The organism is Castellaniella ginsengisoli (assembly GCF_040955415.1).
Taxonomy (GTDB): Bacteria; Pseudomonadota; Gammaproteobacteria; order Burkholderiales; family Burkholderiaceae_B; genus Castellaniella; species Castellaniella ginsengisoli.
In genome coordinates this window covers 1,793,988-1,905,068 of the sequence record NZ_CP158257.1, presented here as the reverse complement: position 1 = coordinate 1,905,068, position 111,081 = coordinate 1,793,988, and the positions used below count along the sequence as shown (strand labels likewise).

General features: G+C 68.3%; 102 protein-coding genes, 1 tRNA gene, 1 pseudogene and 2 riboswitches (2 of these 106 running past the window's edge). Of the genes and pseudogenes, 47 read left to right on the top strand and 57 right to left on the bottom strand.

The features are described from left to right. The 3 genes in view from ABRZ00_RS09060 to ABRZ00_RS09050 are tightly spaced (at most 16 nt apart) and all read left to right on the top strand, a layout consistent with a single transcriptional unit that may run on beyond the window. A protein-coding gene (locus ABRZ00_RS09060; protein ID WP_343838514.1) for a zinc-finger domain-containing protein crosses the window boundary here: on the top strand, nucleotides 1-43 show its 3' end. 167 nt of this gene lie to the left of the window's left edge; only the last 43 of its 210 coding nucleotides appear in the window; its start codon lies off the left edge, out of view; its stop codon occupies nucleotides 41-43. 16 nt (nucleotides 44-59) lie between these two features. Next, a complete protein-coding gene (locus ABRZ00_RS09055; RefSeq protein ID WP_343838513.1) occupies nucleotides 60-482 on the top strand; it encodes a nuclear transport factor 2 family protein in 423 nt (140 codons plus the stop codon). Nucleotides 483-489: 7 nt separating this feature from the next. Then, complete coding sequence (locus ABRZ00_RS09050; RefSeq protein WP_368642245.1) at nucleotides 490-1,635, top strand: YheT family hydrolase; 1,146 nt, start codon at nucleotides 490-492, stop codon at nucleotides 1,633-1,635. Nucleotides 1,636-1,642: 7 nt separating this feature from the next. Here ABRZ00_RS09050 and ABRZ00_RS09045 read toward each other — a convergent pair whose 3' ends face one another. Both ABRZ00_RS09045 and ABRZ00_RS09040 read right to left on the bottom strand, forming a co-directional pair. Next, nucleotides 1,643-3,127, bottom strand: a complete 1,485-nt coding sequence (locus ABRZ00_RS09045) for a M48 family metalloprotease (protein ID WP_368642246.1) — start codon at nucleotides 3,125-3,127, stop codon at nucleotides 1,643-1,645. A 30-nt stretch (nucleotides 3,128-3,157) separates the two neighbouring features. Continuing rightward, the gene (locus ABRZ00_RS09040) at nucleotides 3,158-4,012 is read right to left on the bottom strand and encodes a cytochrome c oxidase assembly protein (protein WP_368642247.1); all 855 of its coding nucleotides are present in this window, start codon (nucleotides 4,010-4,012) and stop codon (nucleotides 3,158-3,160) included. A 71-nt stretch (nucleotides 4,013-4,083) separates the two neighbouring features. Here ABRZ00_RS09040 and ABRZ00_RS09035 point away from each other — a divergent pair, with 71 nt between their 5' ends. The 7 genes from ABRZ00_RS09035 (at nucleotide 4,084) to recQ (ending at nucleotide 11,325) form a co-directional block, all read left to right on the top strand. Next, on the top strand, nucleotides 4,084-5,235 hold the full coding sequence (locus tag ABRZ00_RS09035) for an FAD-dependent monooxygenase (RefSeq protein WP_368642248.1): 1,152 nt from the start codon (nucleotides 4,084-4,086) through the stop codon (nucleotides 5,233-5,235). 37 nt (nucleotides 5,236-5,272) lie between these two features. Beyond that, the gene (dusB, locus tag ABRZ00_RS09030; RefSeq protein WP_368642249.1) at nucleotides 5,273-6,283 is read left to right on the top strand and encodes a tRNA dihydrouridine synthase DusB; all 1,011 of its coding nucleotides are present in this window, start codon (nucleotides 5,273-5,275) and stop codon (nucleotides 6,281-6,283) included. Between the two features lie 18 nt (nucleotides 6,284-6,301). Then, on the top strand, nucleotides 6,302-6,541 hold the full coding sequence (locus tag ABRZ00_RS09025; protein ID WP_343838507.1) for a helix-turn-helix domain-containing protein: 240 nt from the start codon (nucleotides 6,302-6,304) through the stop codon (nucleotides 6,539-6,541). A gap of 51 nt (nucleotides 6,542-6,592) precedes the next feature. Beyond that, a complete protein-coding gene (gene purH, locus ABRZ00_RS09020; protein WP_368639477.1) occupies nucleotides 6,593-8,185 on the top strand; it encodes a bifunctional phosphoribosylaminoimidazolecarboxamide formyltransferase/IMP cyclohydrolase in 1,593 nt (530 codons plus the stop codon). Further along, nucleotides 8,185-8,733, top strand: a complete 549-nt coding sequence (gene ruvC / locus ABRZ00_RS09015; protein WP_368642250.1) for a crossover junction endodeoxyribonuclease RuvC — start codon at nucleotides 8,185-8,187, stop codon at nucleotides 8,731-8,733. Before purH ends, ruvC begins: the two co-directional genes overlap by 1 nt. A gap of 61 nt (nucleotides 8,734-8,794) precedes the next feature. After that, on the top strand, nucleotides 8,795-9,382 hold the full coding sequence (gene ruvA, locus ABRZ00_RS09010; RefSeq protein WP_368642251.1) for a Holliday junction branch migration protein RuvA: 588 nt from the start codon (nucleotides 8,795-8,797) through the stop codon (nucleotides 9,380-9,382). A gap of 5 nt (nucleotides 9,383-9,387) precedes the next feature. After that, on the top strand, nucleotides 9,388-11,325 hold the full coding sequence (recQ, locus tag ABRZ00_RS09005) for a DNA helicase RecQ (RefSeq protein ID WP_368642252.1): 1,938 nt from the start codon (nucleotides 9,388-9,390) through the stop codon (nucleotides 11,323-11,325). 31 nt (nucleotides 11,326-11,356) lie between these two features. Here the strand turns inward: recQ and ruvB are convergent, their stop codons facing one another. The 4 genes from ruvB to ABRZ00_RS08985 all read right to left on the bottom strand — a co-directional run bounded on the left by ruvB (nucleotide 11,357) and on the right by ABRZ00_RS08985 (nucleotide 16,621). Continuing rightward, nucleotides 11,357-12,418, bottom strand: coding sequence for a Holliday junction branch migration DNA helicase RuvB (ruvB, locus tag ABRZ00_RS09000; protein WP_343838499.1), 1,062 nt, complete (start codon nucleotides 12,416-12,418; stop codon nucleotides 11,357-11,359). Nucleotides 12,419-12,481: 63 nt separating this feature from the next. Continuing rightward, nucleotides 12,482-14,236 carry a ClcB-like voltage-gated chloride channel protein gene (locus ABRZ00_RS08995; RefSeq protein ID WP_368642253.1) on the bottom strand — a complete coding sequence of 585 codons (1,755 nt, stop codon included), beginning with the start codon at nucleotides 14,234-14,236 and terminating at the stop codon, nucleotides 12,482-12,484. A gap of 4 nt (nucleotides 14,237-14,240) precedes the next feature. Then, a complete protein-coding gene (locus tag ABRZ00_RS08990) occupies nucleotides 14,241-15,290 on the bottom strand; it encodes a cytochrome d ubiquinol oxidase subunit II (RefSeq protein ID WP_368647671.1) in 1,050 nt (349 codons plus the stop codon). Further along, nucleotides 15,287-16,621 (bottom strand): cytochrome ubiquinol oxidase subunit I, encoded by a 1,335-nt coding sequence (locus tag ABRZ00_RS08985; protein WP_368642255.1) that lies wholly within the window; start codon nucleotides 16,619-16,621, stop codon nucleotides 15,287-15,289. The genes ABRZ00_RS08990 and ABRZ00_RS08985 overlap by 4 nt, the downstream gene beginning before the upstream one ends. A 126-nt stretch (nucleotides 16,622-16,747) precedes the next feature. Between ABRZ00_RS08985 and ABRZ00_RS08980 the strand changes: the two genes are divergently transcribed. The 4 genes from ABRZ00_RS08980 to minE all read left to right on the top strand — a co-directional run bounded on the left by ABRZ00_RS08980 (nucleotide 16,748) and on the right by minE (nucleotide 20,529). Next, a complete protein-coding gene (locus tag ABRZ00_RS08980; protein ID WP_368642256.1) occupies nucleotides 16,748-18,499 on the top strand; it encodes a glutamine--tRNA ligase/YqeY domain fusion protein in 1,752 nt (583 codons plus the stop codon). Between the two features lie 3 nt (nucleotides 18,500-18,502). Next, the gene (gene minC, locus ABRZ00_RS08975; RefSeq protein ID WP_368642257.1) at nucleotides 18,503-19,303 is read left to right on the top strand and encodes a septum site-determining protein MinC; all 801 of its coding nucleotides are present in this window, start codon (nucleotides 18,503-18,505) and stop codon (nucleotides 19,301-19,303) included. 141 nt (nucleotides 19,304-19,444) lie between these two features. Then, a complete protein-coding gene (gene minD / locus ABRZ00_RS08970) occupies nucleotides 19,445-20,260 on the top strand; it encodes a septum site-determining protein MinD (protein WP_368639485.1) in 816 nt (271 codons plus the stop codon). Between the two features lie 2 nt (nucleotides 20,261-20,262). Then, nucleotides 20,263-20,529 (top strand): cell division topological specificity factor MinE, encoded by a 267-nt coding sequence (minE, locus tag ABRZ00_RS08965; protein WP_343838485.1) that lies wholly within the window; start codon nucleotides 20,263-20,265, stop codon nucleotides 20,527-20,529. A 147-nt stretch (nucleotides 20,530-20,676) separates the two neighbouring features. Here the strand turns inward: minE and ABRZ00_RS08960 are convergent, their stop codons facing one another. The 5 genes from ABRZ00_RS08960 to ettA all read right to left on the bottom strand — a co-directional run bounded on the left by ABRZ00_RS08960 (nucleotide 20,677) and on the right by ettA (nucleotide 26,458). Further along, nucleotides 20,677-21,561, bottom strand: a complete 885-nt coding sequence (locus ABRZ00_RS08960; protein ID WP_343838483.1) for an AEC family transporter — start codon at nucleotides 21,559-21,561, stop codon at nucleotides 20,677-20,679. 148 nt (nucleotides 21,562-21,709) lie between these two features. Beyond that, nucleotides 21,710-23,515, bottom strand: coding sequence for an acyl-CoA dehydrogenase C-terminal domain-containing protein (locus ABRZ00_RS08955; protein WP_368642258.1), 1,806 nt, complete (start codon nucleotides 23,513-23,515; stop codon nucleotides 21,710-21,712). Between the two features lie 232 nt (nucleotides 23,516-23,747). Beyond that, on the bottom strand, nucleotides 23,748-23,975 hold the full coding sequence (locus ABRZ00_RS08950) for a glycine zipper 2TM domain-containing protein (protein WP_368642259.1): 228 nt from the start codon (nucleotides 23,973-23,975) through the stop codon (nucleotides 23,748-23,750). A 146-nt stretch (nucleotides 23,976-24,121) separates the two neighbouring features. Then, nucleotides 24,122-24,679 (bottom strand): isochorismatase family protein, encoded by a 558-nt coding sequence (locus ABRZ00_RS08945; protein ID WP_368642260.1) that lies wholly within the window; start codon nucleotides 24,677-24,679, stop codon nucleotides 24,122-24,124. A gap of 105 nt (nucleotides 24,680-24,784) precedes the next feature. Next, nucleotides 24,785-26,458, bottom strand: a complete 1,674-nt coding sequence (gene ettA, locus ABRZ00_RS08940) for an energy-dependent translational throttle protein EttA (protein WP_368642261.1) — start codon at nucleotides 26,456-26,458, stop codon at nucleotides 24,785-24,787. A gap of 183 nt (nucleotides 26,459-26,641) precedes the next feature. Here ettA and ABRZ00_RS08935 point away from each other — a divergent pair, with 183 nt between their 5' ends. Then, nucleotides 26,642-27,112 (top strand): hypothetical protein, encoded by a 471-nt coding sequence (locus ABRZ00_RS08935; RefSeq protein ID WP_368644241.1) that lies wholly within the window; start codon nucleotides 26,642-26,644, stop codon nucleotides 27,110-27,112. A 44-nt stretch (nucleotides 27,113-27,156) separates the two neighbouring features. On the opposite strand, the gene ABRZ00_RS08930 is transcribed toward ABRZ00_RS08935, so the two are convergent. The 3 genes from ABRZ00_RS08930 to ABRZ00_RS08920 form a co-directional block, all read right to left on the bottom strand. Then, a complete protein-coding gene (locus ABRZ00_RS08930) occupies nucleotides 27,157-28,122 on the bottom strand; it encodes a glycosyltransferase family 2 protein (protein WP_368642263.1) in 966 nt (321 codons plus the stop codon). Between the two features lie 127 nt (nucleotides 28,123-28,249). Then, nucleotides 28,250-28,378, bottom strand: coding sequence for a hypothetical protein (locus ABRZ00_RS08925; protein WP_013743098.1), 129 nt, complete (start codon nucleotides 28,376-28,378; stop codon nucleotides 28,250-28,252). 97 nt (nucleotides 28,379-28,475) lie between these two features. Continuing rightward, nucleotides 28,476-29,036, bottom strand: a complete 561-nt coding sequence (locus tag ABRZ00_RS08920) for a YceI family protein (RefSeq protein WP_368642264.1) — start codon at nucleotides 29,034-29,036, stop codon at nucleotides 28,476-28,478. Nucleotides 29,037-29,244: 208 nt separating this feature from the next. On the opposite strand from ABRZ00_RS08920, the gene uvrA reads away from it, so the two are divergent. The 3 genes from uvrA to ABRZ00_RS08905 are packed head-to-tail and all read left to right on the top strand — an operon-like array spanning nucleotide 29,245 to nucleotide 36,781. Continuing rightward, the gene (uvrA, locus tag ABRZ00_RS08915; RefSeq protein WP_368647670.1) at nucleotides 29,245-34,878 is read left to right on the top strand and encodes an excinuclease ABC subunit UvrA; all 5,634 of its coding nucleotides are present in this window, start codon (nucleotides 29,245-29,247) and stop codon (nucleotides 34,876-34,878) included. Next, complete coding sequence (gene pabB / locus ABRZ00_RS08910) at nucleotides 34,875-36,026, top strand: aminodeoxychorismate synthase component I (protein ID WP_368642266.1); 1,152 nt, start codon at nucleotides 34,875-34,877, stop codon at nucleotides 36,024-36,026. Before uvrA ends, pabB begins: the two co-directional genes overlap by 4 nt. After that, nucleotides 35,996-36,781 (top strand): aminotransferase class IV, encoded by a 786-nt coding sequence (locus tag ABRZ00_RS08905; RefSeq protein WP_368642267.1) that lies wholly within the window; start codon nucleotides 35,996-35,998, stop codon nucleotides 36,779-36,781. The genes pabB and ABRZ00_RS08905 overlap by 31 nt, the downstream gene beginning before the upstream one ends. Nucleotides 36,782-36,791: 10 nt before the next feature. On the opposite strand, the gene ABRZ00_RS08900 is transcribed toward ABRZ00_RS08905, so the two are convergent. Next, on the bottom strand, nucleotides 36,792-37,652 hold the full coding sequence (locus tag ABRZ00_RS08900; protein WP_368642268.1) for a ThiF family adenylyltransferase: 861 nt from the start codon (nucleotides 37,650-37,652) through the stop codon (nucleotides 36,792-36,794). Nucleotides 37,653-37,713: 61 nt separating this feature from the next. Here ABRZ00_RS08900 and ABRZ00_RS08895 point away from each other — a divergent pair, with 61 nt between their 5' ends. From ABRZ00_RS08895 to purU, 4 genes are read left to right on the top strand one after another with little or no spacing between them, the layout of a single operon-like run. After that, the gene (locus tag ABRZ00_RS08895) at nucleotides 37,714-38,400 is read left to right on the top strand and encodes a gamma-glutamylcyclotransferase (RefSeq protein WP_368642269.1); all 687 of its coding nucleotides are present in this window, start codon (nucleotides 37,714-37,716) and stop codon (nucleotides 38,398-38,400) included. Between the two features lie 20 nt (nucleotides 38,401-38,420). Then, nucleotides 38,421-39,053: a pyridoxamine 5'-phosphate oxidase gene (gene pdxH / locus ABRZ00_RS08890; protein WP_368642270.1), complete on the top strand. Its 633-nt coding sequence runs from the start codon at nucleotides 38,421-38,423 to the stop codon at nucleotides 39,051-39,053. Between the two features lie 5 nt (nucleotides 39,054-39,058). Continuing rightward, nucleotides 39,059-39,589 (top strand): flavin reductase family protein, encoded by a 531-nt coding sequence (locus ABRZ00_RS08885; RefSeq protein WP_368642271.1) that lies wholly within the window; start codon nucleotides 39,059-39,061, stop codon nucleotides 39,587-39,589. Between the two features lie 58 nt (nucleotides 39,590-39,647). After that, nucleotides 39,648-40,496, top strand: coding sequence for a formyltetrahydrofolate deformylase (gene purU / locus ABRZ00_RS08880; protein ID WP_368642272.1), 849 nt, complete (start codon nucleotides 39,648-39,650; stop codon nucleotides 40,494-40,496). Nucleotides 40,497-40,512: 16 nt separating this feature from the next. Here purU and ABRZ00_RS08875 read toward each other — a convergent pair whose 3' ends face one another. The 7 genes from ABRZ00_RS08875 to mog form a co-directional block, all read right to left on the bottom strand. Next, nucleotides 40,513-40,953, bottom strand: coding sequence for a MaoC family dehydratase (locus ABRZ00_RS08875; protein ID WP_368642273.1), 441 nt, complete (start codon nucleotides 40,951-40,953; stop codon nucleotides 40,513-40,515). A 157-nt stretch (nucleotides 40,954-41,110) separates the two neighbouring features. Continuing rightward, nucleotides 41,111-42,154 carry an L-threonylcarbamoyladenylate synthase gene (locus ABRZ00_RS08870; RefSeq protein WP_368639495.1) on the bottom strand — a complete coding sequence of 348 codons (1,044 nt, stop codon included), beginning with the start codon at nucleotides 42,152-42,154 and terminating at the stop codon, nucleotides 41,111-41,113. Next, complete coding sequence (locus ABRZ00_RS08865) at nucleotides 42,147-43,319, bottom strand: 5-(carboxyamino)imidazole ribonucleotide synthase (protein ID WP_368642274.1); 1,173 nt, start codon at nucleotides 43,317-43,319, stop codon at nucleotides 42,147-42,149. The genes ABRZ00_RS08870 and ABRZ00_RS08865 overlap by 8 nt, the downstream gene beginning before the upstream one ends. Next, nucleotides 43,316-43,834 carry a 5-(carboxyamino)imidazole ribonucleotide mutase gene (gene purE / locus ABRZ00_RS08860; protein WP_343838444.1) on the bottom strand — a complete coding sequence of 173 codons (519 nt, stop codon included), beginning with the start codon at nucleotides 43,832-43,834 and terminating at the stop codon, nucleotides 43,316-43,318. The genes ABRZ00_RS08865 and purE overlap by 4 nt, the downstream gene beginning before the upstream one ends. Next, nucleotides 43,831-44,718 (bottom strand): phosphoribosylaminoimidazolesuccinocarboxamide synthase, encoded by an 888-nt coding sequence (locus tag ABRZ00_RS08855; RefSeq protein ID WP_368642275.1) that lies wholly within the window; start codon nucleotides 44,716-44,718, stop codon nucleotides 43,831-43,833. Before ABRZ00_RS08855 ends, purE begins: the two co-directional genes overlap by 4 nt. 5 nt (nucleotides 44,719-44,723) lie before the next feature. Next, a complete protein-coding gene (gene fba / locus ABRZ00_RS08850) occupies nucleotides 44,724-45,788 on the bottom strand; it encodes a class II fructose-bisphosphate aldolase (protein ID WP_343838439.1) in 1,065 nt (354 codons plus the stop codon). Between the two features lie 107 nt (nucleotides 45,789-45,895). Then, a complete protein-coding gene (gene mog / locus ABRZ00_RS08845; RefSeq protein ID WP_368642276.1) occupies nucleotides 45,896-46,525 on the bottom strand; it encodes a molybdopterin adenylyltransferase in 630 nt (209 codons plus the stop codon). A 53-nt stretch (nucleotides 46,526-46,578) separates the two neighbouring features. Between mog and ABRZ00_RS08840 the strand changes: the two genes are divergently transcribed. Together ABRZ00_RS08840 and ABRZ00_RS08835 are read left to right on the top strand one after the other, a co-directional pair. Next, on the top strand, nucleotides 46,579-47,445 hold the full coding sequence (locus ABRZ00_RS08840; RefSeq protein WP_368642277.1) for an NAD-dependent epimerase/dehydratase family protein: 867 nt from the start codon (nucleotides 46,579-46,581) through the stop codon (nucleotides 47,443-47,445). A 32-nt stretch (nucleotides 47,446-47,477) separates the two neighbouring features. After that, nucleotides 47,478-48,311: a TOBE domain-containing protein gene (locus ABRZ00_RS08835; RefSeq protein ID WP_368642278.1), complete on the top strand. Its 834-nt coding sequence runs from the start codon at nucleotides 47,478-47,480 to the stop codon at nucleotides 48,309-48,311. A gap of 28 nt (nucleotides 48,312-48,339) precedes the next feature. Here ABRZ00_RS08835 and ABRZ00_RS08830 read toward each other — a convergent pair whose 3' ends face one another. From ABRZ00_RS08830 to modA, 3 genes are read right to left on the bottom strand one after another with little or no spacing between them, the layout of a single operon-like run. Further along, nucleotides 48,340-49,038 carry an ABC transporter ATP-binding protein gene (locus ABRZ00_RS08830; RefSeq protein WP_368642279.1) on the bottom strand — a complete coding sequence of 233 codons (699 nt, stop codon included), beginning with the start codon at nucleotides 49,036-49,038 and terminating at the stop codon, nucleotides 48,340-48,342. Then, nucleotides 49,035-49,724, bottom strand: a complete 690-nt coding sequence (gene modB, locus ABRZ00_RS08825; RefSeq protein WP_343838429.1) for a molybdate ABC transporter permease subunit — start codon at nucleotides 49,722-49,724, stop codon at nucleotides 49,035-49,037. Before modB ends, ABRZ00_RS08830 begins: the two co-directional genes overlap by 4 nt. A gap of 4 nt (nucleotides 49,725-49,728) precedes the next feature. Continuing rightward, on the bottom strand, nucleotides 49,729-50,478 hold the full coding sequence (gene modA, locus ABRZ00_RS08820; protein ID WP_368642280.1) for a molybdate ABC transporter substrate-binding protein: 750 nt from the start codon (nucleotides 50,476-50,478) through the stop codon (nucleotides 49,729-49,731). Between the two features lie 235 nt (nucleotides 50,479-50,713). On the opposite strand from modA, the gene xerD reads away from it, so the two are divergent. Then, nucleotides 50,714-51,616: a site-specific tyrosine recombinase XerD gene (gene xerD, locus ABRZ00_RS08815; RefSeq protein WP_343838425.1), complete on the top strand. Its 903-nt coding sequence runs from the start codon at nucleotides 50,714-50,716 to the stop codon at nucleotides 51,614-51,616. Nucleotides 51,617-51,635: 19 nt separating this feature from the next. After that, nucleotides 51,636-52,133, top strand: coding sequence for an aminoacyl-tRNA deacylase (locus tag ABRZ00_RS08810; protein ID WP_368647669.1), 498 nt, complete (start codon nucleotides 51,636-51,638; stop codon nucleotides 52,131-52,133). Between the two features lie 5 nt (nucleotides 52,134-52,138). Here ABRZ00_RS08810 and ABRZ00_RS08805 read toward each other — a convergent pair. The 3 genes from ABRZ00_RS08805 to ABRZ00_RS08795 form a co-directional block, all read right to left on the bottom strand. Continuing rightward, nucleotides 52,139-52,213, bottom strand: a tRNA-Arg gene (locus ABRZ00_RS08805). Between the two features lie 108 nt (nucleotides 52,214-52,321). Continuing rightward, complete coding sequence (locus tag ABRZ00_RS08800) at nucleotides 52,322-54,220, bottom strand: LapD/MoxY N-terminal periplasmic domain-containing protein (protein WP_368647668.1); 1,899 nt, start codon at nucleotides 54,218-54,220, stop codon at nucleotides 52,322-52,324. An 18-nt stretch (nucleotides 54,221-54,238) separates the two neighbouring features. Continuing rightward, a complete protein-coding gene (locus tag ABRZ00_RS08795; RefSeq protein ID WP_368642761.1) occupies nucleotides 54,239-54,799 on the bottom strand; it encodes a transglutaminase-like cysteine peptidase in 561 nt (186 codons plus the stop codon). Between the two features lie 78 nt (nucleotides 54,800-54,877). Between ABRZ00_RS08795 and ABRZ00_RS08790 the strand changes: the two genes are divergently transcribed. Genes ABRZ00_RS08790 through ABRZ00_RS08780 form a run of 3 tightly spaced genes read left to right on the top strand, consistent with a single transcriptional unit; the run spans nucleotide 54,878 to nucleotide 57,630 of the window. Continuing rightward, nucleotides 54,878-55,771 carry an AEC family transporter gene (locus ABRZ00_RS08790; protein ID WP_368642283.1) on the top strand — a complete coding sequence of 298 codons (894 nt, stop codon included), beginning with the start codon at nucleotides 54,878-54,880 and terminating at the stop codon, nucleotides 55,769-55,771. 18 nt (nucleotides 55,772-55,789) lie between these two features. Next, nucleotides 55,790-56,299: a tRNA (adenosine(37)-N6)-threonylcarbamoyltransferase complex ATPase subunit type 1 TsaE gene (gene tsaE, locus ABRZ00_RS08785; protein WP_343836353.1), complete on the top strand. Its 510-nt coding sequence runs from the start codon at nucleotides 55,790-55,792 to the stop codon at nucleotides 56,297-56,299. Next, the gene (locus ABRZ00_RS08780; RefSeq protein ID WP_368642284.1) at nucleotides 56,296-57,630 is read left to right on the top strand and encodes an N-acetylmuramoyl-L-alanine amidase; all 1,335 of its coding nucleotides are present in this window, start codon (nucleotides 56,296-56,298) and stop codon (nucleotides 57,628-57,630) included. The genes tsaE and ABRZ00_RS08780 overlap by 4 nt, the downstream gene beginning before the upstream one ends. A gap of 22 nt (nucleotides 57,631-57,652) precedes the next feature. Here ABRZ00_RS08780 and ABRZ00_RS08775 read toward each other — a convergent pair whose 3' ends face one another. Then, nucleotides 57,653-58,297 carry a VTT domain-containing protein gene (locus ABRZ00_RS08775; RefSeq protein WP_368642285.1) on the bottom strand — a complete coding sequence of 215 codons (645 nt, stop codon included), beginning with the start codon at nucleotides 58,295-58,297 and terminating at the stop codon, nucleotides 57,653-57,655. A 66-nt stretch (nucleotides 58,298-58,363) separates the two neighbouring features. On the opposite strand from ABRZ00_RS08775, the gene mutL reads away from it, so the two are divergent. Together mutL and miaA are read left to right on the top strand one after the other, a co-directional pair. After that, a complete protein-coding gene (gene mutL / locus ABRZ00_RS08770; protein WP_368642286.1) occupies nucleotides 58,364-60,262 on the top strand; it encodes a DNA mismatch repair endonuclease MutL in 1,899 nt (632 codons plus the stop codon). Between the two features lie 43 nt (nucleotides 60,263-60,305). Next, entirely contained in the window at nucleotides 60,306-61,250 is a 945-nt protein-coding gene (gene miaA, locus ABRZ00_RS08765; RefSeq protein ID WP_368642287.1) for a tRNA (adenosine(37)-N6)-dimethylallyltransferase MiaA, read from the top strand. Between the two features lie 65 nt (nucleotides 61,251-61,315). Here miaA and purM read toward each other — a convergent pair whose 3' ends face one another. Further along, nucleotides 61,316-62,365 carry a phosphoribosylformylglycinamidine cyclo-ligase gene (gene purM / locus ABRZ00_RS08760; protein ID WP_368642288.1) on the bottom strand — a complete coding sequence of 350 codons (1,050 nt, stop codon included), beginning with the start codon at nucleotides 62,363-62,365 and terminating at the stop codon, nucleotides 61,316-61,318. A gap of 146 nt (nucleotides 62,366-62,511) precedes the next feature. Between purM and hda the strand changes: the two genes are divergently transcribed. The 4 genes from hda to folK all read left to right on the top strand — a co-directional run bounded on the left by hda (nucleotide 62,512) and on the right by folK (nucleotide 65,922). Further along, nucleotides 62,512-63,201, top strand: a complete 690-nt coding sequence (hda, locus tag ABRZ00_RS08755) for a DnaA regulatory inactivator Hda (RefSeq protein ID WP_368647667.1) — start codon at nucleotides 62,512-62,514, stop codon at nucleotides 63,199-63,201. Continuing rightward, a complete protein-coding gene (locus ABRZ00_RS08750; protein WP_368642290.1) occupies nucleotides 63,198-63,902 on the top strand; it encodes an HAD family hydrolase in 705 nt (234 codons plus the stop codon). Before hda ends, ABRZ00_RS08750 begins: the two co-directional genes overlap by 4 nt. Nucleotides 63,903-63,967: 65 nt before the next feature. Next, complete coding sequence (gene pcnB, locus ABRZ00_RS08745) at nucleotides 63,968-65,362, top strand: polynucleotide adenylyltransferase PcnB (RefSeq protein WP_368642291.1); 1,395 nt, start codon at nucleotides 63,968-63,970, stop codon at nucleotides 65,360-65,362. A gap of 53 nt (nucleotides 65,363-65,415) precedes the next feature. Continuing rightward, nucleotides 65,416-65,922, top strand: a complete 507-nt coding sequence (gene folK, locus ABRZ00_RS08740) for a 2-amino-4-hydroxy-6-hydroxymethyldihydropteridine diphosphokinase (RefSeq protein ID WP_368642292.1) — start codon at nucleotides 65,416-65,418, stop codon at nucleotides 65,920-65,922. 16 nt (nucleotides 65,923-65,938) lie between these two features. On the opposite strand, the gene ABRZ00_RS08735 is transcribed toward folK, so the two are convergent. Further along, nucleotides 65,939-66,424 carry a VOC family protein gene (locus tag ABRZ00_RS08735; protein ID WP_368642762.1) on the bottom strand — a complete coding sequence of 162 codons (486 nt, stop codon included), beginning with the start codon at nucleotides 66,422-66,424 and terminating at the stop codon, nucleotides 65,939-65,941. Between the two features lie 36 nt (nucleotides 66,425-66,460). Further along, nucleotides 66,461-66,856, bottom strand: a pseudogene (locus tag ABRZ00_RS08730) (nuclear transport factor 2 family protein); the annotation flags it as partial. Between the two features lie 150 nt (nucleotides 66,857-67,006). On the opposite strand from ABRZ00_RS08730, the gene ABRZ00_RS08725 reads away from it, so the two are divergent. Beyond that, a complete protein-coding gene (locus ABRZ00_RS08725) occupies nucleotides 67,007-67,669 on the top strand; it encodes a winged helix-turn-helix transcriptional regulator (RefSeq protein WP_368642293.1) in 663 nt (220 codons plus the stop codon). 62 nt (nucleotides 67,670-67,731) lie between these two features. After that, nucleotides 67,732-68,241 carry a dihydrofolate reductase gene (locus ABRZ00_RS08720; protein WP_343836376.1) on the top strand — a complete coding sequence of 170 codons (510 nt, stop codon included), beginning with the start codon at nucleotides 67,732-67,734 and terminating at the stop codon, nucleotides 68,239-68,241. 51 nt (nucleotides 68,242-68,292) lie between these two features. Here the strand turns inward: ABRZ00_RS08720 and ABRZ00_RS08715 are convergent, their stop codons facing one another. The 11 genes from ABRZ00_RS08715 to apbC all read right to left on the bottom strand — a co-directional run bounded on the left by ABRZ00_RS08715 (nucleotide 68,293) and on the right by apbC (nucleotide 85,403). Continuing rightward, nucleotides 68,293-68,685: a 4-oxalocrotonate tautomerase family protein gene (locus ABRZ00_RS08715; protein ID WP_368642294.1), complete on the bottom strand. Its 393-nt coding sequence runs from the start codon at nucleotides 68,683-68,685 to the stop codon at nucleotides 68,293-68,295. Then, nucleotides 68,634-71,513: an aminomethyl-transferring glycine dehydrogenase gene (gcvP, locus tag ABRZ00_RS08710; RefSeq protein WP_368642295.1), complete on the bottom strand. Its 2,880-nt coding sequence runs from the start codon at nucleotides 71,511-71,513 to the stop codon at nucleotides 68,634-68,636. Before gcvP ends, ABRZ00_RS08715 begins: the two co-directional genes overlap by 52 nt. Before the next feature lie 54 nt (nucleotides 71,514-71,567). Then, on the bottom strand, nucleotides 71,568-71,939 hold the full coding sequence (gene gcvH / locus ABRZ00_RS08705) for a glycine cleavage system protein GcvH (protein WP_368642296.1): 372 nt from the start codon (nucleotides 71,937-71,939) through the stop codon (nucleotides 71,568-71,570). A 45-nt stretch (nucleotides 71,940-71,984) separates the two neighbouring features. Beyond that, on the bottom strand, nucleotides 71,985-73,067 hold the full coding sequence (gcvT, locus tag ABRZ00_RS08700) for a glycine cleavage system aminomethyltransferase GcvT (protein ID WP_368642297.1): 1,083 nt from the start codon (nucleotides 73,065-73,067) through the stop codon (nucleotides 71,985-71,987). Between the two features lie 39 nt (nucleotides 73,068-73,106). Further along, a riboswitch (glycine riboswitch) is annotated at nucleotides 73,107-73,210 on the bottom strand. Between the two features lie 12 nt (nucleotides 73,211-73,222). Next, a riboswitch (glycine riboswitch) is annotated at nucleotides 73,223-73,322 on the bottom strand. 70 nt (nucleotides 73,323-73,392) lie between these two features. Further along, nucleotides 73,393-74,577 carry a CaiB/BaiF CoA transferase family protein gene (locus ABRZ00_RS08695; RefSeq protein ID WP_368642298.1) on the bottom strand — a complete coding sequence of 395 codons (1,185 nt, stop codon included), beginning with the start codon at nucleotides 74,575-74,577 and terminating at the stop codon, nucleotides 73,393-73,395. 66 nt (nucleotides 74,578-74,643) lie between these two features. Continuing rightward, a complete protein-coding gene (locus tag ABRZ00_RS08690; protein WP_368642299.1) occupies nucleotides 74,644-75,918 on the bottom strand; it encodes an NAD(P)/FAD-dependent oxidoreductase in 1,275 nt (424 codons plus the stop codon). A gap of 4 nt (nucleotides 75,919-75,922) precedes the next feature. Continuing rightward, nucleotides 75,923-78,187: an arginine/lysine/ornithine decarboxylase gene (locus tag ABRZ00_RS08685; protein ID WP_343836389.1), complete on the bottom strand. Its 2,265-nt coding sequence runs from the start codon at nucleotides 78,185-78,187 to the stop codon at nucleotides 75,923-75,925. A gap of 91 nt (nucleotides 78,188-78,278) precedes the next feature. Next, entirely contained in the window at nucleotides 78,279-78,842 is a 564-nt protein-coding gene (gene dcd / locus ABRZ00_RS08680) for a dCTP deaminase (protein WP_343836392.1), read from the bottom strand. Between the two features lie 59 nt (nucleotides 78,843-78,901). Continuing rightward, a complete protein-coding gene (locus tag ABRZ00_RS08675) occupies nucleotides 78,902-82,423 on the bottom strand; it encodes a translocation/assembly module TamB domain-containing protein (RefSeq protein ID WP_368642300.1) in 3,522 nt (1,173 codons plus the stop codon). Next, nucleotides 82,420-84,318 (bottom strand): autotransporter assembly complex family protein, encoded by a 1,899-nt coding sequence (locus tag ABRZ00_RS08670; RefSeq protein ID WP_368642301.1) that lies wholly within the window; start codon nucleotides 84,316-84,318, stop codon nucleotides 82,420-82,422. The genes ABRZ00_RS08675 and ABRZ00_RS08670 overlap by 4 nt, the downstream gene beginning before the upstream one ends. Further along, nucleotides 84,318-85,403, bottom strand: coding sequence for an iron-sulfur cluster carrier protein ApbC (gene apbC, locus ABRZ00_RS08665; protein WP_368642302.1), 1,086 nt, complete (start codon nucleotides 85,401-85,403; stop codon nucleotides 84,318-84,320). Before apbC ends, ABRZ00_RS08670 begins: the two co-directional genes overlap by 1 nt. A gap of 181 nt (nucleotides 85,404-85,584) precedes the next feature. On the opposite strand from apbC, the gene ABRZ00_RS08660 reads away from it, so the two are divergent. Next, nucleotides 85,585-85,854, top strand: a complete 270-nt coding sequence (locus ABRZ00_RS08660) for a hypothetical protein (protein WP_368642303.1) — start codon at nucleotides 85,585-85,587, stop codon at nucleotides 85,852-85,854. Nucleotides 85,855-85,955: 101 nt separating this feature from the next. Here ABRZ00_RS08660 and ABRZ00_RS08655 read toward each other — a convergent pair whose 3' ends face one another. Then, a complete protein-coding gene (locus ABRZ00_RS08655) occupies nucleotides 85,956-86,345 on the bottom strand; it encodes a RidA family protein (protein ID WP_368642304.1) in 390 nt (129 codons plus the stop codon). 145 nt (nucleotides 86,346-86,490) lie between these two features. On the opposite strand from ABRZ00_RS08655, the gene ABRZ00_RS08650 reads away from it, so the two are divergent. Continuing rightward, the gene (locus ABRZ00_RS08650; RefSeq protein ID WP_368642305.1) at nucleotides 86,491-87,399 is read left to right on the top strand and encodes a LysR family transcriptional regulator; all 909 of its coding nucleotides are present in this window, start codon (nucleotides 86,491-86,493) and stop codon (nucleotides 87,397-87,399) included. 100 nt (nucleotides 87,400-87,499) lie between these two features. Here the strand turns inward: ABRZ00_RS08650 and ABRZ00_RS08645 are convergent, their stop codons facing one another. Continuing rightward, nucleotides 87,500-88,090, bottom strand: coding sequence for a TetR/AcrR family transcriptional regulator (locus tag ABRZ00_RS08645; protein WP_368642306.1), 591 nt, complete (start codon nucleotides 88,088-88,090; stop codon nucleotides 87,500-87,502). A gap of 77 nt (nucleotides 88,091-88,167) precedes the next feature. Between ABRZ00_RS08645 and bdcA the strand changes: the two genes are divergently transcribed. From bdcA to ABRZ00_RS08630, 3 genes are all read left to right on the top strand, one after another. Then, on the top strand, nucleotides 88,168-88,881 hold the full coding sequence (gene bdcA, locus ABRZ00_RS08640) for an SDR family oxidoreductase (protein WP_368642307.1): 714 nt from the start codon (nucleotides 88,168-88,170) through the stop codon (nucleotides 88,879-88,881). Nucleotides 88,882-89,039: 158 nt separating this feature from the next. Further along, nucleotides 89,040-91,109 carry a methionine--tRNA ligase gene (metG, locus tag ABRZ00_RS08635; RefSeq protein WP_368642308.1) on the top strand — a complete coding sequence of 690 codons (2,070 nt, stop codon included), beginning with the start codon at nucleotides 89,040-89,042 and terminating at the stop codon, nucleotides 91,107-91,109. A gap of 25 nt (nucleotides 91,110-91,134) precedes the next feature. Continuing rightward, nucleotides 91,135-92,028 carry a cation diffusion facilitator family transporter gene (locus tag ABRZ00_RS08630; protein WP_368642309.1) on the top strand — a complete coding sequence of 298 codons (894 nt, stop codon included), beginning with the start codon at nucleotides 91,135-91,137 and terminating at the stop codon, nucleotides 92,026-92,028. A gap of 13 nt (nucleotides 92,029-92,041) precedes the next feature. Here the strand turns inward: ABRZ00_RS08630 and cadR are convergent, their stop codons facing one another. Beyond that, nucleotides 92,042-92,473 carry a Cd(II)/Pb(II)-responsive transcriptional regulator gene (gene cadR / locus ABRZ00_RS08625; protein WP_343836423.1) on the bottom strand — a complete coding sequence of 144 codons (432 nt, stop codon included), beginning with the start codon at nucleotides 92,471-92,473 and terminating at the stop codon, nucleotides 92,042-92,044. Nucleotides 92,474-92,564: 91 nt separating this feature from the next. On the opposite strand from cadR, the gene ABRZ00_RS08620 reads away from it, so the two are divergent. Both ABRZ00_RS08620 and ABRZ00_RS08615 read left to right on the top strand, forming a co-directional pair. Continuing rightward, nucleotides 92,565-94,496, top strand: a complete 1,932-nt coding sequence (locus ABRZ00_RS08620; RefSeq protein ID WP_368642310.1) for a heavy metal translocating P-type ATPase — start codon at nucleotides 92,565-92,567, stop codon at nucleotides 94,494-94,496. Between the two features lie 68 nt (nucleotides 94,497-94,564). Beyond that, entirely contained in the window at nucleotides 94,565-95,500 is a 936-nt protein-coding gene (locus ABRZ00_RS08615; RefSeq protein ID WP_368642763.1) for a LysR family transcriptional regulator, read from the top strand. On the opposite strand, the gene ABRZ00_RS08610 is transcribed toward ABRZ00_RS08615, so the two are convergent. From ABRZ00_RS08610 to tkt, 4 genes are all read right to left on the bottom strand, one after another. Beyond that, nucleotides 95,457-96,293 (bottom strand): bifunctional allantoicase/(S)-ureidoglycine aminohydrolase, encoded by an 837-nt coding sequence (locus tag ABRZ00_RS08610; protein ID WP_368642311.1) that lies wholly within the window; start codon nucleotides 96,291-96,293, stop codon nucleotides 95,457-95,459. The genes ABRZ00_RS08615 and ABRZ00_RS08610 overlap by 44 nt on opposite strands. A gap of 199 nt (nucleotides 96,294-96,492) precedes the next feature. Beyond that, on the bottom strand, nucleotides 96,493-97,680 hold the full coding sequence (locus ABRZ00_RS08605) for a phosphoglycerate kinase (RefSeq protein WP_368642312.1): 1,188 nt from the start codon (nucleotides 97,678-97,680) through the stop codon (nucleotides 96,493-96,495). 15 nt (nucleotides 97,681-97,695) lie between these two features. Then, nucleotides 97,696-98,706: a type I glyceraldehyde-3-phosphate dehydrogenase gene (gene gap / locus ABRZ00_RS08600; RefSeq protein WP_343836431.1), complete on the bottom strand. Its 1,011-nt coding sequence runs from the start codon at nucleotides 98,704-98,706 to the stop codon at nucleotides 97,696-97,698. A gap of 13 nt (nucleotides 98,707-98,719) precedes the next feature. After that, on the bottom strand, nucleotides 98,720-100,765 hold the full coding sequence (gene tkt / locus ABRZ00_RS08595; protein WP_368642313.1) for a transketolase: 2,046 nt from the start codon (nucleotides 100,763-100,765) through the stop codon (nucleotides 98,720-98,722). A gap of 132 nt (nucleotides 100,766-100,897) precedes the next feature. On the opposite strand from tkt, the gene ABRZ00_RS08590 reads away from it, so the two are divergent. Next, nucleotides 100,898-101,620 (top strand): 16S rRNA (uracil(1498)-N(3))-methyltransferase, encoded by a 723-nt coding sequence (locus tag ABRZ00_RS08590; RefSeq protein WP_368642314.1) that lies wholly within the window; start codon nucleotides 100,898-100,900, stop codon nucleotides 101,618-101,620. 16 nt (nucleotides 101,621-101,636) lie between these two features. Here the strand turns inward: ABRZ00_RS08590 and ABRZ00_RS08585 are convergent, their stop codons facing one another. From ABRZ00_RS08585 to ABRZ00_RS08570, 4 genes are all read right to left on the bottom strand, one after another. Beyond that, a complete protein-coding gene (locus tag ABRZ00_RS08585; protein WP_368642315.1) occupies nucleotides 101,637-102,098 on the bottom strand; it encodes a barstar family protein in 462 nt (153 codons plus the stop codon). Then, nucleotides 102,095-103,342 (bottom strand): patatin-like phospholipase family protein, encoded by a 1,248-nt coding sequence (locus tag ABRZ00_RS08580; RefSeq protein ID WP_368642316.1) that lies wholly within the window; start codon nucleotides 103,340-103,342, stop codon nucleotides 102,095-102,097. The genes ABRZ00_RS08585 and ABRZ00_RS08580 overlap by 4 nt, the downstream gene beginning before the upstream one ends. Next, complete coding sequence (locus ABRZ00_RS08575) at nucleotides 103,317-105,611, bottom strand: NADP-dependent malic enzyme (protein ID WP_343836442.1); 2,295 nt, start codon at nucleotides 105,609-105,611, stop codon at nucleotides 103,317-103,319. Before ABRZ00_RS08575 ends, ABRZ00_RS08580 begins: the two co-directional genes overlap by 26 nt. 113 nt (nucleotides 105,612-105,724) lie before the next feature. After that, entirely contained in the window at nucleotides 105,725-106,630 is a 906-nt protein-coding gene (locus tag ABRZ00_RS08570) for a hypothetical protein (RefSeq protein ID WP_368642317.1), read from the bottom strand. A gap of 71 nt (nucleotides 106,631-106,701) precedes the next feature. On the opposite strand from ABRZ00_RS08570, the gene ABRZ00_RS08565 reads away from it, so the two are divergent. Next, nucleotides 106,702-107,862 carry a pyridoxal phosphate-dependent aminotransferase gene (locus tag ABRZ00_RS08565; protein ID WP_368642318.1) on the top strand — a complete coding sequence of 387 codons (1,161 nt, stop codon included), beginning with the start codon at nucleotides 106,702-106,704 and terminating at the stop codon, nucleotides 107,860-107,862. A gap of 19 nt (nucleotides 107,863-107,881) precedes the next feature. Here the strand turns inward: ABRZ00_RS08565 and ABRZ00_RS08560 are convergent, their stop codons facing one another. Then, nucleotides 107,882-108,733 carry a transglycosylase SLT domain-containing protein gene (locus ABRZ00_RS08560; RefSeq protein ID WP_368642319.1) on the bottom strand — a complete coding sequence of 284 codons (852 nt, stop codon included), beginning with the start codon at nucleotides 108,731-108,733 and terminating at the stop codon, nucleotides 107,882-107,884. An 80-nt stretch (nucleotides 108,734-108,813) separates the two neighbouring features. Between ABRZ00_RS08560 and ubiD the strand changes: the two genes are divergently transcribed. Continuing rightward, a complete protein-coding gene (gene ubiD / locus ABRZ00_RS08555; RefSeq protein ID WP_343836451.1) occupies nucleotides 108,814-110,358 on the top strand; it encodes a 4-hydroxy-3-polyprenylbenzoate decarboxylase in 1,545 nt (514 codons plus the stop codon). Here the strand turns inward: ubiD and ABRZ00_RS08550 are convergent. Next, nucleotides 110,353-110,643 carry a hypothetical protein gene (locus ABRZ00_RS08550; protein WP_343836453.1) on the bottom strand — a complete coding sequence of 97 codons (291 nt, stop codon included), beginning with the start codon at nucleotides 110,641-110,643 and terminating at the stop codon, nucleotides 110,353-110,355. The genes ubiD and ABRZ00_RS08550 overlap by 6 nt on opposite strands. A gap of 50 nt (nucleotides 110,644-110,693) precedes the next feature. Continuing rightward, a protein-coding gene (locus ABRZ00_RS08545; protein WP_368642320.1) for a phage holin family protein crosses the window boundary here: on the bottom strand, nucleotides 110,694-111,081 show its 3' portion. The gene runs 68 nt beyond the window's last position; the window shows 388 of its 456 coding nt (coding positions 69-456); its start codon lies beyond the right edge, outside the window; it ends in the stop codon at nucleotides 110,694-110,696.

Genomic DNA, 111,081 nt, shown 5'->3' with positions numbered 1-111,081 from the left:
CCGTTACGCCCTGCGCGAGGGCGAAAAGGCGCACGGCCACTAAAGGATTCGCCGCGCCCATGTTCCCCACTCCCGAGGAAGCCGAATACGCCTTCTACGAAGCCATGCGACAGGGCGATGCCGCCCAGATGATGCGCGTCTGGAGCGACGACGAGGACGTGGCCTGCATCCACCCGGGGGGCCTGCGCACCCTGGGCCCCCGGGCCGTGCGGGAAGCCTGGGAGCACCTGTTCAGCAACGGCCCGATTGCCGCCTTTCCCGGCCAGGTCAAGGCCATGACGGGGGTCATGAACGCCGTCCATGTGCTGATCGAGCAGATCGTGGTGAACACTCCCCGCGGCAAGGACACCTTGAGTTTCTACACGACCAACATCTACCAGAAAGGCCCGGAGGGCTGGCGGATGATCGTGCACCACGCCTCGGCTGCGCCCCGCGAGGCCGAGCTGCTCGACCGGCCCGATTTCTCCCGCACCCTTCACTGAAAGCGACATGAGCGTGCCGGGCCGGTCCCAACGTGAATCCCCCGAGCTGCCGTGCGCAGATGGATCCACGGGCGCGCGGATCGACACCCGCCCGTGTCCCGTGCCGTTCTGGCTCCAGGGCGGCCATGTCCAGACCCTCTACGGGGCGTTCTGCGCCCAGCACCCCACGCTGCACTTCGTCCGCGAGCGGGTCGATACGCCGGACGGCGATTTCATCGATCTGGACTGGTGCGGCCCCGCCCTGAACCCCAATCTGCGGGCCGACGGCCAAGCGTCGGCGCACGAGTCCGGACTGGTGGGGACGGCGGCGCGGCGCTGGGCCGAGGACGCCGACTGGACGGCGCTGTCGGGCGGCGGCCCCGCGCTGATCCTGTTCCATGGCCTGGAAGGCAGCAGCCTGAGCCCCTACATGCAGGCGATCGCCCACGACTTCCGGGCCGCGGGCTGGGTCGTGGCGGCCGCTCACTTCCGGGGCTGCTCCGGCGTCCCCAACCGCATGGCGCGCGCCTATTACAGCGGCGATTCGGCGGAAATCGAATTCATCCTCGGCCACGCCCGCAAGCGCCTGCCCCAGGCCGGGTGGCACGCCGCCGGCATCTCGCTGGGCGGCAACGCCCTGTTGAAACTGTTGGGCGAATCGGGCTCGGCCCCGCACGGCCTGCGCGCCGCCGCCGCCGTGTCCGTCCCCATGGACCTGGCCGCCTGCGGCCGGCGCCTGTCGGACACCGTCTGGGGCCGGCAACTGTATTCCCGCTATTTCCTGCGCAGCATCCGCCGCAAGATCTTCGAGAAGGCCGGCGAATTTCCCGGCTCCGTGGATGTCTCGCGCACGCAGAGCATGCGCAGCCTGCGCGAATTCGACGATCTGTACACGGCGCCCATGCACGGCTACCACAATGCGCTGGACTACTGGACCCGCGCCGCCAGCCTGCCGCTGCTGCCGTCGATCCGCACGCCGACGCTGGTGCTGAACGCGCGCAACGATCCTTTCGTTCCCGAGGCCTCGCTGCCGGGCTCGCGCGACGCGTCCGGCGACGTGCTGCTGCACCAGCCGGCCCAGGGCGGGCACGCGGGCTTCGTCACCGGCGTCTTTCCGGGGCACTTGCGCTGGCTGCCGGCGCGGCTGCTGCGATTTTTTGAGACCGGCGCCTGACCGGACTTCACCGCTTCCTGAACGGCTCCAGCAAGGCGCGCTGGGTATCCAGGCGTTCACGCAGGGCGCGGATGCGCATGTCGAGGCGCGACTGGGCGTAGAAATCCTTGGACAAGCTGCGCGCCTGCTGCAGATGCTCGACCGCCGTGGGCAAGGCGCCGGTCTGCTCGAAATAGCTCGCCATCGCCTCGTGGGCCTCGACTTCACGCCCCAGGCGTTGCAGGCTTGCGGCCAGCAATTTCTGGAAATCCGGCGTGTCCGGCCATTGCCGGGCAGCGGCCTGCAGGAAAGCGGCGGCGGCCTCGTCCTGGCCGGCCTGCTGCAGCGCGCGGGCGCGGCCTTCGGCCACCCCCTGGCTGCCGGGCCAGCGTTTCCAGGCGGCGGCCGAAACCTCCACGGCGGCAGCCGGCCCTTGTGCTTCGGCCAGCTTGATCGCCAGCATGTCCAGTTGGGGCGCCGGCTGCACGGACTGGGCCTGGGCGAGCTGTGCGCGCGCACCCGCCAGATCGCCCTCCGTCCGGTGCAGCGAAGCCAGCCCGTACAGGGCGGCCGCCTGGCGCGCGCCCCGGAGGTCGCGCGCTTCGGTGCGCAGCGTCTGCTGCAGGCGCTGCCGGTCGGCATGGTCCCGCGCCTGGATCAGGGCCAGATGGGCGCGCACGAACCAGAACTCGGGGTCGGGCGTGGCCGCTGCCGCCGGTTGTCCCTCGATCCGGTTCTCGATGTCCGAGAGCCGCTGGATCGACAGCGGGTGGGTCGAGGCGTAGCCGCCCCCCGTGCCTTCATTCAGGCGCGCGGCATTCATCAGGCGGCGGAACATCGCCACCATGCCCTGGGGATCGAAACCGGCCTGGCGCATCATCTGCAGCCCCGCCCGGTCGGCCTCCTGCTCGGCGCCCCGAGAAAAGCCGAGTTGCCGGTCGATGGCGGCGGCCTGGCCGAAAGTGGCGACCCCCATGGCGAGATCGCCCTGGCCGGCCAGGGCGGCCAGCAGGGCGCCGATCAGGCTGGCCACCATGATGCCCGTACCCTGGGACTGCTGCGTGATCCCCCGGGCGATGTGGCGCTGCATGACGTGGCCGATTTCGTGCGCCAGCACGCCGGCCAGCTCGGACTCGCTCTGCGCGCCGACCACCAGGCCGCTGTGAATGCCGATGTAGCCGCCCGGGAGGGCAAAAGCGTTGATCGAAGGATCGCGCACGGCAAATACGGTGACTTCCTGGGCCAACGCCTGCGGCGCATGCGAGGCCAGCCGCTGGCCGAGCGTGGTCAGGTACTGGTTGATATCCAGGTCGCTGATGTAAGTGGGATCCTGGCGGCCCTGCTCCATGATGGCCTGGCCCAGGGTGCGCTCCACGGCGGGAGACAATTCCGCCGACGAGGCGGCCCCCAGCGAGGGCAGGCCCATGGGCTGGCTCCAGGCGGCCGGCGCGCCGGCCGCGAGGGCGCCGGCCAGGCTCAGCCCCGCGCCCGTCCGCCGCATCCAGGTTTTCATGATGAATCCTTTGCCATGACGGGCATTGCCTCAAGCCGCGCGCGCAGGCCTTCCGGCCGGGCGGCGCCGGGGTTGCGGCAGGCGATTGCGGGCCGACAGCCGCATCAGGGTGCCCAGCGCCACCATCAGCCCGAAGGCCTCGATCAGGCCGGCGGGCACCCACATGATCAGACCGCCGATCACTTGGTCATCGACCGCGCTGAAGCCGGGCAGCGCGCGGCCGCACAGATCGAACACCGGATACAGGTCGCGCTCGGAAAAAACGATCACGGCCCCCGCGACCATCTGCGGCACCATGGTGAAGATGGGCGAAAAAATCCGGCCCCCGGGCGACATCGCGGCAGGTGGCTTGGGCCGCCGGTCCAGGATCAGATTCCAGTACATGAGGCCGGTGAGGACCACCGCCCAGTTCATCAGCCGGTACAGCCGCCAGTCGAGCATGGAGTAGAACTGCACGGTCGGCTCCAGCCAGACCAGCACCATCAGCAGGAACAGCAGGGGAACCAGGAAGCGGTTCGTCGCCAGGGATTCGAGGGCGCGGACGGGGCCGGCGCGGCGCGCCGCCGCCAGCCGGACCCGCCAGGCCAGGGGCAGCCCGGCCCGCATGACCTGGCCCGGATAGGCGCCCATGATCAACAGCGGCCCCAGATGGTGCAGGACGAGATGCTGCAGCCGATGGATGAAGAACATGCGCTCGGCGTAGTAGTCCAGTTGCGTGTGCATGGACAAGTACAGCATGACCCAGCCGATCCAGAACAGGGACTGGCGCACCGCCCCGACGCGATGGATGCGGCGGCCACGCAGGAACAGCCACGCCGTCGCCACGAAGGCCAGCACCAGGGCGGGCGAGAATTCCCAAGGCTGAAACCAGGCAAGTGCGTCCATGTCATCCAGAATAAAGCGGTCGGACTAGTTTAAAGGATTCTAAAATGGACGTTTTTGCCGTTCGGAACTCCATGGCCTCACCGATCTACGATATCGCCATCCTGGGATCCGGTCCGGTTGGCTGCGCCCTGGCCCTGGGCCTGGCGGACGCCGCACCGGACCCCGCGCGCATCGTCCTCATGGGCCCGGCGCCCGCGCCCCGCGCCGCCGGGCAAGCCATCGACCCGCGCGCCCTGGCCCTGAACCACGGCAGCCGCCGCTTCCTGGAATCCCTGGGCGCCTGGCCGGAACACACCGCCGACATTCTCACGGTGCATGTGTCCCAGGCGGGGCACCTGGGCCGCACGCTGATCGACCAGGCCGAGCTGGGCGTGCCCAGGCTGGGCTGCGTGGCGGCCTACGACGATCTGCTCGAAACGCTGTATGCGGCCGTGCGCCGCACCGGCATCACCTTGCTGGCGGAACGGCCGCCGAGGCCCCGGGCGGGCGCGCCCGTCCGGCTGCATCTGTCCGACGGCCCCCGCAGCGCGCATCTGGCCCTGTTGTCCGACGGCGCCCGTCCGCAGGGCCTGCAACGGGAATATGACCAGCACGCCGTGCTCGCGACCGTACGGGCCGCCGCGCCATGGCCGGGCCGCGCCTTCGAGCGCTTCACCCGCACCGGGCCGCTGGCCCTGCTGCCGCATCCCGCCGCACCCGAGCTCTACAGCCTGGTCTGGTGCGTGCCCCCGGCCCGCGCCCAGGCCTTGCGGAACTTGCCCCACGCCGATTTCGACACGGCGCTGCAGGCGGCCTTCGGCCATCGTCTGGGCCGCCTGCAGCGTGTGGGCGAGGCCTACGCCTTTCCCCTGTCGCTGCACGCGGGGCCCAATCTGCTCGGACAGGGCCTGGCGGCCGTGGGCAACGCCGCCCAGACCCTGCACCCGGTGGCGGGCCAGGGCCTGAACCTGGGCCTGCGCGATGCGGCCCAGTTGGCCCAGGCGCTGCGGCCCTGGCTGGCGGCGCCCGGCGAACCGGTCCAGCCCTTGCTGGAGCGCCACACCCGTCGGCGCCGCGCCGACCGCGCACTGACCCTGGGCATCACCGACACCCTGCCGCGGCTGTTCGCCACGGCCAACCCCCTGGTGCGCCACGCCTGCGGCCTGGGGCTGGCCGCCCTGGATCTGGTGCCCGCACTGCGCAAGCCCCTGGCCCGCCATCTGCTGCAAGGACAGCGCCTGTAGGCGCGCGCTCAGGGTCAGACGTCCTACAATGCCCGCCATGCGCATCGGATCCTGGACCCTGCCCCACCCTGTCTGCGTGGCTCCCATGGCGGGAGTCACCGACCGCCCCTACCGCCGCCTGTGCAAGGCGCTGGGAGCGGCCTACGCGGTCTCGGAAATGGCTGCCAGCAACCCGCGCCTCTGGGACAGCGTCAAAACCGCGAGGCGCCTGAATCACGACGGCGAGCCTGATCCTGTGGCGGTGCAGATCGCCGGCGCCGACCCCGACATGCTGGCCGAAGCCGCCGTATTCAACATCCGCAAGGGCGCGCGCATCATCGATATCAACATGGGCTGCCCCGTGAAGAAAGTCTGCAGCGTGGCCTCCGGATCGGCGCTGCTGCGCGACGAAGCCCTGGTGGCCCGCATCCTGGACCGCGTGGTGTCCGCCTGCGCCCCGCTGGGCGTGCCGGTGACCTTGAAGACCCGCACCGGCTGGGACCGCGACAGCCGCAATGCCGTGCGCATCGCCCGCCTGGCCGAAGACTGCGGCATCGCCGCCCTGACGCTGCACGGCCGCACCCGCTGCGACCTGTATGCCGGCGAGGCCGAATACGATACCCTGCGCGAAGTCCGCCGCGAGATCCGCATCCCGCTGATCGCCAACGGCGATATCGATTCGCCGGAAAAGGCCCGGCACGTCCTGGATTACACTGGAGCCGACGCCATCATGGTCGGCCGCGCCGCCCAGGGGCGGCCCTGGATCTTCCGCGAAATCGCCCACTACCTGGCGCACGGCACACATCTGCCGCCGCCCACCTACGGCGAACTGCGCGAACATCTGCTGAGCCACCTGGACGACCACTACGCCTTTTACGGCGAGCGCACCGGCGTGCGCAGCGCCCGCAAGCACATCGGCTGGTACCTGGCCGGCCTGCCGGGAGCGGATACACTGCTGCCGCGCATCATGATGCTGGACGGCACTGCGCAGCAGTCCGACGCCTTGCGGCGCTGGTTCGACGAGCGTCCCGCCGGGGACGCCCTCGAACCAGCGCTTTCCCAACACTGATTTTCCGATCGATCCGACATGAGCACCACCACTCCCCTGGAACAAGCCGTCCGCGAACAGCTTGAACGCTATTTCGAAGACCTGGGCGACTCCACTCCGCACGACATGCTGTCCATGGTCGGCCTGTGCGTCGAGCGCACCGTCCTGGAGGTCGCGCTGGAACGCACCGGGGGCAACCAGACGCGCGCGGCCGACATGCTCGGCATCACGCGCGGCACCCTGCGCAAGAAACTCCAGACGCACCAGCTCCAGGCCTAGGGCGCGCCGCCGCCCCGCCACCCGTTTTCCTCTTCTTTCCCTGCCGCCGACATGACCATCCAGACTGCATTGATCTCCGTGTCCGATAAATCGGGCATCGTCGAATTCGCCCAGGCCCTCGCCCAACGCGGAGTGGCCCTCCTGTCCACCGGCGGCACCGCCCGCCTGCTGGCCGAAGCCGGCCTCCAGGTCACCGAGGTCGCCGCCCACACTGGCTCTCCGGAAATCCTCGACGGCCGGGTCAAGACCCTGCACCCGCGCATCCACGGCGGCCTCCTGGCGCGCCGCGACGACCCCGTCCACCTGCAGACGCTGAAGGACCAGAACATTCCTCCCATCGATCTGCTGGTGGTCAATCTGTACCCCTTCCAGCAGACCGTCGCCAAGCCGGACTGCATTCTGGCCGACGCCATCGAGAACATCGACATCGGCGGGCCGGCCATGCTGCGCTCGGCGGCCAAGAACCATGGTTCTCCCGCCGGCGGCGTCACCGTGGTGATCGACCCGGCCGACTACCCGCGCGTGCTGGCCGACATGGACGGCCCGGGGCGCCAGCCATCCTACGGCCTGCGTCTGGAGCTGGCTGCCAAAGTCTACGCCCACACCGCCGCCTACGACGGCGCCATCGCCGCCTACCTCAGCAGCCTGGCGGCGCGCGAGCCCGCCCCCGCCGAAGTGCCGGAGCGCGAGGCCTGGCCGCGCGTGCTGACCATGCAGATGCGCCGCGAACAGGCGCTGCGCTACGGCGAGAACCCCCACCAGGGCGCCGCCTTCTACCGCGACGCCCGGGTCGGCACGGGCCTGCTGGCCGGCTACCGCCAGATCCAGGGCAAGGAACTGTCCTACAACAATATCGCCGACGCCGACGCCGCCTGGGAATGCGTGCGCAGCTTCCAGACCGGGGCGTGCGTCATCGTCAAGCATGCCAACCCCTGCGGCGTGGCCCTGGGAGCCGATGCGCTGTCGGCCTACCGGCAGGCCTTCAAGACCGACCCCACTTCCGCCTTCGGCGGCATCATCGCTTTCAACACGCCGGTGGACGAAGCCACCGCGCGGGCCGTCAGCGAGCAGTTCCTGGAAGTCCTGATCGCCCCGTCCTATTCCGGCGCGGCCCTGAGCCTGCTCGCCACGAAGAAGAATGTACGCGTCCTGGAAGTGCCGCTGGGCACGGCCCACAACCCCTTCGACCTGAAACGCGTCGGCGGCGGCTGGCTGGCCCAGGATCCGGACAACCGGGAAGCCGCCGAGGCCGACGTGCGCGTCGTCACCCGCCTGGCCCCCACTGCCGGGCAGATGCACGATCTGCTGTTCGCCTGGAACGTCGCCCGCTTCGTCAAATCCAATGCCATCGTCTTCTGCGGCCAGGGCATGACCCTGGGGGTGGGCGCCGGCCAGATGAGCCGCATCGACTCGGCCCGCATCGCCTCGATCAAGGCGGAAAAGGCCGGGCTGACGCTGGCGGGCTCGGCCGTCGCCTCGGACGCCTTCTTCCCGTTCCGCGATGGCCTGGACGTCGTGGCCGACGCGGGCGCCACCTGCGTCATCCAGCCGGGCGGCAGCATCCGCGACGACGAAGTCATCGCGGCCGCCGACGAACGCGGCATCGCCATGGTCTTCACCGGCGTACGCCACTTCCGCCACTGATGATCATCCTTGGGGTCGATCCGGGCTTGCGGCGCACGGGCTTCGGCGTCATCGAAGCCCAGGGCGCGCAGTTGCGCTACGTGGCCAGCGGCACCATCGTCGTGCCGCCCGCCCTGCCCCTGCACGGACGCCTCAAGGTCATCCTGGACAATCTGCGCGAGGTCGCCCGCGATGCCCGGCCCGACCAGGCGGCGCTGGAAAAAGTCTTCCTGAACGCCAACCCGGCCTCGACCCTGCTGCTGGGCCAGGCGCGTGGCGCCGCACTGTGCGCACTGGCCGACTGCGGCCTAGACGTACAGGAATACACCGCCCTGCAGATCAAGAAGGCCGTAGTCGGCACCGGGCGCGCCAGCAAAGAGCAGATCCAGGCCATGGTGCGCCGCCTGCTGTCGCTGGACGGCGATCCCGCACCGGATGCCGCCGATGCGCTGGCCTGCGCCATCTGCCATGCACACTGCGCGCCCCTGGCCGGCCGGCTGCAGGCGCTGGCGCCCGAGACCCTGTCGGCGGGCCGGCGGCGCCTGCGCACCGGCCGCCTGGTGTCGTGATGGCCCGCAAACCTTCCCTGCGGACCACGGCCCGCACCCACCCCGAACGACGGAGTCCGCCATGATCGGCCGCATCACCGGCACCTTGATCGAACTGTCTCCCCCCACGGTCTGCCTGCAGACGGGCGGCCTGGGCTACGAGATCGATGTGCCCATGAGCACGCTCTACAAGCTGCCCCCCACGGGCCAGACCGTGACCCTGCACACCCACCTGGCGATCCGCGAGGACGCCCATGTGCTGTACGGCTTCGCCACGCCGGCCGAGCGCGCGGCTTTCCGGGCCCTGATCAAGGTCAGCGGCATCGGTGCGCGCACGGCGCTGTCCGTCCTGTCGGGACTGAGTGTGGAAGACCTGGCCGACGCGGTCGAACGCCAGGAATCCGGCCGCCTGGTGAAAGTCCCCGGCATCGGCAAGAAGACCGCCGAGCGCCTGCTGCTGGAATTGCGCGACAAGCTCGGCGCTGTCTCCGGATTGACGCGCCCCGACGGCGCGCCGGCCCCGGACGGGGGCGGCAACGATGTGCTCAACGCGCTGCAGGCGCTGGGCTATTCCGCCGCCGAGGCCCGCCGCGCCACGGCCAGCCTGCCCGAAGACCTGAGCGTGTCCGACGGCATCCGCCAGGCCCTGAAGGCCCTGTCCCGAGGCTAGGGCGCATGCGCGACGAAGAACCGGTTCTCTTCTGGGACGAGGACGGCCACCCCCTGGCGGCTGCGCCCGCCAGCCGCCCGGCCGGGCGGCGGGACGCGCGCCCGCCCGCGGAACCGCCGCGCCATGCGAACGCCCTGGACGCCCTGCGTGAAGTCTTCGGCTACGAATCCTTCCGGGGCGAACAGCAGGCCATCATCGAGCACATCATCGGCGGCGGCGACGCGCTGGTGCTGATGCCCACGGGCGGCGGCAAATCCCTGTGCTATCAGATCCCCGCCCTGGTGCGCCCAGGCGCGGGGGTCGTCATTTCCCCCCTGATCGCCTTGATGCAGGACCAGGTCGACGCCCTGCAGGAGCTGGGCGTACGCGCCGCCTTTCTGAATTCGTCGCAGACGCCGGGCCAGGCCCGCGAGGTCGAACGCGCCTTCGTGCGCGGCGAACTGGATCTGCTGTACGTGGCGCCGGAGCGCCTGCTGACCCCGCGCTGCCTGGACCTGCTGGATGGCGGCCGCATCGCCTTGTTCGCCATCGACGAGGCCCACTGCGTATCCCAATGGGGCCACGACTTCCGGCCCGAATACCAGGCATTGAAGCTGCTGGCCGAGCGCTGGCCCGAGGTGCCGCGCGTCGCCCTGACCGCGACGGCCACCGACGCCACGCGCACCGACATCGTCGCCTGCCTGTCGCTGGACGCGGCGCCCCAGTTCATCGCCAGCTTCGACCGGCCCAACATCCGCTACCGCATCGTCGAAAAGCACGAGGTGCGGCGCCAACTGCTGGATTTCATCCGCGCCGAGCACGCCGGGGAATGCGGCATCGTCTACGCCCTGTCGCGCTCGCGCGTCGAGCAGACGGCGGAATTCCTGTCGCGCAGCGGCATCGCCGCCCTGCCCTACCATGCCGGCCTGGACGCGCGGACCCGCGCCGAGCACCAGGCCCGGTTCCTGCGCGAGGACGGCATCGTCATGGTGGCCACCATCGCCTTCGGCATGGGGGTCAACAAGCCCGACGTGCGCTTCGTCGCCCACATCGACCTGCCCAAATCCGTGGAGGGGTACTACCAGGAGACCGGCCGTGCAGGGCGCGACGGGTTGCCCGCCGACGCCTGGCTGGCCTACGGCCTGCAGGACGTGGTGCAGCAGCGGCGCATGATCGACGACTCCGAGGGCGACGCCCTGCACCAGCGCCGGCAGATGCGCCAGTTGGACGCCATGCTGGCCCTTTGCGAAACCGTCACCTGCCGCCGCCAGGATCTGCTGGCCTATTTCGGCCAATCCATCGAACCCTGCGGCAATTGCGACACCTGCCTGGAGCCCCCCGCCGCCTGGGACGGCACGGTGGCCGTGCAAAAGCTGCTGTCGGCCGTCTACCGCCTGTGGCGCGAACGCGGCCAGCGCTTCGGCGGCGGCCATCTGATCGACATCCTGCGCGGCCAGATGACCGACCGGGTGAAGCAGCATGGCCACGACACGCTCAGCGTCTTCGGCGTGGGCGAAAGCCTGTCGGCAGACGCCTGGCGCGGCATCCTGCGCCAGGCCCTGGCCCTGGGCCTGCTGACGGTGGATCTCGAGGGCTACGGCACCCTGGCGCTGACCGAGGCCAGCCGCGCCGTGCTGAAAGGCGAGCGCACCCTGATGCTGCGCCCCGTGGCGGCCAAGCGCCCCAAGGCAAGCCGCCAGCGAACCACCACGGCGGCGCAGCTCGACGCCCTGCCGCCCGACGCCCTGGCGCGCTTCGAGCATCTGCGCGCCTGGCGCGCGCGCACGGCCCGCGAGCACAATGTACCGGCCTACGTGATCTTCCACGATGCCACGCTGCGCGAGATCGCCTTGCGCAACCCCGGCAGCCTGGATGCCCTGGCCGGCATCAACGGCGTGGGTGCGCGCAAGCTGGAAACCTACGGCCCCGACGTGGTGGCCTGCGTCAGACAGATCCGCGATTGACGCCGGGCCCGCACAAGGGCCCCGACGAGCGTCAGAACAATTCCGCCCCGCCGCCGGCGGCCGGGGCCTTCAATCCCAGGTGTTCCCAGCAGCGGCGCGTGGCCATGCGGCCGCGCGGCGTGCGCTGCAGGTAGCCGTGCTGGATCAGGTAAGGTTCGATCACGTCTTCGATCGTGTCGCGTTCTTCGCCGATGGCGGCGGCCAAGCTGTCCACCCCCACGGGGCCGCCGTCGAACTTATGCACGATGGCCTCGAGCAGCTTGCGGTCCATCAGGTCGAGGCCCTGGGGATCGACCTCCAGCATGGCCAGCGCCGCCTGGGCGGTGGCGGTGTCGATGCGCCCGCCGGCCCGCACGTCGGCGTAGTCGCGCACCCGGCGCAACAGCCGATTGGCGATGCGCGGCGTGCCGCGCGAACGGCGGGCGATCTCGGCGGCCCCGTCCTCGGTCGCGGCGGCGCCCAACAGGCCGGCGCTGCGCCGCACGATATGGGCCAGTTCGTCGGCTGAATAGAATTCAAGCCGCGAGACGATGCCGAAGCGGTCGCGCAGCGGATTGGTCAACATGCCGGCGCGCGTGGTGGCCCCCACCAGGGTGAAGGGCTGCAGGTCGATCTTGACGCTGCGCGCGGCGGGGCCTTCGCCGATCAGGATGTCGATCTGGAAGTCTTCCAGTGCGGGATAGAGGATTTCCTCGACCACCGGAGACAGGCGGTGGATTTCGTCGATGAACAGGACGTCGTTGCGCTCCAGGTTGGTCAGCATGGCGGCGAGATCGCCCGGGCGCTCCAGCACCGGGCCGGAAGTCTGGCGCAGTTGCACGCCCATTTCGTGGGCCACGATGTGCGCCAGGGTGGTCTTGCCCAGGCCCGGGGGGCCGAACAGCAGCACGTGATCCAGCGATTCGCCGCGCTGGCGCGCCGCCGCGATGAAGATGTCCAGTTGTTCCCGCACCCGCTGCTGGCCGACGTAGTCGCCCAGGGACTTGGGCCGCAAGGCGCGCTCGACGGAATCCTCGGCGTGCGAAGCCACGTCGGGAGTCACCAGGCGGGGGCCGGGCGGATGGGCCGAGAGGGGATCTGCTTGGATGGCCATGAAAAGACTGTGTTGATATCCAGTATCGGGATTATGCCATTACTGCGGCGGCACGGCCGGTCATCATGCGCGAGGCCGGCGCGGCGGCAGCACGAAATCGGTGTCCCCGTCCAGCGCCCGCTTCAACCTGGAATAGCGCTCCAGGAGATCGGATTTGTACACAACCCCCAGCAACCGGGCCGACCGATCGCGGCTGACGACCGGCAGGCGCTCGCCCTGGAAGGCGCTGAATTGCGCCTGGGCGTCATCCAGGCTCAGATCGGGGTACAGGGGCTTGACGAAATCCAGGCGCAGCACCTCGCCGCAAGTCTTGGACTGCACATCGATCTCTCCCAGCATCATCCGGGTCAGATCCTGTTGGGCGATGACGCCCTGCCAGGCGCCCTCGGCATCGGTCACGTACAGGTACTTCACCGGATAATCGAGGAACATCTCCTGCGCCTGCCGCACAGGCGCATCGGTGCGGATCACGGTTTCCGCCGGCCGCATCAGGCTGCCCAGCCGCGCATGGCGCAATTGCCGGCGCAGCGCCTGGTTGTCCTCATGGCGCAGGGTGACCTGGTACATCACCGCCTGGGCCAGGCCGCGCGAGACGAAATACGCCGCCACGCAGGCCAGCACCAGCGGCAGCACCATCTGATAGCTGAGCGTCATTTCGAAGATCATCAGGATCGCCATGAAGGGCGCGCTGGTGGCCGCCGCCAGAAAAGCGCCCATGCCCACCAGGGTCAGCACCGTGCCGTGACCGGCCAGCGCCGGCCAGACCGCGCCCAGCCCCTGCGCGAACAGCGTGCCCAGGGCCGCGCCCACGAACAGCGTCGGGGTGAACACCCCGCCCACCGCGCCCGAGCCCGCCGTCAGCGAAGTGGCCAGGACTTTGCACAGCAGGATCCACAGCACCATCTCCCAGGCCTGGGGCTGGTGCAGCAAGGACACGACCACGCTGTAGCCGTTGCCGGCCATCTGCGGCATACCGACCAGCACGCCTCCCAGCAGCAGCCCGCCCAGGGCCAGACTCAGGGGCAGCGGCAGGCCGGTGCGGCCGAACAGCGACTTCACGCCGTGGATGCAGCGCAGGAACTGCGGCGCCCCCACCCCGGCCAGGATGCCCAGCGCCAGGCAAGGCAACAACAGCTCCGCCGGCACCGCCCGCAACTCGGGCATGGCATACAAGGCCGCATAGTGGCCGCTCAGCCGCATGACGAGGTTCGACACTGCCGCCGCGACCAGCAAAGGACCGAAATTCTGGAAAGACATGGACCCAAGGATGATTTCGCCCACGAACACGGCGCCGGCGATGGGTGCGCCGTAGGCGGCGGAGACCCCGGCCGCCGCCCCGCAGGCCACCAGCAGGCGCAGATGGGCCGTGCCCGTGCGCAGCAGCCGTCCCAGCACCGAAGCCCAGAGCGCGGCCAGATGCACCATGGCGCCCTCGCGGCCGATGGAGCCGCCCGTGGCGACCGTACACAGCGAAGACAGCGAGCGCAGCAGCCCCTGGCGCACGGACAGGCGCCCGTCGCCAATGGCCACGGCCTCCATATAGTCGGAATGCGTCTCGTTGGACGCGCGCCGGGCCGCCGCCAGCAGGACCCCGGCGCACAGCCCGCCCGCGGCCGGCGCCAGCAGGCGCAGCCACCAGGGCAGGTCGCGCATCACGTGGGTGATGGCGCCCGAATGCCCCGCGAACAGCCATTGGATCGCGTGGATGCCGGCATGGAAGGCAAGCGTGACCAGGGCGCCGCCGACGCCGGCCAGGGCCGCCCAGCACAGCATCGCGACCACGCCGTCGGCCCGCAGGTGCAGATCCGGCCCGCGCATCTCGCTACGGCTTGAAATCCGGGGGGTTGGGAGGGCGCGATCGGCCCAGCATGCGCCAGTACACCCGGAGGTTGAAGATCAGCGCCACCGGCAGCGCGATCACGACGGCCGACAGCGCCAGGCGCAAGGTCGCCACCGGAGCGGCGGCATCCCACAATGTGACCTCGTCCAGCACCAGGTAGGGAAAAAAGCTGTAGGCCAGGCCGCCCAGCACGGTCAGGACGATCACCAGCACCAGCGCGTAGGGCAGCGCGGAAGCGCGGTAGCTGTGGCTGATCATGCGCTGCAGCGTCATTTCGGTCAGGACGAAGCACGTCAGCAAAGCGCCCCAGACCAGGCCGACCGCCAGCCAGTGCGCGCCATCGCCCCATTTGAGAAACACCCCGGCATTGGAAAAATCCAGCACCACCGATACGCCCACGACGCCCACCGCGCCCCAGCGCAAAGTGCGGCGCGCCCAGCCCACGGCGCGCGCGCGCAGCTCGCCCGCCTCGCGCATCATCAGCCAGGCGGCGCCCAGCAGGCTGTAGACCGCCACGGCGCATCCTCCCATCAGGACCGCAAAGCCGGTATAGCCCCCGCCCGGCTGGTAGGCCACCGCCACCCGCGCCAGGATGTAGCCATGCGAGAAGGCGACCAGCACGGCGCCCGCGCCGAAACCGAACTGCCAGCTGCCCTGGTGCTCCGCCGGCGACCGCAGGCGCCATTCGAAGCACACCGAGCGCAGCATCGTCCCCAGGGCCAGCAGCGACAGCGGCAGGTACAGGCGGCCCAGGGTCTGGGGCCAGGCATAGGGAAACGCCACCGCGAACAGCCCGATCCCCAGGAACACCCAGAACTCATTGGCATCGCGCCAGGGCCCCAGCAGCGACAGCATGCGCGGCCGCAGGGCGGCCGGCGCCACCAGGGACACGCAACCCACCCCGATATCGAAGCCGTCCAGCAGCACGCCCGCCACCACGACGGCAAAGAACACCACGATGAGCGCCAGAGGGATCCAGAAGGCTGGATCCTGGGCGCCCAGGCCCAGCAGGGCCGCCAGGGAATCGATCATGCGCGCCCCCGATGACGGGCCACCGGCACGATGCCATAGCGGGTGGCGTGCCTCAGCAATTGATGAAAGCCCGCCGCCAGCGCGCCGTAGACCGCAACCTGCAGGCAAAGAACGGCCCAGAGGACGCCCTGGCTCACATCCGTGCCGATTTCGCGCAGCGAGACCGTGCCGTAGACGGCGTACGGCAAGCTGCCGATCATCAGATGCCCCCAGCCCACCGCCTGCAGGGCCACGGCCAGCCAGGCCATGGCGCGCAAGCCGGCCCGGCCGGCCGGCGACAGGCTGTCGGGCTCATGGCCCAGGCGGCGGCCCCGCCACAGCGCCCACACGGCCAGCACGGCCAGGATGCCGGCCAGCAGCACCGTCAACCGCGCGGACAGATAGGTGAGCAGCAAAGGCGGCCGCATGCCCGCCAGTTCGTCCAGCCCATGCACCGGCCCCTCGTCAGGCAGCCGCGCCCAGTCCGCCCAGCCGGCCGGCCCGGCCAGATGCCAGCCGTCGCGCCCCTGGGCCGTATCCGGCCAAGCCAGGAGGGACAAGCGCTCGGGCGGGCCGCTGGCCCATTGGGGCACGACGGCCGCCACACGCGCCGGCTGCAGCGGCAGCAGTTCGCGGCCCAGCGTCGCCGCCAGCAGCGCCTGCAACACCAGCGCCAGCAGCACCAGCCGCAATCCCCAGGCGTAGACGCTGCGGTCCCCGGCATCGCTGGGACGCACTTCCGTGCGCCAGGCCGTGACGGCCAGCATCAGCGTGGCCGCCAGCAGCAGGCCGCCGGCCAGCAGCGCCCCGAACAGCACGGGCGCCGCCCCGTCCGCCAGCACGCCCAGCCAGTCCGCCACCTGGTAGCGGCCTTCGACCAGGACCGCGCCCACCGGCCGCTGCAGCCAGGCCAGCAGCACGGCGATCCACCAGACCGTCAGGGACGTGCCCGCGGCCACCATGCCCACCACCCACGTATGGGCGCGGTCGGACAGGGCACGCTGCCCGTACAGCATGGCCCCCAGGAAACAGGACTTGAAGACGAAGGCCGTCAACACGGCCATGCCCACCAGAGGGCCGACGACCTCGCCGGCCCGATCCATGAAATCCGGCCACAGCGTGCCGATCTGGAACACGAGCGGCAGGCTGGCGGCAAAACCCAGGATCAGGGACAAGGCGAACACACGCGCCCAGAAGCGATAGGCGAGCAAAGCCGCCTGGCTGCGCCGTGCACACAGCCGGAAGCCGAACAAGACCCAGGCCAGCCCCAATTCAAGCGTCAGGAAGAACAGCACGAACCCCAGACTCAGGTAGAACTGGGACAGCGACAGAACCCATGCGGTTTGCGTCATAATGTGCGCTAGTTTATATGAACCCCCCGCGCGCCTGTGCGCCTTTCTCGGCCCGGGCGCGGACATGGCAAAATGCCCGGTTCATCCTTTTGCTTCTTTCCGCCCCAGAGGCCCATCCCCCGCACCATGACCACCGACTCCGCGCCCGCCTCGAATTTCCTGCGCACCATCATCGACAACGATCTGAAATCCGGTCGCTACCAGGACAGGCAATGGGCGCCGCCGCCCAGCCCGGCCGAGGTCCGCCGCGCCGGCGCCCCCGATCCCGCCCGCATCCGCACCCGGTTTCCGCCCGAGCCCAACGGCTACCTGCACATCGGCCACGCCAAGAGCATCTGCCTGAACTTCGGCCTGGCGCGCGACTACCAGGGCATCTGCCACCTGCGCTTCGACGACACCAACCCCGAAAAAGAAGAGGACGAATACGTCCACGCCATCATCGACATGGTGCGCTGGCTGGGCTTCGACTGGACGCAGGACGGCACGGAGCACTGCTTCTACGCCAGCGACTATTTCGAGACTCTGTACCGCTTCGCCGAAGCCCTGGTCCAGGCCGGCCACGCCTACGTGGATGAGCAGTCCGCCGACGAGATGCGCGCCACCCGGGGCACGCTGACCGAGCCGGGCACCGACTCCCCCTGGCGCGACCGCCCCGCCGCCGAATCCCTGGCGCTGCTGCGCGACATGCGCGCCGGCAAATTCCCGGACGGCCGCATGGCCTTGCGGGCGCGCATCGACATGGCTTCGCCCAACATCAATCTGCGCGACCCGGTCCTGTACCGCATCCGCCACGCGACCCATCACCGCACTGGCGACGCCTGGTGCATCTATCCCATGTACGCCTGGGCGCACCCGGTCGAGGATGCCCTGGAGGGCATCACGCACAGCATCTGCACGCTCGAATTCGAGGACCAGCGTCCTTTCTACGACTGGATTCTCGCCCGCCTGGCCGAACTGGACCAGCTCGCGCCGCCGTTGCCGCGCCAGTATGAATTCGCGCGCCTGAACCTCAGCTACGTCGTCACCAGCAAGCGCAAGCTGCGCCAACTGGTGCTGGAAAACCACGTGAATGGCTGGGACGACCCCCGCCTGCCCACCCTGGCCGGCCTGCGCCGCCGCGGCTACACGCCCGGCGCGATCCGCCTGTTCTGTGAGCGCCTGGGCGTCTCCAAGGCCGATTCCCGCATCGACTACAGCATCCTGGAGCAAGCGCTGCGCGACGACCTGGACCCCGTGGCGGCGCGGGCCGTGGCGGTGCTCGATCCGCTCAAGCTCGTCATCACCAACTTCCCGGAAGACCACGCCGAGCCTTGCTCCGCCGCGCTCAACCCGCACGAACCGGACGGCGCCCGCCGCGCCTTTCCCTTCACGCGCGAACTCTGGATCGAGCGCGACGATTTCCGCGAAGACCCGCCGAAGAAATACTTCCGCCTGTTCCCGGGCAATCTGGTCCGCCTCAAATACGGCTACATCGTGCGCTGCACCGGCTGCATCAAGAACGCCGCGGGCGAAGTCGTCGAAGTCCACGCCGAGTACCTGCCCGACACGCGCAGCGGCACGCCGGGCGCGGACGCCGTCAAGGTCAAGGGCACCGTCACCTGGGTCAGCGCGGCGCACGCCGTGCCCGCCGAGATCCGCCTGTACGACCGCCTGTTCACCGAACCGCACCCCGACGCCGGCGACCGCGACTTCCTGCAGGCGATCAACCCCGACTCCTGCAGGGTGGTGAATGCCTGGGTCGAGCCGGGCACGCGCGCCGAACCCGGCGCCACCTGGCAATTCGAGCGCCTGGGCTATTTCGTCGCCGACCGCGAAGACTCCACGCCCGAGCGTCCGGTGATCAACCGCGCCGTCACACTGCGCGACACCTGGGTCTGAGCCATGGCCAAGACTGCCGCAGCCCTGGATTTCAAAGGCGCCTCCCTGCACGTCCTGCGGGCCGTGCTGCGCACGGCCGACACCGCCGAACTGATCGGGGCGCTGGACCAGCGCATGCAGGAGGCCGGCGCCTTCTACGAAAACGAACCCGTGGTGCTCGACGCCCAGGATCTGGACCAGGCGCCCAACTGGCCGGCGCTGGCCGAGGCGCTGCGCCGCCATCATCTGCACCCGATCGGCGTGCGCGCGCCGGAAGCCCTGCTGGACTTGGCCCGCAAGGCCGGCCTGGCGCCCCTGGACATTTCCACGGGCCGTCACACCGAGAGCCGCGCCGCATCGTCCAAGGCCGCCCAGGCGCAGCGCACGCCGCCGGACCGGGATCCCGCCGACGAGCGCGCTCCCACGGCGGCGGACGCGCCCCCCCCAACCGAAGCCGCCCGCCCCGCCGAAGCCGACGCGCACACCGGAACCCTGGTGATCCGCCACCCGCTGCGCTCGGGCCAGCGCATCTATGCGCGCGGCGGCGACCTGATCGTCATGGGCATGGTCAGCCAGGGCGCAGAGGTCATCGCCGACGGCCACATCCACGTCTACGGGCCGCTGCGGGGCAAAGCCATGGCCGGCGCGCGCGGCAACGCGAGCGCCATGATCCTGACCACCCAGCTCGATCCCGAGCTGCTGGCCATCGCAGGAGTCTACCGGGTGGTCGAGACCCGTCTGCCCGAAACGCTGCACAACCGTCCTGCCCAGGTCGAACTGGACGGAGACACGCTGCGCATCCGGGCGCTGCAGGGGGGCCACTGACGGGCCCGTCCGGGGCCGGTCCGGCCCTCCGGGCGGGCAACCCGTCACATCCGGACACGCCCCGCCGCCGGCCTTCCGGCCCGCGCGGGACATTTTGCTTTACGATGTCATGAATTTTTCGAACAGGGGAACACAGTCACCATGGCGCGCATCGTTGTAGTCACCTCCGGCAAGGGAGGGGTGGGCAAAACCACCACCAGTGCGAGCTTTTCGGCCGGCTTGGCCATGCACGGCCACAAGACGGTCGTGATCGACTTCGACGTCGGCCTGCGCAACCTGGACCTGATCATGGGTTGCGAACGCCGCGTGGTCTACGACTTCGTCAATGTCATCCAGGGCGAGGCCACGCTGCATCAGGCGTTGATCCGCGACAAGCAACTGGAAAATCTGTATATCCTGCCAGCCTCGCAGACGCGCGACAAGGACGCCCTGACGCGCGACGGCGTGGAAAAAGTCCTGACCGACCTCGCCGCCATGGACTTCGAATACATCGTCTGCGATTCCCCCGCCGGCATCGAGACGGGCGCGGTCATGGCATCCTACTTTGCCGACGACGCGCTGGTGGTCACCAACCCCGAGGTTTCCTCGGTGCGCGACTCCGACCGCATCCTGGGCATCCTGTCGGCCAAATCCCGGCGCGCCGAGAAGGGCGAGGAGCCGATCAAGGAACACCTGCTGCTGACCCGCTACAACCCCAAGCGCGTGGCCGATGGCGAGATGCTGTCCCTGGGCGACATCGAGGACATCCTGCGCATCCGCCTGATCGGCGTGATCCCCGAGTCGGAAACCGTGCTTCAGGCCTCCAACCAGGGCATCCCGGCCATTCACATCCGCGACTCCGACGTGGCCCTGGCCTACCAGGACGTGGTCGCCCGCTACCTGGGCGAAGAAAAGCCCCTGCGCTTCGTGGACTACGAAAAACCCGGCCTGTTCAAGCGCCTGTTCGGGGGTAAATAAGCATGTCGTTCCTGGATTTCCTGCGCGGACAAAAAAAGACCTCGGCGAGCATCGCCAAGGATCGTCTGCAGCTCATTCTGATCAACGAGCGCGGCAGCGGCCGCCATGCGCCCGATTTCCTGCCGCAGATGCAAAAAGAACTGATCGCGGTGATCTCGAAGTACGTCCAGATCAACCCCGACGACATCAAGGTCAGCCTGGACCGCCAGGACTCCCTGGAAGTCCTCGAGGTCAAGATCGAAATGCCGCAAGCCGAAGCACGCAACTGACGCCGCTTGCAAGCGGCTCGGATTTGACAGGCGCGAAACAGCCCGCAGGGGCTGGTCTTGGATTGGGGCTTCCCTCCACCTCGCCGCTTGCAAGCGGCTCGGATTTGACAGGCGCGAAACAGCCCGCAGGGGCTGTTTCGCGTCCAGTCAAATCCAAGTCAGTGTTGCCCACACTACCAGCGGGATCGTCGCCACCGATAGCACATTGCCCAATAGCACCACGCTGGCGACGGCTCTGGGCTCCACCCGGTATTGCTCGCACAACAGGTAGTTCAGCACCGCCGGCGGCAACATCACCGACAACGCCACCATGCGCGACCATTCCGGCGTCAGGGGAAGCAGCCACAGCACGATGGGCAGCGTCAGCAAGCCGGCCGCCAGGTACAGCACGTTGATCCGCAGCGCCAGGCCCAATTGCTCGACCCGGTCCTGGGACAGGCGCACGCCCAGCCCGAACAGCATCAGCGGGATCGCGATCTGCCCGGTCAGTTCCAGCGTGGTCGTCACGAAAGGCGGAATCCACTCCCGGTGCGGCGCCATGGCCACGCCGAACAAGGCCGCCCAGATGTTCGGATTGCGCAGCCACATCCAGCGGCTGCCACCGCGCGACAGCAGGAAGAGGCCCAGGGAAAAATGCAGCAGGTTCGACAGGACGAACAGCACGACGATGTCGCCCAGCAGATCCTTGCCGTAGGCCAGCATCATCAGCGGAATGCCGATATTGCCCGTGTTGCGGAACATCCCCGGCACCAGGAAGGCCGGGCGGGACACCCCCGGCCGGCGCACCAGGGCCAGCAACAGGCCCGGCACGACGATGATCAGCACCCCCGCCGCGATCAATGGCCAGCCGCGCGCCAGATCGACCGGATTGTCCAGCAGCGCCGAGCACACCAGCGCCGGGCAGAACACCATCACATTGGCATGGTTGATGAACGCCATGTCCGGCGTGCGGGCCTGACGGCGTCCGAACGCAAAGCCCAGGATCGCCACGGCAAAGACGGGCAGGACAATGTTCAGCAGGGTCAACAGCATGAGGGCGGCAGGGGGAAAGGACGACAGGCAGCCCAGAGTGTACAGCGCAGCGCCTTTGAAGACGGGCCGGGCCCCCGCCAGGAGGCCCGACCCGTCTGCGATCCGGCCCGCATGCGGACAGGCGGCGCCGTCCGCATGCGGCGGCCGCTCAATACCCCAGCGCGAAATCCTCGGCCGGCAGATCCATCAGCACGTCCGGGCCGGCCTTGATGGCTTCCACATGCGCCCGGGTGCGCGGCAGGATGCGGGTGAAATAGAACCGCGCGGTGTGCAGCTTGGCCTGGTAGAAAGCCTTGTCGCCCTCGCCCGCCGCCAGTTTCTCCGCCGCCACGCGCGCCATGTCTGCCCAGAAGTAGGCCAGCGTCACGTAGCCCGAATACATCAGGTAATCCACGGACGCGGCGCCCACGGCTTCGCGGTTGGTCATCGCCTTCATGCCGATCTTCAAGGTCAGGTCGCCCCATTCCTTGTTCAGTTCGGCCAGGGGCTTCACCAGCTCGGAAATCGCGCGGTTGCCGCTGTTGGCCTTGCAGAACTTGTGCACGATCTTGGTGAAGAGGCGCAACGATTCGCCCTGGGTCATCAGCACCTTGCGGCCCAGCAGGTCCAGCGCCTGCACGCCCGTCGTGCCTTCGTACAGCATCGAGATGCGGCTGTCGCGCACGTTCTGCTCCATGCCGTGCTCGGAGATGTAGCCGTGGCCGCCGAAGACCTGCACGCCCAGATTGGCCGCCTCGAAGCCGGTCTCGGTCATGAAGGCCTTGGCGATCGGCGTCAGGAATCCCAACAGCTTGTCGGCCTGCTCGCGGGCGTCCGCGTCCTGGCTGCGCTGCATGATGTCCACCTGCTGCGCGGCGTAGTACAGCAAGGCGCGGTTGCCTTCGGCGTAGGACTTGATCGTCAGCAGCATGCGGCGCACGTCAGGGTGCACGATGATGGGATCGGCCGGCTGGTCGGGGAATTTCGGGCCGCTCAAGGCGCGCATCTGCAGGCGCTCGCGCGCATAGGCCGTGGCTCCCTGCAAGGCGACTTCGGCATGCGCCAGGCCCTGGATGGCGGTGCCCAGGCGCGCCGTGTTCATGAACGTGAACATGCAGTTCAAGCCCTTGTTGGCCGGCCCGATCAGGAAGCCTGCGGCGCCATCGAAATTCATCACGCAGGTGGCGTTGCCGTGGATGCCCATCTTGTGCTCGATCGAGCCGCATGACACGCCGTTGCGCTCGCCCGGGCCGCCCTGGCCGTCGGGCAGAAACTTGGGCACGATGAACAGGGAGATCCCCTTGGTGCCGGCGGGCGCGTCCGGCAGGCGGGCCAGGACGATGTGGACGATGTTTTCCGCCATGTCGTGCTCGCCCGCGGAAATGAAGATCTTGGTGCCGGTGATCTTGTAGCTGCCGTCGGCCTGGGGCTCGGCCTTGGTGCGCAGCATGCCCAGGTCGGTGCCGCAATGCGGCTCGGTCAGGCACATGGTGCCGGTCCACCGGCCGGAGACCAGGGGCTCCAGGTAGGTCTTCTGCTGTTCCGGGGTGCCATGCGCCTGCAAGGTATTCATGGCGCCGTGCGAAAGACCGGGATACATGCCCCAGGCCCAGTTGGCCTCGCCCATCAGCTCGCTGATGGCCATGCCCAGGGATTCGGGCAGGCCCTGGCCGCCGTGGGCCACATCGTGCGACAACGCCGGCCAGCCCCCTTCGACGTACTGGGCGTAGGCTTCCTTGAAACCCGCCGGGGTCCTGACACCCTCGTCCGACCAGACGCAGCCCTCGCGGTCGCCCACGGCATTCAGCGGCGCGAGCACCTGCTCGCAAAACTTGGCGCCCTCCTCCAGGATGGCGCCGGTCATGTCGGGGGTCGCTTCTTCGCAGCCGGGCAGGGACTGGTAGTGGGCGGGATAGTTCAGGACTTCGTCGCGCACGAAACGAATGTCGCGCAAAGGGGCTTTGTAATCGGGCATCTCCGGTCTCCAAGGGGATAGTCGAGGGCAGTCCGGCGGCTCCGCAGGGGACGCCCGCCCGGGTGCCGGTCGGTTTTCAAGCCGTCGAATCGAAATTCAAACGATTGTTTGAATTTAAGGATAAAGCCCGTTTGAAGTCAAGACCTCGCGCTCCTGAAAGACCGGCGCCCCGCCGCGCAGCCTGCAGGCTGCGCGGCGGGGCGCCGGGCCCATCGCGAAGAGGATGCGAGGATCAGCGGTTCTTGCCGATCTGGTCGCCGATGACGCCGCCGATGGCCGCGCCGCCGACCGTGCCGAGAATCCCGCCGCCCGTGACGACGGCCCCCGCCACGCCGCCGATGCCGGCCCCCGTGACGGCCGATTTCTGGCGATGGCTCATGTTGTCCCAGGATGAGCATCCGGCCATGGCCGTCGCCAGCATCAGGGCCGCACCGATTTTTCCGAGTGTCCCGATCGTCATAGTGGTTCTCCTTCTCGTGTACTGCGTGATGTTCCATGCCTGGTCAGGCATCCTGGCTTCTTTATAAGCGCCGGCCCTTGAAAAAGCTGTGAGCCAAGATGTCGAACCATGTAACTTGTAACAAGGGCGGAACCGCCGGCCGCGCCCTACTTCACCAAGGCCAGGACGTCGCGGAAGGCCGGATGGGCGGGGGTTTCGAGCCATTCGAAGATCGCCATCTCGGACGTGACCGTCTCCAGCCCATAGCGGCGCCAGCGTTCGCAGGCGGCCGACCAGTCGGACTCGCGCCGCGAACCGACGCCATCCGTCACCAGCACGGGCTGGAAGCCGGCCTGCGCCAAGCCCAGGCCGGTTTGTAACACGCAGATATGGGCTTCGGTGCCTGTCAACAACACCCGCGTGCGGCCCGCAGGCCAGTCCGCCAGAAAGCTGGCCTCGCGGCACGCGTCGAAATGAGTCTTGGCCACGACCCGGTCCGCGTGCGCCAGCAGGTCGGGATGGGTGGCGCCGATCTTGCCGGGCCAATGCTCGGTCGCCCAGACCGGCACCGACAACAGGCGCGCGGCCTGCGCCAGACGCGCGACCCGGCCGCGCAAAGCGTCGGTATCGCGGATGGCCGGCAACAGCTTTTCCTGCATGTCCACCACCAGCAGCAGGCTGGCGCCGGTCGTCAGCAAGGCTTGGTTCACATCCACGTATTTCATGACGGACTCCCATTGTGGCATCTCTGCGCACCGCGCCGCGCAAGGCGCTTCGACCCGACAGGCGCATCAGGGGCCGCGGGAACTCCCGATGTGTCCTGCTTCATCTTATTTCAGGGCCTTGTAGCGCAGGCGGCGCGGACGAGAGGCCTCTTCGCCCAGACGCGCTTTCTTGTCAGCCTCGTATTCCTGATAGTTGCCGTCGAAGAACACGACGCGGGAATCCCCCTCGAAGGCCAGGATGTGCGTCGCGATCCGGTCCAGGAACCAGCGATCGTGGCTGATCACCAGCACGGAGCCGGCGAATTCCAGCAGCGCGTCTTCCAGGGCGCGCAGGGTTTCGACGTCCAGGTCGTTGGACGGCTCGTCGAGCAGCAGCACGTTGCCGCCCGCGATCAGGGTCTTGGCGAGGTGCAGGCGGCCGCGCTCGCCGCCCGACAGCTTGCCGACCTGCTTGCCCTGGTCCGCGCCCTTGAAGTTGAAGCGGCCCAGATAGGCGCGCGCCGGCATCTCGAAACGGCCCACGGTCAGCAGGTCGGCGCCATCGGCAATGGCGTCGAACACGGTCTTTTCATCGGGCAGGGACTCGCGCGACTGATCGACGTAGGCCAGCTTCACCGTCTGGCCCAGGACGACTTCGCCGGCATCCGGGGTTTCTTGGCCGGCGAGCATGCGAAACAGCGTCGATTTGCCGGCGCCGTTGGGGCCGATGATGCCGACGATGGCGCCGGCGGGAATCTTGAAGCTGAGGTCATCGATCAGCAGACGGTCGCCGAAGGACTTGGAGACGCCGCGAAACTCGATGACTTCATTGCCCAGGCGCTCGGCCACCGGGATGAAGATTTCCTGCGTTTCGTTGCGCTTCTGGTACTCGTGTGAAGAGAGTTCCTCGAAGCGCGCCAAGCGGGCCTTGGCCTTGGCCTGGCGGCCCTTCGGGTTCTGCCGCACCCATTCCAGTTCTTTCTTGATGGTGCGCTGGCGGGCGGACTCGGCGGCTTCCTCGTGCTTGAGGCGGTCTTCTTTCTGTTCCAGCCAGGAGCTGTAGTTGCCTTTCCAGGGGATGCCGTGGCCCCGGTCCAGCTCCAGGATCCATTCGGCTGCGTTGTCCAGGAAGTAGCGGTCGTGGGTGACCGCCACGACGGTGCCCGGGAACTGGCGCAGGAAGACCTCCAGCCATTCGACCGACTCGGCATCCAGGTGGTTGGTGGGTTCGTCCAGCAGCAGCATGTCGGGTTTGGACAACAGCAGACGGCACAGGGCCACCCGGCGCTTTTCCCCGCCGGACAGTTTGCCGACCTGCGCCTCCCAGGGCGGCAGGCGCAAGGCATCGGCGGCGATCTCCATCTGGGTCTCGATGTCGTCGCTGCCGCTGGTGGCGGCCGCCGCGATGACGGCTTCCAGCTCGGCCTGCTCGGCGGCCAGGGCGTCGAAGTCGGCATCGGGCTCGGCATAGGCGGCATAGACCTCGTCCAGGCGCTTGCGGGCCTCGAAGACTTCTCCCAGGCCGGCCTCGACGGACTGGCGGACGGTATGGTCGGGATCGAGCTGCGGCTCCTGCGGCAGATAGCCGATGCGCAGGCCCGCCATGGGGATGGCTTCGCCTTCGATGTCCTTGTCCACCCCGGCCATGATTTTCAGCAGGGTGGATTTGCCCGAGCCGTTCAGGCCCAGCACCCCGATCTTGGCGCCGGGAAAGAAGGAAAGAGAGATATCCCGAAGGATCTGGCGTTTGGGCGGCACGATCTTGCCGACCCGGTTCATGGAATAGACGTACTGTGCCATGTCTCGACCGTGAAAGGGCGCGCCAAAGGATTCGGCCGCGCAAAGCCCCGATTGTAGGCCGGACTGGCGGCGGATGGGCCGGGGCCCCGGGCGGCGCTCCAGCGCCGCGATGCGGCGGCCATCGAACCGGCCCGCCGTTCAAACCGTACAATGCCGTCATCAACCATCCCGCCTCATCCCATCATGACTCTCCCCCTCGCATTCACCCCGGCCGAGGCCGATCTGCTGGGCCGCACGGCCGACGCGCTGTGCGCCTATCTGGGCCGGCCCGTGATCGCCGAGATCGTGTCCGAAACCGGAGACGGCTACGAATGGGCGCTGTTCGCCCTGCCGCTGGCCCCCCAGGACGAAGACGAAGACAAGCCCCGCGTCCAGGCGGGCGGCCCCGGGGCGCGGTTCCTGGGCAATTGCGGCGGCCTGGATCTGAGCGACGGCCAGGCGGTGGATTGCGAATTCCTCTGGGCGATCCAGTTGTCCGACCTGGAAGGCGCGCGCTACATCAAAGTGGACGCCCAGGGCGAGGAGGTCGCCTGGACCGACGCGCTGACGGACCTGCTGCCGTTCGACCTCCAAGACGCCCAGGCGCCTGCGGACGACGAAGAAGACGAAGACGACGAGGAAGACGGCGAGGACGCGCCAGACCGGAACGCATGACGCCCTGATCCCTTCAGCCGGCGCCGCGTTTCAGGCGATGTGCCTCAGGTGGCCACCGGACGCTTGATCCGCGCCGTGGCGGCACGCAGGCGGTCGCGCGCGTACAGCGCCGCGCCGGCCGGCCACATCGAAGCCACCAGCAGTCGCGAAGACCAGCGGCTCAGGCGGCGCCCGGCGGGGCGGGCCACCCGCTGAGCGCGCAGATGCAGGCTGAAGCGGGTGTAGCGGATCGCGGCGGCAAAGAACGACAGCGGCTGGTAGCGGAACCAGCCCAGGCAGAACGCCACCGTGTCGTGCGCCAGCAGCCACAGCCCCAGCGCATGGCGGCCGCTGTCGGCCGCACGCCCCTCGCTCGACAAACTGCCCGCTTCATCGTGATACACGCGGAACACCTGGTTGACGAAACGGGTCAGGTAGCCGGCCCGGGCGATCGCCCGCCAGACCAGGCTTTCAGGCACGAAGCCGGGGATGTCCTCGGGAAAGGGGAACTGGCGCAGCACGTCGGTGCGCAGACAGCCGAATTTCTCGCCCCGCACGTGGTAGCGGAAGGTCATGTCCAGCGAGGACACGTCCATCACATCCAGGGGGTACATATCGCCCACCACGCGGCCGTCGGGCCGGGCGCACAAGCCGGTGATCGCCACCGTGCGCGCGCGTTGGGCCGGCGGGATCTGCTCCCAGACGCCGGCCATGTGGTAGAGGGCGTTGGGATCGAGTTCGTCGTCGCTGTCGATGGCCACCAGCCATTCGCCCTGCGCATGGCGCACGCCGTTGTTGAACGCTGTTTTCTTATGTTGATTAGGTTGCCAGACGTAACGGATGGGGAAACTGGCTTGCTGCTGCCAACCCTGCACCAATGTGCGGGTGGTATCCGTCGAACCGTCATCCACGATCACCCATTCGAAGTCCTGGAAGGACTGCTCCTGCAGCGAACGGTACACGCGTTCCAGTGTGTGCGCCCGGTTGTAGGTGGGCGTGATGACGGAAAACAGATGTCGCCAACAAGCCATGCTGGAAGGCTCCTCCTTTTATCCGTTCCGGTCATGATAGCCGCAAAAAAAACCACGCACCGTCGAGTGCGTGGTTTCCCTGAGGCCGAATTGTATACAAACAATACGGCCGGCCAGGCCGGCGCGATCAGACGCGCTTGACCTTTTCGAGCATCTTGAAGACACCCTTGGGCGAGCGCACGAAAAGGCGCTTGAAGGCCTTGCCAAGGCAACGACGCTCCAGCGTGTTGCGCCGCGTGCGTTTGATTTCTGCCATGTGGATCTCCTGGTGTAAGGCGGGCTTGAATGCAAAACACACTATTTTAGCAAAATTTCACTGGCGGACGGCCCGCATTTTGCCAAGAGGCCGCCGGCTACTGGCGCACCCCTTCGATTTCGATATCCAGGCGCACGGCGTCGGGGATGCCGGGCAGGCCGAAACCCATGCCCCACTGGCTGCGCTTGATCTCCGCGCGAAAATCCCCGCCGCAGACTTCGCGGCCCAGGCGCTTGTTCTGATAGCAGTTGAAACGGACGGCGTTCAGCGTGACTGGATGGGTCTGGCCCAGCAAAGTCAGATTGCCCTCGACCGCCCGTACGAGGTCGCCCTTGAAATGAAAGGCGGTGGATTCGAAGCGGGCGTCGGGATGCCGTTCGGCCAGGAAGAAGTCGCCGCCCCGCAAGTGCTCGTCGAACCCCTTGGAGCCCGTATTGATCGAGCCCACGTCGATGCGGATGTCCGCCCGGCCGGTGCGGGCCTCGCGATCGAAGGCGACCCGCCCCTCGACGGTGTCGAAACGCCCCCGCACGGTGGACGTGCCGTTGTGCAGAACCTCGAAATGGACAAAGGTATGATCGGCGTCGGTCGTGTAATCGGCCGCCTGGGCCAGAAAGGGGGCGGCGCACAACAGGGGCAGGACGAGCAAGCGTTTCATGGCGGTTCTCCGGATTTGCGCGGGCCGCAGGCCAGCCCGGCATCATTCAAGTCCATTGTAGGAATCGAGTCGCGGCGGCGGCCGGCGCAACAGCCCGGAGTGCTGACGCGGATCAAACCGGCGGTCTTCGGCGCGCCGGCCGGGCGCCGCCCACATTCCCGCTTCCGGCATGGCGCAACAGTCCCGCGCAGCGGATTATGATGGCGGCATGAACGCACCCATCCGCATCTTCGGCGCCCGCCAGAACAACCTGAAAAACCTGGATCTGACGATCCGCACCGGGGAGCTCCTGGTGGTGACCGGCGTGTCCGGGTCCGGAAAGAGCTCGCTGGCCTTCGACACGCTCTACGCCGAGGGCCAGCGGCGCTACGTCGAAACCTTCTCGCCCTACGCCCGCCAGTTCCTGGACCGCATGGACAAGCCCCAGGTCGATCGCATCGAAGGCATCCTGCCGGCCATCGCCATCGACCAGGTCAATCCGGTGCGCAATTCGCGCAGCACCGTAGGCACCATGACGGAGCTGAACGACCACCTGAAGCTGCTCTACGCACGCGCCGGCCACCTGCACTGCCGCCGCTGCGCCCGGCCCGTCACCCGCGACGATCCCGCCAGCATCCGGCACCAGTTGGACAGTCTGTGCGCCGCCCGCGATCCCCGGCTGGTCGTCACATTCCCGGTTTCGGTGCCCGCCAACTTCACCGAAGACGAGGTGCGCGGCTTCCTGGAACAGCAAGGCTACACGCGCATCCATCGCCAGGACGAGCCCGCGCCCGCGCCCGAAGCCGCCGGCAAGGCGGGCGGGCGGCGCAAGGCGGCCGACGCCGTCCGGCGCGTGCTGCACGTCGTGCAGGATCGGTTTCGCCTGGGCAATGCGGAATCCGCCCGCGTGGACGAAGCCCTGGAAACCGCCCTGCGCCAGGGCAATGGCCGGCTCGCCGTCCACGCGCTGTTCGACGAAGGCGAAGAAACCTGGCGCTTCAGCGCCGGCCTGCACTGCGCGCGGTGCGACATCGACTACGGCACCGCGCTGCCCAGCACTTTTTCCTTCAACTCCCCTCTGGGCGCCTGCGAACATTGCCGGGGCTTTGGCCGGGTCATGGGCATCGACTACGGCCTGGTGGTGCCGGACGAAACCCGCAGCCTGCGCAATGGCGCGATCAAACCCTGGCAGACCGCCAGCTACCAGGAGTGCCAGGTCGAGATGGAACGCTACGCCCCCAAGGCGGGCGTGCGCCTCGACGTGCCCTGGCGCGACCTGACCGACGAAGAGCGCGCCTGGGTGATCGGCGGGACGCCAGACTGGAAAGGCGGTCCTTCCGCCTGGAAGCACCAGTGGTACGGCGCGCAACGCTTCTTCGACTGGCTGGAATCCCGAGCCTACAAGATGCATGTGCGTGTGCTGTTGTCGAAATACCGCAGCTACACGCCCTGCCCGCACTGCAAAGGCGCGCGCCTCAAGCCGGACGCCACCTTGTGGCGCCTGGGCCAGGATCACGATCCGATTCCCGGCCCGGCCCGTTTCCTGCCTGCGCACGCGCACTGGACGCCCGAGCAGTTGGCGGCCCTGCCCGGCCTGGGGCTGCATGACCTGATGCGCCTGCCCATCGAGCGGGTGCGGGACTGGTTCGACCGCATCGAGCTCGGCCGCACGCTGGACGAAGCGCTGACCGAACTGCTGGATGAAGTCCGCGCCCGCCTGCGCTTCCTGTGCGACGTCGGCCTGGGCTACCTGTCGCTGGACCGGCAGAGCCGCACCCTGTCGGGCGGCGAGGTCCAGCGCATCAACCTGACCACGGCGCTGGGCACGTCCCTGGTGAACACGCTGTTCGTGCTGGACGAGCCATCCATCGGCCTGCACCCGCGAGACATCCACCGCATCGTCCAGGTCATGCACCGCCTGCGCAACCACGGCAATACCCTGGTGGTGGTCGAGCATGATCCCCAGGTCATGATCGCCGCCGACCGCGTCCTGGACATCGGCCCGGGCCCCGGAGAACGCGGCGGCCACATCGTCTTCGACGGTACGCCGGCCGAGCTGGCCGTGGCCGACACGCTGACGGGCCGCTATTTCGGCGGCCGCCTGCGCATCGAGGCGCCGCGTCCCCTGCCGGTGAAGGACGGTACGCCGCGCCTGCTGCTGCAAGGCGTCCGCGCCAACAACCTGCAGGGCATCGACCTGTCGCTGCCGCTGGGCCGGCTGGTGTGCCTGACCGGCGTCTCGGGATCGGGCAAATCCACCCTGGTGCAGGACGTACTCTATCCCGCCTTGCTCAAGCGGCTGGGCCGCGCCACGGAAGCGCCGGGCGAGTACACGACCCTGCTGGGCGCGGAACGCATCGCCGATGTGGTGATGGTGGACCAGACGCCCATCGGCAAGACGGCGCGTTCCAACCCGGCCAGCTACGTCGGCGCCTTCGACGCCATCCGCAAGCTGTTCGCGGCCGCCGCGCTGTCGCAGGAACGCGGCTACACGGCCGGCACGTTCAGCTTCAACACCGGCGACGGCCGCTGCCCCGGCTGCGGCGGCACCGGCTTCGAGCATGTGGAAATGCAATTCCTGTCGGACGTGTACCTGCGCTGCCCGGATTGCGACGGCCGACGCTTCCGGCCCCAGGTGCTGGAAGTGCGCATCGAGCACCTGGGCCGCAGCGCCTCGATCGACGAAGTCCTGGACATGACCGTGAGCGAGGCGCTGGATTTCTTCAAGGGGCTGCGCGACGTGCAATGGGGCCTGGCGCCCCTGGCCGACGTGGGCCTGGAATACGTCCGCCTGGGCCAGCCGGTGCCCACCTTGTCGGGCGGCGAGGCGCAACGCCTGAAGCTGGCCGGCCACCTGGCCGCGGCCGCGCGCTCGCGCGCCCCCCAGGGGGCGCTCAAGGGCAGCCTGCTGCTGTTCGACGAGCCCACCACCGGCCTGCACTTCGACGACATCGCCCGTCTGATGCAGGCTTTCCGCAAGCTGCTGGCCGCGGGCCATTCGCTGCTCATCATCGAGCACAACCTGGATGTGATCCGCGCCGCCGACTGGGTCGTGGATCTGGGGCCTGAGGGCGGGGACCAGGGCGGCCGCATCGTGGCCGAAGGCACGCCCGAAGACCTGATGCGCCATCCCGGCTCCCATACCGGCCGGGCGCTGGCCGACTACGCGCGCCAGGAGAGCAGCCCGGCCCTGGTCTTGCGCGAGCCCGCGCCGCACCCGCCGGCCGCCTCGGCCAGCCCCGACATCCATATCCTGAACGCCCGAGAACACAATCTGAAAGGCATCGACGTGCACATCCCGCGCGACGCCTTCACCGTCATCACCGGCGTATCGGGTTCGGGAAAATCCACCCTGGCCTTCGACATTCTCTTCAATGAAGGCCAGCGGCGCTACCTGGAATCCCTGAACGCCTACGCGCGCGCCATCGTGCAGCCGGCCGGGAAGCCGGACGTGGATGCGATCTACGGCATCCCGCCCACCGTCGCGATCGAGCAGCGCACCAGCCGGGGCGGGCGCAAGTCCACCGTCGCCACCATGACGGAGATCCACCATTTCCTGCGCCTGCTGTACGTGCGCCTGGGCACGCAGATGTGCCCGGACTGCAACGTTCCCGTGGCGCCGCAGACCCCGGAGCAGATCGTCGCGCAGTTGCTGCACGACCACACGGGCGAACATATCGGCCTGCTCGCCCCGCTGGTGGTGGCGCGCAAGGGCTACTACACCGACCTGGCGAAATGGGCGGCTTCGCATGGCCATACCCACCTGCGCGTGGATGGCGCCTTCATCCCGGTCAACCCCTGGCCGCGCCTGGACCGCTACCAGGAGCACACCATCGAGCTGCCTGTGAGCGACTTGATCGTGGACGTGCGCGATGAAGCCGGCCTGCGCGAAGCCGTGCGGGCCGCTCTGGCGCTGGGCCACGGCAGCTTCCGCGTGCTGGCCGGCCTGACCGCCCCCGGTCCGGCCACGCTCGAGGCCCGCCGTGCCGCCGGCCTGGCGCCCGACCCGCGCCTGCTGACCTTCTCCATCAAACGCGCCTGCCCGAGTTGCGGCACCAGCTTCCCGGAACCCGATCCGCGCCTGTTCTCGTACAACTCGCGCCACGGCTGGTGCCCGGGCTGCTATGGCACCGGCCTGCAACTGACCGGCTTCACCGAGGACCAGACCGGCGAGGAATCCGTCTGGCTGGACGAAACCACCGGGTTTCCGCAACCCTGCACCCAATGCCAGGGCCAACGGCTGAACCGCGTGGCGCGGGCGTTCCGCTGGCGCGACCGCTCCATCGCGGAGCTGGCCTCGATGCCCGTCAGCGACGCCCAACGCTTTTTCCTCGGCCTGGGCGCCCAGGGCCGCGAGGCCGAGATCGCGCGCGACATCCTGGTCGAAATCCGCGGCCGCCTGAACTTCATGATGGACGTGGGCCTGGGCTACCTGGCCCTGGACCGCGCCGCGCCCACCCTGTCGGGCGGCGAGGCGCAGCGCATCCGCCTGGCCGCGCAACTGGGCTCGAACCTGCAAGGCGTGTGCTACGTGCTCGACGAGCCCACCATCGGCCTGCATCCGCGCGACAACCGCATCCTGCTGGATGCCCTGACCCGCCTGGAAGGCAATGGCAACACCCTGGTCGTGGTCGAACACGACGAAGACACCATCCGCCGCGCCGGCCACGTGATCGACATCGGTCCGGGCGCCGGCGTGCGCGGCGGTATGGTGGTCGCCCAGGGCACGGTCGAGGAAATCACCCGCAACCCGGCGTCGGTCACCGGACGCTACCTGCGCGAACCTCTGGTCCACCCCATGAACGGCCGGCGCGCCGTGAATGCCGCCACCCCCAGCCTGGACATCGAAGACGCCACGCTGCACAACCTGCGCCAGACCCACGCGCGCCTTCCGCTGGGCCGCCTGAACGTCATCACCGGAGTCTCGGGCTCGGGCAAATCCACGCTGGCGCGCGACGTGCTGCTGGACAATCTGTCCCAGCGGGTCGGCAAGCGCCTGAGCGGCCCCTGGCGGGGCTGCCGCACAATCCACGGCTGGGAGGCCGTCGACCGGGTGCTGGAGGTCGACCAGACGCCCATCGGCAAGACACCCCGGTCCTGCCCGGCCACCTACGTGGGCTTCTGGGACGACATCCGCAAGCTCTACGCCAGCACGCGCGAATCCCGGCTGCGCGGCTGGACGGGCTCGCGCTTTTCCTTCAATACCGGCGACGGCCGCTGCCCGGAATGCGAAGGCCAGGGCATGCGCACCATCGAGATGAGCTTCCTGCCGGACGTCAAGGTGCTTTGCGACGCCTGTCACGGCGCGCGTTTCAATCAGGAAACCCTGAGCGTGCAATGGAACGGCCGCAGCGCCGGAGACGTGCTGCGCATGGAGGTGGATGACGCCATCGGGCATTTCTCCGCGCACCGCCGCATCGCCCGCGCATTACAACTGATGCAGGACGTGGGCCTGGGCTACCTGACGCTGGGCCAGCCCTCGCCGACACTGTCCGGCGGCGAGGCCCAGCGCATCAAACTGGTCACGGAACTCACCAAGGCGCACCTGGACGAAGGCGTGCTGCGCACCGGCCGCGCATCGCGCGCGCCGCATACCCTTTACGTGCTGGACGAGCCCACGGTGGGCCTGTCCACGGCGGACGTCGAAAAACTGATCCGCGTGCTGCACCGGCTGGTGGACGCCGGCCATACCGTGGTCGTCATCGAACACAATCTGGACATCATCGCCGAGGCCGATTGGATCGTGGACCTGGGCCCGGAGGGCGGCGACCAGGGCGGCCGCGTGGTCGCCCAGGGCAGCCCCGAGCAACTTTGCGCGAGCGACACGCACACCGGGCGGATCCTGGCGGAATTCATGAAATGACCTGCCTGTTCGAAGACCGGCTGGCTGACCGGGCGCTGCGCCTGCTCGACCCCGTGGCACGCATCGCGGCGCATCGCCGCGCCGAGTTGCCCGCCGCCTGGGCCGCCATCGAAGCAGCGCGGCGCGCGGGCCATTGGGTTGCTCTGCTGCTGGACTACGAGCTGGGCGAGTGGCTGGAGCCGGGTCTCTCGGACGCCCGGGATGGCGACGCGCGCGACCCCCTGCCGCGACTGACGGCGCTGGTCCACGCGCGCGCCGAATGGGGGCCGTGCGCGAGCACACCGCAAAGCGCGGCGGCCATGGCCGGCCGCGGCGGCGCGGCGCCCGCGTGGGATCCGCGCCCGCGCCCGGGCACGCCGCGCGCCGGTCATGCACAGGCCATCGAGGCCATCCGCGCCGGCATCGCCCGGGGCGACTACTACCAGATCAATTACACCCTGCCGCTGCACCTGGACTGGCCGCCGGACCTCGATCCCGCACAGGCCTACGCCTACCTGGCCGGCCGCCACCCCGTCTCGCATGCCGCCTGCGTGCGCGACGGCAACCGCTGGGTGCTGTCGCTGTCGCCCGAACTCTTCATCGCGCGCGATGGCGCGCGCCTGCGCGTGCGGCCGATGAAAGGCACCGCCCCCCGGCACGCCGATCCGGCCTGGGACCGGCAGGCCGGCGAAGCCTTGCAGCGCAGCGCCAAGAACCGCGCGGAAAACCTGATGATCGTGGACCTGCTGCGCAACGACCTGGGCCGCATCGCCGTGCCCGGCAGCGTGCGCGTGCCGGCCTTATTCGACCTGGAGGCCTATCCTTCGGTCTGGACGCTGACATCCACCGTGGAAGCCGAGGCGCCGGACGTCCCGCTGGCCGAGGTGATGCGCGCCCTGTTTCCCTGCGGCTCCGTCACCGGGGCGCCGAAGATCGCCGCCATGCGGGCCATCCGGGCGCTGGAACAGCGCCGGCGCGGCATCTATTGCGGCAGCGTGGGCTGGCTGGCGCCGGACGGGGATTTTTCCCTCAATGTCGCCATCCGCACCATCGAACTGCGCGACGGCCAGGCCCAGTTCGGCGTGGGCGGCGGCATCGTGTACGATTCCCGGGCTGCCGACGAATGGGAGGAATGCCTGTGGAAAGCCCGCGTCCTGAATCCGGACTGAGCGCATCCGGTCCGGCCCTGCCCGCGCCCTCCGCCGCCGAAGTCCGACGGCTTGCCCCCGACCTGATCGAAACCCTGCGCCTGGAGCAAGGCCGCATCGCGCTCTGGCCCGGCCATCGGGCGCGGCTGCTGGCCTCGGCCCGCGCTTTGGGCTACCCGCTGGACGCCACGGCGTTGGACGGCTGGCTGAGCGCACAACTCCGGAACCTGCCGGCCCCACAGCCGCAGGCGCCGGCTCCGGTCACGAATGACCCGACCGCCGAGGCCGCCGGCACACGTGCGCCGTGCCGCCTGCGCCTGCTGCTGGCGGCCGACGGCGCATTGACCCTGGACTGCGCGCCGCTGCCGCCCACGGCCGAGCCGGTGCGCATCGCCCTGGCGGCGGATGTGCTGGAGACACCCGCCGTCCTGGATGCCGACGACCCCTGGCTGCGCCACAAAACCACGCATCGCCCCGTGTACGCGGCGGCACAGCGCTGGCTGTCGGAACATCCGGATCATTTCGACCTGATCTTCGGCAACGCCGCCGGCGGCCTGTGCGAAGGCAGCCGCAGCACGATCTACGTCCAGGATGCGGACGGCGCCTGGCTGACCCCGCCCCTGTCCAACGGCCTGCTGCCCGGCGTGCGGCGCCAGGCCCTGCTGGACGAAGGCGCCGTGCGCGAAGCCCGGCTCAGCCTGGACGACCTGCGCCGGGCGCCGGCGCTGCGCGTATCCAACGCCCTGCGCGGCTGGATAAGAGCGGACATGACATGATCCCTGCGGATCATGTCATGCCGATCAAATCCGAGCGCTGCGCCGCCAGGCCCCGACGCACGGCCCAGTCGGCCGCCGCCATGCCCATGGTCGCCGTAATGGCCACGGCCGAGCCATAGCCCGCACAGGAGAGCCCCTGCGGCGCAGCGGCCAGGCCAGACGCGGCCGGCTGGCTCCAGGCTGCGGGCAGGATGACGGGCTGGTCGTACCACAGGCAATGCACGCCCATGCGCGGCACCCGGCGGCGCGGCTTGCCGCCTGCCGCCCCCCCCTTGGGGTAACCGTGGCGCTGACGCAGTTCTTGGCGCACCCGACCCAGCAAGGCATCGTGCGTCACGGCCGACAGGTCGCCGGCCCGCAAGGCCAGCGGGTCGGTCTTGCCGCCCGCGCCACCACACACCAGCACCGCCCAGCCCGCCGCACGGGCCCGCAGGATCATGGCGACCTTGGCCGACACCTGATCGGTGCAATCCAGCAGCACGCCGGCCGGCCCCGACAGAATCGCCTCGACATTGCCGGGGCCGATAAAATCGTCGACGCACTCGATGCGGCAATCCGGATTGATGTCGAGGATGCGGGCCGCCATGGCCGCGACCTTGGCCTGCCCCAGCGTGCTGCCCAGCGCATGGACCTGGCGGTTGATGTTGGATTCGGCCACGTGGTCCAGATCCACCAGCACCAACGATCCCACGCCCGAACGGGCCAGGGCTTCCGCGCACCAGGCGCCCACGCCGCCGATACCCGCCACCACCACGCGCAGGCCTGCGAGCGCCTGCCGGGCGCCGTCGCCATACAGACGGTCCAGGCCGCCGAAGCGGCGGGCGGCGTCCGCATCGGCGGCGGGGGAATGGATCGGCGGGGTATCGGACATCGCGGCGGCGTTGCAAAGAGGAGAATCCCCCATTCTAGCCGGGCCGTCGCGCCGCGCCCGCATGCAAGTCCTCTACAATAAGGGCCGTTTTCCCTCAGACATCGCCTTCGTGAACAAGCCCGCCGCCCGCGCCCATCCGCTTCCGCCCCCGCCGGAAGCCTTCCGGCTGCGCGATGCCGCCTGGCACCAGGCGTCCATCGATCAGGCGCTGAGGCACTGGGACGGCCGCTCCGACTTGTGGGTGTTCGGCTACGGCTCCCTCATCTGGCGACCGGAATTCGACCATCTGGAGGCCCGCCGCGCGCGCATCCACGGTTATCACCGCGCGCTGTGCCTGTGGTCGCGCATCAATCGCGGCACACCGGAACATCCCGGCCTGGTCTTCGGCCTGGACCTGGGCGGTTCCTGCGCAGGCACCGCCTACCGGATTGCCGGGGCCCAGGTGCCCTGCATCCTGGACGCCCTGTGGCAACGGGAAATGCCCAGCGGGGCCTACATTCCGCGCTGGCTGAATTGCCACACGGCCGCGGGCCCCGTTTCCGGCCTGGTCTTCACCATGGACCGCCGGGACGAGGGCTATGTCACCGGTCTGTCCACCGAACAGATCGTCGCCATCGTGCGCCAGGGGCATGGGCGCTACGGCCCCTGCACCGAATACGTGCTGCAAACCGCCGACACCCTGGAAGCCGTCGGCATCACCGACCACCGTCTGCGCGCCATCGCGCGTTCGCTGCGGTCTTCCCTTTGACGCCTCGCTCAGAAACCGCCATGTCCATCGCCGATATCCGCCAGACCTACCAGAAATTCGAGCTTCTCGAATCCGCCGTGGCCGCCGACCCCTACACGCAGTTCGGCCAATGGTTCGAGCAGGCGCTGCACAGCGAAGTCCGCGAGCCGACCGCCATGACGCTGGCCACGGCCGACATCGCCGGCCGGCCCTCGGCGCGCATTGTCCTGCTCAAGGATTTCGACGCCCGGGGCTTCGTGTTCTACACCAACTACCAGTCCCGCAAAGGGCTGGAGCTGAGCGTCAACCCCCAGGCGGGACTGCTGTTCTTCTGGCCCGAACTTGAACGGCAGGTCCGCATCGAAGGGCCGGTCAGCCCCGTGTCGGCCGCCGAATCCGACGCCTACTATGCCAGCCGGCCCCTGGGGTCGCGCATTGGCGCCTGGGCCTCGCCCCAGAGCCGCCCCATCACTCACGATGCGCTGGCCACGCGCGTGGCCGAGCTGACCCAGGAACTGGGCGACAACCCGGCGCGTCCGCCTCACTGGGGCGGCTACCGGCTGGAAGCCACCCGCATCGAATTCTGGCAAGGCCGCCCTTCCCGCCTGCACGACCGCCTGGTCTACGCGCGCGACGCCGAGGGCGACTGGGCGCTCGACCGCATCGCGCCCTGAGCCTCATGCGTTCACACCCTACGCCCGCCGATTTCCCGGCCTTGTTCTTCCGCTCGGCCCTGGGCCGGTTCCCCACCGGCGTCACCGTCATCACGGCGGAGCATCCCGATGCCGGCACCCCGCTGGGGCTGACGATCAGTTCCTTCAGCTCGGTTTCACTGGAACCGCCGATGGTGCTGTGGACGCTGACGCACACGGCCGCCTCTCTGTCCGCCTTCAAGAAACTGGACCGCTACGTCATTCATGTGCTGTCGGCCAGCCAGGTCGATCTGGCCCGGCGTTTCGCCAAAGGCCCGCAGGCCGAACGCTTCACCGGCCTGGCGCTGGAACGCGCGCCCAACGGCACGCTGATGCTGGCCGACACGCACTGCGCGGCCTGGTTCGAATGCCACAACACCCAGCGCCACGAAGCGGGCGACCACACGATCTTCGTCGGCCAGGTCGAGCACTGCCACCGACAACTGCTGTCGCCGCTGATCTACCACGCGGGCGACTTCGAGCTCACCCCCGGCAGCGAGCCTCTGTCCCGCAACTGAACCCGATCCGCTTCTTTTCTGCCGCCGGCGCCGCCGCGCGCCGGCCTTCCCGACGGCCATGCACGACTACATCCTGACTCTTTCCTGCCCCGACCGCATGGGCATCGTCCATACCGTCAGCAGTTGGCTGCTGACGCACCACGGCAACATCGTTCACGCACAGCAATTCGGCGATCCGGAATCCTCGCGGTTTTTCCTTCGTGTGCATTTCGCCCTGCCCGTCGCCGAACCCGTCGAGTCGCTGACGGCCGATTTCGCCGGCGCCGCCGAGCGCTTCGAGATGGAATACCGATTCCACGACACAGCCCGGAAAGCCAGGCTGCTGGTCCTGGTCAGCCGCCAAGGCCACTGCCTCAACGACCTGCTGTTCCGGGTGAGCGGCGGCCAGATGCCCGCCGAAGTGGCCGGCGTGGTGTCCAATCACGAGGATTTCCGCTTATTGGCCGAATCCCATGGCCTGCCGTTCCATCACCTGCCCGTGTCGGCCGAAACCCGCGCCGCGCAGGAAGCGCAACTTCTGGCGCTGGTCGAGCGCGAGCGGGTCGACCTGGTAGTGCTGGCGCGCTACATGCAGATCCTGTCGCCGGCGCTGTGCCGCGCCCTGGAGGGCCGCGCCATCAATATCCACCACAGCTTCCTGCCCGGGTTCAAGGGCGCGCGGCCCTACTACCAGGCTCACGCACGCGGCGTGAAGCTGATCGGCGCCACGGCGCATTACGTGACCGAGGATCTGGACGAGGGCCCCATCATCGAGCAGGACATCGGGCGCGTGGACCACGCCATGGGCCCCGCCGATCTGACGCGCATCGGCAGCGACATCGAATCCGTGGTGCTGTCGCGCGCCGTGCGCTGGCACGTCGAGCACCGCATCCTGCTCAACGACCGGCGCACGGTGGTGTTCCGCTGAAAACGCTGGCGGCGCCCTATGCGGCGCCCAGGTCGAAGAGACTGGTGACCTCGGCCTCCAGCACCTGGGCGTCGTCCTGGTTGTACAGGCGCCAGGTCCAGCGGACGATGCCCAGGTCGTCGCGCGTGGAGGACACGCGCTTGGTATCCACCGTCGCCTCCAGGCGAAGCTGATCGCCCGGGCGCACCGGCGTGATCCAGCGCAGACGTTCCAGCCCTGGCGAACCGAACGATTCCGAATCATGCAGAGCGGCTTCGGTCGCCATGCGCATGGCCAGCCCGCAGGTCATCCAGCCGCTGGCGATCAGGCCGCCCCAGCGCCCCTCGCGGGCGCGCCCCGCATCGACGTGAAACCACTGCGGATCATAGGCGCGCGCAAACGCCAGCATTTCGGCTTCATCCACCGCGATCGGCCCGTGCTGAATCACCTGGCCGGGTTCGAATTCCTTGAATTTCATCGGATCACGCTCCGCAAAGCAGCGCCCGGCGACACAGGCCTGGGCGCAATCAGGGCGGGAGGATCATCCCCCCGGCCTCGCGACCGGACAGTTTAACGCCTGCGCCCGCCGCGCCGGCAAATGCCCCCGCCGCCCCATGCCGGCCGGCACCGGCGGTTCAGGCGAACGCCGCCGCCGCCCGGGTGATGCGATCATTCACGCCCTGCCAGACCGGGTCGGCCGGCGGGCGCTGCAGCAGGATGCGGTCGTAGCCCGCGCCGTCGAGTTCGCGCAGCAACGCATACAGGCGGCGCGCGTAGACGACGGGATCCGCCGGCAAGACAACCCAGTCGATGCCCGCCGGCGCAAGGCCAGGCGCGGCGTCCAGGACAACCACGGCCATCCGCAGGCCGGCGCCCCCGGCATCCCGGACCAACCCGGCCAGCGCCTGCGCATCCGCCAGGAACAAAGGCGTGCGCGGCGCATAGTGCGCCTTGAGCGCCCCCGAGACCCGGGGCGCCGCCGCATCGGGCCGGGCAGGCATTTCGCCCAGGACTTCGGCGATCCGCGCGGCCGTCACATGGCCGGGCCGCAACAGGACGGGGCCGATGCCGCGATCCAGGCGCGACAGATCCAGGATCGTGGATTCGATCCCGACCTCCGAGGCGCCGCCTTCGAGAATCATCAGCGCCTGCCCGTCCAGATCGGGAAACTCGCTGCGCACGTGATCGGCGCACGTGGGCGATACCTGGCCGAACTGATTGGCCGACGGCGCCGCCACCGCGCCGCTGCCGTGCGGCTTGAGAACCGAGAAGGCATGCAGCAGCCGTTGGGCCACCGGATGCGAAGGACAGCGCAGGCCGATGCTGTCCTGCCCGCCGCTGACCGCGTCCGGGATGCGGGCCGCCCGCGGCAGAATCAGGGTCAGCGGTCCCGGCCAGAAGGCCGCCATCAATTGCCGGGCCTGGGGCGGAATCAAGGCCGCCCAGTAGCCCGGGTCCGTATCCGGCGCCAGATGGACGATGACGGGGTGATCGGCCGGCCGCTTCTTGGCGGCATAGATGCGTGCGATGGCTTCGGGGTTTTCCGCATCGGCGCCCAGGCCGTAGACGGTTTCGGTCGGAAAGGCCACCAGCCGGCCCTGGGCGAGCCGCTGGGCGGCTTCCAGGATCTGGCCGGGATCGGCTTCAGCCGCCCCGCCCGCGCCGGCGCGATCAGGCATCGGGAAGCCCCAGAACGGCCGATACCCGGGCGATGCGGGCATGCAATTGCGCGGCATCCGCACCAAGGATGTTCACGTGGCCCATCTTGCGGGCGCGGCGCGCCTCGGACTTGGCGTACAGGTGCAGGCGGGTGCCGGGCACCGCCAGCACGCCGGCCCAATCCGGTTCGCGTGGCCGCCCCTGGGCGTCGAACCACAGATCGCCCAACAGGTTGAGCATCGCCGCGGGCCGCAGCATTTCGGTCCCGCCCAGCGGCAGGCCGGCCATGACGCGCGCCTGTTGCTCGAATTGGCTGACCAGGCAGCCGTCCTGGGTATAGTGGCCGCTGTTATGGGGGCGCGGCGCCATCTCGTTGGCCAGGACGCGGCCATCGCGCAGCACGAAGAACTCGACGCACAGCACGCCGTGGTAGTCGAGATGATCGGCCAGGGACAGGGCGTGGCCGCGCGCCTGGCCGGCGATGCCGTCCGGCACCGAGCCGTCCGCGACCGACAGCGCCAGGATGCCGTCCCGATGGACATTGCGCGACGGCGGATAGCTGACGGACCGGCCGTGCAAGTCGCGGGCCACCACCACCGAGATCTCGTAATCCAGCGGTTGCAGGGCCTCGAGGATGCAGGGCGCGCCATGCAGCGCGCCAAAGGCCTGGCGGGCTTCGTCGCGCGAGGCGACGCGGGCCTGGCCCTTGCCGTCGTAGCCGAAGCGGGCTGTCTTGAGAATGCCCGGGAACAGCGTGTCGGGACAGGCATCGAGGTCGGCCGCCGACCCGATGGCCGCATGGGCGGCCACCGGCACGCCCGCCGCCTGGATGTAGGATTTTTCCGCCAGGCGGTCCTGGGCCACCGCCACGGCCTCGCCGGCGGGCGCGGCAATGCGGGTGCGCGCCAGGCGGCGCAGGCTGTCGGCCGGGACGTTCTCGAATTCGGTGGTCACGGCGGCGCAGCGCTGCGCCAGGCGATCGAGCGCCGCCGGATCATCGTAGGCTGCGCGGATGTGCTCATCGGCCACCATGCCCGCCGGACAGGTCTGGGCCGGATCCAGCACGGCGACGCGGTAGCCCAGGGCCTGGGCCGCCTGGCAGAACATACGGCCCAATTGGCCGCCGCCGAGCACGCCCAGCCAGGCGCCGGGAAGCAGCGGCGCATCGCCCGCCGCCCGCGTCATGAAGCCTCCGGCGGCACGACCATGGCACGCGCAACCTCGGTCTGGCGTGCGCGGTAGGCCTGGAGCTTGTGCAGCAGGCCGGGGTCCGTCATGGCCAGATTGGCCACCACGTGCAAGGCGGCGTTGGCCGCGCCCGCCTCGCCGATGGCAAAGGTGCCCACCGGCACGCCACGCGGCATCTGCACGATGGACAGCAGGGAATCCTCGCCGCGCAGATAGCGCGACGGCACGGGTACGCCGAACACCGGCACCGGCGTCAGCGCCGCCAGCATGCCGGGCAGGTGGGCCGCGCCGCCCGCGCCCGCGACGATGGCGCGCAAGCCGCGTCCGGCCGCCTGGGCGCCGTATTCGACCATGTCCAGCGGCATGCGGTGGGCGGAGACGACGCGGGATTCGTGGGCGATGCCGAATTCGTCGAACACCGCCGCCGCATGGCGCATGACGTCCCAGTCGCTGGACGAACCCATGACGAGGCCGACCACGGGGGCCTGGGCTCCGTTGCCGGCCGCCGTCATGCCTTCCCCTGGGTCAGGCGGTCCAGAGCCTCGCGGTACTTGGCCGCCGTGCGCTCTTGCACCTCGGCCGGCAGGCGCGGTGCCGGCGCGGTCTTGTCCCAATCCTGGGTTTCCAGCCAGTCGCGCACGAACTGCTTGTCGAAGGACGGCGGGCTGATGCCCACTTCGTAGGCGTCGGCCGGCCAGAAGCGCGAGGAATCCGGCGTCAGGACTTCGTCCATCAGATGCAGCGTGCCGCGCGCATCCAGGCCGAACTCGAACTTGGTGTCGGCGATCAGGATGCCCTGGCCGCGGGCATATTCGGCCGCCTCGGCGTACAGGGCCAGGGTGACGCGACGCAGCTCGGCGGCGAGGTCGGCGCCCACCTGGGCCACAACGTAGTTGAAATCGACGTTTTCGTCGTGCTGGCCGAATTCGGCCTTGGCCGCCGGGGTGAAAATCGGCTCCGGCAGGCGCTCGGCCTGGCGCAGGCCCGGCGGCAAGGCAATGCCGCAGACCGCGCCGGTGGCTTGGTAGTCTTTCCAGCCCGAACCGATCAGGTAGCCGCGCGCGACCGCCTCGACCAGGATGGGCTCCAGGCGCTTGACCACCATGGCGCGCCCGGCCACCTGATCGCGCTCGCCAGGGGCGACCACGTCTTCGGGCGCGATGCCGGTGGCATGCGTGGGGATCAGGTGCCCCAGGCGCGCCAGCCAGAATTCGGTCAGCGCCGTCAGGACCTGGCCTTTGCCGGGGATGGGGTCGTCGAGAATCACGTCGAAGGCCGAGATCCGGTCGGTGGCGACGATGAGCAGCTTGTCTTCGCCCACGGCGTACATGTCGCGGACCTTGCCGCGCCCCAGCAGGGGCAGCGACTCGATGGAGGATTGGAGCAGGGCCTTCATTGGGTTCAGTTCACCAATTGCTTGAGTTCGCCGGAGGCGTAGCGTGCGGCCATCTCGGACAGCGGGATCGCCTTGATCTTGGATGCGTGGCCGGCCGTGCCGAATTGCTCATAGCGCGCCAGGCAGATCTTCTTGGCGGCCTCGCGGGCCGGCTTGAGGTATTCGCGCGGATCGAACTTGCCGGGGTTTTCCGCCAGGAAGCGGCGGATGGCGCCCGTCATGGCCAGCCGGATATCGGTATCGATGTTGACCTTGCGCACGCCGAACTTGATGGCTTCCTGGAGCTCTTCCACGGGCACGCCGTAGGTTTCCTTCATGTCGCCGCCGAACTCGCGGATCTCGGCCAGCAGTTCCTGGGGCACGCTGGAGCTGCCATGCATCACCAGGTGAGTGTTGGGCAGGCGGGCGTGGATTTCCTTGATCCGCTGCACCGACAGGATGTCGCCGGTGGGCTTGCGGGTGAACTTGTAGGCGCCGTGGCTGGTGCCCACCGCGATCGCCAGGGCATCCAGTTGGGAGCGCTTGACGAAGTCGGCGGCCTGCTCGGGGTCGGTCAGCAACTGCTCGCGCGTCATGGTGCCCTCGGCGCCGTGGCCGTCTTCCTTGTCGCCCTTCATGGTTTCCAGGGAGCCCAGGCAGCCCAGTTCGCCCTCGACGGTGACGCCCAGCTTGTGCGCCATGGCCACCACCTGCTGGGTGACGTCCAGGTTGTATTCGTAGGAGGCGATCGTTTTGCCGTCGGCCATCAGCGAACCGTCCATCATGACGCTGGAGAAGCCCAGCTCGATGGCGCCCCGGCACACGTCGGGCGATTGGCCGTGGTCCTGGTGCATGACCACGGGGATGTGCGGATAGGATTCGACCGCAGCCTGGATCAGATATTTCAGGAAACCCTCGCCGGCGTATTTGCGCGCGCCGGCCGAGGCCTGCATGATCACCGGACTGTCGGTCTGGTCGGCGGCCTCCATGATGGCCTGGACCTGCTCCAGGTTGTTGACGTTGAACGCGGGAATCCCGTAGCCGTGCTCGGCGGCGTGATCGAGGAGCTGACGCATGGAAACCAGGGCCATGGCTGGACCTCCAAAAGAATGGAATAGTGGGAAAAACGGATTCCACGATTTTAAGGCGGATCGGGATTCGCTGCTGGCCGCTCCCACGGCGCGGGGATCCGGCCGGATCAGGCGGCAGGACGCCGCGCGGACTTGGGCCGGAACGCCTTGACGACCTCGTCGCGGGTTTCCACATACGGCCCGCCGATCAGATCCAGGCAATACGGCACGGCTGCGAAGATGCCGGGCACCCGGACGGCCCCGTCCTCGCCGCGCAGGCCCTCCAGCGTTTCGCGGATGGCCTTGGGCTGTCCGGGGAGATTGATGATCAGGGCCGCATGATCGGGCAATTCGCGGATCACCGCCACCTGGCGCGACAGGATGGCCGTCGGCACGAATTTCAGGCTGACCTGGCGCATCTGCTCGCCAAAGCCGGGCATCTCGCGGGTCGCCACATCCAGCGTCGCCTCGGGCGTCACGTCGCGCCGCGCAGGCCCGGTCCCGCCGGTGGTCAGCACCAGGTCGCAGCGCGCCTCGTCCACCAGCTCGCGCAAGGCGGCGGCAATACCCGCCCGCTCGTCCGGGATCAGCCGGGCGACGATGCGCGGCGGCTGCGTCAGGGCGGCACCCAGCCATTCCTTCAGGGCCGGGATGCCCTGGTCCTCGTAAACACCGGACGCGGCCCGATCGGAAACGGACACCAGTCCCACGACCAGTTCATCGGGGTGGCTGCGGCGCGGGGGAAAGGAATCGCTCATGGGATAGACTGTGCGAAGATGGAAATACGGACATTCTATTCGGTGACGGCCTCGTGACGGCGCATGCGCTTTTGTTGATCGGCGGCGATCTGTGCGCGCGCGCGGCGGATGCGCTGGACTCCGATGCCTGGGCCTGCACCGGCCTGAGGCGGCGGGCCATGAACGCCGCGCCGGGCGCCCGGATCGACTGGCGGCGGGCCGACCTCGCCGATCCCGGCGCACTGGCCGGGGCGCTCGCCGGCGCACCGTTCACCCACCTTCTGTACGCCCCCGCGCCGGACGCCAGGACGCCCGACGCCTACGCGCGCGCCTATCCGCACGGCTTGCGCGCCCTGCTGGAAGCCCTGCCCCACCCCGACCGGCTGCAGCGCTGCGTGCTGGTCGACTCCTCCGCCGTCTGGGGGCCGGACGCGGCCGATGGCCTGGTGGACGAGGACACGCCGCCCGCCCCGCGGGATTTTCGCGGCGCGGCGATGCTGGAAGCCGAAGCCCTGCTGCATGACCGGCTGCCCGGGCGCGGCACCGCGCTGCGCCTGTCGGGTCTGTACGGCCCCGGACGCCTGCGCCTGACCGACGGATTGCGGACCGGCCGGATCATTGCGCCGGACGGACCCGGCCATTGGGCCAACCGCATCCACATCGACGACGCGGCGCGCGCCTGCGCCCACCTGCTGACCCTGGCCACCCCCCTGCCCTGCTACATCGGCACCGATGACCGCCCCCGGCCGACGGCGGATCTGTACGATGCCCTGGCGCGTCTGGCGGGCGGGCCGGCCCCGGCCCGGGAAGCGCGCCCCCCTGACGGCAAGCGCCTGTCGAACGCGCGCCTGAAGGCCAGCGGCTGGGCGCCGGCCTGGCCCGACGCGCTCGAAGGCTATGCGGCCTGCCTGGCGGCCGCAGCGGTGAACCGGCGATCTTGAGCCGCGCGCCGTCGCCGCCTACACTGCCCTTCATGATGAAGAACGTCCCCCGCCCTCTTGAGCTGAGCACCACGCTGAGTCTGCGCAGCGGCGATCAGAGCTGGGGGACGGAGCGGCGCATGGCCCTGCTGGCCGCCATCGGCACCGAGGGCTCGATCAGTGCGGCGGCGCGCAAGATCGGCCTCAGCTACAAAGCCGCCTGGGATGCGGTGGACATGATGAACAGCCTGGCCGGCGACCTGCTGGTCGAGCGCGTCACGGGCGGCAAGCGCGGCGGCGGCGCCCACCTCACTCGCCGGGCGCGCGAACTGGTCGCCTGGTACCAGGCCGCCCAGGCCGAACATCAGCGTTTCATGGCGGCCCTGGCGCGCTTCGGCCCCGACGGCACCCGCCACCTGGACCTGCTGCACAGCATGGCGCTGCAGACTTCGGCCCGCAATCGCTATGACGGCATCGTCGGCGCCATCGAATCCGGGCGCATCAACGACCGCATCCGGCTGGACCTGGACGAGGGCATCTCCTTGATCGCCACGCTGACCCACGCCAGCACCGAAAGGCTGGGCCTGGCCGAGGGCCGGCGCGCGCTGGCCTTCCTGAAGGCCCAGGCAGTCCGCATCGGGCCCGCGGAACCCGCCGCGCCGCCCGCGCCCGGCGCCGCCGATCCCGAGGGTCTGAACCGCTGGACCGGCCGCATCGGCCATCGAACGGACGATGACGCCCTGATGGAGATCAGCCTGGACATCAGCCCCCGGGTGCGCATCACGGGGCTGGCCGGGCCGCACGCGCAGGGCTCCGCCCTTGCTCCCGGCGACACGGCCCTGGCCTGCTTCCAGGCCGCGGACGTACTGATCGGCACGGCGGATTGAGATCGGACATGAAATGGACCCAGCCGCCTCAGGCTCCGGCACCTCGTTCAACACGCTCGGCCCGCCCCTGGATTTCACCGTGTTCGATGTGAAAGACCTCGTCGGCCAGCGCCTGGACGTCGGCCAGGTCATGCGTGATCAAGACGGTCGGGATATCGATGTCGCGCTGCAACTGGGCCAATTCCTCCCGCATCCGTATCCGCAGGCCTGCGTCCAGGGCAGACAGGGGTTCATCCAGCAGCAATAGCCCGGGATCGGTGGACAAGGCCCGCGCCAGGGCCGCGCGCTGCCGTTGTCCGCCGGACAATTCGGCCGGATAGCGGTCCATCAGCGCCGCCAGGCCGAAAGCCCGCACCCAGCGCTGGGCCCGTTCCGGCAAATCGCGGCGGCCATGCAGGTTCAGCCATCCCTGCCGCAGGCCGAAACCGATATTCTGGCGCACCGTCAGATGGGGAAACAACGCATAGTCCTGGAACAGATAGGCCAGCCGCCGGCGGCGCGGCGGCACGTCCACCCCCGTCCGCGCATCGAACAAAACCCGGCCGCCGGCCTCGATGCGGCCCCGGTCGGGGCGCAGCAGCCCGGCGATGGCCTGCATCGTCAGGCTTTTGCCCGAGCCCGACGGCCCGAACAGCGCCACGCGCCGGGCATCGGTACGCCAGCGCGGCCGCAACAGAAAGCCATCGTCGCCGCCGATGCGGCACTCGATATCGACCGACAGGCTCATGATGCGCTCCGGCGTCCGGACCGCCGCTTGCGCCCGCCGGGCGTCAGCCAGGACGCCAGGCACAGGATGGCCACACAGGCAGCCGAGGTCACCAGCACCAGGATGTTGGCCGCGCCGTCGTCGCCGGCCTGGACCGCTTCGTAGATGGCGATCGACAAGGTCTGCGTGCGGCCCGGGATATTGCCGGCCACCATCAGCGTGGCGCCGAATTCTCCCAACGCGCGCGCAAACGCCAGCAGCACCCCGGCCAGGATGCCGCGCATCGCCAGCGGCAGGCTGACGCGAAAGAACACGGCGGCGGGCGACACGCCCAGCACGGCGGCCGCCTGCTCCAGGCGATGATCCACGTCCAGGAAGGCCGCCCGGGCGGCTTTCAGCACCATCGGAAACGCCACCACGGCGGCGGCCGCCACCGCGCCCTGCCAAGTGAAAACCAGCTCGATGCCGTGCGATTGCAGCCATTCGCCCAGCCAGCCGCGCCGGCCGAACAGCACCAGCAGGTAATAGCCGATCACGGTGGGCGGCAGCACCATGGGCAGCGTCAGGAGGGCATCGACCACATCGCACCAGCGCGAGGACCAGCGCGACAGCCCCCAGGCGACGGCCACCCCGCCGGCCGTCGCCAGCACGGTCGCCCAGCCGGCGACTTTCAGCGACAGCAACAGTGGAATCCAGATGTCGCTCACGGCGTCAGGGCTCGGCGAATCCATGGCGCGCCAGCACCGCCCGGCCCTCGGCCGACAGCAGGAACGCCAGGAAATCGGCCGCCTCCGGCGCGCGGCCGGCGCGCCGCACCAGCGCGATCGGGTAAGACACCGGCACAGGCGACTCGATCGCCTGGACGACCTTGACCTTGTCCTTCATGACCGCGGCGTCGGTGGCATAGACGAAACCGGCGTCGACCTCGCCGCGCTCGACGTAGCTGAGCACCTGGCGCACATTCTGGCCCAGGATCTCATGCGCCTTGACCGTCTCCCAGGCGCCGGCCTTCTCCAGGGCGGCCTGGGTGTAGCGGCCCACCGGCACGGAGGCCGGGTTGCCCAGGGCGATGCGCGTCACGCCGGCCCCCTTCAAATCATCTAGGGACGCGATGCCCCGGGGATTGCCGGCCGGCACCACCAGCACGACCTCGTTGCGCGCAAAATCCACGCGCGTGGCGGGGTCCACGGCCTTGGCATCCACCGCCTTGTCCATGGCCTTCTGATCGGCCGAGGCAAACACGTCGGCCGGCGCGCCTTCGACGATCTGGCGCAGCACCACGTCCGACGAGCCAAAGGACGTCAGCACCTTGGTTCCCGGATGGGCGGCTTCGTATTGCGTCGCCAGTTCTTTGAAGGCATTGGTCAGGCTGGCGGCGGCCGACACCAGAAGCTCGCCGGCCATGACCGGCATCCCCACGCAGCTCAGGACGCACGCAGCCACCAAAACACGAATCTTCATGCAGAACTCCTCGTCTTGACCGCCGCCGTGGCCGTGATCTGAATCACGGGCCGCCCCCCATGAACGGGGCGCCTCAGACGGACAGGCAACCATCGTAATATATATAGGTATATTCCGCTATTCTGTCCGCGTGATATCAGGTATCGGCTTGACCTTCAGCAAACGCGGCGCCGGCCGCCCCGGGCGCCCGGACGGGTAAAATCCCCGCATACCCACCACGAAGGCCCCGGCGGCCATGGCGCAGCCCTCTCTTTTCCCGACGATCGACGCTTTTCTGGACGCCCTGTGGCTGGAGGACGGCCTGGCGGACAATACCCTGGCCGCCTACCGGCGCGACCTGTGCGCCTTCGGCGGCTGGCTGCGCGCCGAACGCGGCCGTCCGCCCGAGACGGCGCGGCAAGAGGACATCCAGGCCTGGCTGGCGGCACAGTACCGGCAGACCAAGGCCAGCACGGCCAACCGGCGCCTGGCCGCCCTGCGGCGGTTCTTTCTATGGGCGCTGCGGCGCGGCCTGTGCGTCGAAGACCCCTGTCTGGGCCTGCGCAGCGCCCGCCAGCCCGCCCGGTTTCCCAAGACCTTGTCCGAGACCCAGGTCGAAGCCCTGCTGGCCGCGCCGGACATCGACACTCCTCTGGGGCTGCGCGACCGCGCCATGCTGGAAACCCTGTATGCCACGGGCCTGCGTGTCAGCGAACTGGTCGGGCTGGCCGTCCAGGAACTGAGCCTGAGCGACGGCGTCGTGCGCGTCGTCATGGGCAAAGGCGGCAAGGATCGCCTGGTGCCCCTGGGCGCCGAAGCCCTGCACTGGATCGAGCGCCATCTGCGTGAAAGCCGGCCGGCCATCCTCGGGGCGCGTCCCTGCGATGTCTTGTTCGTCACCGCCCGCGGGGCCGGCATGACGCGCCAGGCCTTCTGGCAGTTGATCCGCAAGTACGCCCAGCAGGCCGACATCCGCGTGCCCCTGTCGCCCCACGTGCTGCGCCATGCCTTCGCCACCCACTTGCTGAACCACGGCGCCGACCTGCGCGTCGTGCAGATGCTGCTGGGCCACGCGGATATCTCCACCACCCAGATCTACACTCACGTCGCCCGGGAACGGCTCAAGACCCTGCACGCCCAGCACCATCCGCGCGCCTGAGGCCATCCCGCACTCAGCCATGACCAAGACCAAGACCAAGCACACCTCCGAGACCCCCGCCACGCATTGGCTGCGGCAGCAGAAGATCGCCTTTGGCGAGCATCCCTACGACTACGTCGACCATGGCGGCGCGCGCGAAGCCGCGCGCCAACTGGGCGTTCCCCCGCATCAGGTCGCCAAGACCCTGATCATGGAAGACGAGCAGGCCCGCCCGCTGATCGTGCTGATGCACGGCGACTGCGAGGTCTCCACCAAAAACCTGGCCCGCCAGACCGGGGCCAAGAAGATCGCCCCCTGCGCGCCGGAAACGGCGCAGCGCCATTCGGGCTATCAGGTGGGCGGCACCTCGCCTTTTGCCACGCGCAAGCGCATGCCGGTGTGGATCGAGGCCAGCCTGCTGGACTACGACACGGTGTACTTGAACGGCGGACGGCGGGGGTATCTGATCAGTGTGGCGTCAGACGTGCTGACCGGCGCGCTGGGCGCGAAGCCCGTGTCGGTGGCGCTGGAAGAATAGATTCCTGGCGTCTCCTGCAGGAATCGAACCTGCAATCTTCCCTTAGGAGGGGAAAGTTATATCCATTTAACTAAGGAGACGAGGCGTGCCCGGCAGGCGCGGCCGCGAAAGCCGAGCGCCGGGGCGGAACCGGCCAGGAGCCCCAAGACGGGGCCGGCCGATTCGATGTGAACCTGTGATTATATAGTTTACGATCCGGCCGCCAAGTCCACCACCGCGCCGATCTCGCGGGCGGTGTCCTGGACGGCCGCCAACAAGCGGCGGGCACCCGGACTGTCGGCCTGGGCGGCCAGCAGATTGCCCGACACGCGGATGTACTCGGGCCGGATTTCATGCAGGTACAGCAGCGCCTCGGGCTGCTCTGCAAAACGCCGCAGGCCCAGGCGCACGCCATGTTCGCGCAGCATCGCGGCAAACGCCGTCACTTGCGCACGATGCGCCACCAGACCGTAGGAGTCCAGATCGATCAGCAGCCGGGCGCTCTGGTCGGGCATGTCGGCCAGCAGCGCCGCGACCTCGCCGCGGAATTCCTCATGCAGGATCGAGGCCAGCGACACGCGCAGCACCAGATCGCCGGGATGGGTTCGCAGCCAGCCCAGCCCCAGGCTGACCGCCTGGACATCGCATGCCGCCGACAGCCCCAGGCGCACTGCGGGGGGCATGAACAGGTAGCCCGACAGCGGCTCCGACGCGCCGGGTTCGTGCAGCGTCAGCAAGCCCTGGGCGCGATCCTCGGAGGTTGCGGACGGGTTGCGCTGCGTCGCCAGGGCAAACCAGCCTTCCTGCAGGGCATTGCGCAACAGCGTGCGCCACGCCTGCTCGCCGCCGCCCCGGCCGCCCGTCAGGCTGCGCAGGTCTTCGCCAGGCAGGTATTCCACATCCGTATGGCCGGCGCTTTCCGCGCGCATCAGCGCCTCGTCCAGGCGCGACAACACATCGCTGAGCCCTTCACCAGGCTCAAAATCCGTCAGCACCATGCGCCAGCGGCATAATCCCGCCTGCCCGAGCTGGATGCGCTGAGCCTGCAGAATTTCACCCACCGCCTGCGCCACGCGCACCGCCACCGGGCCGGGCACCATCGGCAGGACAAAGGCGAAGTCCGAACCGTTCAAGCGCGCCAGCCAGGCCTGCGGACCCAGCCGTTCGCGCAGGACCTCCAGCACCAATTGCCCCATATTGCGCAGCCACTGATCCACGACCTGGCGGCTCATGGTCTGGTTGATCGACTGCAGATCGCATTGGCGAAACAGCATCACGTGGCCGTCTTCGCTCTGGCCGGGCGCGGATTGTTCCAGCAGCCGGCGTAGCTCGTTGATGAAATACTTGCGATTGGCCAGGCCCGTCACGGCGTCCTGGTTCAGTTCAAGCTCCAGCGACTCGATGCGCGACTGGTGCTCCGCCGCCGTCGCCTGCACGCGCTGGTGCGCATGCGTGATGATCTGGGCCACCTCGCGCAATTCCACCATCGCGGGGTGGCGCACCGGCGGCAGTTCGTCGCCGGCCGCCGCCTGCGCCATGGCCTGGACACGCGCCGTCACGTCATCCTGCAGCGCACGGCGCAGCCAGCGCATCAGCATGGCCACGAACAACCCCCACAAAATGCCGGCGCCGACCGTCAGGGACACGATCCGCGCGGTGCTGTCCCACAGCGCATTGCGCGCATAGGCATCGCTGGCCTGCAGCCGCACCACACCCAGTTGGGACCAGCCGTTGGTCACCTGGCGCTGGGCTTCGTGCCGCTCAAGAGGCAACAGATGGCTGAACCAATCCGGTGCGGTCACACGGTCATCCCGGCCATCCCCCATCTCGCGGCGGATCAGGATCCGGCCCGTCGGATCCAGAAACTCGACCACCTGGAACTGGCCGCTGTCGAACAACACCGAAAGCAGCAATTCCCGCACCGTGGGATCCTGATTGGAGGGCTGCGACAGCGTCAGGGCCAGCGACGTCGCGGTGGAATCGCTCTGGCCCTGCAACTGGGCATCCAGGTATTGGCGCGCCGAGCCGATACTGAAAATGGTCGTCCCGGCCAGGATCACCAGGATCGCCAGGGTCACGCTCAACAGCAGTTGTCTCAATAGGGACATGACATTCCTTTCATTCCGTCACGGCTGAAAACCTTCGGACCGCATGCGGGACAGCAGATCCCGCCAGCGGCCGATGCCGTCCACCGAGGACCGCCTCCCGCCGGGGACATAGACCCCTTGGGCATTGAAACTGAACACCGGCGTCAGATCCGGCCGGTTGTGCGCAGGCTGGATCCGGTCGATCAGGCTGTCGAGGACCAGAGGCTCGGCCTGGGGCTGCGGGTAATAGCCCAGCACCATATGCGCGATACTCTGGCTGCCGATGCGGGCGCGCACATAGACAAAACGCAGTTTCTCGGGCGCCACCCCCAGATGCAGCAAGGAAAAATACTTGCCGATCACATAGTCTTCGCAATCCCCGGCGCCTTTGGCGAGGGACTGCAGCGGCGTGGCCCAGTAATCCACCTGCCCCCAGATGGAGATGTCTTCGCCCCCGATCAGGGCGTTGTTCCAGAAGCCGTTGACCATGCGCAGTTTTTCTTGTTCGTCCAGCCCGGCGGCCTGGGCCAGCATGGCCTGCCAGGATTCGACCGCGCGCCCGGCCTTGGCCCCGTAATGCTGGCGAGCATAGGATGCCAGCGCCCCCGGATCGAACGTGACGGCGGGCGCCGGCCCCCAAGCCACGTACAATCACGACAGCCACGCCCGACCGCTGCCATGTCCGTCATCCTGCTCATCCTGCCCGACTTCCTGCTGATCGCCCTGGGCTGGGTTCTGCTCCACCGCCTGGGGTTTGACCGGACTTTCTTCGCCGGCGCCGAAAAGCTGGTTTACTTCGTCCTGTTTCCCGCGCTGCTGTTTCATTCGATCACCCGCACGCCGTTGGATTTAAACAACACCACGGTGTTGCTGGCCGCCAGCACCGGTGTCATGGCCGGCGGCATCGCACTGGCCTGGCTGGGCCGCCTGGCCGTACGGCCGGACCCGGCCGCGCATGCCTCGGTCGCTCAATGCGGTTTCCGCTTCAATACCTACCTGGCCCTGTCCCTGGCCGGCGGACTGGCCTGGTCGGGCGCGCAAACGACCATGGCGGTGCTCGTGGGCTTTGCCGTGCCCCTGAGCAACATCGGCGCAGTGCACGCCCTGGCCAGCCGCCACGGCGGCCACGCCTTGCGCGAGATCGCGCGCAATCCCTTCATCCTGGCCACATTGGCCGCACTGGCCTGCAATCTGCTGCGCGTGCCCATCCCCCCCGCCCTGGACGCCACGCTCGGCCGCCTGGGATCCTGCGCGATCGCGGTCGGCCTGCTGTGCGTGGGCGCCACCCTGTCCCTGCAAGGCGGACGCGCCCATGCCCCCCTGATCGCTTGGATGGTGGCGGCCAAACTCGTCCTGCTGCCGCCGATCGCGCTGGCGCTGGCCTGGGCGCTGAACCTGTCGACGGGCGAACGGCTGGTGCTGCTGTTGTTCAGCGCCTTGCCCACCGCTTCGTCAGCCCATGTGCTGGCGGCCCGCATGGGCGGCGACGGCCGATTGGTGGCGGTGACCATGTCGATCGGCACCTTGCTGTCCGCCATCACGCTGCCGCTGTGGCTGGACGCCGCGACCTGAACCCGGAAAGCCTTTGCCATGACTTCTGCCCCGCCCCCCTTCCTGGACTGGCCCCTGCCGGACGAAGACGCCACCGGCGTGCTGGCGCAGCGCCTGGCTGCCTTGGCGTGCGGCCGCGTGCCGGGCGGCCCCGCCGCAGGCGGCCGCATCCATCTGCGCGGCGAGCTGGGCGCCGGCAAAACCAGCCTGGCCCGGGCCCTGCTGCGGGCCGGCGGCGTGACCGGCCGGATCAAGAGCCCCAGCTACGCGCTTCTTGAAAGCTATAACGTTTCTAACTTATACTTCTATCACTTTGATTTCTATAGATTTAGCGATGCGCATGAATGGCGGGACGCGGGTTTCGACGAATTACTCGGCGAACACGCGGTCGTCCTGATCGAATGGCCCGAGCAGGCGGGCACCCGTCTGCCGCCCCCGGATCTGGACATCCGCCTGGATTACGCCGGCGACGGCCGGCACGCCCGCCTGACCGCCTGCAGTGAAAAAGGACAACAATGGCTGACGCATCTGGACCCGTCCCGCCGATGACGCCCCCCGCCGCGCCCTTGCGGCGCAAGCTGATCGCGGGCGGCTGCACGCTGCTGCTGCTGCCGCTGGTGCCCGGCCTGGCGCGGGCCGCCACCATCGTCGCGGTGCGCACCTGGCCGGCCGACGAATACACGCGCGTCACCCTGGAAATGGACACCGAGCTGAAGGCGGAGCACTTCACGCTCGACAGCCCGCATCGCCTCGTGGTGGACATCGAGGGCGTCCAGCTCAGCACGGCCATCAACGATCTGGTGTCCAAGATCAGGCCCAACGATCCCTACATCAGCGCAGTGCGCGTGGGCCAGAACCGCCCCAATGTCGTCCGGCTGGTCTTCGACCTGAAGCAGGATGTCGCCCCGCAGGTCTTCACGCTCAAGCCCATCGGGGAATACAAGTACCGCCTGGTGCTCGACCTGTATCCGAAGATCGCGCAGGATCCCTTGATGGCCCTGCTCAAGGATACGGAAAACGATCCGCTGGCCGGCATCCTGGAAAGCCTCGCCCAGGGCGGGCCCTCCGAAGCGCCGATCCCCTCGGTAGAGGGCCAGAAACTGCCGCCCACGGCCCGCAAGCCGCCCGAAGGCGCGCCGCCGCCCCCGCCGCGCACAGCGCCGGGGCCGCGGCCGGGCCGGCCCATCCTGGTTGCGCTGGATCCCGGCCACGGCGGCGAGGATCCGGGCGCCATCGGCAAGCGCGGCACCCGCGAAAAAGACATCGTCCTGCAGATCGCGCTGCGGTTGAAAAAGCTGATCGATGCCCAGCCTGGCATGCGCGCCTACCTGACCCGCGACCGCGATTATTTCGTGCCGTTGAACGTGCGGGTGCAGAAAGCGCGCCGGGTCCAGGCCGACCTGTTCATCTCCATCCACGCGGATGCCTGGATCAAGCCGACGGCGCGCGGTTCGTCGGTATGGGCGCTGTCGCAGCATGGCGCCACGAGTTCCGCAGCCCGATGGCTGGCGAAAAAGGAAAACGACGCCGACCTGATCGGCGGAGTGAACCTGGGCGCGCACAACGCCCAGGTGGCCAAGGTGCTGCTGGATTTGTCCACCGGAGCCCAGATCAACGACTCCATCCGGGTCGGCACCCAGGTTCTGAAAGAAATCGGCAAGATCAACAAGCTGCACAAGAACCGCATCGAGCGCGCGGGCTTCGCCGTCCTGAAAGCGCCCGACATCCCGTCGATCCTGATCGAGACGGCCTTCATCAGCAATCCCCAGGAAGAACAACTGCTGCGCACGCCGGCGCACCAGCAGCGCATCGCCCATGCGGTGCTGAGCGGAATCCAGGATTATTTCTCGGCGCACCCCGCCCTGGCGCGGCGCGGCTGATCCGGCCCGGCCGGGCGCCGCCTCAGGTCGAGCCGGCCTTGCGGTTGCGCAGCAGCTTCCACAGCACTCCGCCGACCGCCGGCACGGCGGCCGCCCCGACGCCGATCAGCACGATAGTGTTGAGGTGCTCTTTGATGATGGGCACGTTGCCGAAGAAATAACCCAGCGTGATCAGACCGGCGATCCAGACCACGGCGCCCAGCGCGTTGTAGAACTGGAAGGTCAGCCAGCGCATGCCCGCGACCCCGGCCACGAACGGCGCGAAGGTCCGGAAAAGCGGCAGGAAACGCGACAGCACGATGGTCTTGCCGCCGTGTTTCTCGTAGAAGGCATGCGTTTTCAGCAAGGCCTTGCGGTCCAGGAAGCGGTAATCGCGCGAAAACACCTTGGGACCGATGAAATGCCCCACCTGATAATTGACGGTGTTGCCCAGGATGGCGGCCACGATCAGGATCCCGCCCAGCAGCACCGGATCCAGCATGCCGGAGGCGCCAAAGGCGCCGGCGATGAACAGCAGCGAGTCGCCGGGCAGAAACGGCAGCACCACCAGCCCTGTTTCGCCGAAAATGATCAGCGCCAGGATCAGGTAGATCCAGGCGCCATATTGCGCCACCCAGACCCCCAGGTATTCGTCGATGTGCAAAATGAGTTGGAAGAGTTCAGCCATTTGGCCGCGGGCCCCCGAAATAGGTTGTAAGCGGGTTGAGAACAACCTCTCACTATAATCGTTTTCATGATGCGAACCATTGCCGCCCTGCCCGACATCCTGATCAGCCAGATCGCCGCCGGCGAAGTCATCGAGCGCCCCGCCTCGGTGCTCAAGGAACTGTTGGAAAACGCCCTGGATGCCGGCGCCCGGACCGTCGAAATCCGCCTGGACGGCGGCGGCATCCGCCGCATCCTGGTGGCCGACGACGGGCACGGCATCCCGCCCGGCCAGATGCCCTTGGCCCTGCAGCGCCACGCCACCAGCAAGATCACCTCCCTGGCGGAGCTGGAATCGGTGGCCACGCTCGGCTTCCGGGGCGAGGCGCTGGCTTCGATCGCCTCGGTGGCCCAACTGACCCTCAGCTCGCGCACCGCCGGCGATGCGCAGGCCTGGCAGATCGCGCCGGGGCAGGCCGAATCCGCCCCGGCCGCGGGCCCCGTGGGCACACGCGTGGACGTGCGCCAACTGTTCGACCACATCCCCGCGCGGCGCAAATTCCTGCGCAGCGAGGCCACCGAATACGCCCACTGCCTGGGCGCCGTCGAACGCATCGCGCTGGCGCACCCCCAGGTGGCCCTGCGCGTATTCCACAATGACAAGCCCCAGCGCAATTGGCCGGCCACCGACATCCATGGCCGCATCCGCGACGTGCTGGGCGAGGAATTCACCGCCCAGAGCCTGCCGGTATCGGCCGAACAGGGGCTGGCCGTCCTGGAGGGCTGCATCACGCGCCCGACCTTCGCCCGCAACCGGGCCGACCGTCAATACCTGTACGTCAACGGCCGTTACGTGCGCGACCGCACGGTCTCCCACGCGGTGCGCCAGGCCTACGCCGATGTGCTGCACGGCGACCGCCAGCCGGCTTTCGTGCTGTTCCTGACATTGGACCCGGCCGGTGTCGACGTGAACGTGCACCCGGCCAAGCATGAAGTCCGCTTCCGCGACAGCGGCGCGGTGCACCGCTATGTTTCCCAGACGCTGGCCGAGGCCCTTGCGGGGCGTGGCGGCGCGGCCACCGAGGGACCGGCCGAGGCGCCGCCCGCGCCCACGGACGGCGACGCCGCCGGACGGGCGCCGGGCGGGACGCCGGCGGCTGCGGCGCCCTGGGCAGGCCTGCCCGCGGCCACCGGAGCCGCCCGCCCGGACCGGGCCGCGCCCCTCTACCCGGCCCGGATTCCGGTCCAGCAGCGTTTCCCGCTGAACGACCGGGCCCCGGCCCAGGATTGGCGCAAACTGTATCAGCCGCTGGAGACGCCCACCCCCGCCGACGCGCCGGACGCGGAGCATGCGCGCGCGGCGCCGGCCGGCCGGCCGCAAACCCATGCCGCGGCAGACGCCGATCTGCCCCTGGGCATGGCGTTGGGGCAGTTGCACGGCATCTACATCCTGGCCCAGAACGCGCGCGGCCTGATCCTGGTGGACATGCACGCCGCGCATGAACGCGTCGTCTACGAATCCTTGAAGCTTGCCCTGGACCAGGCGCCCCTGCCGGCGCAGGAACTGCTGGTTCCGGTGGTGTTCACCGCCACGGAGCTCCAGGTGGCCACGGCCCAGGCGCACCAGGAGACGCTCGACGGCCTGGGCCTGCGCATCCGCGCCACCGGCCCGGCCTCGCTGGCCGTGCGCGCCGTACCGGCCCTGCTGGCCCGGGGCGACATCGAAGCGCTGGCGCGCGGGGTGCTGGCCGATGTCGAACGCATCGGCCATTCGGCCCGCCTGACCGAACAGCGCAACGAACTGCTCTCGACCATGGCCTGCCACGGCGCCGTGCGCGCCCATCGCAAACTGACGCTGGACGAAATGAACGCGCTGCTGCGCCAGATGGAACGCACCGAACGCGCCGACCAATGCAACCATGGACGGCCGACCTGGTTCCAATGGAGCCTGGCCGATCTGGACAAGCTGTTCATGCGAGGGCAATAGGCCAGCGCTGCGGCCATCCCGGCGCGTCGACGATAATGCCCCCATGTCTTCGCACACCCCCGTCCTGATCTGCCTGGCCGGCCCGACGGCCTCCGGCAAATCCGCCGCCGCCCTGGCTCTGGCCTCGCGCTGGCCCATCGAACTCATCGTGATGGATTCGGCGACGATCTATCGCGGGATGGACATCGGCACGGCCAAGCCCACGGCCGAGGAGCAGGCGCGCGTGCCGCACCATCTGCTGGACATCCGCGATCCGGCGCAGACTTATTCCGCCGCTGAATTCGCCCGCGACGCCGCCGCGCTCGCGCAGGACATCCGCGCGCGCGGCCGGATTCCTCTGCTGTGCGGGGGCACCATGCTGTACTACAAAGCTCTGCGCGAGGGCCTGAACGACCTGCCCGAGGCCGACCCGGCCATCCGCCGGCAGTTGGACGAAGAGGCCCGCACGCGCGGCTGGCCCGCCCTGCACGCCGAACTGGCGCGCGTGGACCCGGCCACCGCGGCCCGCCTGGCGCCCAACGACAGCCAGCGCCTGCAACGCGCCCTGGAAATCTGGCGCGGCAGCGGCCGTCCCATGAGCGACTGGCTCGCGCGCCCCGCGCAAGCCGTGCTGCCGGATTGGCGGTTTCTGACGCTCAGCCTGGAACCGTCCGACCGCTCGGTGCTGCACGCCCGCATCGCACAACGCTACCGGGCCATGATCGATGCCGGTCTGCTCGACGAGGTGCGCGCCCTGCATGCCCGCCCCGATCTGCATCCTGGCCTGCCTTCCATCCGCTGCGTGGGCTACCGGCAGCTCTGGGACCACCTGGATGGGCGGATTTCCCTGGAGCAGGCCATCGAACAGGCCATCGCCGCCACCCGCCAACTGGCCAAGCGCCAGATCACCTGGCTGCGGTCCCTGCCGCAACGGACCCGCGTGGATTGCTTGTCCGAACGGGCCATGGACGCCATCGCCCGGCATTGCGCCCGGACGCTGGACGGCTGAGACGCGGGCTCATGCCGCAGCGCCGCGCCGGAGCCGGCCCGCCGCTGCGCGGCCCAAAGCGGACATCAATCGACGATCGTCTGGGAGCCGCCTTCGGCCTGGGCGGTGATTTCGCCCAGTGCGTAGACGGTTTCGCCCTGGGCGCGCAGGAAGGCGGCGACGGCATCGGCCTGGGCGGCGTCCACCACCAGCACCATGCCGATGCCGCAGTTGAACACGCGCGCCATTTCGTGATCCGCCACGCCGCCCTGAGCCTGCAGCCACTGGAACAACGCGGGCCACTGCCAGGCATCGCGATGCAAATGGGCGCACAGGCCCGGCTTGAGGATGCGCGGCACGTTTTCCAGCAGCCCGCCGCCGGTGATGTGCGCCAGGCCCTTGATGGCCGCGCCATGGGCGGCCAGGGCCGCCAGCACCGATTTGACATAGATGCGGGTGGGTTCCATGACCACGTCGCCCAAGGGGCGGCCGCCCAGATCCTGGTCCGGACGCGCGCCGGCATGCTGCAGGATCTTGCGCACCAGGGAATAGCCGTTGGAATGCGCGCCGCTGGAAGCCAGACCCAGCACGGTATCGCCGGCCCCGATGCGGGCGCCATCGATGATTGCGGATTTTTCGACCGCGCCCACGGCAAAGCCCGCCAGATCGTATTCGCCGTCCGGGTACATGCCCGGCATCTCGGCCGTTTCGCCGCCGATCAGGGCGCAGCCGGCCAGTTCGCAGCCGCGGGCAATGCCGCCCACGACGCTGGCCGCCGTATCCACGGACAGCTTGCCGCAGGCAAAGTAATCCAGGAAATACAGCGGTTCGGCGCCCTGGACCAGGATATCGTTGACGCTCATGGCGACCAGGTCGATGCCGACCGTGTCGTGGCGCTGCCATTCAAAGGCCAGGCGCAGCTTGGTGCCCACGCCGTCGGTGCCGGAAACCAGCACCGGCTCCCGCAGGTGGCGCGGAATCTCGAACAAGGCGCCAAAGCCGCCGATGCCCGCCATCACGCCGGGGCGCATCGTGCGGGCGGCCAGGGGCTTGATGCGGTCGACCAGCGCGTCGCCGGCATCGATGTCGACCCCCGCGTCGCGGTAGGTCATGGAAGGAGTGGTGCCTGATGTCATGAGAAAAGCCGCCGAATGTGCAAGAATTGCAGGTTTGGATATTTGCCTGATTTTACGATGAAGTTCTGCTTCACATGACGCAAGCTCAGCCATCCGGCCCGAACCCTGCCGCGGACCCGCCTCACGCACAGCCTCAGGCGCAACAATTGCTGCTCGACATCCTGCCGGGCACGATGCCGTCGCTGGACGGCTTCGTGCCCGGCGCGAACCTGGCCGCGCTCGATGCCGTGCGCGCGCTCGGGGCCGGACGCGCCGTCTATCTGTGGGGCGGCCTCGGCTCGGGGCGCAGCCATCTGCTGCGCGCCCGGGCGCAAGGCAGCGGCTGTCATTATCTCGACGCGCGCACACCGGCGCAGCGGCTGCACGCCCTGGCCACCGACGAAGACGAGTCGCTGTCGCTGGTGGCGGTGGACGACGTGGCCGATCTCAACTCCGCCGCCCAAGCCGCGCTGTTTGCCCTGTTCAACCGCTGGCGCACCGCCGCCGGCACCCCGGGAGCCTTCGCCCTGCTGACGGCGGGCGACCGCGCGCCCCTGACCATGCCTCTGCGCGAAGACCTGCGCACCCGCCTGGGCTGGGATCTGGTCTATCGCCTGGAGCACCTCTCCGACGAGGACCGCGCCCAGGCCCTGCGCGACCGCGCCCGGCGGCGCGGACTACAGTTGTCCGACGAAGTGCTGCACTGGATCCTGACGCGCTGCGACCGCGACATGGGCCGCCTGACATCCTTGATCGACAGCCTGGACCAGTATTCCCTGGCCCGCCACCGCCCCATCACCCTGCCCCTGCTGAAAGACCTGCTGGCCGACGCGCCCGCCCTGCCGAGGACTCCATGACCCCGCCGACCCACCTGGCCTTGTTCGACCTGGATCACACCCTGCTGCCCTTCGACAGCGACTACCAATGGGCCGAATTCCTGGCGCGCACCGGCCGCGCCGGCGATCCCGAAGCCGCCCGCCGCCGCAACGACGACCTGATGCGCCGCTACAACGAGGGCACCCTGTCCGCCGAAGAGGCCGCCGACTTCATGCTGGGCCTGCTGCGCCTGGGCCGGCCCGACGAACTCGACCGCTGGCACCGGGACTACATGGCCGAGGTCGTCGAGCCGGGCATCCTGCCCGCCGCGCGCGCGCTGGTCACGGAGCACCAGGCGCGCGGCGGATTGTGCGCCATCGTCACGGCCACCAACGCGTTCGTCACAACCCCCATCGCCCGGGCGCTGGGCTTCGAGCACCTGATCGCCACCGTGCCGCAGCGCGATGCCCAGGGCGGCTATACGGGCCGCATCGAAGGCACGCCCAGCTTCAAGGCGGGCAAGGTCCTGCGCGTGCGCGAATGGCTGCGCGGGCTGGATCTGCAACTGGAGGATTTCGACGAATCCTGGTTCTACAGCGATTCGATGAACGATCTGCCGCTGCTGGAGGCCGTGACGCACCCGGTGGCGACGAACCCCAGCGCGGCCTTGCGGGAAACCGCCACCAGCCGGGGCTGGCGCATTCTCGATCTGTTCGGCACGTTGCAGGATACGAAATCCTGAAAACAAAGGGCCCCTACACTGCGGCGGCGAGGACATAGGTGCAACAAAGCCTTAAAATACGCGCCATGCTCAAGCAGACCATCAAGAATTTCGTCTCGCGCCTGTTCGCGACCCCGCCCAGCGGCCCGGTGCGCCTGTCGCGCGACAAGCACGGCATCGACCGGCGCCTGGTGTCGCGGCATGCCATCAAAGTCTGCGAGGTCCTGAACCAGCACGGCTTCGACGCCTACATCGTGGGCGGCGCGGTTCGCGACCTGATCGTCGGGCTCGCGCCCAAGGACTTCGACGTCGCCACCAACGCCACGCCCAACCAGGTGCGGCCGCTGTTCCGGCGCGCCCGCATCATCGGCCGGCGTTTCCAACTGGTGCATGTGGTGTTCGGCCAGGAAATCATCGAAACCTCGACTTTTCGCGCCCCCTCCTCCGGCAACCAGGAAACGGACGAACATGGCCGCATCCTGCGCGACAATGAATTCGGCACCCACGAAGAAGACGCCGCGCGGCGCGATTTCACCATCAACGCCCTGTACTACGATCCCCTCAAGGAAGAAGTCATCGACTTCCACCAGGGCGTGGCGGACCTGAAGAACCGCGTAGTGCGGATGATCGGCGACCCCGAGACGCGCTACCGCGAAGACCCCGTGCGCATGCTGCGGGCGCTGCGCTTCCAGGCCAAGCTGGGCGCGCGCATCGACCCGGCGACCGAGGCGCCGATCAGCCAGTTGGCTCCGCTCATCGAGCACGTGCCGGCCTCACGCCTGTTCGATGAAACGCTCAAACTGCTGACCTGCGGCCACGCCATGGATTGCCTGCGCGAATTGCGCCGCTCGGGCCTGACGAAAAGCCTGATTCCGCTGATCGACCGCATCTTCGAGGAAGAAGGCGGCGAGGCCTTCGTGGAAATCGCCTTGTCGCGCACCGACGCCCGCGTGCGGGCCGGCAAGCCCGTGAGCCCCAGCTTCCTGTTCGCCGCCCTGTTGTGGCGGCTCGCCCAGAAACGCTGGGCCGCCCTGGTCGCCCAAGGCGTGCAGCGCAACGAAGCCCTGATCCGCGCCGCGGATTCGGTGATCGAAGCGCAGATGGACAAGCTCGCCATCCAGCGCCGCCACCAGGCCGACATGCGCGAGATCTGGCTGATGCAGGCCCGGTTCGAGCGCGCCACGGTGCGGTCGATCTGGCGCATGATGGAACAACCGCGCTTTCGCGCCGCCGTGGATTTCCTGCAGTTGCGGGCCGAGGCCCGCGAGGTGGACAGCGTCCTGGCCCAATGGTGGATGGACCTGTCCGACAGCAACGACGAGCGCCGCTCGCAGATGATCGATGCGTGGCAGGCCGGCCATGCCGGCGCACGCCGCACGGGCGGCGCCACCCGCAAGCGCCGCCGACGCCGTACCGCATCCTCGGGCGCGGAAGGCCAATCCTCCGCGCCGCCCGCCGTCGCGCCGGACGGCGCCGCCTGAAAGGCGAGGCGCTTCGCCTGCAGCGGCGAGCGCCTTCCCCCGCAGGATCCTCCATGAGCCCCATCCTCCCGAGTCCCCAGGCTTCGCCCGCCCTTGCCTATATCGGCCTGGGCGCCAACCTGGGCGAAGCCGCCGCGACGGTGCGCCGGGCAGCCGCCGAACTGGCCGCCACGCCCGGCGTGACCGGCCTGCGGCTGTCCTCTCTCTACGGGACGGCGCCAGTCGATTCCTCAGGGCCGGACTACGTCAACGCCGTGGCCGGCCTGGACACGACACTGTCTCCGCAAGCCCTGCTGGCGGCGTTGCAGGCCATCGAGCAGCGTCACGGCCGGGTACGCCCCTACCGCAACGCCCCGCGCACCCTGGATCTGGATCTGCTGTGGTACGGCGGCCGGGAAATCGACGAGCCCGGCCTGATCGTGCCGCATCCGCGCATGCACGAGCGGGCCTTCGTCCTGCGGCCCTTGATGGACCTGGCTCCCGATCTGGCGCTGGCACAGGGCGGGCTGCCCGAACTGCTGGCCCGGTGCGCCGGCCAGGCCATCCAGCCGCTGGACTGATCCGCCATCGCCGGCCTCAGGCGCCGGCGAACTGGGTCATCGCCGCCCGCATCTCCTCGGGCCCCACATCCCGCACATGAGTCGCAATCGACCAGCGATGTCCATACGGATCCTGGACCACGCCATAGCGATCGCCCCAGAACATATCGGCCGGCGGCATCACCGCCGTGGCGCCCGCCTGGATGGCCCGCTCGAACGCCGCGTCCGCGTCGGCCACATACAGATGCAAGAATACCGGCGTGCCTCCCAGCGTAACGGGACTGCTGGCCTGGCGGGCGGGCGCCTCCTCCGTCAGCATCACAGCGGAGCCGCCGATCCATAAGCAGCCATGCGCCAGCTTGCCGTCCGGGCCGTCCAGCCGGACGGCCCCATGGGCCCCGAACGCGCGCTGGTAGAAGTCGATCGCGCCGGCCGCATCCCGGCAGACCAGATGCGGCGTCACCGCATGCATGTCGGCGGGCACCGGAGACGGCCCCGCAACCGCATCGGGAGACAGTCCCATGAGCGCCTTGCCGGACTTCGGATCGAAGGGAAAAGAGAAATGCTCGTGAGCGATGGCCCAACGGCCGGCCTCTCGCCGGAAACCGGTGGTCATGCGGCTCCAGGCGCTGTTTCCGCCTTCGTCACCGCACCCGTCGGCCTCGCAGGCCAGCAACGCATGCGCATAGCCCAGGTCGTCCGCAGCCTGGATGTCCAGGTCCCGGAACGTGAAGCGCACACCGCCCGGACACATCTGCAGGCATGTCTTCCAATGGGCCAGGTAGCAGTCCCGCCCCTCGAAGCGCAGCGCCATGATGGCATCGTAGGCGACCACATCCTGGGCGTAGCAGGCGGCAAGCGCCTCCAGATCCTGCCGGCCTACCGCCGCCACCCACTCGTCCAGCACCTGCCGGATGGCGGTCTGCGCATCGTTTGCCTTTTCCTTGCTTTCCATACCCGTCTCCTGCTTGCGGCCGCTCGTCCGCTGGCTGCGGGAATCGCACCACGCGCGGCGGCTCGTCCATCCGGCGCACTATACCATTGTTTAATCCTAAAAAATAACTGACAAATTGTTTTTTAGGATTACATGATAAGATGCTCTTTCATGAGTACAAAGAGAAGTTATGCCGACGGCTGCGCCGCCGCCCACGCCCTCGATCTGATCGGCGAGCGCTGGGCGCTGCTCATCGTGCGCGAATTGATCCTCGGCCCGAAACGGTTCACGGACCTGCGGACCGGCTTGGGCCGCATCAGCGCCAACGTGCTCACCCAGCGGCTCGCCGAGCTGGAAGCCGCCGCCATCATCGTCCGGCGCCGCCTGCCTCCGCCGGGGGGCATGGCCTACGACCTGTCCGCCTGGGGCCGTGAACTGGAACCCATCCTCCTGCAACTGGTCCGCTGGGGCGTGCGTTCGCCCGGTTTCGTGCGCGGCGCCCCGCTGAATGTAGACGCCATGGTGCTTTCCATGCGCGCACTGTTTGCGCCCCGCGCGGGCGCCGGCCCGGAAACCCGGATTCTGCTGATCCTGGACGGCCAGCCTTTCTCCGCCCAGATCGCGTCGGGCCGCCTGGACATCCACAGGCAGGGGCCGGCCGACCCGGCGCCCGAGGCCACGCTGGAGACGTCCCCCACGACCTTGCTGCACCTGGCCTACGGTGCGGCGGATCCCGATGACGCCATCGCCTCGGGCCAGGCGCGAGTCCGCGGCGAACGGCCCGCCCTGGATCGCTTCCTGGGATGCTTCCAGGTTCCCGACCCCGCGGCCTGAACCCGGCCGCACCCTGGCGCGTGGTTTACACTGGCGCGCATGTTTTCACGGAGAATCGCGTCATGCCGCCAGCCCCCCCCATCCGCCTGGTCGTCGCCTACACCGACACACGCGTGATCGGCCTCGACGGCGGCATGCCCTGGCATCTGCCCGCCGATCTGGCGCACTTCAAGCGCAGCACGCTGGGCCACCCCATCGTCATGGGACGCAAGACCTGGCTGTCCCTGGGGCGCCCCCTGCCCGGGCGCCGCAATCTGGTCCTGAGCCGCGACCCGGATTTTTCCGCACCGGGTGCCGAATGCCACGCCTCGCTCGAGGCTGCTTTGGCCAGTTGCGCGCAGGCGGACCGCATCTGCGTCATCGGCGGCGAACAGATCTTCCGCCTGGCCTTGCCCCTGGCCGACGAACTGATCGCCACTGAAATCCACGCCGATCTGGGCGGCGACACCTGGTTTCCCCCGCTGCCCGAGGGGCATTGGCAGGAAACCGAACGGCTGCCCCAGCCCCCGGAAAACGGCCTGGCCTACGATTTCGTCACCTACCGGCGCATTCCGGGCACGAAGGCCGCCTGAACGCGCCGGCCCCCCCCCGGCCGCGGACCGCTCAGGCGGGAGATGCCGGCATCAGCCGCCGGCGGACGCTTTGGCGCGCGCGCGGATCGCCGTCACCGGTTCTCCCGCGATCCCCCAGTTGTCGGTATCGACTTCCTCGATCACCACGAACGTGGTCTTGGGGTTCTTACCCAGCACGTCCACCAGCAGTTGGGTGGCGCCCTCGATCAGGCGCGCCTTCTGCTCGACGGTGGCCCCCTCACGGGTGATCTTGATGTTGACGTACGGCATGGTGCGGTCTCCTGAATGAAAAAATGAGGAATAAAAAAACCCGGCGGTCCGCGCAACGCGAAACCCGCCGGGGGGGCATGTGGCCGGTCCGGCCCCCCGAAAGGCCGGACCTGGATCAGCGGTCAGGCCGTGACGGGTTCGGCGGCGTAGGACTCCATCGGCGGGCAGGCGCAACTGAGGTTGCGGTCTCCCCAGGCATTATCCACCCGCGCGACCGGCGGCCAGTACTTGCGGTCCGCCATGCCGGGCAGCGGGAAGGCGGCCTGCTCGCGCGTGTACGGATGCGTCCAGTCCTGCACCAGCAGCGTGGCCGCCGGATGCGGGGCGTTGACCAGCAGATTGTCGTCGGCCGGCTGCTCGCCGCGCTCGACGGCGGCGATCTCCTGGCGGATGGCGATCATGGCGGCAATGAAGCGATCCAGCTCTTCGAGGCCCTCGGACTCGGTGGGTTCGACCATCAGCGTGCCGGCCACCGGGAAGCTCATGGTGGGCGCATGGAAGCCATAATCCATCAAGCGCTTGGCGATGTCCTCGGCGCCGATGCCGCTGGCGTCCTTGATCGGCCGGATGTCCAGGATGCACTCGTGCGCCACGCGGCCGTTGACCCCGGCGTACAGGATGGGATAGTGCGACGCCAGACGCGTGGCCAGGTAGTTCGCGTTCAGGATCGCGACCTGAGTGGCGCGGCGCAGGCCTTCGGCCCCCATCATCATGATGTACAGCGTCGAGATCGGCAGGATGCTGGCCGAGCCGAAGGGCGCGGCCGACACCGGGCCCGGCTGGCCCGCCGGCAGGCGGCCGTCTTCGCCCACCATGCCGGGCAGGTACGGCGCCAGGTGCGCGCGCACCGCCACCGGACCGACGCCCGGGCCGCCGCCGCCGTGAGGAATGCAGAAGGTCTTGTGCAGGTTCAGGTGCGACACATCGGAGCCGAAGCGGCCCGGCTGGGCCACGCCCACCATGGCGTTCATGTTGGCGCCGTCCAGGTAGACCTGGCCTCCGGCCTCGTGAATCAGATCGCAGATCTCCGTGACCGTGGTCTCGAACACGCCATGCGTGGACGGATAGGTGATCATCAAGGCGGCCAGCCGGTCGCCGACCTCGGCGATGCGGGCGCGCAGATCGGCCATGTCGATGTTGCCGTTGTCGTCGGACGCCACCACCACCACGTCCATGCCCGCCAGATGGGCCGAGGCCGGGTTGGTTCCGTGCGCCGACGCGGGAATCAGGCAGACGTTGCGCTGGTGCTCGCCGTTGGCCTGGTGATAGCCGCGAATCGCCAGCAGGCCGGCGAATTCGCCCTGGGCGCCGGAATTGGGCTGCAGGCTGACGCGGTCATAGCCGGTGATCTCGCACAGCGCGGCGCACAGCCGCTCGATCATTTCCTGGTAGCCCTGCGCCTGGCCGGCGGGAGCGAACGGGTGCATGTGGCTGAATTCAGGCCAGGTGACGGGAATCATTTCCGCCGTGGCGTTGAGCTTCATGGTGCAGGAGCCCAGCGGAATCATGGTGCGGTCCAGGGCCAGGTCCTTGTCGGCCAGGGCGCGCAGATAACGCAGCATGTCGGTCTCGGACTTCACGCGCGAGAAGGCGGGATGCGCCAGGATGGCGCCCTGGCGGCGCAGGGCCGCCGGGATGCCGTCGGCTTCGGCCGAGAAGTCGGGGGCGACGCGCGACACGCCCATGCCGGCCGCCAGGGCGCCGATCAGGGTCTCGATGTCCTGGGCATCGACGGTTTCATCCAGCGACAGGGCGACGTGGGTGTCGTCCACACGGCGCAGATTCATGCCGCCGTCGACTGCCGCATCCAGCACCGCCTGCGTGCGGACGCCGGTTTCCAGGTGCAGGGTGTCGAAAAAAGTATCGTTGCAGACCGTCAGCCCCATGGCGCGCAGGGCGCCGGCCAGTCGGGCGGTGTGCGCCGCCACGCGCCGGGCGATGCGCGCAATGCCCTGGGGGCCGTGCCAGACGGCGTACATGGCGGCCATCACGGCCAGCAGCACCTGCGCGGTGCAGATGTTGGACGTGGCCTTCTCGCGGCGGATATGCTGCTCGCGCGTCTGCAGCGCCAGCCGCAGGGCCTGTTCGCCGCGCGCATCCTGGGAGACGCCCACCAGGCGGCCCGGCAGGTTGCGCTTGTAGGCGTCCTTGCACGCCATGAAGCCAGCGTGCGGGCCGCCGTAGCCCATGGGCACGCCGAAGCGCTGGGCCGAGCCGACCGCAATGTCGGCGCCCCATTCGCCCGGCGGCGTCAGCAGCGCCAAGGCCAGCAAATCCGTCGCCACGGCCACGATGGCGCCGGCGGCATGGGCCTGCTCGGCGAGCGCGCGATAATCGGCCACGCCGCCCAGGCTGTGCGGGTACTGCAGCAGCACGCCGTAGCAGTCCGGCAAGCCCCCGGCCTCATCGCCGACCACCAGTTCGATGCCCAGCCCGGCTGCGCGCGTGCGCAGGACTTCCAGGGTCTGGGGATGGACGTGGGCAGAGACGAAGAAACGGTCGGACTTGACGCGCGAGACGCGGCGCGCCAGCGTCATGGCCTCGGCCGCCGCCGTGCCTTCGTCCAGCAGCGACGAGTTGGCGATATCCAGCCCCGTCAGATCGGCGATCATGGTCTGGTAGATCAACAGGGCTTCGAGGCGGCCCTGGGAGATTTCCGGCTGGTACGGCGTGTAGGCGGTGTACCAGGCGGGATTCTCCAGGATGTTGCGCAGGATCACGTGCGGCACGTAGGTGCCGTAGTAGCCCTGGCCGATATAGCTGCGCAGAACCTGGTTGCGGCCGGCGATGGTTTTCAGGTCCGCCAGAGCCTCGACCTCGCTCAGCGGACCGGGCAAGTCCAGATACGGGGCTTCGGACAGGATGTTTTCCGGCACGACCTCGCGGATCAGGGCGTCCAGGCTGGTGACGCCGATGGCCGCCAGCATGGCGCGCTGGTCGGCTTCGGACGGCCCGATATGGCGGGCGATGAATTCGGAATGCGTGGCGGAATCGCGCGGCATGGAGTGCTCCAGGGTAAAACCGTGTGAATCAGTGGATGAGGGGCGCGGCGCGGATCAGGCCTGGGCCTCGTAGGCGGCGGCATCCATCAGGCCATCGACGTCGGCGGCATTGTCAGGCTTGATCTTGAAGATCCATTGCTCGTAGGCGGCTTCGTTGATCAGGGCGGGCTGGTCGTTGAGGGCTTCGTTGAAGGCGACGATCTCGCCGGACACCGGCGCGTAGATGTCGGACGCGGCCTTGACGGATTCGACCACGGCTGCGGTATCGCCGGCAGCCAGACGCGCGCCCACTTGAACGTCGCCGACGAAGACCAGGTCGCCGAGCTGATCCTGAGCGTCGTCGGTAATGCCGACCAGGAAGCAATCGCCGTCGGCCTTGACCCATTCGTGGGAGGCCGTGTATTTGCGGTCGTTGGGAATGGACATGATGTACCCCGTTTCAGTGGTGGAGAGAGGAAGGAAAAAACCCGGTCAGACCAAAGCCTGTCCGTTGCGCACAAAGGGCGGGCGCACGATCTCGGCGGGCAGCCACTTGCCGCGGATCTCGACCTCGACCCGGTCGCCCGGTGCCGAGCCGGCCGGCACCCGGGCCAGACCGATGGAAAAGCCCAGCGTGGGCGCCATGGTGCCGCTGGTGAGCTCGCCTTCGCCCTGGGCGGTGCGGACCTTCATGTGGCTGCGCATGATGCCGCGATCCAGCAGCTTCAGGCCGACCAGTTCGCGAGCCTTCGAAGCGGATTCCAGGGCGCTGCGGCCGATGAAGTCGCGTTGCGCGTCTTTGAGCGAAACCGTCCAGGCCAAGCCGGACTCCAGGGGATGGACGGTTTCGTCCATATCCTGGCCGTAGAGGTTCATGCCGGCTTCAAGGCGCAAGGTGTCGCGCGCGCCCAGGCCGCAGGGCCGCACCCCGGCCTGCGCCAGGGCGTCCCAGAAAGCCTTGACGGCGGTGGCGGACAGAACGATCTCGAAGCCGTCCTCGCCGGTATAGCCCGTGCGCGCCACCAGCGTGTTCTCGTCGATCAGCGTGCCGGTGAAAGGCTTGAGGTCTTGCGTGGCGGGCTTCCAGTCGGGATGCACGGACCAGACGGCCTCGCGGGCCCCGGGGCCCTGGACGGCCACCATGGACAGGTCGCGGCGGGCGGTGATCGTGACGCCGAAGGGCTCGGCCTGCTGGCGCATCCAGGCAAGGTCCTTGTCGGCCGTGCCGGCATTGACGACGATGCGCCAACGGTCGGAGGCGAAGAAATAGACGATCAGATCGTCGATGACGCCGCCATCGGGGCGCAACATGCAGGAATACAGGGCCTTGCCCGGCGCGCCGGCGATCTTGGCCACGTCGTTGGCCAGCAGGTGGCGCAGGAAATCGGGGGCGGACGCGCCCGCGATGTCGACGTTGAGCATGTGGGAGACGTCGAACATGCCGGCGGCGCGGCGCACGGCATGGTGCTCTTCGATCTGGGAGCCATAGGCCAGGGGCATGTCCCAGCCGCCGAAGTCGACGATCTTGGCGCCCAGGGCGACGTGGGTTTCGTACAGGGGGGTTTGCGCGGGCATGGAAACTCCGGACGATAAAAGGGGCGGCGGGAATGCCGGCAGCGCCCTTCTGTCCTTTTGCCTGAGAGTTGCCCCGCACTGCGGAGGTTCACCTTCGGCGCCCGCACCCGGATCGGGGAGCGGATCTCTCCAGAATGCTGCGATGCGATGACGGCATCATGCGGGTGGTACGGGGTGCCTGAGCGATTCCGGGCGAATTGCGCCTTCGGCGGCCGCACCCGGTGCGCGGGGGCGGCGCTCTCCCACCCGCATCGGGTGACAGCAAGGATGAAGCATACTCTGAAACGGAGCGATTCAACAATCGCCTCGAATCCATGGCAAGGTTTCAGATGAATCCTTGTTCCCGCCAGCGGGCGCGCGCCCCCTCGTCCACCCCCAAACGATCAAGCACCGCGTCGGTGTGCTCCCCCAGGCCGGGCGCCCGCGACTGGATGCCGCCCGGGGTGGCGGACAACTTCGGCACAATGCCCGGCACCTGGCACGGCGTGCCGTCGGGCAACGGCTGGTCCAGGATCATGTCGCGCGCGCGGTAGTGCGGGTCGGCGGCGATGTCGGCAATGTCGTAGATACGCCCGGCCGGGATGCGCGCCGCGTTCAGGATTTCCAGCACTTCATCCTGGGTACGTTGCGCGGCCCAGTCGCCGATGGCGCCATCGATGTCGGCCACCCGGCCCACGCGGCCGGCATTGTGGGCCAGGCCGGGATCGTCTCCCAGGTCCGTCCGGCCGATCGCCTGCATCAGGCGACGGAAGATGCTGTCGCCGTTGCCCGCGATCAGCACGTAGCCATCGCGGCAGGCGTAGGCGTTGCTGGGCGCGATGCCCGGCAGGCTGCTGCCGGCCGGCTGGCGGACTTCGCCGAACACGGCGTATTCGGGCAACAGGCTTTCCATCATGTTGAACACCGACTCGTACAGCGCCACGTCGACCATCTGGCCCACGCCATCGCGGTCGCGCGCCCGCAGGGCCAGCAACACGCCGATGACGCCGTGCAAGGCCGACAGGGAATCGCCGATGGATACGCCCACGCGCACCGGCGTGCGGCCCGGCTCGCCGCTGAGATGACGCAGGCCGCCCATGGCCTCGGCGACCACGCCGAAGCCGGGCCGGTCGCGGTAGGGGCCCGTCTGTCCGTAGCCCGACACGCGCAGCATGACCAGGCGCGGATTGACGGCACGCAAGTCGTCCCAGCCCAGGCCCCAGGATTCCAGGGTACCGGGCTTGAAGTTCTCGACCACCACGTCGCATTCGGCCGCCAGGCGGCGCACGACGGCCTGGATTTCCGGCTGGCGCAGATCCAGGGTCACCGATTGCTTGTTGCGCGACTGCACCTGCCACCAGACCGAGGTGCCCTCGTGCAGCAGCCGCCAGTTGCGCAGGGGATCGCCCTGACCGGGCGGCTCGATCTTGATGACCTCGGCGCCGAATTCGCCCAGCATCTTGGCGGCGAACGGCCCGGCGATGAGCTGGCCCATTTCCAGGACCCGGATGCCGTCCAGGGGTTTACGCATGATTGTCCTCCGAAACTGTCTGGCCGATTCTATCGCCCCAGGCGGGCGACACGCGCCCTCGCCGCCTCAATCAACCGCCAGCGCCCGCCCGCAGGCCACGCCCGAGGACCAGGCCCACTGGAAGTTGTAGCCGCCCAGCCAGCCGGTGACGTCCACCGCCTCGCCGATCACGTGCAGGCCCGGGCAGCGGCGCGCCTCCAGGCTGCGCTGGTCGAGTTCGCCGGTGTCCACGCCGCCGCTCATGACCTCGGCCTTCTTGTAGCCGGCCGTGCCCGTGGGCCATAAGGTCCAGCGATGGATGCGCTCGCCCAAGGCGCGCAGGCGGCGGTCGGCGACATCGGCCAGGCGCTGTCCGCCCAAGTTCGCCAGATCCTCGTCCCGGGCCGCGCCGTCAGCCGGCCCGGCGGCGGCCAGCCAGGCCTCGGCCAACCGTCGGGGCCAGGCCTGGGCCAGCGCGGCGGCCACGGTCTGGCGGCCGCCGGACTTCGCGGCCACCAGCGCTTCGGCCATGTCGCGGCCGGGCGCCAGGTCGATCCGGATCGGGTCGCCCGGGCGCCAGTGGCTGGAGATCTGCAAAATGCCAGGCCCCGACAGGCCGCGATGCGTGAACAGCAGGTCTTCGAGGAATTCGGCGCGAGCCGGCCGGCGGGATCGTTTGCCGCCGCCCTCCGGCGCGGCCGCCTCGTGCGCCAGGCGCACTTCCAGCGAGACGCCGGCCAGCGCCGCATAGGGCTTCCAGTGATCCGCATCGAACGTCAGCGGCACCAGCGCGGGGCGCGGCTCGACGATACGCAGACCGAACTGGCGGGCGATCCGCAAGCTGAAATCGGTGGCGCCCAACTGCGGGATCGCCATGCCGCCGGTGGCCAGCACCAGCCGGGCGGCCCGGATCGGCCCCGCCTCGGTATCCAGCCGGAAGCCGCCGGTTTCCCGGCCCACGCCGCGGACGGTGCAAGGCATGCGCCACTGCACGCCGCCCGCCTCGCACTCGCGGCGCAGCACCTCGATGACGGATTCGCTGGAATCGTCGCAGAACAACTGGCCCCGGTGCTTTTCATGCCAGGACACGCGATGCGCGCGTAGCAGATCCAGGAAATCCGCCGGGCCGTAGGCGCGCAGGGCGGAGCGGCAGAAATCGGGATTGCGCGACAGGAACTGCGCGGGGCTGGTGCCCAGATTGGTGAAGTTGCAGCGCCCGCCGCCGGAGATGCGGATCTTCTCGGCGAGGCGCTGCGCATGATCGACCAACACCACCCGCAGGCCGCGGTGCGCCGCCACGGCGGCGGCCATCATGCCGGCAGCGCCGGCGCCGATCACCGCCGCGTCGAAACGGGCATCCACAGGATCAGGCGCCTTCCCGGATGCAGTCCACGTAGTAGTGCCGCCGGCCCTGCTCGTCCGTTTCGTACGCCAGCCCGTGGACATCGGTCTCGAAGCCCGGAAACTGCTGGTTGAATTCCTGGGTGAACTTGAGGTAATCTACGATGTCGCGATTGAAGCGTTCACCCGGGATCAGCAGCGGGATGCCCGGCGGATAGGGCGTCAGCAGCACCCCGGTGACGCGGCCTTCCAATTGATCGACGGGCACGCGCTCGACCTCGCGGTGGGCCATGCGCGCATAGGCGTCGGCCGGGCGCATGGCCGGCACCATGTCGCTGAGATACACCCGCGTAGTCAGGCGCGCGAAGTCGTAGTGGCGGTAGGCCTCGTGGATCCGCTGGCACAGGTCGCGCAGGCCCATGCGCTCGTAGCGCTTGTGCGAACGGCTGAATTCCGGCAGCACCCGCCATAGGGGCTGGTTGCGGTCGTAGTCGTCCTTGAACTGCTGCAGAGCGGTCAGCAGGGTGTTCCAGCGGCCCTTGGTGATGCCGATGGTGAACAGGATGAAGAAGGAATACAGCCCGGTCTTCTCGACCACCACGCCGTGTTCGACCAGATAGCGGGAAACCAGCGCCGCCGGAATGCCGGAATCGGCGAACGTGCCCGAGATGTCCAGCCCCGGCGTCACCACCGTGGCCTTGATCGGGTCGAGCATGTTGAAGCCTTCGGCCAGGTCGCCGAAACCGTGCCATTCGTCGCCCGAGCCCAGGATCCAGTCCTCGCGGTTGCCGATGCCTTCGGACACCAGGCGGTTGGGCCCCCAGACCTTGAACCACCAGTCGTTCTTGCCGAACTCGGACTCGACCTTGCGCATGGCGCGGCGGAAGTCCAGCGCCTCGCGGATGGACTCCTCGACCAGCGCCGTGCCGCCGGGCGGTTCCATCATGGCCGCCGCCACGTCGCAGGACGCGATGATGGCGTACTGGGGCGAGGTCGAGGTGTGCATCAGGAAGGCCTCGTTGAAGAGGTTCCGGTCCAGCTTGCGATCCTCGGAATCCTGCACCACGATCTGCGAAGCCTGCGACAGGCCGGCCAGCAGTTTGTGCGTGGAGTGCGTCGCGTAGATCATCGTATCCTGGCTGCGCGGCCGGTTCGGGCCGATGGCGTGCATGTCCTCGTAGAACTCGTGGAAGGCCGCGTGCGGCAGCCATGCCTCATCGAAATGCAGGGTGTCGATTTCCGAGCCGAGCTTTTCCTTGATCATCTCGACGTTGTAGATCACGCCGTCATAGGTGCTCTGGGTCAGCGTCAGAATGCGTGGACGCTTGTTGGCGGCCTCGCGCGCGAAGGGATTGGCCTCGATCTTCTTGCGGATGTTCTCGGGGTCGAACTCTTCGAGGGGAATCGGGCCGATGATGCCCAGGTGGTTGCGCGTGGGGCGCAGGAACACCGGGATCGCGCCGGTCATGGTGATGGCGTGCAGGATCGACTTGTGGCAGTTGCGGTCCACCACCACCACGTCGCCGGCGGCCACGTTGGCATGCCAGACGATCTTGTTGGACGTGGATGTGCCATTGGTGACGAAGAAGCAATGGTCGGCGTGGAAGATGCGCGCCGCGTTACGCTCGGATTCGGCCACCGGGCCGGTGTGGTCCAGCAACTGGCCCAGTTCGTCCACCGCGTTGCAGACGTCGGCGCGCAGCATGTTCTCGCCGAAGAACTGGTGAAACATCTGGCCCACGGGGCTCTTGAGAAAAGCCACCCCGCCCGAATGCCCCGGACAATGCCAGGAATAGGAGCCGTCGGAGGCGTATTCCAGCAACTCGCGGAAGAACGGCGGCGGCAGGCTGTCCAGATAGGCGCGCGCCTCGCGGATGATATGGCGCGCGACGAACTCCGGCGTGTCCTCGAACATATGGATGAAGCCGTGCAGTTCGCGCAGGATGTCGTTGGGGATGTGCTGCGAGGTGCGCGTTTCCCCATACAGATAGATGGGGATGTCCTCGTTGCGAAAGCGCAGTTCGCCGATGAAGGCGCGCAGGTTCTTGATCGCGTTGGCGACGTCCTGGGGGGAATCCTCGTCGAACTCCTCGTCGTCGATCGACAGGATGAAGGCGCTGGCGCGGCTTTGCTGCTGCGCGAAGGAGCTGAGGTCGCCATAGCTGGTGACCCCCAGGACCTCGACGCCTTCGGCTTCGATGGCCGACGCCAGCGCGCGAATGCCGAAGCCCGAGGCGTTCTCGGAGCGATAGTCTTCGTCGATGATGACGATGGGAAAACGAAATTTCATGGCATTCACCGTATCGGGCCCGGGACCCCGGAAGAACCCCGGCCCCGGGCGCACGCCCGGGGCCGGAACAGCCAGCATGGCTGGGCGTGCACTACGTGCGTGGCAGCGTGACCCCTTGCTGTCCCTGGTACTTGCCGCCCCGGTCTGCGTAGGAAGTCTCGCAGACCTCGTCGCTTTCGAAGAACAGCATCTGGGCGCAGCCCTCGCCCGCGTAGATCTTCGCCGGCAGGGGGGTGGTGTTGGAAAATTCCAGCGTCACGTGGCCTTCCCATTCGGGCTCAAGCGGCGTGACGTTGACGATGATGCCGCAGCGGGCATAGGTGCTTTTGCCCAGGCAGACGGTCAGCACGGAACGCGGGATGCGGAAGTACTCGACCGTGCGTGCCAGGGCGAAAGAGTTGGGCGGAATGATGCAGACGTCGCCACGGAAATCCACGAAGGACTTCTCATCGAAGGCCTTGGGATCGACGATGGTGGAGTTGATGTTCGTGAAGATCTTGAATTCGTCGGCGCAGCGCACGTCGTAGCCATAGCTGCTGGTGCCGTAGCTGACGATCCGCTGGCCGTCGACCGAGCGCACCTGGCCGGGCTCGAAGGGTTCGATCATGCCGGCCTGCGCAGCGCGCCGGATCCAGCGGTCGTTTTTGATGCTCATGGGCGCCCTCTGTTCAAAGTTGGCGCTATTTTAAGACACATCACGCCCCCGCGGCCCGTTCAATCCCTGGAAAACCAGCGATAGACCAGCGCCAGGCCGTTGACGGTGCCCGCAGTCACCTCGGCCTGCAGGCCGCGCATCAGCCGGTAGCTCAAGCGCGCCACGGTGCCGGTCTGCGCCAGGGCCTGCTCCAGGCTCAGCCTCAAATCCTTGCTCAGAGTCTTGCCGGCCAGGACGAAACGCTGCTCGATGGGGCTGGCGCCCATGTCCAGGCCGCTGACCACGCTCTCGACCGGCAGGATGCTGCCGGAGCTGCCCAGTTCGCCCGAGCGCATGCTCAGTTCGTCCAGCCCGAACCGCTTGTAGAACGGCTCGCCGCCCGACAGAAAAGATCCGCCCACGGAAAACAGCAGCGACACATCCGCGCCCCCCTGGTCCGGGCCATGGCCCAGCAACAGCCAGGACAGCTTCTCGGTCTCGCTGACTTCGGGGCGCGACATCAGGTCGATGCGTGGACGCCGGGCGGTGCCGGCCACCTGAACGCCGGCCTGCACCGCGACATCGGTGCGCAAGGCCTGGATATCGAGCACGGGATTGGCCACATCGCCCTGGAAGGTGATGGTGCCGCGCCGCAGTTGCAGCCGTTGCCCGTAGGCACTGATGGCGCCGCCCCGGGTGCGCAACTGGCCCAGCGCCGTGAGCTTGCCATCATTCAAGTGCAGGTCCATGCTGCCGATCAGGCCTGAATCCAGGCCGAAGCCGGTCAGGTAAAAGCGCGGCCCCAGGTCGATCGTCAGGTCGGCCCGCAGGTCCAGCGGCGGCGGCGCAGGCTCGGCCGCCTCGGCGCCCGGCTCGAGAATCACGACGTCGCCATCCAGGGAGGGAATGGCGTTGAGCATGTCCAGATCGAACCAGCCCGCGTCAGCGGTGATCTTGCCGCCGATGCGGATTTCCGGAAGGGTCGCCGCAACCTCCAGGTTGCCGCTGACCATGGCATAGCGGTCGGAACGCTGCAGGATCGGGTAGCGGTGGAAGGCGACGTCCACCCGCCCTTCCTGTGTAAGCAGATCCCAGGCCCCGGACAGCGACAGCGAGCCGCCCTGGGCGTCGGGCTCCTCCGCGATCCAGGTGGCGGTGCGCCATTCCTTGGGCACGACCCGGCGCACCGCCGGAAAGCGCAGCCGGTCCAGCAGGACGCGCGCGCCGTCGAAATGAGCCTGCAGGGTGCCGTCCAGCAGCCGCACGCCCTGGTCGGCGATCAGCAGACGCAAGCCGTCGCCGCGCAGCGGGCCGGACAGAATCCAGCGCCCATCCGGCCGGCTGCGGCCCTGGATGTCGGCATGCAAGGTGCCGCCGATTTCCATCGCCCCGCCCAGCAGCAGATTGACCCAGGCCAGATCCTCGGATTCGGCCTGGAAATGCAGATGCCGCTCGTCCTGCGGCCGCAGGACGAGCCCGCCCCCCGGAGTGGCGTGGATCGGGGTATCGGCCCGCAGGCGCATGCTGCCCAGTTTGCGCGTGCGTACCTGGAGATCGGCGGCGGCGCGGCTGAGTCCGGGGCCGCTGCGCCGGATGGCGATGTCCAGGCGGGCGTCCTCCAGGCCCAGCTCGATGGGCACGTCGCCGGGCACGGTCAGATCGCCGCTGCGGCGGGCCAGACGGATCTCGCCGCTCAAGGCATCGTCGAACTTCAGATTCCAGTCCAGAACCGCATCCAGACGGCTGCGTATCGCCTCTTCGGACAACGCGGTCCGCACCCCGCCCTGCCGGGCCTGGGCGCGGCCCAGCCAGGTCTGCAGTCGCAGAATGCGCTCCGGAGTGAAGGTCAACGGATCGATGCGGCCGCGCGTTTCCCAATGGCCCTGCCCGCCCGCCGAGGCCTGATGGCGGACGCCGAGCAGGGGTTCGCCCTCCAGCGCCAGCCCGAAGACCGCCTGGCCGATCCGCCAGCCGCCATCGGCGGCCACCGACAACGGCACGGCCGCCTCGCTCTTCAGGACCAGGCCGGCGTGCTCGGCACGCAGGCCGGTCAGCCGTCCTTGCCAGCCCTGCGCCTGCGTCCAGCCGCCGCCGACAGCCAGATCCAGGCTCACGGGGGCCTCGCCGGGCACGCCGTCCCGGGCGTCCGGCACCGCATAGCGGGCTTTCAGGCGGCCCTGATGGCCGGACAGCGGGCCGGAAACGTCGAAATCCAGCTCCGCCCCGCCCGGCAGGCCGGGCCACAGCGCCGCCAGTTCCGGCAGCCGGGCCTGCAACGACACGCGCACGGCATCGGCCGATGCATCCGCTTCGGCCTGGATCCGGTCCGGCCCCAGGGTCAGGTCGGCCTTCAGGCCCGCCGCCCGCAGCTCGAGAAGATCCGCCGGCGTCCCCGTCTGCGCATCGAACAGCGCACCGCCCCGCCGCGACAGGCGCTCCAGCCGGAGCGTGCCCGCCAGCGGCCGGCCATTCCAGCGGTTGGGGCCGTCGAACGCCACATCCAGGCCCAGGTCGTGCAGCCGCTGCGCGTCATCCAGCCGCACCAGCAGCCCGCCCGTGAGGTTGAGCAGCGTCGGGCCGAGCCCCGGCGGCAGCCAGGGGTCGGGGCGCAGTTGGCGCACGGCCCACTGCACCCTCACCGGCCGCAAGCCATCCGCACCCCGCGCCTGCGGCGTCACATCGAGCGTCAGGCGGGCATCGCCTGGCAGCGCCAGATCCACCTGCGCGGCTCCCAGCGGGAACGCCTGGCCCGGCAGCAGATCGGCCTGTGCCTGAAGCGCCAGACCCTCGCCGCGCCCGTCGGCTTGCACGTGCAGGGCCTGCAGCGTGCCCGCCATGCGCAGGTGGAGATCGATCCGGCAGGCCTCGCCGGCCGCCGCATCGCCATTGCCCTCCTTTCCGGCCGCCAGCAGCCGCCGCAGGCAGACCGGCGACCCGGCGCTGCGATCCTGGGCGGTTCCGTGCAGATTGAGCTCGAAAGGCCAGGGGGCCGCCAGGCCGCGCAGAGCCAAGTGGCCGTCAAACTGCAGCAGCGTCTCCTGATGCGAAGCCTGCAGATGGTTCAGCGTGACGGTCGCCGTCCGCGCATCCAGAGTCATGGAGGTCGAGACCGCCAGCAGGTCGGCGGGCAGCGGCTCGCCGTCGATGCGCACGCCCAGGCCGCCGAGCGCCAGCCGGTCGACCCGCAGACCCAGCGGCAAGGCCGACATCTGGAAGGGGCCGCCCTCGGCGGCGGGCGCGGCGTCCTGCGCCGCAGTGCGCACATCCACGTCCACGCGCGCGGCCGACAAGTCGTTGATGTGCAGGCGGCGATCCAGCAGTTCCGGCCAGAGCGTCTTGAGATGCAGGCCGGTCACGCGCACGTCCAGATCGGGCAGAGCGATCGACAGGCCCTCGACATACAGGCCGTCGATCACGGTGCCGCGCACGCCATGGGCTTCGCCGCCCAATTGTTCGGCCGCCGTGCGCAGCAGCCAGCGGGTGCCCGCCGTGCTGGCGACGCACCAGGCGGCGAACCCGATGGCCAGCAGCAGCGCCAGCACGATGGGCGGCAGCCCCCAGAGACTGAAGGCCCGCAGGCCGCGCCAGAGCCGCGCCCTCAAAACGCAATCCCCAGAGAGAACTGGAGGCGCAGGCGGCGGTCCTTCTGCGCCCAGGCCAGGTCGACATAGAACGGTCCGGCCGGCGTGCGCACCGCCAGGCCGGCGCCGTAGCCCAGGTGCCAGTCGAACTGCCCGAAGGACTCGGCGGCGTCGCCCGCATCGATGAACAGGTTGGCGCCCAGGATATCGGTGAAATAATGTGTGTACTCGATGCTGGCCACGCCCAGCACGGGCGCGCCGATGACGGCGTCGCCGCGCTGCAGGCCGATGCTCTGGTAGCGATAGCCGCGAATGCTGCGCGAACCGCCGGTGCGCCAGGAAAAATCCTGCGGCAGGCGGTCGGTATGCGCCCAGACCTTGCCGACCTCGCCGCGCACGGTCAGCACGTCGCGCTCGCCGATGGGCCACCACTGCTGGGCGCGCAGGCTGCTGCGGTAAAAGGTCTTGCCATCGTCCAGCGTCGAACCCACGCCGAGACCGAATTCGACCAGATTGCCCTCGCGCGGATCGTACTTCGCGTCCACGTCGCGGCGCAGCCACTGCCAGGTGGCCGCCCAACTGGGCACCTCGTAGCGCGAGGCGCCGGAGATGCGAGTCTTGTCGTAGGCGACCAGCCCTCCCCAGCGGACTTCGTACTCGACGCGGCTGTCGCCGGCCGCCTTGCGCGTCTGGCTGCGTTTCCAGCCCAGGCCGGCGCGGCTGGTCTCCAGGCCCTCGATGTCCGAATGGTCGTAGAGCAGGCCGAAGCTGTCCTTGCTGCCGTCCATATGAGGCGGCAGATGCACGTCGAAAAAAGCGCGCTGCCGTTTCATATCAACGCCGGCGCCGGTCTCGATCCAGACCGGCAAGCCGTAGACGACGTTCTGGCGGTACAGGCCTTCCACCCGTACGCCATGATCGCTGTCCGCGCCCAGCGAGCCGCTGGCATAGCGGGCGGGGCTTTCCGTCACCTGGACACGCACGGGCAACGTCACGGGATCGCTGCCCTCGGGGCGCGCGGGCGGCGCAGAAGCGGGCGCCGCCGTCCCCCCGCGCGGCGCATCGGCCGCCGGCGCCGTGCCGTCGTCCAGCGTCACGAAGGCGCCGCGAAAAAACGTGGTGGACTGCAAGGCTTGCTGCCAGTCCTCCAGACGCGTCTGATCGTAGGCTTCGCCCGGATCGTAGCGCACGTAGCGCCGGATGAGCGACTCGGGCACCCGCTTCAGGCCGATGATCCGCAGTTCGCCCAGCCGGACCGGCGGGCCGCTGTCGAGCGCGACGTCCAGGTCGGCCTTGGCCGACCAAGGCTCGACCGCGGCCCGGGTCTGCGCATAGCGGGCGTAATAGAAATCCTGCCGCGAAGCGGCCTCCAGGAGTTCGGTCTTGGCCCGGCTCCAGTCGTCGTTGATGAAGGGCATCCCTTCTTTGAGCAGCCAGAGGTCGCGCAACGACTGGCGGCGCGCGGCATAAGCGTCATCGGCGATCGCCCCCTGGAACCGCAGGCCGAGGTGGCGCACCCGGGCGCGCTCGCCGATGTCGATCACGATGTCCCAGAACTCGCCGGCGTCACCCTCGCCCGGCGTGACGTCCAGCGTGACGGTCGCGTCGAAATACCCCTGGGTCCGCAAGGCGGCCTGGGCGGCCTCCCAGGCGCGCCGCCTCAGGCGTGAGACTTCGCGCACATCCTGGTCTTCGGTGAGGCGGGTAATGGCACCCACCGCATCGGTAATGGCCTGTAACACTTTCGGCGGCGCGCCGCCCGGATCGACGATGACTTGCGGAGGCGCGGCCAGCGCGGGTGCGCAGGCCGCGAACCCCAGGCAGAGCAGCACGCGGCGCGCCCTGAGGAAGCCCTGATCAGACCGGCCCGGCTGCCGCATACCCGCGATGGACTTGATCAGCGCATCCCCGGACATCAGCTCGTGCGGGCGACGACGCGCGGCCGCGTGGCGGAATCGTCCAGCGGCTGCCCGGCCACGTGGATGGCCAGCCGGCGGGCGATGTCTTGATAGCGGCGCGCGGCCTCGCCATCGGGCGAGGCGACGACGCTGGGCCGCCCGGAGTCGGTTTCCTGACGGATATCGAGCTGCAGCGGCAGCGCGCCCAGCCAGGGCAGATGATAGGTGGCCGCCAACTGGCGGCCGCCGTCCTGGCCGAAGATCGGCTCGGCATGCCCGCAGTTGGAGCACACATGGACGGACATGTTTTCTACGATCCCCAGCACCGGGACATCCACCTTCTGGAACATGATCAGGCCCTTGCGGGCGTCGGCCAGGGCCAGATCCTGGGGCGTGGTGACGATGATCGCTCCCGTGAGCGGAACCTTCTGGGCCATGGTGAGGGCAATATCGCCTGTTCCCGGAGGCATGTCCACGATCAGGTAATCCAGATCGTTCCAATTCGTAAGGGAAAGCAATTGAGTCAGCGCCTGCGTGACCATGGGGCCGCGCCAGATGGCCGGGCCATCGTCATCCATCAGGAACCCGATGGAATTAGCCTGCAGGCCGTGGCCGATCATGGGTTCCATGCTCTTGCCGTCCGCGCTCTTGGGCTTGCCCGAAAGGCCCAGCATGATGGGCACGCTGGGGCCGTAGATGTCGGCATCCAGCAGGCCCACGCGCGCGCCCTGGCTGTGCAGGGCGAGGGCCAGGTTGACGGCCGTGGTGCTCTTGCCAACCCCGCCCTTGCCGGACGCCACGGCAATCACATTGCGCACGTTTTCCAGGGTGCGCAGCCCGCGCTGGACCGCGTGGGCGACGATCTTCGACTGGAAGGCGAGCGTGCCCAGACGCACGCCGGCGGCGTCCAGCGCGGCGCGGATGGCGGCATCCAGGGCCCGCTCGCCATTGAACAAGGGATAGCCGAGGGTTACAGTGATGTCGAAAGCGTCGCCCGAAGCGGCAATTTGCAGGTCGGATTCCGTCACCGCCAGCGTTTTCCGGGTATCGGGATTGATGACCCTGGACAGGATCGCGCGGATGTCCTGTATCGTGGTAGACATATGAGGGGTCCGGAAGAAAACAATCGAAACCACAAGCATAGCGGATTCCCCTGGAAATCCGCCGATTGACCCCAATATGAAGAGGCATGGCGCGCTTCCGGAACCGGCCGGACGCCACTGCCGCCCGGCGTCCGGCCGCGCCTCGCACGCAACCTTTTCCGGCCACAGGAGTCCAAGTCTCATGAATTTCATCCAACAAGCCCTGCGCGCCGCCCTGTTCCTCGTCCTGGCCTTTTTCGGCCTGGTGATGGCCTTTGTCTTCATGGCTTCGACCCTTCTGGCGATCGGCGTCCTGTACATCGTCGCCCGGATCAAGGGCCGGCCCTTCGGCGTCAAGGCCTACTGGGCCGAGCGCCGCCGCCCGCCCATGCCGACGCGCCCCGGCGCCCGGGCGGGCCAGCCGGCGCGCGAGCGGGATGTGACGGATATCGAGATGCGGGAGATTCCTTGATCTGAGCACCGGCATGCCAAAAAATTGGCATGCCGGTGCCCACAGTGCTGACTATGAGCCACGACCACAGCACCTGACACGCCAGACTTGCGATGGCCGCACTAGGGCAACTTGGCGATCACCTTGATCTCAAAGTCATAGCCATAGAGCCAAGTGACTCCTACCGCAGTCAGCGTCGGATAGGGTGGATCCCCCCAATAATCGGGTACTACCGACCAAACATCCTCAAATGTCGACGCGGGGTCCACCATAAATATGGTCACGTCTATCACGTCATCAAAGCTACAGCCAGCCTCGGCCAGAAGGGCATTCAAGTTTTCGAAAGCCTGGCGAACTTGTGCTTTCAGTCCCTGCTGCGGCGAACCATCCTCCAGACTTCCGACCTGCCCCGACACAAAAAGAAAACCGTTTGATCGAATCGCCGGCGAGTAGCGATTCTTCTCGTACAGCGCCTGACGTTTGGGTGGAAAAACAACCTCGCGCGTTGTCATGGGGTTTACTCCATATTGAGTCAACCGACTCCAAATCGAATCGGCACAGCCAGCACTTTAAAGATCCTTTCTTTGAGGATAAACTGGCAACCCTGGTCAACATTGTTTGCAAAATCCAAACAATAAAAAATCTTCAAGGAACACAATGGATCGCTTCAATGCGATGCAGGCCTTCACTCGCGTCGTAGAAACCGGCAGTTTCACCAAGGCCGCCGAGACGCTGAATATGAGCCGAACTACCGTGACACAGCTCGTGCAGCAATTGGAGGCCCGCCTGCGCGTCAGACTGATGAACAGGACAACCCGCAAGGTGAGCGTCACCGCAGATGGTGCCGCCTACTACGAACGTGTACTGCGATTGTTGGCCGACATGGACGATGCCGAAACCAGTCTGTCAAGCTCAATGACAACTCCCCGTGGAAGATTGCGGGTAGACGTGCCCAGCCCGTTTGCCAGCATGATGCTAATTCCCGCCTTACCGCAGTTCTACGCCAAATACCCGGATATTCAATTGCATCTGGGGGTCAGTGATCGCGTGATCGATCTCATCGATGAGAACGTGGATTGCGTGGTGCGAGGTGGCGAAATCACCACTCAGTCATTGGTGGCGCGGCATATTGGCGATCTGCCGCTGGGCGTTTATGCATCGCCTGCCTATCTGGCAGATAGAGGCCCACCCTCTCACCCCCATGAACTCGCAACTCCACATCACCGTATCGTCGGATTTTTTTGGTCTCGCTCCCGGCGTGTTTTCTCGCCCACCATGCATCGCGGCAATGAACTCCTTAACGTGCAAGGCCACTACTCGTTGGTAGTAGACGATGGCAACGCCTATGTGGCAGCGGGTGTCGCAGGATTGGGGGCGCTTTGGCTACCCACCTACGCGGCCGAGCCCCATATCGAGCGTGGCGATTTGGTGCCGTTATTCATCGATTGGAAAATAGATGCTATGCCGCTGTATGTCGCATTTCAATCGAATCGGTATGTCAGCGCGAAACTGCGCCTATTCATTGATTGGGTTATCGAGTTAATGGCGCAGCCCCAAGCACGGTAAGCCACAGATCATTGCCCCTACTCTGGAACAGCAGCGACGTCGGTCACGCTGGTGTCGCATCATCGATTGGAAAACGTTCCAGCCGCGATGGCAGCCAGCGTCACGCGCGAAGCATCGAGGAAACGGCCAAGCTGGCCACATGTACGGTTTCCAGAAGGGTGTTCACGCCCTTTCCAGCACGAGCCTGCGCGGAAAGCCCAATCATCAGTGTGCTGATGTACTCCGCCAGTTGTGCTGCAATGGCGGGATGCCGGTCGGCTATGTAGCTGCGGATGACTTCAACGGCAGCATGATGCGCAGCGCGTGCAATCGCACGCGCTTCTTCATCGCTGCAACGACACCCCTCCAGCACGATGCATCCCGTGGCAGCGGGATCAGTGGCATAACGACGAGCCGCTTCTTCAAGCATGGTGGTGATGCATTCCACCACAGGATGGTCAGGGCGCAAGATGTCCGCAAGCGGAATGGCCCCGTGGTCCGCATACCGGTTGATGATGCGCTCGTAGAGGCCTGCTTTGCTTTGAAAGGCCGAATAGAAACTGGGGGGGTTGATGCCCAACGCCTCAGTCACGTCCGACACGCTGACAGCCTCGTAGCCTCGGGCATGAAACAGCCGCTGAGCCGTCGCGACGGCCTCCCCGACATCGAATTGACGGGGGCGGCCTCGGGGTTTTGTTAATTTTGTAGTCATAACTATAAAAATAGTCTAATATCGCCATCAGCGCATTTATTGTAGTGCGCACTACACATTATACCCAGAGGTGTTTAATGGCTGTGTTCGATAAAAAATCTGTGTTGGTGCTGGGCGGAAGTCGCGGGATTGGAGCGGCCATTGTGCGGCGCTTTGCTGCAGATGGCGCAAATGTAACGTTCACCTATTCAGCATCCCAAGCGGCCGCCGAAAGGCTTGCTGCCGAGACGGCCAGCAAGGCCGCCCAAACAGACAGCGCCGACCGGGCTGCTGTCATCTCACAAGTGCGCGATAGCGGCCCCCTAGACGTGCTGGTCGTGAATGCCGGAATCGCACTCTTCGGCGATGCGCTCGAGCTTGATCCGGATGCCGTGGATCGCTTGTTCAAAATCAACGTGCATGCACCTTATCATGCCTCTGTCGAGGCGGCACGTCGTATGCCCCCAGGAGGCCGGATCATCATCATTGGATCGGTGAATGGAGACCGGATGCCCGTACCCGGCATGGCAGCGTATGCGCTCAGCAAGTCCGCCCTGCAGGGGTTGGCTCGAGGCCTGGCGCGCGACTTCGGTCCACGCGGTATCACCGTGAACGTCGTTCAGCCCGGCCCCATCGACACGGACGCAAATCCGGCCGATGGGCCGATGAAAGACTTGTTGCACGGATTCATGGCTCTCAAACGCCACGGCCGGCCAGAAGAGGTCGCGGCATGGGTGGCATGGCTGGCGGGTCCAGAAGCCAGCTTCGTGACTGGGGCGATGCACACAATCGACGGCGCGTTCGGAGCCTAGCGGATAGCTCTATCACTCACGAAATAGCGTCTTCAGACGGGTTCTGGAGACGCTACGGAATCAATTCAAGAATAGATCTGTGCGAGCAACGGGACCGCATGACAACGCCCCCCGCCTGATAGAATCAATCCTTTGCCTTTTCCCCTCTGATCACCCCCATGTCGCGCACGATCTTCGTCACTACCGCCCTGCCCTACGCCAACGGTTCGTTCCATATCGGCCACATCATGGAATACATCCAGGCCGACACCTGGGTGCGCGCCATGCGCATGGCGGGCCATACCGTGCATTTCGTGGGGGCGGACGACGCCCACGGCGCGCCCATCATGCTCAAGGCGCAGGCCGAAGGCATCACGCCCCAGGAACTGGTGGGCCGCTATGCCGCCGAACGGCCAAAATACCTGAACGGCTTCCATATCCGCTTCGACCACTGGCACAGCACCGATACCCCTGAAAACATCGAGCTGTCTCAGGACATCTACCGCGCGCTGAAATCGGCCGGCTTCATCGACAGCCGCGAAATCGAGCAGTTCTATGATCCGGTCAAGGGCATGTTCCTGCCGGACCGCTACATCAAGGGCGAATGCCCGCGCTGCCACGCCAAGGACCAGTACGGCGATTCCTGCGAGTCCTGCAGTGCGGTCTACAGCCCGACCGAGCTGATCGAGCCCTATTCCACCCTGACCAAGGCGCGGCCGGTGCTGCGCAGTTCCGAGCACTTCTTCTTCCGCCTGTCCGACCCGCGCTGCGTGGCCTTTCTGCAGGAATGGACCACAGGTACGCGCGCGGACGGCACCGCCCGCCTGCAGTCCGAAGTCCTCGCCAAGACGCGTGAATGGCTGGGCACGACCGAAGGCGCCGAGGCCAATCTGGCCGACTGGGACATCTCCCGCGACGAGCCGTACTTCGGCATCCCCATCCCCGACGCGCCGGGCAAGTATTTCTATGTCTGGCTGGACGCCCCGGTGGGCTACCTAGCCTCGCTCAAGGCCTATTGCAAGCAACAGGGCCTGGACTTCGACGCCCTGCTGGCGCCGGACGGCGACACCGAGCAGGTGCACTTCATCGGCAAGGACATCATCTATTTCCACGCCCTGTTCTGGCCGGCGATGCTGAAGTTCTCCGGCCGCAAGATCCCCGACATGCTGCACGTGCACGGCTTCATCACCGTCAGCGGCGAAAAAATGTCCAAGAGCCGGGGCACGGGGATTTCTCCGCTGCGCTACCTGGACATCGGCATGGACGCCGAATGGCTGCGCTACTACATCGCCGCCAAGCTCAACGCCCACGTCGAAGACCTGGATTTCAATCCCGATGATTTCGTGGCCCGCGTCAACAGCGACCTGATCGGCAAGTACGTCAACATCGCCAGCCGGGCGGCCACCTTCATCACCCGCCATTTCGACGGCGCCCTGGCCTACGCCGGCGACACCGGCGCGCTGCAAGCCGAGTTGCGCGACTGCGCCGCCCAGGTCCAGGCCGACTTCGAGGCGCGGGAATACGGCCGCGCCGTGCGCCGCATCATGGCCCAGGCCGACCGCATCAACCAGGCCTTCGACTCGGCCCAACCCTGGATACTCGCCAAGGGCATCGCCCAGGCCGAACCCGGGCAAAAAGCCGCACTGCAAGACATCTGCTCGCGCGCCCTGGCCGGTTTCCAGACCCTGTCGGTGATGCTGACGCCAGTTCTTCCCGCCCTGACCGACCGGGTCGCCCGCGAGCTGTTCGGCGGCGACCGGTCCTACGTCTGGGCCGACGCCGGTGCGCTGCCGGCGCGCATCACGGCATTCAAGCACCTGATGCAGCGCGTCGATCCGGCGCAGCTCGACGCCCTGTTCGAGCCGCCCGAGACCCCCGCCCCCATGCCGGGCGGCGAGCCCATCGCCGACACCATCGACATCAAGGATTTCGGCCGCATCGACCTGCGCATCGCGCGCATCGTCGAATGCGCGGAGGTCGAGGGTTCCGACAAACTGCTGCGCCTGTCCCTGGACGTGGGCGAAGGCCGGCTGCGGCAAGTCTTCTCCGGCATCAAGTCCGCCTACCGGCCCGAGGATCTGGCCGGCAAGCTGACCGTGCTGGTGGCCAATCTGGCGCCGCGCAAGATGCGCTTCGGCCTCTCCGAAGGCATGGTGCTGGCGGCCAGCCACGCGGACGAAAACGCGCAGCCGGGCATCTATATCCTCGAACCCGGGGAAGGCGCCCAGCCGGGCATGCGCATCCGCTAGGGCTGCACGGACCAGGACGACGGCGATGCCCCCCACCCACCCGTTGCCGCCTGAAACGCCGGACCGCCAGACGGCCGCCCGGCGCAGCACCTGGGTCAGCATCTGGGTGAACGTGCTGCTGACCGGCGCCCAGTTGATCGTCGGCCTGTACGCGCACTCGCAGGCTTTGGTCGCCGACGCCATCCATTCCCTGTCCGACCTGGTGTCCGACGGTCTCGTGCTGGTCGCCAACAAGCACGGCGCCAAGGCGCCCGACGCAGACCACCCCTACGGGCACCTGCGCTTCGAGACAGCCGCCACCCTGGGCATCGGCGTGCTCCTGATCATGGTCGGCCTGGGCATGCTATGGGGCAGCTTCCAGCGCCTGCAAGCACCCGATCTCATCCCCACCGTCCACGTCACCGCGCTCTATGTCGCGTTGATCACCCTCCTGGCCAAGGAAGGCCTGTTTCGCTACCTGCTGCGGGTCGCGCACCGCGTGCGCTCCACCTTGCTGGTGTCCAATGCCTGGCATGCCCGCTCGGATGCGGCTTCGTCCCTGGTGGTGGCGCTGGGCGTGGGCGCCAACCTGGCGGGCCTGCCCCTGGCCGACCCACTGGCCGCTCTCGTGGTGGGGCTGATGATTGCGCGCATGGGCTGGAAATTCTCCTGGCAGGCCTTCAACGATCTGGTCGACCGCGCCGCCGATGCCGACACCGAACGCGCCATCCGCGAACGCATCCTGGGCACCCCCGGCGTGCGCGGCATCCACGACCTGCGCACCCGCAAGATGGGCGACATGGTCTGGGTCGAGGTCGATATCGAAATGGACGGCCGACTGACCATCGAAGCCGGCCATGCCATTGCGGTGGAGGCCCGGCGGCGCGTCATGGCGGACCTGCCGGTGCTGGATGTGATGACGCACTTCGACCCGGTCTGACACGGGCCGGCATTCAGCCCAGGTGCGTATTGCGCGCCGGCCCTTCCGCCGTTTCCATGCGCGCCAGACCCTGCACGATGCCGCAGGCGTCGACCGCCTGCTCGGTGCGGCATTGCTCCCGCAAGCCGACCAGTTGCCGCTGCAGATCACGCAATTCGCGCAGGCGCACGCCAACGTGCTCGATGTGCTCATCCAGCAGATGATTGATCGCGCCGCAGTCGCGGGCGGGATGGTCGATCATGCCCAGCAGCGCGCGGATCTCGTCGTGGGCCATATCCAGCCCCCGGCAATTACGGATGAAGCGCAGACGCTCCAGGTGCGCCGGGCCATACTGCCGGTAATTGCCCCCGCTGCGGGCCGGCTCGGGCAGCAGGCCGGCTTTTTCGTAGAAGCGGACGGTCTCGGTGGAACACCGGGCGGCGCGGGCCAGCTCACCGATTTTCATACGGAATCCTCCCGGGATGAACAGCAGGCTTGACCTTGTAGTCACTACAAGGTGTGTACTGCCATCATAGTCCGCCGTCCAGGAATCCGCCATGCCGCACCCGCACTGCCACGCCCCTCATGCAAACCCCGCCGCCGGCCCGGCGCAGGACATCGGCTGCTGCCATGGGCACGCCTCCGCCTCCTGGTGGCCGCTGGCGGCCTCCGGCGCCGCTGCGCTGGCGGCCGAGGCCGCCCACTGGGCCGAGGCGCCCTGGGCCTTCTCCGCCGTCCTGGCGCTGCTGGCCATCGCGGGCTGCGGTCTGGACACCTACCGCAAAGGCTGGGCGGCGCTGTGCCGGGGCAAGATGGACATCGACGCCCTGATGAGCATCGCCGTCACCGGCGCCCTGATCCTGGGCCAATGGGCCGAGGCGGCCATGGTGATGGTGCTGTTCACCCTGGCCGAGCGCATCGAGGCGCGCTCTCTGGACCACGCCCGCCAGGCCGTGCAGGGCTTGATGCAGCTTGCGCCGGAACACGCCCTGGTCCGCCAGGCCGGGGGCGGCTGGCGCGATGTCCCCGCGCGCGACGTCGCCCTGGGCGCCCTGGTGCGCGCCCGCCCGGGGGAACGCATCGCACTGGACGGCCAGATCGAGTCCGGCCGCTCGGCCGTGGACCAGTCCCCCATCACCGGGGAAAGCCTGCCGGTGGACAAAGCGGCGGGCGACCCGGTCTACGCCGGCACCATCAACGGCACAGGCGAACTGGAATACCGCGTCCTGGCGGCCGCGGGAGACTCGACGCTGGCGCGCATCATCCGGGCCACCGAATCGGCGCGTTCGGCGCGTGCGCCCACGCAGCGCTTCGTCGACCGCTTCGCCCGGATCTACACGCCGCTGGTGGTGCTGCTGGCCGCAGCCATCGCCGTGCTGCCGCCCTTGCTGGGCCAGGGCGGCTGGCACGAATGGGTCTACAAGGCCCTGGTCCTGCTGGTGATCGCCTGCCCCTGCGCCCTGGTGATCTCGACGCCGGTGACCATCGTCAGCGGCCTCGCGGCCGCGGCCCGCCATGGCGTTCTGGTCAAGGGCGGCGTCCATCTGGAACAAGGCCGCCGCTTGCGCTGGATCGCCCTGGACAAGACCGGCACCGTCACGCGCGGCCAACCCTCCCTGACCGACGCGACGATGCTGGACGAGACCGATCCCGACCGCAGCCACGCCCTGGCCGCCGCCCTGGCGGCCCGCTCCGATCACCCTGTCTCCCGCGCCGTGGCGCAGGGCCTGGAGGCCGGGCCCGCCCTGCCGGTCGAGGCCTTCGAGGCGCTGCCAGGACGCGGCTCGCGTGGCCTGGTCCACGGCCGCACGCACCTGCTGGGCAACCACCGGCTGATCCACGAAAACGGCCTGTGCACGCCCATGCTGGAAGCCCGCCTGGAGGCTCTGGAGCGCCAAGGCAAGACTGTCGCCCTGCTGGCCGATGATCGCCGGGTGCTGGCCCTCTACGCCGTCGCCGACACGGTGAAGCCCGACAGCGCCGCCGCCATCGAAGCTCTGCACGGGCTGGGCGTGCGCACCGCCATGCTGTCGGGCGACAATCCCCACACCGTCTCGGCCATCGCCGCCCAGGTGGGCATCGATCGGGCCGAAGGCGGCCTGCTGCCCGCGGACAAACTGCGCATCGTCGACGGCCTGGCGGGCCCGGGCGCCGCCGTGGGCATGGTGGGCGACGGCATCAACGATGCCCCCGCGCTGGCGCGCGCCGACATCGGCTTCGCCATGGGCGCCATGGGCGCGGACGCGGCCATCGAGACCGCCGACGTCGCCCTGATGGACGACGATCTGCGCAAGATCCCCTGGTTCATCCGCCTGTCGCGCGCCACCCACCGGATTCTGGTGCAGAACATCGCCCTCGCCCTGGGCATTAAACTCGCATTCGTGGCCCTGACGCTGGCCGGCCTGGGCACCTTGTGGATGGCGGTATTCGCCGATGTGGGCGCCAGCCTGCTGGTGGTGGGCAACGGCCTGCGGCTGCTGCGGCGCTGAACCGGGCCGAACCCGACCCCCACCCCGCATTGGACGACGCCATGGGAACCGATACGCAATCGAATGGACTGAACCGGCCGCTTCTCGACCCGGATCTCTTGAAGGCATTCACCACGGTGGTGGATTGCGGCAGCTTTACCGCCGCGGCCAAGCGGCTGCATTCCACCCAGCCCACCATCAGCCAGAAGATCCGCCGCCTGGAGGATCAGCTCGGCCACCGCCTGCTGGACCGCAATGGCCGCGAAGTCACGCCGACCGATGCGGGCCAGGCCCTGCTCGGCCAGGCCCGCCACCTGCTGGCGCTCAACGACCAGATCCTGGACGTGATGGCGGGCGCGGCAGCCGCCTCCACCGTGCGGCTGGGCGTGCCGGAGGACTTCGTCGCCAACCGGGTGGCGCAGGTTCTCGCCGATTTCAGCCGGCGCCACCCCCGGGTCAAGCTGGAAATCACCAGCGGCCTGTGTTCCGACCTGCTCGACCGCTACGACCGGGGAGAACAGGATCTGATCCTGGTGAAACAGCGCCGTCACGGCCGCACGGCCGTCGACTGCTGGCCGGAAACCCTGGCCTGGATCGACAGCGCGCGGCATCCCGGCTTCCGGTCCGACCCGGTGCCGCTGGTGACGTTTCCGCCCCGGGGCCTGTACCGCGAGGACATTATCCGCGCCATCGAAGCCATGGGCCGGCGCTGGCGCATCGCCTACACCTGCTCCAGCCTGAACGGCATCCAGCACGCCGTGGCGGCCGGCCTGGGCATCAGCCTGCTGCCTTTGCGCACCGTCACCTCCGACCATGCCCTCCTGGGCGCCCGGGAAGGCCTGCCCGCCATCGACGATTACGAGATCGCCCTGTTCCACCGGGCGACGGCGGACGCCGCGATCCTGGCTCTGGCGCAAGCCCTGACAGGCCTGCTGGCCGAAGAAGCGCCGCCGGGCGCCGGCCGGCCGCGAGCGGCGGGGCTCAGCGTCCCAGATCGCCCAGCGTCAGGGGCGCGTGACGGTTGACGTCCTTGTACAACAGGTAGCGGAAAGGCGCGGGACCGCCCGCATAGCAGGCCTGCGGGCAGAAGGCGCGCAGCCACATGAAGTCGCCCGCCTGGACTTCGACCCAGTCCTGGTTGAGCCGGTACACCGCCTGGCCCTCCAGCACGTACAGACCATGTTCCATCACATGAGTCTCGGCAAACGGAATGATGCCGCCGGGCAGGAAGGTGACGATGTTCACGTGCATGTCGTGGCGCATGTCGGCCATGTCCACGAACCGCGTCGTCACCCAGCGGCCCTCGGTGCCCGGCATCGGAATGGGCTCGATGTCCTGCTCGTTGGTGACGAAAGCCTCCGGGTGCGGCACGCCGTCCACGGCCTGGTAGCGTTTGCGGATCCAGTGAAAGCGGGCCGCAGCCGCGCTGCGATTGCGCAAGGCCCAGTCGGAGGCCGGCGGAATGAACGCATAGCCGCCCGGCTTGAGGACGTGCCGGCCGCCGGCCAGGGACAGTTCGATCTCGCCCTCGACGACGAACAGCACGCCTTCGGCCCGGGGATCCTGCTCGGGCCGGTCGCTACCGCCTCCGGCCTCGACCTCGACGATGTACTGGGAAAAGGTTTCGGCAAAGCCGGTCAGGGGCCGCGCCAGCACCCACAGACGGGTCTTGTCCCAGAACGGCAGGTGGCTGGTGACGATGTCGCGCAGCACCCCCTTGGGGATGACCGCATACGCCTCGGTGAACATCGCGCGGTCGGTCAGCAGGTCGGTCTGCGGGGGATGGCCGCCCTGCGGCGCGTAATAGGTTCTGGACATGGGCAACTCCGTGTGGTGCGGCCCCGGATGCGGGACCGTGGATGAAGGATCGGGAAGCAATGCCCTACCTTAACGAGTCCCCGTAATATTTACCAATTAAATGATTGGATTAAGATCATTCATTTTATGAATGTCTTGCACAAGCCCGCAGCCCGCACGGCGGCACGCCCCGGGACGGCCGCCGCTCGCGCCGGACGGCTCAGCGCCCCCGCGCCTGCAGGGCGGCGACGGCGGGCAGCGTCTTGCCTTCCAGGAATTCCAGGAAAGCCCCGCCGCCAGTCGAGATGTAGCCGACCCGGTCGGTGATGCCGAACTTCGCAATGGCCGCCAGGGTGTCGCCGCCGCCCGCGATGGAAAAACCATCGGAATCCGCAATGGCCTGGGCGATCGCCCGGGTGCCGTCCGCAAAGGCCTCGAACTCGAAGACCCCGACCGGGCCATTCCAGACGATGGTGCCCGCCTTGCGCAATTGCTCCGCCAGCGCGGCGGCGGCGCGCGGCCCGATATCCAGGATCAGGTCGTCGGGCCCGACCTCGGCGGCATCCTTCACGATGGCCGGAGCGTCGGCGGCAAACGTCGTCGCCACCACCACGTCCACCGGGATCGGGACTTCGACGCCGCGCGCGCGCATGGCGGCCATGACGGCCTTGGCCTGGTCGACCTGATCCGGTTCGGCCAGCGACTTGCCGATGGGCAAGCCCGCGGCCAGCATGAAGGTATTGGCAATCCCGCCGCCCACGATCAACTGATCGACCTTATCGGCCAGAGATTGCAGGATGGACAGCTTGGTGGAGACTTTCGAGCCGCCGACGATGGCCACCATGGGGCGGCGGGGAGCGTGCAGCGCCCGCCCCAGGGCGTCGAGTTCGGCCTCCAGCAGAGGGCCGGCGCAGGCCAGCGGCGCGTGGCGGGCGATGCCCTCGGTCGTTGCTTCGGCGCGGTGCGCCGTGCCGAAGGCGTCGTTGACGTAGACATCGCACAGCGCGGCCATGCGGCGCGCCAGCTCGGGATCGTTCTTTTTTTCGCCGGGATTGCAGCGGCAGTTCTCCAGCAGAACGACTTCGCCGGGAGCCACGTCCACGCCGTCGACCCAGCCGGCCGCCAACCGCACCGGCCGGCCCAGCAGTTCGGCCAGGCGCTCGGCCACGGGCCGCAGCGTGTCGTCCGGGCCGACCGTGCCTTCCTTGGGGCGGCCCAGGTGCGACGTCACCATCACGGCGGCGCCCGCGTCCAGCGCCAGCCGGATCGCCGGCACCGACGCCCGGATGCGGGTGTCCTCGGTGATGCGTCCCTGGTCCAGCGGCACGTTCAGGTCGGAGCGGATGAAGACGCGCTTGCCCGCCAGGGCGCCGGCCTGCGCCAGGCCGGAAAGAGTCTGTATGGTCATGTCGCGCCGGATGCCTTACTTGGCGGCCATCAGGGCCACGGTGGTGTCGAGCATGCGGTTGGAGAAGCCCCACTCGTTGTCGTACCAGGAGCCGACCTTGACCAGAGTGCCGGAGACCTTGGTCAGCCCGGCGTCCACCGTGCTGGAGGCCGGATCGTGGTTGAAGTCGACCGAGACCAGAGGTTCGGTGGTGTAGGCCAGGATGCCCTTGAGCGGGCCCTCCGAGGCGGCCTTGAGGATGCCGTTGACTTCCTCGACCGAGGTTTCGCGCGCGGCCACGAAGGACAGGTCGACGATGGACACATTGATCGTCGGCACGCGGATCGCATAGCCGTCGAGCTTGCCGTTGAGCTCGGGCAGCACCAGGCCCACGGCGGCGGCGGCGCCCGTCTTGGTGGGGATCATGCTGTGCGTGGCCGAACGCGCGCGGCGCAGATCGGAGTGGTAGACGTCGGTCAGCACCTGGTCGTTGGTGTAGGCATGCACCGTGGTCATCAGACCGTTGACGATGCCCAGTTGCTGGTGCAGGGGATGAACCAGCGGGGCCAGGCAGTTGGTGGTGCACGAGGCGTTGGAGATGACCGTATCGGAGGCTTTCAGGACCTGATGGTTGACGCCGTAGACGATGGTCGCATCCACGTCCTTGCCGCCGGGAGCGGAGATGATGACCTTCTTCGCGCCGCCCTTGAGGTGGGCCGACGCCTTTTCCTTGGAGGTGAAGAACCCCGTGCATTCGAGCACCACGTCCACGCCCAGCTCGCCCCATGGAAGCTTGGCCGGATCGCGGTCGGCCAGCACGCGGATACGGTCGCCATTGACCACCATGTAGTCGCCATCGACCTCGACCGTGCCGGGGAAGCGGCCATGGGCCGTATCGTAGCGGGTCAGGTGGGCGTTGGTCTTGGGGTCGCCCAGATCGTTGATGGCGACGATCTGGATATCGTGCTTCTTGCCGTCTTCGTAGTGGGCACGCAGGATGTTGCGGCCGATGCGGCCGTAACCGTTGATGGCAACACGGATGGTCATTGAAGGAGCTCCTTTACAAAATCTGCTCGACGACGGCGGCCACGTGGTCGGCCGTCAGCCCGAAGTGTTTGAACAGCTCGCCTGCCGGCGCGGATTCGCCGTAGGTGTCGATACCCACGACGGCGCCCGTCGTGCCCACGTATTTGTACCAGGTCGCCGTGCCGCCGGCCTCGACCGCCACGCGCGGCAGGTTCGCCGGCAGGACCGCTTCGCGCCAGGCGGCGTCCTGGGCATCGAACACCTGCGTGCAGGGCATGGACACCACGCGGGTCGCCACGCCGCGTGCGGCCAGGCTGTCCTGGGCCTGCAGGGCAAGCTCGATCTCGGAACCCGTGGCGATCAGTACGGCGCGCGCGCCCACCATGTCGCGCAGCACGTAGCCGCCCCGGGCGATGGCCTCGGTGGTGGCGGCGTCGCGGGCGACGAACGGCAGGTTCTGGCGCGACAGCAGCAGCGCGGAAGGCCCGCCCTCGTGGACGGCCATGCCCAGGCTCGCGGGGCGCGACAGGGCGCACTGCCAGGCGACCGCCGTTTCAGTGGTGTCGCAGGGCCGCCAGACGTGGAGATTGGGGATCAGGCGCAGGCTGCCCGCATGCTCGATCGACTGGTGGGTCGGGCCGTCCTCGCCAAGACCGATGGAATCATGGGTGAAGACATGCACCACGCGCTGCTTCATCAGCGCCGCCATGCGCAGGGCATTGCGGGAGTAGTCGGAAAAGGTCAGGAACGTGCCGCCGAAAGGCAAATAGCCGCCATGCAGGGCGATGCCGTTCATCACGGCCGCCATGCCGAATTCACGCACGCCGTAGTTGATGTGGCGCCCGGAGTGCGGGCCGCCGGGCGCGCGGCGCACGGCTTCGACGCCCTTCCAGTCGGTGAAGTTGGAACCGGTCAGGTCGGCCGAGCCGCCCAGCAGCTCGGGCAGGATCCCGGCAAAGGCGGCGATGGCCTGCTGGGACGCCTTGCGCGACGCGATGGATTCGGCCTTGTCCTGGGTGGCCAGCACATAGGCGCGGGCGCGTTCGGCAAAATCGGCCGGCAGTTCGCCCGCCATGCGGCGGCACAACTCGGCGGCAAGCTCGGGATGGGCTTCCGAGTAGCGGTCAAAGCGCGACTGCCACTCGGATTGCAGATCGGCGCCCCGGACGCGGGCATCCCAGTACTGGTAGATTTCGCGCGGGATCTCGAAGGGGGGATGATTCCAGCCCATGGCCTTGCGCGCGGCGGCGATCTCGTCGGCCCCCAGGGGCGCGCCGTGGACTTTCTCGGTGCCGGCCTTGGTCGGCGCGCCGCGGCCGATCACGGTGCGGCAACAGATGAGGGTCGGCCCCCGGCCGGCGGCGGCATGCGCGCGGGCCTGGACGATGGCGGCGTCGATCGCGGTCATGTCATGGCCATCGACGCCGCGCAGGACGTTCCAGCCGTAGGCCTCGAAACGCGCCGGGGTATCGTCGGCGAACCAGTCCTTGACCTCGCCGTCGATGGAGATGCCGTTGTCGTCGTAGAAGACGATCAGGCGCGACAGCCCCAAAGTGCCGGCCAGCGAGCAGGCCTCATGGGAGATGCCTTCCATCAGGCAGCCGTCGCCGACGAAGGCATAGGTGTCGTGATCGATCAGCGTATGCCCCGGGCGGTTGAATTCGCCCGCCAGCAGCGCCTGGGCAAGCGCCATGCCGACGGCATTGGCCAGGCCCTGGCCCAGCGGGCCGGTGGTGGTCTCGACGCCCGGCGTGATGCCGACTTCGGGGTGGCCGGGAGTCCGTGAATGCAATTGGCGGAACCGGCGCAACTCGTCGATCGGCAGGTCGTAGCCGGTCAGGTGCAGCAGCGCGTAGATCAGCATCGAACCGTGGCCGTTGGACAGCACGAAGCGGTCGCGGTCGATCCAGGCCGGATCGGCCGGATTATGGCGCAGGTGGCGCGTCCATAGCACGTGGGCGATGTCGGCCATGCCCATGGGCGCCCCAGGATGCCCGGAGTTGGCTTGTTGAACGGCATCCATGGCCAGGATGCGGACGGCATCGGCCATGGCGGGATCGGGGGCGGGCAAGGCGCTCATAAGGTCCTGTGGGGGCAAGCGCTGCACGACCGAAGCCATGGCCTCACCGCATACAAAATCACAAAGCTAGGGATTTTACCACCCCCTCCGATCCGGTTTATAGTCCACGACACTCGCCCAATGGTCATTGCCATGCCGCCTCCTCGTTTCTTTTGCGACACCCCGCTGAACGCCGGCCGCCTCGTCGCCCTGCCCGACGCCCTGGCGCATCACGCACTGCGCGTGCTGAGGCTGGCGGACGGCGACGCCATCATCCTGTTCGATGGCCGGGGCGGCCAATACCCCGCCACGCTGCGCGTCGAGGGCCGGCGCGCCCTGGCGGAACTGGGCGCGCACGCGCCCGTCGAAACCGAGCTGCGCGGACGGCTGGTCCTGATCCAGGGCTTGGCCTCGGGCGACAAGATGGACTGGGTCGTGGAAAAAGCGGTCGAGCTGGGCGTGGCCGAACTGCGCCCCGTGGCCGCCGAGCGCAGCGTTCTGCGTCTGGCCGGCCCCCGGCTGGACAAGCGCCTGGACCATTGGCGCTCCATTGCACGCGCCGCCAGCGAACAATGCGGCCGCAATCGGCTGATGGCCGTGCACCCGCCCGCGCCGCTGGCGGCCAGTCTGGAGACCGTGGAGGGGCCCGCGCTGTTCTGCCATCCCGAGGGCGGGCTGGACTTCCGTGCGGCGCTGGGCGATACACGAGACCGCCTGACGCTGATGGTCGGCCCCGAGGGCGGCTGGTCGCCGGAGGAACTCGCCCTGGCGCAACGCCGGGGCCTGCGAGGCGTGCGTTTCGGGCGGCGGGTGCTGCGCACCGAGACGGCCGGCCTGGCGCTCGCGGCAGCGGCCACGGCCTTGCTGGACTGGTAAAGCTGAAACTAAAAAATCAGGCTTCTTCGCGGCCGGAATAGGGCGTGGGATCGACGCCCGGCTCGGGATCGGGATGCGCCCCGGCATGCTGGATGGCATAGGCGAAGCAGCGCTCGTTGTTCTGGCCGAATTCCACGACGTCGTCGCACACGGCCTGGATGGCCAGGGCCTCGTCGGCCAGGGCGGGATCGCCGGAATGCAAGTGCCGGAACCACAGGAACAGACCTTCCTTCTGATCCGTCAGGGTGTCGCACAAGCCGTCGTACAAGGCGTCCAGGTTGCCGCCGAAGAACTCCGGATAGTCGATGGCCTTCACCACGGCCCGCAACACGGCGGAGCGATTGCGCGCCCGGTCGCAATCGACCACGAAAGCGGCCAGGCCGGCCTCGGCGGCAGCGTCCAGGGCTTCTTGCTCACTCACCGCCTGGGCGTCAACCACGCCTTGCGCAAACATTTTTTTGATCTGGGCCGAACTCATGCGGACCACTCCTTGAAAAAAGCGATGACTTTTTCAGCCTGATTCAAACTGTCTGCCCTGCCCAGTGCGATCAGGCTTCGGGTGTAGCCGGATTCGAACAGCAAGTAGGACGCCAGCGCACCGCCGCCCGGCTCGATCCTGCGTGGTGAAACCCCCAGGACGCGAAACAGGGTGCGCACGGCCCCCGGCAACTCATCCAGATGTTCCAGCGCCAGCTCGTCCAGGGACCTGCTGGGCGCGATCATCAAGGTATGGATGGGTCGCAGTGAATCGCTTTTTAAACGATTTGCGGGGATTCGTGCAAGCAGCTCATTGATTCGCTCCATGCGCTCCATATCCATGGACACGCCGTCGAGGAAAATATTCGACAGCGTATGCCCCGCAACCTGGGCCAGATTGGGGTACGGCGGGTCCAGTTCATGCACCCCGGGGCTGGTCTCGTCGCGGTAATTGGTGCCGATGACGAAGACGCGTTCGGCTCCCAGGTGGATGGCCGGACTGATCGGCGCCAGTTGGCGCATCGAGCCGTCCCCGCACCAGAGCGTGCGGCCGCCCGTGAGGATGGCGCGCGCGGGAAAGACGAAGGGAATGGCGCTGGACGCCATCAGGTGGTCCACGCCGATGGAGCAGGCCACGGCCCGCCGCAAGGTGCGCGACCAGGGCTGGATGCCGCGCCGCGCCTGGTAGAAGGTCAGGTGTTCGCCCGTAGTGTAGGCCGTCGCCGTGATGGCCAGGGCGCTCAGGTGCCCGCGCGCCAGATTGGTGGCCAGGCGGGGAAAGCTGAGCGAACGGGCCAGCAGGCCGGCCAGCGGCTGGTTGTCCAGCAGGGAATGCGGCGCGAAGCGCGACCATTGCGGCCGCAGCCAGCCCAGGCTCATCATGCCCAGCCATTGCAGGCCGGTGCGCACCAGCCGCGCCGCATCGCTGTAGTAGATGTCCCGGGTGTGCAGGGACTGCCACAGGCCGCACAGGTGATCGACGGCGCGGTGGGGCTGATGCGCGCGGCAGGCCAGTGCGGCGGCATTGATGGCCCCGGCCGAGGTGCCGCAGACGATGTCGAAGGGATTGCGGAAATCCGCCCGGCGGTCCGGATCCAGCGCCTCCATCACGCCGGAAAGCACACCGGCCTGGTAGGCGGCGCGGGCGCCGCCCCCGGTCAGGATCAGACCGACCCGGGGCCGCTCTCCGGCCGCCTCCGGCGGGATGACCGGCACTTCCTCAGGCGTGGCGCGGTTTGTTGGCATCGACCACGGTCAGCGCGGCCATATTGACGATCCGGCGCACGGTGGAACTGGACGTCAGGATGTGCACGGGCGCGTTGGCGCCCAACAGAAACGGGCCGACCGCCACATTGCCGCCCGCCGCCGTCTTGAGCAGGTTGTAGGCGATGTTGCCGGCATCCACGCTGGGGCAGATCAGCAGGTTGGCCTCGCCGTGCAGCGTGGTGGACGGCAGGATGCGTTCGCGCAGGGCCGGATCCAGGGCGCAGTCGCCATGCATTTCGCCGTCGATCTCGAGCTTGGGGTCGCGTTCGCGCACCAGCGCCAGAGCCTGGCGCATCTTCTCGCCGGAGGACGAACTGCCCGTGCCGAAATTGGACCGCGACAGCAGCGCGACCTTGGGTTCGATATTGAGGCGGCGCATTTCTTCGGCCGCCATCAGCGTGATCTCGGCGATCTGGGCCGCATCGGGATTGTCGTTGACGTGCGTATCCGCCAGCGCCAGGGTGCGCTCCTCGAGGAGCAGGATGTTCATGGCCGCGTAGGTGCAGGCGCCGGGCTGCCGCCCCAGGACTTCGTCGATGAAGCGCAAGTGATTGCCGTAGGACCCCACCGTGCCGCAGATCATGCCGTCGGCATCGCCCAGGCGCACCATCATGGCGCCGATCAGCGTCAGGCGGCGGCGCATTTCGACCCGCGCCATCTCCTTGGTGATGCCTTGGCGGCACATCAGCTCCCAGTACGTGGTCCAGTACTGGTGGAAGCGCTCGTCGTGCTCGGGGTTGGTGACCTCGACATCGACGCCCAGGCGGATGCGCAGGCCGTATTTCTCGATGCGGGCGGCCAGCACGGCGGGGCGGCCGATGAGAATGGGCTTGGCCACGCGCTCGTCCACGACGATCTGCACGGCGCGCAGCACCCGTTCGTCCTCGCCTTCGGCAAAAACGATGCGGGCCTTGCCGCCGTCGCGGATCATGGCGCGCGCCGCCGAGAACAGCGGCTTCATGAAGGCGCCGGAGTGGTAGACGAACTGCTCCAGTTGACCGGCATAGCTTTCGAGGTCGGCCAGGGGCCGGGTGGCCACGCCGTCTTCGATGGCGGCCTGCGCCACAGCGGTGGAAATCCGCACGATCAGGCGCGGATCGAAGGGCTTGGGAATGAAATAGTTGGGCCCGAAAGACACGTCGTACAGGCCGTAGGCGGCCGCCACGACGTCGTTCTGCTCTTCGCGGGCCAGCTTGCAGATGGCCATGACGGCGGCCTTTTCCATGCCGCGCGTGATGGTGGTCGCCCCCACGTCCAGCGCCCCGCGGAAGATGTACGGGAAGCACAGCACGTTATTGACCTGATTGGGGAAATCAGACCGGCCGGTGGCGATCACGGCGTCGGGCCGCACCGCCAGCGCATCGGCCGGCAGAATCTCGGGGTTGGGGTTGGCCAGCGCCAGCACCAGGGGGCGCTCGGCCATTTTTTCGACCATGTGGGGCTTGAGCACGCCGCCGGCGGACAGGCCCAGGAACACGTCCGCGCCGCCGATGATGTCGTCCAGCGTGCGCGCATCGGTCTTCTTGGCGAAGCGGGCTTTCTTCTCGTCCATCAGGACCGTGCGGCCCTCGTAGACCACGCCCTCGATGTCGGATACCCAGATGTGCTCCAGCGGCAGGCCCATGTCCATCATCAGGTCCAGGCAACCCAGGGCCGCCGCGCCCGCGCCGGACACCACGACCTTGACCTGGGCGATATCCTTGCCGACGACCTCCAGGCCGTTGATGAAGGCGGCGGTCACGCAGATGGCCGTGCCGTGCTGGTCGTCGTGGAAGACGGGGATATTCATGCGCTCGCGCAGCTTCTGCTCGACGTAGAAGCATTCCGGCGCCTTGATGTCTTCGAGGTTGATGCCGCCGAAGGTGGGCTCCAGGCCCGCGATGATGTCCACGAGCTTGTCCGGATCCTGCTCGTTGATCTCGATGTCGAAGACGTCGATGCCGGAGAATTTCTTGAACAGTACGGCCTTGCCTTCCATCACGGGCTTGGAGGCCAGGGCGCCGATGTTGCCCAGGCCCAGCACCGCCGTGCCGTTGGTGATGACGCCGACCAGATTGCCGCGCCCCGTATAGCGGAAGGCATTGTGATTGTCGGCAACGATTTCTTCGCAAGCGGCGGCGACCCCGGGCGAATAGGCCAGGGCGAGATCGCGCTGGTTGGAAAGCTGTTTGGTGGGGGTGACCGAGATTTTCCCGGGGCGGCCATGCTCGTGGTATTCGAGCGCCGCAGCGCGCAAGGATTCATCCATGGTGAGGCAAGCCTTGATACGTAATAAGTTAGGAGAGCGATGCTGCCAGCCATTCTAGCCGCTTGCGCCGGCCTGCGATATGGCGAACAGCGCATGCGGCACATATGCCGGCGTCAGAACTGCTGTCCCTGTTCCGGGAAGACGCCGTCGGGATCGAACAACGCGCGCACGGCGCGGTCGACGGCCCCCGCCGCCCCGCCGGCGCCCGGCCGGAGCCCGTAGCGCGATTCATAAGGACGTTCGGCCGGATGCCCGGCGCGCTCGTCGAACACCAGCCATTCGACCCAGCCCAGCTCGCCGCCATGGCCCAACAGCAGGTGGGCCAGATTGAGTGTGCCGCCGGACGCCGGACGCAAGGCATCCAGACGATAGCGGCCATTCCATAGGCTCCCGGCCTTCAAGGCATCGGCATCCGGCGCTGCGGACAGCTCGAACAGACGGGGGATCATGCCCTGGACGCGCAGATTGTCCAGCGGTTTGCGGTTGTCCACCCCGAAGGCGCCCAGACTGGCCTGGGTGCCATCGGCCAGCAGCACCAGCGCATGCGCCAGACCGCTGGCCGCCGTATCGCCGCAATCCCAGTCGCAACTGCGCCGGTCGGCCAGCCAGGCCGCCACCGTCAGGTGCGGCGGCTGGTCGCGGAATTGCGGCAAACCGGCCTGCTCCAGATCGCCGATCAGGCAGCCGGGCTGCACGAACCAGCGCGGATCATCCGGCCCCAGACGCTCGCAGCGCGCGATCGCGGAACCCGGCTCCACCCACAGCACAGGGCCCTCGTCCAGCCGCGCCGCCGACGGGATGCCGTCCAACGCCAGCGTGACGCCGTGCTCCACGCACAGGGCCCGGGCCCGATAGACATCCTGCATATGACCGGGCACCAGCCGGGCGCTGCCCGCCTCGGTGGCGAAGTCGTGCACCGCGCCCTGCGCGGTACGCCGCAGGCGCGATATGAAGGTTTCCCAGGGGGATCGTTCCGTGCGGCGGCCGACCAGAAAGGCGCGGCGCGAAGAAGACTGCATGGCGGGGCTCCGGAAACAGGGGACGGACTACAATCGGGCTTTCATTCCGAACAGCACAGCAGGGTTGCACGATGGTCCGACTGGCCGACAGAACCGAACGCACGGCGCCATTTTACGCCGTGGAAGTCCTGAAACAGGCGCAGGCACTTGCGGCCCAAGGGCGCGACATCATCAGCCTGGGGATCGGCGAGCCCGATTTCACCGCCCCCGCGCGCGTGCTGGAAACCCTGAACCGGGCGGCCGATGCCGGCCTGAGCGGGTACACCGCGCCCGCCGGCATTCCGGCGCTGCGCGAAGCCATCGCCCACTATTACGAGAGGCACTTCGGCGCCGCCGTGGACCCGGCCCGCATCCTGATCACCGCAGGCGCCTCGGGCGCCCTGCTGCTGGCGGCGATGGCCCTGATCGATCCGGGCGACGAAGTCCTGATGCCCGATCCGTCCTATCCCGCCAACCGCAACTTCATCACGGCGGCCGGCGGCGTCACGCGCCTGGTGCCGACCACGGCCGGGCACCGCTATCAATTGCGCCCCGAGGACATCGAGGCCCACTGGGGGCCGGCCACGCGCGGCGTGCTGATCGCCTCGCCCAGCAACCCCACCGGCACCTCCATGCCGCGCGACGCGCTGCGCGCGCTGATCGCCGCCGTGCGTGCGCAGGGCGGCTTCGTCATCCTGGACGAAATCTACCTGGGCCTGAGCTACGACGAGCCGCCGCAAAGCGGCCTGACGCTGGACGACGACCTGCTGATCATCAACAGCTTCTCGAAATACTTCCACATGACCGGCTGGCGCCTGGGCTGGCTGATCGCCCCCCAGGCCATGATGCCGGCCCTGGAACGCCTGGGCGCCAGCCTGGCGATCTGCGCCCCGGCGCTGGCGCAACACGCGGCCCTGAGCTGCTTCGAGCCCGAAGTCATGCAGATCTACGAGCGCCGGCGCCTGTCGTTCAAGGAACGCCGCGACTTTCTCTTGCCCGCTTTCGAGCGCCTGGGCCTGCGCGTGCCCGCCGCCCCGGACGGGGCCTTCTATATTTTTTCGGACATCCACCACCTGGGCATGGACAGCGCGGAATTCTGCCGCCGCCTGCTGCACGAAGCCGGCGTCGCCTCGGTGCCCGGCCTGGATTTCGGCCAGGCCCATGCACACCGCACCGTGCGCTTTTCCTACGCCACCGGCCTGGATCGCCTGCGCGAGGCGGTCGACCGGATGGGTGTGTTCCTGGGCCGCTGAGCGGGCGCGCCGGCCCGCCCTATTTGATCGGAATCCCCGAGGCCAGCGCGATGCGGCGGCGCTCGGCCAGCACCCGGGCGCCGTAGCCGCCGTCGCTGGGGCCCGTGGCGCCGACATAGCACGCCAGGCCGCCTTCGAGGCCGCCGCGCCGGCGGATGCAATCCGACAGGATCTGGGCTCCGACCCGGACATTGACGACCGGATCGAAGACCGAGGCCGGCCCGCCGCTGGGCCGCAACTTGGCCCGGTGCACGCTCGTCATGACCTGCATCAGGCCCTGGGCGCCCACGGAGCTTTCCGCGAACGGGTTGTAGCGCGATTCGATGGCGATCACGGCCAACAGCAGTTGCGGGTCCAGCTTTTTCTCGCGCCCCACCTCGAACGCCGTGCGCATCAAGGCACCCGCCACGCTGTGGGCGATACGGTATTTGCGCGCCAGATAGCTGCGCAAGGCATGCGCCTGGGCCTGGGTCGCCCCCTGGATCGGTTCATCCCGCAAACTGGCCGTCAAGGCGCCGGCGAAGCTGAGGGGGCCGGCGCCCTCGGCCGCCGTCTCCTGGGCGACTTCGGCCGCATCGGCGGCGGGCGGCACGTCGCCGTCGTCCGGCGCCCGCGCGGCCTGCGGCAGGGACCAGTTCTGGATATCGCCTTCGTCATCGGCCATGAAGCCCGCTCCGTCGGCCTGGAACATCGCCAGCACGACTTCGTGCAATTGCTGCGATTGCTGGCGCATGGAGGGCAGCACCAGGCTCAAGCCGAGCGTGGTGAGCACGGCCAGCCCCAGGTAGATGGCGCTGACGTGGACGAACTCGCTCACCGGCCGCAGCACGGCCCGCACGCCGCGCCACAGCCGCTCAGGAACGGAGCGCATGGGCGCCTCCAGACATCGCCCAGGCCGGGGGAATGGTAATCTTGAACACGACGCCACTGTAACCTGATCGACGACACTCTGTGAAATACCGCGACCTCCGGGACTTCATCGCCCAACTGGAACGCCAGGGCCAGCTCAAGCGCATCGCGCACCCCGTTTCCACTGCTCTGGAAATGACCGAAATCAGCGACCGGGTGCTGCGGATGGCAGGCCCCGCCCTGCTGTTCGAGCATCCGCAACACGCCGGGCAGCCCTGCGCCACGCCGGTGCTGGCCAATCTGTTCGGCACGCCCCAGCGCGTGGCCTGGGGCATGGGCGCCGAGGACGTCTCCGCGCTGCGCGAGACCGGTGAGCTGCTGGCCTCGCTGCGCGAGCCCTCACCGCCCCAGGGCATGCGCGACGCCTTGTCGAAGGTTTCCATGCTGAAAGCGGCCTTGTGGGACATGAACCCCCGGCAGTTGCGCGCCCCGCCCTGCCAGGACATCGTCGTCGAAGCCGGCGATGTGGACCTGAACGCCCTGCCGCTGCAAAGCTGTTGGCCGGGCGACGTCGCGCCGCTGCTGACCTGGGGCCTGGTGATCACGCGCGGCCCGCGCGCGCGCCGGCAGAACCTGGGCATCTATCGCCAGCAACTGATCGGCCGCAACAAGCTCATCATGCGCTGGCTGTCGCACCGGGGCGGCGCGCTGGATTTCCGCGACCACTGCCTGGCCCACCCCGGAGAGCCCTTTCCGATCGCGGTGGCGCTGGGCGCCGACCCCGCCACCACGCTGGCCGCCGTCACTCCCATCCCCGACAGCCTGTCCGAATACCAGTTCGCGGGCCTGCTGCGCGGCTCGCGCACCGAAGTCTCCCCTGCGCTGGGCAGCGGCCTGTCGGTGCCGGCCCACGCCGAAATCATCCTCGAAGGCCATATCCTGCCGGCCGGCGATCCGCGCGCGCGCCGCCCCGAGGCGCCCGAGGGCGTCGCGCCGCCACCGGAGACCGGCTACGAGATGGCGCTGGAAGGCCCCTACGGCGATCACACCGGCTACTACAACGAGCAGGACTGGTTCCCCGTCTTCACGGTGGAGCGCATCACCCACCGCCGTGATCCGATCTACCACAGCACCTACACCGGCAAGCCGCCCGACGAACCCGCCGTCCTGGGCGTGGCCCTGAACGAGGTCTTTGTGCCGCTGCTCAAGCGCCAGTTTCCCGAAATCGTGGATTTCCACCTGCCGCCCGAAGGCTGCAGCTACCGCTTGGCGGTGGTCTCCATCCGCAAGCAGTACCCGGGGCACGCCAAACGCATTCTGTTCGGCCTGTGGAGCGTATTGCGCCAGTTCATGTACACCAAGTTCATCGTGGTGGTGGACGAGGACATCGACCCCCGGCAATGGCCCGAAGTCATCTGGGCCATGACCACGCGCATGGATCCGGTGCGCGACACCTTGCTGGTGGACAACACGCCGATCGACTATCTGGATTTCGCCTCGCCCGTCTCGGGGCTGGGCGGCAAGATGGGGCTGGATGCGACCAACAAGTGGCCCGGCGAGACCCAGCGCGAATGGGGCCGCCCGATCCAGATGACGCCCGAGGTCAAGACGCGCGTGGACGCGATGTGGGGAAAACTGGGGCTATGACCGGGCTCGCCCCAGCCAGACCAGGCCGGCGATCAAGGCGGTTTTCAGGGCAATGCCGCGACGGCGGCGGTTGGACACCACCGACGTCAGGATCGACAGCAGCACCGGATAGCGTCGCAGCGCCTGGAGCCCGCCGCCCAGCCAGCCCAGGCCGGCCGAACCCAGGCGGTCGCGCACTTGTGCCACCAGGGATTCGGGCCGCAATTCGCCGGCGAGCCGGCAGGCGCTGCGCTGGACGGCCAAGCGCTCGTAGCCGGCGCGCATGCGCAGCAATTCGATGCGCATGCGGCGGTCCGCCGCAGTCGCGGGCCCGGCACGGACAGCAGGAGGTCTCTTCATGGCACGGCTCCCGGGATGGAGTCATCCGGCGCCGGGCGGACGCCCGCGCGGTTCGCCGGTTGGCCGCCTTCTTCAGGCTGGCCGGTGGCGCCAGCCAGCGCCTGGGCGTCTTCGCGCAATACCTCGGCCGTCACGGCAAACGGATCCGGGTCACGGCGCAGGCGATGCGCCAGCCAGCAAGCCAGCCCCGCGCCGAGCACCGCATACAGCAGCGCCAGCAGGCCCAAGGCCAGAAAGCGGTATTCAGTCGGCCAGAAAACCAGCGCCAGCGCCAGCGTGGCTACCAGCAGCGCCAGCAGCAGGAACACCGCCGCCGCCAGCAACGCCGCCAGGCGGCACAGCAGGCGGTCGCCGGCGTCCCGGGCCTCAAGCCCGAAGAGCTCC

What these genes read in the sequence shown, in the direction of transcription:
- ABRZ00_RS08885 (WP_368642271.1), top strand. Translation starts at nt 39,059, where the DNA reads ATGCGTTCACACCCTACGCCCGCCGATTTCCCGGCCTTGTTCTTCCGC.
- ABRZ00_RS08585 (WP_368642315.1), bottom strand. Translation starts at nt 102,098, where the DNA reads ATGAGTTCGGCCCAGATCAAAAAAATGTTTGCGCAAGGCGTGGTTGAC.
- pcnB (WP_368642291.1), top strand. Translation starts at nt 63,968, where the DNA reads ATGCTCAAGCAGACCATCAAGAATTTCGTCTCGCGCCTGTTCGCGACC.
- ABRZ00_RS08565 (WP_368642318.1), top strand. Translation starts at nt 106,702, where the DNA reads ATGGTCCGACTGGCCGACAGAACCGAACGCACGGCGCCATTTTACGCC.
- ABRZ00_RS08605 (WP_368642312.1), bottom strand. Translation starts at nt 97,680, where the DNA reads ATGACCATACAGACTCTTTCCGGCCTGGCGCAGGCCGGCGCCCTGGCG.
- mog (WP_368642276.1), bottom strand. Translation starts at nt 46,525, where the DNA reads ATGAGCGATTCCTTTCCCCCGCGCCGCAGCCACCCCGATGAACTGGTC.
- ABRZ00_RS08720 (WP_343836376.1), top strand. Translation starts at nt 67,732, where the DNA reads ATGCCGCCAGCCCCCCCCATCCGCCTGGTCGTCGCCTACACCGACACA.
- ABRZ00_RS08895 (WP_368642269.1), top strand. Translation starts at nt 37,714, where the DNA reads ATGCAAGTCCTCTACAATAAGGGCCGTTTTCCCTCAGACATCGCCTTC.
- ABRZ00_RS08950 (WP_368642259.1), bottom strand. Translation starts at nt 23,975, where the DNA reads ATGACGATCGGGACACTCGGAAAAATCGGTGCGGCCCTGATGCTGGCG.
- pabB (WP_368642266.1), top strand. Translation starts at nt 34,875, where the DNA reads ATGACCTGCCTGTTCGAAGACCGGCTGGCTGACCGGGCGCTGCGCCTG.
- ABRZ00_RS08780 (WP_368642284.1), top strand. Translation starts at nt 56,296, where the DNA reads ATGACGCCCCCCGCCGCGCCCTTGCGGCGCAAGCTGATCGCGGGCGGC.
- ABRZ00_RS08580 (WP_368642316.1), bottom strand. Translation starts at nt 103,342, where the DNA reads ATGCCAACAAACCGCGCCACGCCTGAGGAAGTGCCGGTCATCCCGCCG.
- ABRZ00_RS09035 (WP_368642248.1), top strand. Translation starts at nt 4,084, where the DNA reads ATGGCCTCACCGATCTACGATATCGCCATCCTGGGATCCGGTCCGGTT.
- gcvH (WP_368642296.1), bottom strand. Translation starts at nt 71,939, where the DNA reads ATGTCCATTCCCAACGACCGCAAATACACGGCCTCCCACGAATGGGTC.
- ruvA (WP_368642251.1), top strand. Translation starts at nt 8,795, where the DNA reads ATGATCGGCCGCATCACCGGCACCTTGATCGAACTGTCTCCCCCCACG.
- ABRZ00_RS08955 (WP_368642258.1), bottom strand. Translation starts at nt 23,515, where the DNA reads ATGCCCGATTACAAAGCCCCTTTGCGCGACATTCGTTTCGTGCGCGAC.
- ABRZ00_RS08725 (WP_368642293.1), top strand. Translation starts at nt 67,007, where the DNA reads ATGAGTACAAAGAGAAGTTATGCCGACGGCTGCGCCGCCGCCCACGCC.
- purU (WP_368642272.1), top strand. Translation starts at nt 39,648, where the DNA reads ATGCACGACTACATCCTGACTCTTTCCTGCCCCGACCGCATGGGCATC.
- bdcA (WP_368642307.1), top strand. Translation starts at nt 88,168, where the DNA reads ATGGCTGTGTTCGATAAAAAATCTGTGTTGGTGCTGGGCGGAAGTCGC.
- ABRZ00_RS08830 (WP_368642279.1), bottom strand. Translation starts at nt 49,038, where the DNA reads ATGAGCCTGTCGGTCGATATCGAGTGCCGCATCGGCGGCGACGATGGC.
- ABRZ00_RS08775 (WP_368642285.1), bottom strand. Translation starts at nt 58,297, where the DNA reads ATGGCTGAACTCTTCCAACTCATTTTGCACATCGACGAATACCTGGGG.
- pdxH (WP_368642270.1), top strand. Translation starts at nt 38,421, where the DNA reads ATGTCCATCGCCGATATCCGCCAGACCTACCAGAAATTCGAGCTTCTC.
- ABRZ00_RS08685 (WP_343836389.1), bottom strand. Translation starts at nt 78,187, where the DNA reads ATGAAATTTCGTTTTCCCATCGTCATCATCGACGAAGACTATCGCTCC.
- ABRZ00_RS08620 (WP_368642310.1), top strand. Translation starts at nt 92,565, where the DNA reads ATGCCGCACCCGCACTGCCACGCCCCTCATGCAAACCCCGCCGCCGGC.
- tkt (WP_368642313.1), bottom strand. Translation starts at nt 100,765, where the DNA reads ATGAGCGCCTTGCCCGCCCCCGATCCCGCCATGGCCGATGCCGTCCGC.
- ABRZ00_RS08790 (WP_368642283.1), top strand. Translation starts at nt 54,878, where the DNA reads ATGTCCGTCATCCTGCTCATCCTGCCCGACTTCCTGCTGATCGCCCTG.
- ABRZ00_RS08560 (WP_368642319.1), bottom strand. Translation starts at nt 108,733, where the DNA reads ATGCGCTCCGTTCCTGAGCGGCTGTGGCGCGGCGTGCGGGCCGTGCTG.
- metG (WP_368642308.1), top strand. Translation starts at nt 89,040, where the DNA reads ATGTCGCGCACGATCTTCGTCACTACCGCCCTGCCCTACGCCAACGGT.
- ABRZ00_RS08590 (WP_368642314.1), top strand. Translation starts at nt 100,898, where the DNA reads ATGCCGCCTCCTCGTTTCTTTTGCGACACCCCGCTGAACGCCGGCCGC.
- ABRZ00_RS08835 (WP_368642278.1), top strand. Translation starts at nt 47,478, where the DNA reads ATGATGAAGAACGTCCCCCGCCCTCTTGAGCTGAGCACCACGCTGAGT.
- purE (WP_343838444.1), bottom strand. Translation starts at nt 43,834, where the DNA reads ATGACGGCGGCCGGCAACGGAGCCCAGGCCCCCGTGGTCGGCCTCGTC.
- folK (WP_368642292.1), top strand. Translation starts at nt 65,416, where the DNA reads ATGAGCCCCATCCTCCCGAGTCCCCAGGCTTCGCCCGCCCTTGCCTAT.
- ABRZ00_RS08985 (WP_368642255.1), bottom strand. Translation starts at nt 16,621, where the DNA reads ATGACGCAAACCGCATGGGTTCTGTCGCTGTCCCAGTTCTACCTGAGT.
- minE (WP_343838485.1), top strand. Translation starts at nt 20,263, where the DNA reads ATGTCGTTCCTGGATTTCCTGCGCGGACAAAAAAAGACCTCGGCGAGC.
- purH (WP_368639477.1), top strand. Translation starts at nt 6,593, where the DNA reads ATGACCATCCAGACTGCATTGATCTCCGTGTCCGATAAATCGGGCATC.
- ABRZ00_RS09055 (WP_343838513.1), top strand. Translation starts at nt 60, where the DNA reads ATGTTCCCCACTCCCGAGGAAGCCGAATACGCCTTCTACGAAGCCATG.
- minC (WP_368642257.1), top strand. Translation starts at nt 18,503, where the DNA reads ATGGCCAAGACTGCCGCAGCCCTGGATTTCAAAGGCGCCTCCCTGCAC.
- tsaE (WP_343836353.1), top strand. Translation starts at nt 55,790, where the DNA reads ATGACTTCTGCCCCGCCCCCCTTCCTGGACTGGCCCCTGCCGGACGAA.
- ABRZ00_RS08995 (WP_368642253.1), bottom strand. Translation starts at nt 14,236, where the DNA reads ATGCGCGGGCCGGATCTGCACCTGCGGGCCGACGGCGTGGTCGCGATG.
- ABRZ00_RS08980 (WP_368642256.1), top strand. Translation starts at nt 16,748, where the DNA reads ATGACCACCGACTCCGCGCCCGCCTCGAATTTCCTGCGCACCATCATC.
- minD (WP_368639485.1), top strand. Translation starts at nt 19,445, where the DNA reads ATGGCGCGCATCGTTGTAGTCACCTCCGGCAAGGGAGGGGTGGGCAAA.
- ettA (WP_368642261.1), bottom strand. Translation starts at nt 26,458, where the DNA reads ATGGCACAGTACGTCTATTCCATGAACCGGGTCGGCAAGATCGTGCCG.
- ABRZ00_RS08930 (WP_368642263.1), bottom strand. Translation starts at nt 28,122, where the DNA reads ATGGCTTGTTGGCGACATCTGTTTTCCGTCATCACGCCCACCTACAAC.
- gcvT (WP_368642297.1), bottom strand. Translation starts at nt 73,067, where the DNA reads ATGCCCGCGCAAACCCCCCTGTACGAAACCCACGTCGCCCTGGGCGCC.
- cadR (WP_343836423.1), bottom strand. Translation starts at nt 92,473, where the DNA reads ATGAAAATCGGTGAGCTGGCCCGCGCCGCCCGGTGTTCCACCGAGACC.
- ABRZ00_RS08670 (WP_368642301.1), bottom strand. Translation starts at nt 84,318, where the DNA reads ATGTCCGGGGATGCGCTGATCAAGTCCATCGCGGGTATGCGGCAGCCG.
- ABRZ00_RS08630 (WP_368642309.1), top strand. Translation starts at nt 91,135, where the DNA reads ATGCCCCCCACCCACCCGTTGCCGCCTGAAACGCCGGACCGCCAGACG.
- ABRZ00_RS08865 (WP_368642274.1), bottom strand. Translation starts at nt 43,319, where the DNA reads ATGACGCGGGCGGCGGGCGATGCGCCGCTGCTTCCCGGCGCCTGGCTG.
- dcd (WP_343836392.1), bottom strand. Translation starts at nt 78,842, where the DNA reads ATGAGCATCAAAAACGACCGCTGGATCCGGCGCGCTGCGCAGGCCGGC.
- ABRZ00_RS08650 (WP_368642305.1), top strand. Translation starts at nt 86,491, where the DNA reads ATGGATCGCTTCAATGCGATGCAGGCCTTCACTCGCGTCGTAGAAACC.
- xerD (WP_343838425.1), top strand. Translation starts at nt 50,714, where the DNA reads ATGGCGCAGCCCTCTCTTTTCCCGACGATCGACGCTTTTCTGGACGCC.
- ABRZ00_RS09045 (WP_368642246.1), bottom strand. Translation starts at nt 3,127, where the DNA reads ATGAAAACCTGGATGCGGCGGACGGGCGCGGGGCTGAGCCTGGCCGGC.
- fba (WP_343838439.1), bottom strand. Translation starts at nt 45,788, where the DNA reads ATGGCCCTGGTTTCCATGCGTCAGCTCCTCGATCACGCCGCCGAGCAC.
- ABRZ00_RS08695 (WP_368642298.1), bottom strand. Translation starts at nt 74,577, where the DNA reads ATGCGTAAACCCCTGGACGGCATCCGGGTCCTGGAAATGGGCCAGCTC.
- ABRZ00_RS08610 (WP_368642311.1), bottom strand. Translation starts at nt 96,293, where the DNA reads ATGTCCAGAACCTATTACGCGCCGCAGGGCGGCCATCCCCCGCAGACC.
- ABRZ00_RS08810 (WP_368647669.1), top strand. Translation starts at nt 51,636, where the DNA reads ATGACCAAGACCAAGACCAAGCACACCTCCGAGACCCCCGCCACGCAT.
- mutL (WP_368642286.1), top strand. Translation starts at nt 58,364, where the DNA reads ATGATGCGAACCATTGCCGCCCTGCCCGACATCCTGATCAGCCAGATC.
- ABRZ00_RS09040 (WP_368642247.1), bottom strand. Translation starts at nt 4,012, where the DNA reads ATGGACGCACTTGCCTGGTTTCAGCCTTGGGAATTCTCGCCCGCCCTG.
- ABRZ00_RS08935 (WP_368644241.1), top strand. Translation starts at nt 26,642, where the DNA reads ATGACTCTCCCCCTCGCATTCACCCCGGCCGAGGCCGATCTGCTGGGC.
- ABRZ00_RS08990 (WP_368647671.1), bottom strand. Translation starts at nt 15,290, where the DNA reads ATGATCGATTCCCTGGCGGCCCTGCTGGGCCTGGGCGCCCAGGATCCA.
- ruvC (WP_368642250.1), top strand. Translation starts at nt 8,185, where the DNA reads ATGATCATCCTTGGGGTCGATCCGGGCTTGCGGCGCACGGGCTTCGGC.
- ABRZ00_RS08875 (WP_368642273.1), bottom strand. Translation starts at nt 40,953, where the DNA reads ATGAAATTCAAGGAATTCGAACCCGGCCAGGTGATTCAGCACGGGCCG.
- gap (WP_343836431.1), bottom strand. Translation starts at nt 98,706, where the DNA reads ATGACCATCCGTGTTGCCATCAACGGTTACGGCCGCATCGGCCGCAAC.
- ABRZ00_RS09050 (WP_368642245.1), top strand. Translation starts at nt 490, where the DNA reads ATGAGCGTGCCGGGCCGGTCCCAACGTGAATCCCCCGAGCTGCCGTGC.
- ABRZ00_RS08735 (WP_368642762.1), bottom strand. Translation starts at nt 66,424, where the DNA reads ATGGGACTGTCTCCCGATGCGGTTGCGGGGCCGTCTCCGGTGCCCGCC.
- purM (WP_368642288.1), bottom strand. Translation starts at nt 62,365, where the DNA reads ATGACATCAGGCACCACTCCTTCCATGACCTACCGCGACGCGGGGGTC.
- ABRZ00_RS09025 (WP_343838507.1), top strand. Translation starts at nt 6,302, where the DNA reads ATGAGCACCACCACTCCCCTGGAACAAGCCGTCCGCGAACAGCTTGAA.
- ABRZ00_RS08960 (WP_343838483.1), bottom strand. Translation starts at nt 21,561, where the DNA reads ATGCTGTTGACCCTGCTGAACATTGTCCTGCCCGTCTTTGCCGTGGCG.
- ruvB (WP_343838499.1), bottom strand. Translation starts at nt 12,418, where the DNA reads ATGGCCATCCAAGCAGATCCCCTCTCGGCCCATCCGCCCGGCCCCCGC.
- ABRZ00_RS08660 (WP_368642303.1), top strand. Translation starts at nt 85,585, where the DNA reads ATGAATTTCATCCAACAAGCCCTGCGCGCCGCCCTGTTCCTCGTCCTG.
- ABRZ00_RS08800 (WP_368647668.1), bottom strand. Translation starts at nt 54,220, where the DNA reads ATGTCCCTATTGAGACAACTGCTGTTGAGCGTGACCCTGGCGATCCTG.
- gcvP (WP_368642295.1), bottom strand. Translation starts at nt 71,513, where the DNA reads ATGCCGCGCGATTCCGCCACGCATTCCGAATTCATCGCCCGCCATATC.
- recQ (WP_368642252.1), top strand. Translation starts at nt 9,388, where the DNA reads ATGCGCGACGAAGAACCGGTTCTCTTCTGGGACGAGGACGGCCACCCC.
- ABRZ00_RS08655 (WP_368642304.1), bottom strand. Translation starts at nt 86,345, where the DNA reads ATGACAACGCGCGAGGTTGTTTTTCCACCCAAACGTCAGGCGCTGTAC.
- apbC (WP_368642302.1), bottom strand. Translation starts at nt 85,403, where the DNA reads ATGTCTACCACGATACAGGACATCCGCGCGATCCTGTCCAGGGTCATC.
- modA (WP_368642280.1), bottom strand. Translation starts at nt 50,478, where the DNA reads ATGAAGATTCGTGTTTTGGTGGCTGCGTGCGTCCTGAGCTGCGTGGGG.
- dusB (WP_368642249.1), top strand. Translation starts at nt 5,273, where the DNA reads ATGCGCATCGGATCCTGGACCCTGCCCCACCCTGTCTGCGTGGCTCCC.
- ABRZ00_RS08645 (WP_368642306.1), bottom strand. Translation starts at nt 88,090, where the DNA reads ATGACTACAAAATTAACAAAACCCCGAGGCCGCCCCCGTCAATTCGAT.
- ABRZ00_RS08870 (WP_368639495.1), bottom strand. Translation starts at nt 42,154, where the DNA reads ATGCCTGATCGCGCCGGCGCGGGCGGGGCGGCTGAAGCCGATCCCGGC.
- ABRZ00_RS08925 (WP_013743098.1), bottom strand. Translation starts at nt 28,378, where the DNA reads ATGGCAGAAATCAAACGCACGCGGCGCAACACGCTGGAGCGTCGTTGC.
- ABRZ00_RS08750 (WP_368642290.1), top strand. Translation starts at nt 63,198, where the DNA reads ATGACCCCGCCGACCCACCTGGCCTTGTTCGACCTGGATCACACCCTG.
- ABRZ00_RS08570 (WP_368642317.1), bottom strand. Translation starts at nt 106,630, where the DNA reads ATGCAGTCTTCTTCGCGCCGCGCCTTTCTGGTCGGCCGCCGCACGGAA.
- miaA (WP_368642287.1), top strand. Translation starts at nt 60,306, where the DNA reads ATGTCTTCGCACACCCCCGTCCTGATCTGCCTGGCCGGCCCGACGGCC.
- ABRZ00_RS08550 (WP_343836453.1), bottom strand. Translation starts at nt 110,643, where the DNA reads ATGCGCATCGAATTGCTGCGCATGCGCGCCGGCTACGAGCGCTTGGCC.
- ABRZ00_RS08855 (WP_368642275.1), bottom strand. Translation starts at nt 44,718, where the DNA reads ATGAAGGCCCTGCTCCAATCCTCCATCGAGTCGCTGCCCCTGCTGGGG.
- ABRZ00_RS08920 (WP_368642264.1), bottom strand. Translation starts at nt 29,036, where the DNA reads ATGAAACGCTTGCTCGTCCTGCCCCTGTTGTGCGCCGCCCCCTTTCTG.
- ABRZ00_RS08575 (WP_343836442.1), bottom strand. Translation starts at nt 105,611, where the DNA reads ATGGATGAATCCTTGCGCGCTGCGGCGCTCGAATACCACGAGCATGGC.
- ABRZ00_RS08900 (WP_368642268.1), bottom strand. Translation starts at nt 37,652, where the DNA reads ATGTCCGATACCCCGCCGATCCATTCCCCCGCCGCCGATGCGGACGCC.
- uvrA (WP_368647670.1), top strand. Translation starts at nt 29,245, where the DNA reads ATGAACGCACCCATCCGCATCTTCGGCGCCCGCCAGAACAACCTGAAA.
- ABRZ00_RS08945 (WP_368642260.1), bottom strand. Translation starts at nt 24,679, where the DNA reads ATGAAATACGTGGATGTGAACCAAGCCTTGCTGACGACCGGCGCCAGC.